Consider the following 109,725-nt stretch of genomic DNA (forward strand, 5'->3'; position numbering starts at 1 on the left):
TCAGCACCCAAACACCATCCTTGAGCAGCTCGTCACCCTTCTTGGCCACGTGTTTGAGCGCCGCCTTGGGGTTGTCACGGTCGATGGCGATCGGCCGCAGCATGGCCATCGCCCAGCCGAAGAACGGCACGTACAGCAGCTCACGCTTAAGCACCTGGCTCAGAGGCGAGAAGTACGCGGACAGGAAGAACGTTTCCCACGTGCTCTGGTGATTCGACAGAATCACGCAGGGCTGGTCCGGGACGTTTTCAGCGCCCTTGATCTCGAAACGGATGCCCAGGAATACCTTGGTCAGCCACAACGCACAGCGACACCAATAGACGTTGATAAAACGATAACGCGCCTTGAACGGCAGGAACGGCGCGATAAAAAAGCTCAGGGTGCACCACAGAAACGAACTGGTGCCCAGCAGCAGGTAAAAGAAGAAGGTTCTGATGGCCTGCAAAATCGACATGGCAGCATTTACCGTTGCGGGACATGGCCCGCCTGCTAAAAGCACACTCCCGAGCAATCCTTGTTCAGGAAGTCGAGGGCGGCTAGTTGTTAATAAGTTCTGCGGCAACCGCCGCCAGATCGTCAAAAATCAGAGTGCCTACCGGCAGGTTTTTCGCCTGGGTCTTTTCGCCTTTCCCGGTCTTAACCAAAACTGGCTGAGAGTCGACGGCTTTGGCCGCCTCCAGGTCACCGAGGCTGTCCCCGACGAACCATAGCCCAGCTAACGGCACCTTGTAATGTTCTGCAATGGTTTTCAACATGCCAGGCTTGGGTTTGCGGCACTCGCAGCCCTCATCCGGCCCGTGGGGGCAGTACACCACCAGCCCCACCTCACCGCCCTGCTCGGTCACTAACGCGCGCAAACGCGCGTGCATGGCGTCCAGGGTGGCGATGTCGTAATAACCGCGGGCGATGCCGGACTGGTTGGTGGCGATGGCCACCGTCCAGCCGGCTTTGCTCAACTGCGCGATGGCCTCGATCGAGCCGGGCAGTGGAATCCATTCCGCCACCGACTTGATGTAAGCGTCGGAGTCGTAATTGATCACTCCGTCCCGATCGAGAATCAGCAGTTTCAACATGGTCAGCCCAGTACAGAAATGTCAGCGATGTTGATGAACAAGCCGCGCAGGCGTGCCAGCATGGCGTAGCGGTTTTTCCGCACGCCAGCATCTTCGGCATTGATCATCACCGCTTCAAAGAACGCATCCACCGGCTCACGCAAGGTGGCCAGGCGCGCCAGTGCTTCGGCGTAATTGCGTTCGGCGAGCAGCGGCTTCACCGCGTTTTCCGCTTTGGCGATGGCCGAGTTCAGCGAGAACTCCTTGGCATCGGCAAACAGGCCAGGGTCGACTTCGGCATTGCCGAGGTTGTCGGCCTTGCTCAGCAGGTTCGACACACGCTTGTTCACGGCGGCCAGAGCCTCGGCTTCCGGCAGCTTGCGGAAGGCTTGTACGGCCTGTACGCGCTGATCGAAGTCCAACGCCGAGCCCGGTTGCAGGGCACGTACCGACAGGTAGACGGAAACGTCCACGCCTTCGTCTTCATAACGCGCACGCAGGCGGTCGAACACAAACTCCAGCACTTGCTCGGCCAACCCGGCTTGCTTGACCTTGGCGCCAAACTGGCCGACTGCAAACACCACGGCCTGGGTCAGGTCGAGGTCGAGCTTTTTGTCGATCAGGATACGCAGCACGCCCAGGGCCGCACGGCGCAGGGCATACGGGTCTTTGCTGCCGGTAGGCAACATGCCGATACCGAAGATACCGACGAGGGTGTCCAGCTTGTCAGCGATGGCCACGGCCGCACCGGTCAAGGTGCTTGGCAGCTCAGCGCCAGCGCCGCGCGGCATGTACTGCTCGTTCAGAGCCAGGGCCACATCGTCCGGCTCGCCGTCGTTGAGGGCGTAGTAGTAACCGGCAACGCCTTGCATCTCCGGGAACTCGCCGACCATTTCGGTGGCCAGGTCGCACTTGGACAGCAAGCCAGCGCGGGCTGCCCAGGCAGCGTCACCGCCAATGCGTGGGGCAATGTAGGCGGACAGCTTGGAAACGCGCACGGCCTTGTCGTAGACGCTGCCGAGTTTTTCCTGGAACACCACGTTTTGCAGGCGCAGGTTGAAGTCTTCGAGCTTCTGCTTCTTGTCTTGCTTGAAGAAGAACTCGGCGTCAGTCAGGCGCGGGCGCACGACTTTCTCGTTACCGGCGATGATCTGCTGCGGGTCTTTGCTTTCGATGTTGGCCACGGTGATAAAACGCGGCAGCAGCTTACCGTCCACATCCAGCAGGCAGAAATACTTCTGGTTGTCCTGCATGGTGGTGATCAGCGCTTCTTGCGGCACGTCGAGGAAACGCTCCTCGAACGAGCACACCAGCGGCACCGGCCATTCAACCAGCGCGGTCACTTCGTCGAGCAGGCTTGGCGGCACGATGGCGGTGCCTTCCTGCAGGCGGGCCAGCTCTTCGGTGCGCTTGCTGATCAGCTCGCGGCGCTCGTTGGCATCGGCCAGTACGTAAGCGGCACGCAGGTCGGCGGCGTAGTTGGCCGGCGAGGTGATGCGCACGGCTTCTGGATGGTGGAAGCGGTGACCACGGGAATCACGGCCAGCCTTCTGGGCGAGGATCGTGCAGTCGATGACTTGGTCACCGAGCAACATCACCAGCCACTGAGTTGGGCGCACGAACTCTTCCTTGCGAGCACCCCAGCGCATGCGCTTGGGGATAGGCAAGTCGTTCAGCGAGTCTTCAACGATGGTCGGCAACAGGCTTGCCGTTGGCTTGCCGGTGATGACCTGGCTGAAGCGCAGTTTCGGGCCGCTCTGGTCGATCTCGCTCAGCTCGACGCCGCACTTCTTGGCAAAACCAAGGGCGGCTTGAGTCGGATTGCCTTCAGCATCAAAAGCCGCCTGGCGCGGTGGGCCGTCGAGGTTGATGCTGCGGTCCGGTTGCTGGGTTTCCAGCGCGGTCAGCAACACCGCCAGGCGACGTGGCGCGGCGTAGACTTTTTTCGCGGCGAATTTCAGGCCAGCGCTGTGCAGGCCTTTTTCGATACCGGCCAGGAACGCATCGGCCAGGGTGTTCAGTGCCTTGGGTGGCAGCTCTTCGGTGCCCAGTTCAACCAGGAAATCTTGAGCACTCATTGTGCAGCCTCCAGCTTAGCCAACACTTCATCACGCAGGTCCGGGGTTGCCATCGGGAAGCCCAGCTTGGCGCGAGCCAGCAGGTAGGCTTGGGCGACGGAACGCGCCAGGGTGCGTACACGCAGGATGTATTGCTGGCGCGCGGTCACCGAGATGGCACGGCGGGCGTCCAGCAGGTTGAAGGTATGGGAAGCCTTCAACACCATTTCATAGCTCGGCAACGGCAGCGGCTGGTCGAGTTCGATCAGGCGCTTGGCTTCGCTTTCATAGAAGTCGAACAGTTCGAACAGCTTGTCGACGTTGGCGTGTTCGAAGTTGTAAGTGGATTGCTCCACTTCGTTCTGGTGGAACACGTCGCCGTAGGTGACTTTGCCGAACGGGCCGTCAGCCCACACCAGGTCGTAGACCGAATCCACGCCTTGCAGGTACATGGCCAGGCGCTCGAGACCGTAGGTGATCTCGCCGGTCACCGGGTAGCACTCGATGCCGCCGGCTTGCTGGAAGTACGTGAACTGCGTCACTTCCATGCCATTGAGCCAGACTTCCCAGCCCAGGCCCCAGGCGCCCAAAGTTGGCGATTCCCAGTTGTCTTCGACGAAACGGATGTCGTGCACCAGTGGGTCCAGGCCGACATGTTTCAGCGAGCCCAGGTACAGCTCCTGGAAGTTATCCGGGTTCGGCTTCAATACCACCTGGAACTGGTAGTAGTGCTGCAGACGGTTCGGGTTTTCGCCGTAGCGGCCGTCAGTCGGGCGACGACTGGGCTGCACATAAGCGGCGTTCCAGGTTTCCGGGCCGATGGCCCGCAGGAATGTAGCGGTGTGGAAAGTGCCGGCGCCTACTTCCATATCGTAGGGCTGAAGTACCACACAACCTTGCTCGGCCCAGTATTGCTGGAGGGCGAGGATCAAGTCTTGGAAGGTACGCACGGCTGGCGTAGGCTGGCTCACGAAATTCACCTGTTACTTGGGCTGCGATTTAAAGAGCGGGAGTATACCCGATTCGGCCCTGCCACCACTCCCTGGAGCCTTATGCCACGCTGCTTTTGGTGTTCTGAAGATCCGCTGTACATGGCTTATCACGATCAGGAGTGGGGAACGCCGCTGCGCGATGCGCAGGGTTTGTTCGAGTTGCTTTTGCTCGAAGGGTTCCAGGCGGGCCTGTCCTGGATCACCGTTTTACGCAAACGCGAGCATTATCGAAAGGTCTTGTTCGGCTTTGATGCGCAGCGTTTGGCCAGGCTGACCGATGCTGAAATCGAAGCACTGATGCTCGATCCAGGCATCGTGCGTAACCGCCTAAAGCTCAACGCCACCCGCCGCAACGCCGCCGCCTGGCTGGCGCTGGAAGATCCGGTGGGGTTGCTCTGGTCCTTTGTTGGCGGCGTGCCCAAGGTCAATCACTTTACCGATCGCAGCCAAGTCCCGGCGATTACCCCCGAGGCTGAAGCCATGAGTAAAGCGTTGAAAAAAGCCGGTTTCACCTTCGTCGGCCCGACCATCTGCTACGCGTTCATGCAGGCCTCGGGCATGGTCATGGACCACACTCAGGACTGCGACCGTTACGCGGACTTGGCCAACGCCGGTTAGAATGCCCGCTTTGCGCACCACACACGATCAGGAGTGACCTGTGGAAAAGTTTAAAGGCGCCTTGCTGGTAGGCGCTCTTCGGTTGTTTGCCCTGCTGCCCTGGCGCGCTGTCCAGGCCGTCGGCACGGCGATTGGCTGGATCATGTGGAAAACCCCCAACCGCTCCCGCGACACGGTGCGGATCAACCTCTCTAAATGCTTCCCGGACATGGACCCGGCCGCCCGCGAGCGTCTGGTGGGCCAAAGCCTGATGGACATCGGCAAGTCGCTGACCGAAAGCGCTTGCGCCTGGATCTGGCCGGCACAGCGTTCCATCGACCTGGTGCGCGAAGTCGAAGGCCTGGAAGTGCTGCATGAGGCATTGGCCTCAGGCAAAGGCGTGGTTGGCATCACCAGCCACCTGGGCAACTGGGAAGTGTTGAACCACTTCTATTGCAACCAGTGCAAACCGATCATTTTCTACCGCCCGCCCAAGCTCAAGGCGGTGGATGAGTTGCTGCAAAAACAGCGGGTGCAGTTGGGTAACCGCGTGGCGGCGTCCACCAAGGAAGGCATCCTCAGTGTGATCAAGGAAGTGCGCAAAGGTGGTCAGGTGGGTATTCCGGCTGACCCGGAGCCGGCGGAATCTGCGGGCATCTTCGTGCCGTTTTTCGCCACCCAGGCGCTGACCAGCAAGTTTGTGCCGAACATGCTCGCAGGCCACAAGGCTGTTGGCGTGTTCCTGCATGCCCTGAGGCTGCCGGACGGTTCGGGTTACAAAGTGATTCTGGAAGCAGCGCCGGAAGATATGTACAGCACCGACACGGCTACCTCCTGCGCGGCGATGAGCAAGGTGGTGGAGCGTTATGTCGGTGCCTACCCGAGCCAGTACATGTGGAGCATGAAGCGCTTCAAGAAACGCCCGCCGGGTGAAGAGAGCTGGTACTGACCACGTGATCGTTCCCACGCTCCGCGTGGGAACGCCGCCTGTGACGCTCCGCGTCACGGTTTTAAGGGCAGGCGCAGAGCGCCCAGGGCTGCATTCCCACGCAGAGCGTGGGAACGATCATAAACTCGGTTTTTCAGCCATACCGAGGTGATGCTATCGCAGGCAAGCCAGCTCCCACAGGGATCAATTCAGGCCAGGCGATCGAGTTTCTTCAGGAACACCGTCATCTCTTTTTCAGCCTGTTTGTCGCCATGTGCCAGGGCTGCTTCTATGCCCTTTTCCCACGCCAGCCGTGCTGCGGCACTATCACCCAAACCCTGCTGAGCCTTGCCCAACAGCTTCCACGCCGCCGAATACTTCGGGTCGAACTCGACGCATTTCTGCAAATGCTCGGCCGCCTTGGCGTTGTCCTTCAAGTCCAGATAACCCTTGCCCAAGCCAAAGCGCAGCAATGAATTATCCACACCCTTGGCGAGCATTTTTTCCAGGGATTCGAGCATGGCTGTGCGTCCTTTAGCTACATAGCGGTTTCGATATCGTCATCGCGAGCAAGCCCGCTCCCACACTTGGAACGCGATCACAGGTGGGAGCGGGCTTGCCCGCGATGGCGGCGGCAGGCTCACTCAAATTTTTAATCAGAAAAAACTCAGCCCCACGTGAAACAGCTTCTCCACATCGCGAATATGCTTTTTATCCACAAGGAACAGAATCACATGGTCACCCGTAGCGATCATCGTGTCGTCATGGGCGATGATCACCTCTTCGTCACGAATGATCGCGCCGATGGTGGTGCCCGGCGGCAGGCCGATATCGCGGATCGCCTTGCCGATCACTTTGCTCGACTTTGAATCACCATGGGCAATCGCCTCGATGGCTTCCGCCGCGCCCCGGCGCAGGGAGTGCACGCTGACGATATCGCCACGGCGCACGTGGGCCAGCAAGGTGCCGATGGTGGCCAACTGCGGGCTGATGGCGATGTCGATGTCGCCGCCCTGGATCAGGTCGACATAGGCCGGGTTGTTGATGATGGTCATCACCTTCTTCGCCCCCAGCCGCTTGGCCAGCAACGAGGACATGATGTTGGCCTCGTCGTCGTTGGTCAGGGCCAGGAAGATATCGGCGTCGGCGATGTTTTCTTCCATCAGCAGGTCACGGTCCGAGGCGCTGCCTTGCAGGACCACGGTGCTGTCGAGGGTGTCGGACAAATGCCGGCAGCGTGTCGGGTTCATCTCGATGATCTTGACCTGGTAGCGGCTCTCGATGGCCTCGGCCAAGCGCTCGCCGATCTGCCCGCCGCCGGCAATGACGATGCGTTTGTAGCTCTCATCGAGTCGACGCATTTCGCTCATCACTGCACGAATATTCGCTTTGGCAGCGATGAAAAACACTTCGTCGTCCGCTTCGATCACCGTATCGCCCTGGGGCAGGATCGGCCGGTCGCGACGGAAAATCGCCGCCACGCGGGTTTCCACATTCGGCATGTGTTCGCGCAGCTGACGCAGTTGCTGGCCCACCAGCGGACCGCCGTAATAAGCCTTTACCGCCACCAGTTGCGCCTTGCCTTCGGCAAAGTCGATAACCTGCAAGGCGCCGGGAATTTCGATCAGGCGCTTGATGTAATGGGTCACCACCTGTTCGGGGCTGATCAGCACGTCCACCGGAATCGCATCGTTGTCGAACAGACCGGCGCGGGTCAGGTAGGCGGCTTCGCGCACGCGGGCGATCTTGGTGGGCGTATGAAACAGGGTATGGGCGACTTGGCAGGCGACCATGTTGGTCTCGTCACTGTTGGTCACCGCCACCAGCATATCGGCATCGTCGGCACCGGCCTGGCGCAGCACCGTCGGGAATGACGCGCGGCCTTGCACGGTACGGATGTCCAGGCGGTCGCCCAGGTTGCGCAGGCGCTCGCTGTCGGTGTCGACCACGGTGATGTCGTTGGCTTCGCTGGCCAAATGTTCGGCCAGTGTGCCGCCGACCTGCCCTGCACCAAGGATGATGATTTTCATCCGGTCACTCCCTTAAACCCATTAGCCGCGCGCGGCAGCAATCTTGATCAGTTTGGCGTAATAGAAGCCATCGTGTCCGCCTTCCTGCGCGAGCAGTTGGCGGCCATGGGGCTGCTTGATACCGGCCGCCGTGGCGAGGTCCAGCTCCCGCGCGCCACTGGTACGGGCGAGGAAGGCTTGGATCACCTCGGTATTTTCTGTCGGCAGCGTGGAGCACGTGGCGTAGAGCAGGATGCCGCCGACTTCCAGCGTTGGCCACATTGCATCGAGCAGTTCGCCTTGCAGCACGGCCAGGGCGGCGATGTCGTCGGGTTGGCGGGTGAGCTTGATATCCGGGTGACGGCGGATCACGCCAGTGGCGGAACATGGCGCGTCGAGCAGGATGCGCTGGAACGGCTTGCCGTCCCACCACGTGGCGGTGTCGCGGCCGTCGGCGGCGATCAGCTCGGCGCTCAGGCCCAGGCGTGCAAGGTTTTCACGCACGCGCACAAGGCGCTTGGCTTCCAGGTCGACGGCGACTACACCGGCCAGGTCTTTTTCGACTTCCAGAATGTGACACGTCTTACCGCCCGGCGCGCAGCAGGCGTCCAGTACGCGTTGGCCTGGGGCCAGGTCGAGCAGGTCGGCGGCCAATTGTGCGGCTTCGTCCTGCACGCTGATCCAGCCTTCGGCAAAGCCCGGCAGGCTGCGCACGTCGGTGGCCGCTTCCAGCACGATGCCGTCGACGCTGTACACGCACGGCGCGGCGCTGATGCCGGCACCGGTGAGCAATTGCAGGTAGGCGTCACGGCTGTGGTGGCGACGGTTGACCCGCAAAATCATCGGCGGGTGCGCATTGTTGGCGGCGCAAATGGCTTCCCATTGCTCGGGCCAGAAGGCTTTCAGGGATTTTTGCAGCCAGCGCGGGTGCGCTGTGCGCACCACCGGGTCATGTTCCAGCTCGGCCAGCAGCGCTTCGCTTTCACGCTGGGCGCGACGCAGTACGGCATTGAGCAAGGCCTTGGCCCACGGCTTCTTCAGCTTGTCGGCGCAGCCGACGGTTTCACCGATGGCGGCGTGAGCCGGCACGCGGGTGTAGAGCAACTGATAAAGGCCCACCAGCAGCAGCGCCTCTACATCGGCGTCGGCGGCCTTGAACGGCTTTTGCAGCAGCTTGGCCGCCAGGGCCGACAAGCGCGGCTGCCAGCGGGCGGTGCCAAAGGCCAGGTCCTGGGTGAAACCGCGATCACGGTCTTCAACCTTGTCCATTTGTGTAGGCAACGAACTGTTCAGCGAAGCCTTGCCGTTGAGTACGGCAGCGAGCGCCTTGGCGGCGGCCAGACGCGGGTTCATTGAGCGACCGCCCCGAGAACCGTGCCCAAGGCAAATTTCTCACGACGGCTGTTGAACAAGTCGCTGAAATTAAGCGCCTTGCCGCCGGGCAATTGCAGGCGGGTCAGGCACAGCGCCTGTTCACCGCAGGCGACCAACAGGCCGTCCTTGCTGGCGCCGATGATTTCACCCGGAGCACCTTTGCCATCCACTAAGGTGGCGGCCAGCACTTTCAACGCTTCGCCATTGAGGGTGCTGTGGCAGATCGGCCACGGGTTGAAGGCACGCACCAGGCGTTCCAGCTCAACGGCCGGGAGGTTCCAGTCGATACGCGCTTCGTCTTTATTTAGTTTGTGTGCGTAGGTGGCGAGGCTGTCGTCCTGTACTTCGCCTTCCAGCGTGCCGGCCGCCAGGCCAGCGATGGCCTGGATCACGGCGGGCGGGCCAAGTTCGGCCAAGCGGTCGTGCAGGCTGCCGCCCGTGTCTTCAGCCGTGATTGGGGTGGCAACCTTGAGCAGCATCGGGCCGGTATCCAGACCCGCCTCCATGCGCATCACGGTCACACCGCTTTCAAGGTCACCGGCTTCGACGGCGCGCTGGATCGGCGCCGCACCGCGCCAACGCGGCAGCAACGAAGCGTGGCTGTTGATGCAGCCCAGGCGCGGGATATCCAGCACCGCTTGAGGCAGGATCAAACCGTAAGCCACTACCACCAGCAAGTCGGGCTTCAACGCCGCCAGTTCCGCCTGGGCATCGGCGTTGCGCAGGGTTGGCGGTTGCAGCACAGGGATGTTGTGTTCAAGCGCCAACTGCTTGACCGGGCTTGGCATCAGTTTTTGCCCGCGACCGGCCGGGCGATCCGGCTGGGTGTACACCGCCACGATGTCATAAGGGCTGGCAAGCAGCGCCTTGAGGTGTTCGGCAGCGAATTCGGGAGTGCCGGCAAAAACAATGCGCAGTGGCTCGGTCATGGGAGTTCTCGGTTAAAAACAGTCACAAAAGAAAAAGGCTTGCCGCAGCAAGCCTTTGGAAGAAGGGCATCAAGCTTGCTGGCGATGCTTTTTTTCCAGCTTCTTCTTGATCCGGTCGCGTTTAAGCGTGGACAGGTAATCAACAAACAGCTTGCCGTTGAGGTGGTCGCATTCATGCTGAATGCACACTGCCAGCAAGCCTTCGGCGATCAGTTCGTAGGGCTTGCCGTCACGGTCCAGGGCCTTGATCTTCACGCGCAGCGGGCGTTCGACGTTCTCGTAGAACTCCGGCACTGACAGGCAGCCTTCCTGGTATTCGCCCATCTCTTCGGTCAGCGGTTCGAACTCGGGGTTGATAAACACCCGCGGCTCGCTGCGATCTTCCGACAGGTCCATGACCACGACGCGCTGATGCACGTTGACCTGGGTCGCGGCGAGGCCGATGCCCGGGGCTTCATACATTGTTTCAAACATGTCATCGACCAACTGACGAACCTTGTCGTCCACTACGGCCACCGGTTTGGCGATCGTGCGCAGGCGCGAGTCGGGAAATTCGAGGATGTTCAAAATAGCCATAAGCGTAATTGCTGCACATGTGAGGTAGAGGCAAATCGGCGTTGGGATGGACCCAGACCGCCGGTGTGAAAGGTTCGAAAGCCGCTAAGGCTCTGGCATTTCACGCGAACGCACATAATAAAGGAGATTGACCCCATGAGGAAATCGCTACTCGTCTTGCTGTTGTGGGCGCCGCTCGCCATGGCCCTGGTTTCCCAGCCCGGCCCGCGCCTGGAACAGGCGACGCAACAGGCCATCCGCCACTTCTTGCTGCACAACCGCATTTTCGATACACCCCAGGACCTGGACAACGCCCCTTACATTGTTGCCGCCGACGCGGGGCGAGTCCTGGGCGCCAACGGTGAGCGCGTGCATGCCCGCGGTGACCTGGACCCGGCCCAGCCGGACTATGGGATCTTTCGTCGCGGCAAAACCTACACCGACCCGCAAACCCAGGAGCTGCTGGGCATCAATGCCGACGACATCGGCAGCGCACGCTTTGTATTGGCGGGCGACCTCAGCACCCTGGCCGTGCAAAGGGTGACCCAGGAAGTGCGCCCAGGCGACCGCTTGCTGCGTGCCGAACCGCCCGTCGAATGGGCTAACCGGGAGCCTGCGCCTTTCATCGAAGGGCACATTATCGATATTCCCAAGGGTGTCACCCAGATCGGCGTAATGGATGCCGTGACCTTGAACAAGGGCCGCCGTGACGGTCTGGCCGAAGGCCACCTGCTCACGGTGATCAAGGCCGGCGTGAGCGTACGCGACAGCCTCTCTGGCGCCCCGGCCCAACTCCCCGATGAAGATGCTGGCACGCTGCTGGTGTTTCGCACCTACGAAAAACTCAGTTATGGCCTGGTGCTCAGAGCCTCGCGTTCACTCGCGGTCATGGATCGATTCGAGACTGCCCGACAAACGCAATAAATAGCCTGCTAAATAAGTTACCAACAGAGTTATCCACAGCTTGTTCAGATCAAGGACGATCAAATGTATCCGACAAACAGCCCTGAAATTTCCCCTGCAGAACTGGAAGCCCGACTACGCTTGCACAGGCTGCCGGAACTGGGCCCCAAGCGTTTTCGCGTATTGATTGACGCATTTGGTTCTGCCTCCAAGGCCATCAGCGCCCCGGCGAGTGCCTGGCGTTCTCTCGGGTTGCCACCCATTAGCGCCGATGCCAGGCGCAGCCCTGAAATTCGAGATGGCGCCAGTGATGCGCTCGCATGGTTGGAGCGCCCGGCCCAGCATTTACTGATGTGGGACCAGCCTGAGTACCCTGCGTTACTGGCGCAGATCGACGATGCACCGCCGTTATTATTCGTTGCCGGCGAGCCAAACATTCTCGAAAAACCGCAGTTGGCCATGGTCGGCAGTCGCCGTGCATCACGCCCTGGGATGGACACTGCCGCCGCCTTTTCGCGCAGCCTGGCAAGTGCCGGTTTTGTCATCACCAGTGGCTTGGCCTTGGGCATCGACGGTGCTGCGCACCAAGCGGCATTAGATGTCGGGGGGCAGACAATCGGCGTGCTCGGCACCGGCCTCGAAAATTTTTATCCACAACGCCACCGCCAGCTCGCCGCCGCGATGATTGCCCAGGGCAGCGCGGTGGTTTCCGAGTTTCCGCTGGACGCCGCGCCCCAGGCCGCCAACTTTCCACGGCGCAACCGGATTATCAGCGGCCTGTCGCTGGGGGTGCTGGTGGTGGAAGCCAGCATGGCCAGTGGTTCGCTGATCACCGCCAAGCTTGCCGCCGAGCAAGGGCGTGAGGTGTATGCGATTCCGGGCTCCATTCATCATCCGGGCGCCAAGGGCTGCCATCAGTTGATTCGCGACGGTGCGACGCTGGTGGAGTCCATCGAGCACATCCTGGACGGCTTGCGCGGTTGGCAGGCGTTGTCCCGCCCGGCGCCGATGCCGGTCACCCATCCGCTGGTGGCGCTGCTGCACGCGGCGCCCCTCACCAGCGAGGCCTTGGCGATTGCCAGCGGGCGGCCGTTGTCCCACACACTGGCGGCGCTTACCGAGCTTGAGCTTGAGGGCCAGGTGATCTGCGAAAGCGGGCGCTGGCTTGCGCGCGGCCCGCTTATGTAATTAGTTTTTGCAAAGAACATCGGTAAACTGCCCACAGCTTTAGTCCGGAGAGTGAGCAATGGTCAACAGGTGGCGTGTGCTGGAAGCCGCACGAGAAATTCGCGCAGGCGCGGTGATTGCCTATCCGACCGAAGCGGTCTGGGGCCTGGGCTGCGACCCGTGGAATGAAGACGCGGTGGACCGGCTGCTGGCGATCAAGAATCGCTCGGTCGACAAGGGGCTGATCCTGGTGGCGGACAATATCCGTCAGTTCGATTTTCTGTTTGAAGACTTCCCGGACACCTGGATCGACCGCATGGCCAGCACCTGGCCGGGGCCGAATACCTGGCTGGTGCCGCATCAGGGCATGTTGCCGGAATGGGTGACCGGTGTGCATGACACCGTGGCGCTGCGGGTCAGCGATCATCCGTTGGTTAGGGATTTATGCGCGCAGGTGGGGCCGTTGATCTCTACCTCAGCCAACCCGCAAGGCCGCCCGGCGGCGCGTACGCGGATTCGTGTGGAGCAGTATTTCCGTGGCCAAGTGGATTTGGTGCTGGGTGGTGCCCTGGGTGGGCGCAAGAACCCGAGCCTGATTCGTGATTTGGCGACGGGTGAGGTAGTGCGGCCGTCTTGAGACCGAGGCGCGGCCATCGCGGGCAAGCCCGGCTCCCACAGGGGAATGCATTCCAAATGAGGGAGCGGGCTTGCCCGCGATGGGGCCCTTACAAACGCGGAAGATCTTAGAGACTTATGGCAGCAAAATGGTCGACCCGGTCGTCCTGCGCCCCGACAACTCCGTCTGCGCCTTCGCCGCATCCGCCAGCGCAAACCGCTGGTTGATATCAATACGCACCTTGCCGCTCTTGATCATCGAGAACAGATCATCGGCCATCGCCTGCAAGTCTTTCGGGTTGCTGGCGTAAGTCGCCAGTGTCGGCCGAGTGACATACAACGAGCCCTTCGCCGCCAGAATCCCCAGGTTCACGCCATCCACCGCGCCCGACGCATTGCCGAAACTCACCACTAAACCCCGTGGCGCCACGCTGTCCAGCGAGGTCAGCCAGGTATCTTTGCCAACGCCGTCGTACACCACCGGGACTTTTTTGCCGTCGGTCAATTCCAGCACGCGCTGTGCGACGTTTTCCTTGCTGTAGTCGATGGTTTCCCAGGCGCCGAGGGATTTGGCCAGTGCGGCTTTTTCCGGCGAACTCACGGTGCCGATCAGCTTCACGCCCAGCGCCTTGGCCCATTGGCAGGCCAGCGAACCCACGCCACCGGCAGCGGCGTGGAACAGAATGGTTTCGCCACCCTTCAACTCGTAGGTCTGACGCAGCAGGTACTGCACGGTCAGGCCCTTGAGCATCGCGCCAGCCGCCTGTTCGAAGCTGATAGCGTCGGGCAAGTGCACCAGGTTGGCGGCAGGCAACACATGCAGTTGGCTGTACGCACCCAGTGGGCCACTGCCGTAGGCCACGCGGTCACCGACCTTGAACTGCGTGACCTCGCTGCCAACCGCATCCACCACGCCAGCGCCTTCTGCGCCAAGGCCCGACGGCAAGGCTGGCGGCGCATACAGGCCGCTGCGGAAATAGGTGTCGATGAAGTTCAGGCCGATGGCCTCGTTCCGCACACGAACCTGCTGTGGCCCAGGTTCTGCCGGGGTGTAGTCCACATACTCAAGCACTTCGGGGCCACCATGGGCGCTGAACTGGATACGTTTGGCCATCTGCACTTCTCCTGAGGTCGAATCGCGTAGCCCCCTATCCCACTCCTAAGCTTGATCTTCGTCAACTGCGGCGCGGTCGGGTGCAGTGGTATCCTGTGCGCCCATTTGCCGCCGACGCCCAATGGCCTCGCGTAGCTTTGCCCGATTCAAGGTGATGCCATGACTACCCGCACCGAGGCTGTAAAGGCCTACCTGCTTGACCTGCAAGACCGCATTTGCAGCGCCCTGGAAACCTTCGAGACGGACACTCGCTTTATCGAAGACGCCTGGACCCGGCCTGCCGGCGGCGGCGGTCGCACCCGTGTGATCGAAAACGGTTCGGTGATCGAAAAAGGCGGCGTCAACTTTTCCCACGTCTTCGGCAGCGGCCTGCCACCGTCCGCCAGCGCGCATCGCCCGGAACTGGCTGGCCGTGGCTTTGAAGCCCTCGGCGTGTCGCTGGTGATCCATCCGCACAACCCGCATGTGCCGACGTCCCACGCCAACGTGCGCTTTTTCATCGCCGAAAAAGACGGCGAAGAGCCGGTGTGGTGGTTCGGTGGCGGCTTCGACCTCACGCCCTACTACGGCAATGAAGAAGACTGCATCCACTGGCATCGCGTGGCCGAGCAGGCCTGTGCGCCGTTTGGCGCGGATGTGTATTCGCGCTACAAGGCCTGGTGCGACACCTACTTCCATATCAAGCACCGCAACGAACCGCGCGGCATCGGCGGCCTGTTCTTCGATGACTTGAACGAGTGGGGCTTTGACACCTGCTTCGCCTTCATCCGTGCCATCGGCGATGCCTACATCGACGCCTACCTGCCGATCGTGCAGCGTCGCAAGGCCATGGCTTACACCGAGCAGCAGCGCCAATTCCAGGAATTCCGTCGTGGCCGCTACGTCGAATTCAACCTGGTCTACGACCGGGGCACCCTGTTCGGCCTGCAATCGGGCGGGCGCACCGAGTCGATCCTGATGTCGCTGCCGCCGCAAGTACGCTGGAGCTACGACTGGAAGGCCGAAGCCGACAGCGAAGAAGCGCGCCTCACTGATTACTACCTGCAAGACCGCGACTGGTTGGGCCTTGCTGCGCCCAAGGCGGCTGTCTGATGGACCGTTATGTGGTGTTCGGCAACCCCATTGGCCACAGCAAGTCGCCGTTGATTCACCGCATGTTCGCCGAGCAGACCGGTGAGCAACTGGACTACAGCACCCTGCTCGCGCCGCTGGAGGATTTCACCGGCTGTGCCCGTGAGTTCTTTGCACAAGGCCGTGGCGCCAACGTCACCGTGCCGTTCAAGGAAGACGCCTACCGCCTGGCCAACAGCTTGACCGAACGCGCCCAGCGCGCAGGCGCTGTGAACACCCTGAGCAAGCTCGCCGACGGCAGCTTGTTGGGCGACAACACCGACGGCGCCGGCCTGGTGCGCGACCTCACGGTGAATGCCGGGTTGAGCCTGCAAGGCAAGCGCATCCTGCTTCTGGGCGCCGGTGGCGCCGTACGCGGGGCGTTGGAGCCGTTACTGGCTGAGCAACCTGCGTCGCTGATCATCGCCAACCGCACCGTTGAAAAAGCCGAACTGCTTGCCGAGCTGTTCGACGATTTGGGGCCGGTGTCGGCCAGCGGTTTCGATTGGCTGCGTGAGCCGGTGGACGTGATCATCAATGCCACGTCTGCCAGCCTGTCAGGCGATGTACCGCCAATTGCGGGCAGCCTGATCGAACCGGGCAAGACCTTTTGCTACGACATGATGTATGCCAAGGAGCCGACCGCGTTCTGTCGCTGGGCTACCGAGCAAGGCGCGGCGGTGGCGATGGATGGTTTGGGCATGTTGGTGGAGCAGGCCGCAGAAGCCTTCTTCCTGTGGCGCGGCGTGCGCCCGCAGTCGGCGCCGGTGTTGGCTGAGTTGCGACGGCAGTTGGCTGCGGCATAAATCTGAATGTGAACACGGTCAAAATGTGGGAGCTGGCTTGCCTGCGATGGCGGTGGATCAGATACAGTTGGGCTGGCTGATCCACCGCTATCGCAGGCAAGCCAGCTCCCACAGTTTTCACCGCATTCAGTCTTCGAAATGGATGGGGCATTTATCGGCCCCTTCCAGCTTTTTCAGTTCCTCGACGACTTGCGGCCGCGCCCGGCGCAACGTCAGGCTACGCCCCATACCCGCCAACCGCCGCGCCTCCTGGTGCAGCATCTCCACCCCGGAATAGTCGATAAAGTTAATTTGCTGCGCCTCGATCACCACCCGCTCGCCCTGCAGGCTTTGCAGCCGCACTTGCAGGTAATGGCTGGCGCCGAAGAAGATCGAACCGCCTACCCGCAACACATCCTCATCACCGTCGCGCCATTGCTGAACCCGCGGCTGTGAGGTGCGTTTGAGGTAGAAAAACAACGATGCCAGCACGCCCGCGTAAATCGCCGTTTGCAGCTCCAGCAGCAAGGTCGCGACGCCGGTCAGGCTCATCACCACAAACTCGGCGCGGCTGACGCGGAACAGCGCGCGAATGCCACGATGATCCACCAGGCCCCAGCAAATCAGCAGGATGCTTGCGGCCATGCTCGGGATCGGGATGTGCGCGATCAAGGCCGCGCCAAATAACGCAAACAATGCCACCCAGAGCGCGGAAAACACGCCCGCCAACGGCGAGCAGGCGCCTGCTTCATAGCTGAGGCCGGAGCGGGTGAAGGAGCCGGCCGACAAGTACCCGGAGAAAAAGCCGCCGACGATATTGGATAGACCCTGCGCACGGACTTCCTGATTGGCGTCGAGCAATTGCTGTGAACGCGCCGACAACGAGCGCGCAATCGACAGGCTGGTGACCAGCCCAAGCATGCCCACCGCCACGGCGCTGGGCAGCAGGCGCAGAAGTATATCCAGGTCCATCGGCAGCGGGCTGAACGGTGGCAGTTTGCCGATAAACGAACTCACCCGCGCCACATGCCCGAACATCGCCGGCCAAAGCCACGCCACCAGGCTGCCCAGTGTCAGGGCAATCAACAGTGTTGGCCAACGCGGGACCAGGTATTTGAGCAGCGCGCCCACCAACAGGGTGCCCAGGCCCAGCGTCAGTGAGGCGTGGTCCCATTCACCGGCATGGTCCACCAGTGCCAGCAAGCTATTGATCGCCGTGGCCTGGCTGGGCAAATCCAGCCCCAGCAAGTTGGGCAATTGCCCCAAGGCAATCACCACGGCAGCGCCCAGAGTGAAACCCAGCACCACCGAATGCGAGACGAAATTCACCAGCGCGCCAAAGCGCAGCATGCCCAGCAGCCACTGGAACACACCGGCGAGGAATGTGAGCAACAGGATCAGCGTGATGTAGTCCTGCGAGCCAGGCACGGCCAGCGGACTGACGCTGGCGTACAGGACGATGGAAATCGCCGCCGTCGGGCCGCAGATCAGGTGCCAGGAGGAGCCCCACAGGCAGGCGATCAAGACGGGGATGATGGCGGCATACAGGCCGTATTCGGGTGGGAGCCCGGCGATCAGCGCGTAGGCAATGGACTGCGGCAAGGCGAGCACGGCGCCGCTGAGCCCGACAATCGCGTCCCGGCCGACGCTGGCGCGGGTTTGGCGCGGCAGCCAGGCAAGGAAGGGGAAGAGAGTGTGGCGGTTGGGCCGGGGCATCGCAGACTCGGTAGAAAGGTTTAGCTCAGAGTATCAGTACACCTAAGTCTCTGTGGGAGCAGGCAAGCCAGCTCCCACAGGGATGCGCGGCGGCCCTTAGAGTTTGGCTTTTACGGCAGACAGTGCGTCTTTACCGTCGAGGGTTTTTACGCCATCCAGCCATGTGTCCAGTACCGCCGGGTTGGCTTTGATCCACGCTTTTGCCGCGTCGGCATTGCTGACTTTATTGTTGGCCACCTCGGCCATGATGCTGTTCTCCATCTCCTGGGTAAAACTCAGGTTGGTCAGCAATTTTCCTACGTTCGGGCAGGCCTGGGCATAACCCTTGCGGGTCAAGGTATACACGCTGCCGGTGTCACCAAAATATTTCTCGCCGCCTTTGAGGTAATGCATTTTCAACTGCACGTTCATCGGGTGCGGCGTCCAGCCGAGGAAGGTCACGAACTTCTGCTTTTTCACCGCCCGCGACACTTCGGCCAGCATCGCCTGCTCGCTCGACTCGATCAGCTTCCACTGGCCCAGGTCGAAGTCATTCTTCTTGATGATCTCCTGCAGCGAGATGTTCGCCGGCGCGCCGGAGCCAATGCCGTAGATCTTCTTGTCGAACTTGTCGGCAAATTTGTTCAGGTCGGCAAAATCATGCACACCGGCGTCCCACACATAGTCCGGCACGGCGAGGGTGAATTCGGTGCCGTCGAGGTTTTTCGCCAGTTGCACCACATCGCCATTGGCCACGAACTTGTCGTAGAAACCCTGCTGCGCCGGCATCCAGTTGCCCAGGAACACATCCACCTGGCCATCCTTGAGCCCGCCAAACGTGATCGGCACCGCCAGGGTGTCGACCTTGGCCTTGTAGCCCATGCCGTTCAACAGGAAACCGGTGATGGCATTGGTGGCGGCGATATCGCTCCAGCCTGGATCGGCCATTTTTACCGTTTCGCAGCTAGCGTCTGCGTACACATTGGCGCTGCCCAGCACCAACATACTCAGTACCACGGTCAACTTTTGCATGGCCTTCCCTCTGTCTATTTATTGGTTTTGGCAGGGTTGTGGATAACGTGCCTTGCGCTCCAGGTCGTCGAGGTCGATATGGTTGCGCATGTATTGCTGACTGGCGTCCACCAGTGGCTGGTGATCCCAGCTCTTCAGCTTGCCTTGGGTCAGTGCCTCGAACACCAGGCGGCGACGGCGTTGGCTGGCGAGCACCTGCTGGTGGATCGCCGGGATGTCCCATTTGGCCCGCGCCTCATTCAAAAACGCCTCGAACAGTGGCCGGTGTTCCGGTGACTGGCTGAGGTCTTCCCGTTCATGCGGGTCGTTGTGTACATCGAACAGTAGACAAGGGTCGTCTTCGCTGTAGATGAATTTACAGGCGCCGCGCCGAATCATCATCAGTGGGCTGATGGTGCCTTCGGCCATGTATTCGCCAAACACTTCGTCGTGCCCGCCCTGCCCTTGCAGGTGCGGGACCAGCGAACGGCCGTCCAGCGCCAGGCGCGGGTCCAACTCGCCGCCGGCCAGTTCCACCAGGGTGGGCAGCAGGTCGGCGGTGGACACGGCGTTGCTCACGCGGCCCGCCGCAAACTGGCCTAGCGCACTCACCAGCAGCGGCACGCGGGCGGCCATTTCGAACCAGTGCATTTTGTACCAGAGGCCTCGCTCGCCGAGCATGTCGCCGTGGTCGCCGGAGAAGATGATGATCGTGTCGTCGGCCAGGCCGGTGTCTTCCAGGGTTTGCAGGAGCTTGCCGACATTGCTGTCGATATAGCTGCACGCGCCGAAATACGCGCGGCGCGCATCGCGGATCTTGTCCACAGGCAGCGGCTTGCCCCACAGGTCGTAAACCTTGAGCAGGCGCTGGGAATGCGGGTCGAGATCGCCTTGCGCGGGGGTTGCCGGCATTGGGATGTCGTTGTCGTCGTACAGGTCCCAGAACGGCTTGGGAATGGTGTACGGGTCGTGTGGGTGCGTCATCGACACGGTGAGGCAGAACGGCTGGTTGCCGTCTTCACGGATATGGTCAAACAGATACTGCTGGGCTTTGAACACCACCTCTTCGTCGAAATCCAGCTGATTGGTGCGCACGCACGGCCCTGCTTGCAGCACCGACGACATGTTGTGGTACCAGGTGGGACGCACGTCTGGTTCATCCCAGTTCACCGCCCAGCCATAGTCGGCCGGGTAGATGTCGCTGGTCAGGCGTTCTTCATAGCCGTGCAACTGATCTGGCCCGCAGAAATGCATCTTGCCCGACAGTGCCGTGCGGTAACCGAGGCGGCGCAGGTAGTGGGCATAAGTGGGTACATCGGCGGGGAAATCGGCGGCGTTGTCGTAGGCGCCAATCTTGCTCGGCAACTGGCCGCTGACCAGGGTGAAACGCGAAGGCGCGCACAGCGGGCTATTGCAGTAGGCGGCGTCAAACACCACGCCCTGTGCAGCCAGGCGGCTCAGGTTCGGCAACTTGATCGGGGAAGGTCCGTAGAACGGCAGCATCGGCGCGGCCATTTGATCGGCCATGATGAAAAGAATGTTCTTGCGCTTCATGATCTATCGGCATTCCATAGGCGGTGTTTATGCGAATGAGCATGCAGCCCATGGAAAATGGGGTAAAGCCCATGGAAAGCAATGTCTAGGATAAGCACAGCTTATGTATGAAGCCCTCGGTGATCTGTCCCTCGACCTGCTGCGTGCCTTTGAAGCCGCGGCGCGCCATCGCAGCTTTACCGCCGCCGCGATGGAGTTGGGCACTACGCAGCCGGCCATCAGCCAGCAGATCAAGCGCCTTGAAGAGCAACTGGCGATCCGCCTGTTCGATCGCATCTACCGAGGCATCGAACTGACGGATGCGGGCGCGCTGTTGTTTGAACAGGTGCAAGGCGGTTTGCAGGCCATCAACCAAGGCCTCAGCACGATCACCCAGCAGGACCAGCACGAAGTGCTGCAAGTGGCCACCGACTTCGCCTTCGCCGCCTACTGGCTGATGCCGCGCCTGCATCGCTTTCACCAGGCCAACCCGCAGGTGGATGTGAGCCTGGTGACCAGCGAACGCAACCACGCGACTTTGCGCAGCGATATCGACGTGGCGGTGTTGTTTGGCGATGGGCGTTTCAAGCAGGGCGAGAGCTTGTGGCTGTTCAACGAGGAAGTGTTTCCGGTGTGCAGCCCGCAGTGGCTCAAGGCTCAATCCACGCCACTGACGGTGCAAAATCTGCACGATTACCCGCTGCTGCACCTGCGCCAGGAAAACAACAGCCAGTGGTTCGACTGGAGCGGCGTGTTTCGTGAGTTAGGCATCACCACGGCGCCCACGCCTGGGCAATTGCGCTTCGACAATTACACCCTGCTGATCCAGGCGGCGATTGCCGGGCAGGGCGTGGCCATCGGTTGGCGGCACTTGGTGGATAACCTGCTGGAACAGAACTGGCTGTGCCGGCCGATCAATGACACGGTGATCTCGCGCTTCGGTTATTACGTGGTGCAGCCCCAGCGCAAACGCCGGGGGCAATTGGTCGAGCGCTTTGTCGATTGGCTGGTGGCCGAGCAAGCCAGCAGCGCGCAGTCGTTGACCGGGCTGGCCCTGCCGTCGATTGCGGTCTAGGATCGGCGCATATTGGATCCGGATTTCGCCATGCAACGTATCAAGGGCTACCACGCCCACATCTACTTTGACGCCAGCACCATCGACCAGGCGCGCAAGCTCTGCGAGGACGCAGCCACGCTGTTCCCGCTGAGCATGGGTCGTGTACACGAAAAGCCGGTCGGCCCCCACCCGGACTGGAGCTGCCAGCTGGCATTCGAGCCGGAATACATCGGCGTGGTGTTGCCCTGGCTGGCGCTGCATCGCGATGGGTTGGTGGTGTTCCTGCACCCGGATACCGGTGATGACCTGAAAGATCACACCGATTACGCGATCTGGATGGGCGCGATGCGTGAGCTGAACCTGTCTATTTTTTAACCAATGCTGCACCTGATCCCATCACCCTGAGCAAAGGCGATGGGATTTTTTATTATATTCTCCCAATATATGGGACTGTTATTTATATATTGAGATATTGCCAGTCGTAGGTTTATATTCGCCCATCAGCTTTTTCAGCACCCACTCATTTCAGGTGAAGCGATGCAGGCGCAATTGATCGCGCTCGACTGGGGGACCAGCTCCCTTCGTGCTTACAAACTCGGCCCGGCTGGCTGTGTGCTCGAACAGCGCGCGTTGGCGTTCGGCATCATGCACCTGCCCAGCGAACCCCGGGTCATTGCTGGCGTGCTGTGCAGTGACGGCTTTGAGTTGGCGTTCGATGCGGCCTGCGGCGACTGGCTCGACGCGCAGCCCGGCCTGCCGGTGATTGCCTGCGGCATGGTCGGCAGTGCCCAAGGCTGGAGCGAAGCGGCCTATCGCCAAACGCCCGTCGACGTCGCCAGCCTCGGCCAGGCCTTGCACCCTGTGCGCAGCCTGCGCGGGGTGCAGGTGCATATTGTGCCGGGTGTGATCGAGCGGGTCGGCTTGCCCAATGTGATGCGTGGCGAAGAAACTCAAGTGCTGGGTGTGCTGCAAGGCCTGGGCGCCGACGTGTTGATCGGCCTGCCGGGCAGCCATTCCAAATGGGTCGAGGTGGTTGAAGGCTGCATCACCCACTTCGACACGTTCATGACCGGCGAGCTGTTTGCGGTACTCAGTAAGCACAGCATTCTCGGGCGTACCCAGCAACAGTCCGAAAAATTCCAGGTCGCGGCGTTTGATCGTGGCGTCCACGTGGCGCTGTCAAACGACGGCCAGCGCGGCGTGCTGTCGACCTTGTTCAGCGCTCGTACCCTGGGGTTGACCGGCGAACTGGCGCCAGACGAGCAGCCCGATTATCTGTCCGGCCTGCTGATCGGCCACGAACTCGCCGGCTTGCCGCAGCAGGCCAACCACAAGCCTATCGTCCTGGTCGGCGCTGCCGACCTCTGCGCCCGCTACCAACGCGCCCTTGCCCTCTGCGGCTTCGCCCACGTCAGCCTCGCGCAGGAAGCCACCGCGCGCGGCCTGTGGCAGTTGGCCGTCGCTGCTGGGCTCACTCAACCTGTACAGGAGGCCTGACATGCTCAAGCAAGCACTCGCACACAACGGTTTGATCGCAATCTTGCGCGGCGTGCGCCCGGATGAAGCGCAGGCGGTCGGCCAGGTGCTCTATGAGGCCGGTTTTCGCGTGATCGAAGTGCCACTGAATTCGCCGGACCCTTACACCAGCATCCGCACCCTGCGCGACACCTTGCCCGCCGATTGCCTGATCGGCGCGGGCACCGTGTTGACCCCGGAACAGGTCGAGCAGGTCAAAGCCGCCGGCGGCCAAGTCATCGTCATGCCCCACAGCGATGCCAAGGTATTGCGTGCCGCCAAAGCGGCGGGGCTGTTCCTGTCGCCGGGTGTGGCGACGCCGACCGAGGCCTTCGCCGCGCTGGCCGAAGGCGCGGATGTTTTGAAGCTGTTCCCGGCCGAGCAAATGGGCCCGGCGGTGATCAAGGCGTGGCTGGCGGTATTGCCGACCGGCACCTTACTGCTGCCGGTGGGCGGCGTGACCCCAGGCAACATGCAGGTGTACTTCGACGCTGGCGCCAAGGGCTTTGGCCTGGGTTCCGGGTTGTTCAAACCGGGCATGTCGGTGGACCAAGTGGCGAGCAATGCCCAGGCCTATGTCGCGGCCTGGAACGCGCTTAACTGAACTCAAGGTTTGCGCCCCTGGCGCTGCATCGATAAGAGAGATAAGAAGATGAAAATCACCAAACTGACCACCTTTATCGTCCCGCCGCGCTGGTGCTTCCTCAAGGTCGAGACCGACCAGGGCGTGACCGGTTGGGGTGAGCCTGTGGTGGAGGGCCGCGCCCACACCGTGGCCGCCGCCGTTGAAGAACTTTCCGACTATTTGATCGGCAAAGACCCACGCAATATCGAAGATATCTGGACCGTGCTCTATCGCGGCGGCTTTTACCGTGGCGGCGCGGTGCACATGAGTGCCCTCGCCGGTATCGACCAGGCGCTGTGGGACATCAAGGGCAAGGCGCTCGGCGTGTCGGTCAGCGACCTGTTGGGTGGCCAGGTGCGTGACAAGATCCGCGTGTATTCCTGGATCGGCGGCGACCGCCCCGCCGACACCGCCCGTGCCGCCAAAGAGGCCGTGGCCCGTGGCTTCACCGCCGTGAAAATGAATGGCACCGAAGAATTGCAGTTCGTCGACAGCTTCGAGAAAGTCGACCTGGCATTGGCCAACGTTGCCGCCGTGCGCGATGCGGTCGGGCCTAATGTCGGCATCGGCGTCGACTTCCATGGCCGCGTGCACAAGCCCATGGCCAAGGTGCTGATGAAAGAGCTGGACCCGTACAAGCTGATGTTTATCGAAGAGCCGGTGCTCAGCGAAAACTACGAAGCGCTCAAAGAACTGGCGCCGTTGACCAGTACGCCGATTGCCCTGGGCGAGCGGCTGTTTTCCCGTTGGGACTTCAAGCGTGTGCTCAGCGAAGGTTATGTCGACATCATCCAACCGGACGCGTCCCACGCGGGCGGCATCACCGAAACCCGCAAGATCGCCAACATGGCCGAAGCCTACGACGTGGCCCTGGCCCTGCACTGCCCGCTGGGCCCGATTGCCCTGGCGGCGTGCCTGCAATTGGACGCGGTTTGCTACAACGCGTTTATTCAGGAGCAAAGCCTGGGTATTCACTACAACGAGAGCAATGACCTGCTCGATTACGTGCGCGATCCAGGCGTGTTCGACTATGACAAAGGCTTCGTGAAGATCCCCAACGGGCCGGGCCTGGGCATTGAGATCAACGAGGAATACGTGATCGAACGCGCCGCCATCGGCCACCGCTGGCGCAACCCGATCTGGCGGCATGCCGACGGCAGCTTTGCCGAGTGGTGATTGCTTACTGAAGGAACCGGATCAACTGTGGGAGCTGGCTTGCCTGCGATAGCGGTCCGCCTGTGCCAGATCAGTTAGCTGATGCACCGCCATCGCAGGCAAGCCAGCTCCCACATTGACCGCGCCCCGTCCTCAATAAACATAAGAAGAGGCAACCCCATGCACCCTGAATCCTTCACCGGGCAGGCTTCTCTCGTCACGCCTAGCAGAAAGCGTTTCTTCATCATGGTGCTGCTGTTTATCACCGTGGTGATCAACTACCTCGACCGCAGCAACCTGTCGATTGCCGCCCCGGCGCTCACCAGCGAACTGGGGATCGACCCGGTGCATGTCGGGCTGATCTTTTCGGCGTTCGGCTGGACCTACGCCGCCATGCAGATTCCCGGCGGCTGGCTGGTGGACCGTGTGCCGCCGCGCATTCTCTACACGGCTGCCCTGCTGTTGTGGTCTATCGCCACGGTAATGCTGGGGTTTGCGGCCAGCTTTATCGCGCTGTTCGTGCTGCGCATGGCCGTCGGCGCACTGGAAGCACCGGCCTATCCGATTAACAGCCGCGTGGTCACCACTTGGTTCCCCGAGCGCGAGCGTGCCACCGCGATTGGCGTTTACACCTCCGGGCAGTTTGTCGGGCTGGCGTTCCTGACGCCGGTACTGGCCTGGCTGCAACACTCATTCGGCTGGCACATGGTGTTTGTCGCCACCGGTGGCGTCGGCATCCTGTGGGCGTTGATCTGGTACGCGGTGTACCGCGAGCCGAAGGATTTCAAAGGCGCCAACGCGGCAGAAATCGAGCTGATCCGCGAGGGCGGCGGCCTGGTGGATATGCAGGCGAAAGCGGTCAAGGCGCCGTTCAGTTGGGTCGACCTCGGGATAGTGCTGAGCAAGCGCAAGCTGTGGGGCATCTACCTGGGGCAGTTCTGTCTGAACTCGACGCTGTGGTTTTTTCTGACGTGGTTCCCGACCTACCTGGTGAAATATCGCGGCATGGACTTCATCAAGTCCGGCCTGCTGGCCTCGCTGCCATTCCTCGCTGCGTTTATCGGCGTGCTGTGTTCTGGGGTTTTTTCTGATTGGCTGATTCGCCGGGGCACGTCGGTAGGTTTTGCGCGCAAGCTGCCGATCATTGGTGGGTTGCTGATTTCCACGGCGATCATCGGCGCCAACTATGTGGACTCGACGGCCTGGGTGATTGCGTTTCTGGCGCTGGCGTTCTTTGGCAATGGCCTGGCATCGATCACCTGGTCATTGGTGTCGACCCTGGCGCCGGCGCGGTTGTTGGGGCTGACGGGTGGGGTGTTTAACTTCATCGGTAACTTGTCGGCGATTACCACGCCGATAGTGATTGGCTTTCTGGCCAGTGGGGATTCGTTTGCACCAGCGATCACCTATATCGCGGTGCTGGCGTTGCTGGGGGCGCTTTCCTATGTGTTGCTGGTGGGCAAGGTCGAGCGCATCGAGCTGTAAATCCATTGTTTGAGTGGACCGAAACCCTGTGGCGAGCGGGCTTGTTGTGGCGAGCGGGCTTGCCCCGCGTTGGGCTGCGCAGCAGCCCCAATAAGGCCACTGCGTTTTTTCCTGATGAAACCGTGTTGTCTGGTTTTGGGGGCGCTTCGCACCCCAACGCGGGGCAAGCCCGCTCGCCACAACAGCTCGCCCGCCACAAAAGCTTTGCTGGGCTAGTAGAGGGCGCCATCCAGGATTTGATAGACGATGCTGGTGCCGATGGCGATCAACACGATATCGCCGCCGGACCGGCGCCATTCATACCCTGGGTATTGCGGCAGATGGGCCAAGGCGCGGTTGTCGAGGCGTTCGCCGTAGTAGTTGCGTGGCAGCGGTTGGCCCCGCACCAGGCGCACGCCAGGAGGTGGTGGTGCGCCACGGCGGAAGTCGTTGTGGTTGTCACGGATCACCTGGCGCACGGGGCCGAAGTCCTGTGGCGGGCCACGACGGTTATCCTGCGGGCCGCTATGGTCGTCGCCGCGTTGCTCGTACTGGCCTTGCGGGCCGCCACGGCCTGGGCCATCGCCGCGTTGGTCGGGCGGCGCGGCCTGCGCCAGGGCACTTGCGCCGAGCATCAACACGCCAAGACCTGCGATCAAGCGTTTAGGCATTTTCATGGGGGCTTTCCTCAGTACTGCACGAACAAAAAAGGGATTTCGAACGAGGCTCGAAATCCCTTGGTCTTGTCAGTTTAGGTACTGGATTGCCCGGATGATTCCTCTGTATCAGGAACTTTACCCATTGCTACACGCCGCTTACGTACGGGCGTTACGGACACCTTCCGACAGCGCCGCGCAGAGGCTCAATACGCCATCAATTGCTTGCTGATCATTTTTCGCATTGGCGATGTGATCGATCAGCGCCGAACCGACCACCACACCGTCTGCCAGACGGGCGATAGCGGCGGCTTGTTCCGGTGTGCGAATACCAAAGCCGATGCTGATCGGCAGGTCGGTATGCCGACGCAGGCGCGTTACCGCTTCCTCGACGTGTTCCAGGGTGGCGGCGCCGGCACCGGTCACACCGGCCACCGACACGTAATACACAAAGCCTGAGCTGCCGTTAAGCACGGTCGGCAGGCGCACGTCATCAGTGGTCGGCGTGGTCAGGCGGATAAAGTCGATGCCTGCCGCCTGGGCCGGGTCGCACAGCTCGCCGTTATGCTCGGGCGGCATGTCGACCACGATCAGGCCGTCGACACCGGCTTCTTTGGCGTCAGCGATAAACGTGGGCACGCCGTATTTGTGGATCGGGTTGAAGTAACCCATCAGCACCAGTGGCGTGTCCTGGTTGTCTTTGCGGAACTCGCGAACCATCTGCAGGGTTTTCAGCAGGTTCTGTTTGGCTTCCAACGCACGGATGTTGGCGAGTTGAATCGCCGGGCCGTCGGCCATCGGGTCGGTGAAGGGCATGCCCAGCTCGATCACGTCGGCACCGGCGGCGGGCAAGCCCTTGAGGATCGCCAGCGAGGTGTCATAACCCGGGTCGCCGGCGGTGACGAAAGTCACCAGGGCGGCGCGGTTTTGTTCTTTCAGTTGTGCAAAACGGGTTTGCAGGCGGCTCATCAGTGTTTCTCCTGCTTTGACTGCTCTTGTTGAGAGTGTTCCATATGGTGCATCACGGTCTGCATGTCTTTGTCGCCACGGCCGGACAGGTTGACCACCATCAGGTGATCTTTCGGCAAGGTCGGTGCGCGCTTGAACACTTCAGCCAGGGCATGGGCGCTTTCCAGTGCAGGAATAATCCCTTCCAGGCGGCAGCATTTGTGGAAGGCTTCGAGGGCTTCGTCGTCGGTCACCGAGGTGTACTGAACACGGCCGATATCATGCAACCAGGCGTGTTCAGGGCCGATACCTGGGTAGTCGAGGCCGGCGGAAATCGAGTGGGCGTCGATGATCTGGCCGTCGTCGTCCTGCAACAGGAAGGTGCGGTTGCCGTGCAGCACGCCCGGTACACCGCCGTTGAGGCTGGCGGCGTGCTTGCCGGTTTCGATGCCGTGGCCGGCGGCTTCAACGCCGATGATTTCGACGCTGGTGTCATCCAGGAACGGGTGGAACAGGCCCATGGCGTTGGAACCACCGCCGATGCATGCCACCAGGCTGTCCGGCAGGCGGCCTTCCTGGGCTTGCAGCTGGTCGCGGGTTTCCTTGCCGATCACGGCCTGGAAATCGCGCACCATCGCCGGGTACGGGTGGGGGCCGGCCACGGTGCCGATCAGGTAGAAAGTGCTGTCGACGTTGGTGACCCAGTCACGCAGGGCTTCGTTCATCGCGTCTTTAAGGGTGCCGGTGCCGGCGACCACCGGGATCACTTCTGCGCCCAGCAGCTTCATACGGAACACGTTGGCCTGCTGGCGCTCGATGTCGGTGGTGCCCATGTAGATCACGCAATCGAGGCCAAAGCGCGCCGCCACGGTGGCGGTGGCCACGCCGTGCATGCCGGCGCCGGTCTCGGCGATGATGCGTTTTTTGCCCATGCGCCGCGCCAGCAGGATCTGGCCGATGCAGTTGTTAATCTTGTGCGCGCCGGTGTGGTTGAGCTCTTCACGCTTGAGGTAGATCTTGGCGCCGCCACAGAACTCGGTCAGGCGCTCGGCGAAGTACAGCGGGCTTGGGCGCCCGACGTAGTCGCGTTGGAAGTAGGCCAATTCTTCGTTAAAGGCCGGATCGATCTTGGCCGCTTCGTATTCGCGGGCCAGGTCGAGGATCAACGGCATCAGGGTTTCAGCGACGTAGCGGCCGCCGAACGCGCCAAACAGGCCGTTGGCGTCGGGGCCGTTGCGAAGGTCGGTCTGGGACTGAGTCATGGGGCGCTCCAGGAAAGAAGGTGAGGAGAGGCAATGACGGCCACTCTACCCCTGACGCGCCAGGCTGAAAACCGATAAGATCGCCACAACCTGTCAGGAAAACTCACAGATGAGCCGAGACCTACCGCCCCTCAATGCCCTGCGTGCGTTTGAGGCCACCGCCCGCTTGAACAGCGTCAGTCAGGCAGCCGAGCAACTGCATGTGACCCATGGCGCGGTCAGCCGCCAGTTGAAGGTGTTGGAAGAGCACTTGGGTGTCAGCCTGTTCGCCAAAGACGGGCGCGGCCTTAAACTCACAGATGCAGGCGTTCGGCTCAGGGATGCCAGTGCCGAAGCGTTCGAGCGTTTAAGGGATGTTTGCGCCGAACTGACCCAGGCCAGCGCCGATGCGCCTTTTGTGCTCGGCTGCTCGGGCAGCTTGCTGGCGCGCTGGCTGATTCCGCGCCTGGGCCGCTTGAACGCAGACTTGCCCGACTTGCGTCTGCACCTGTCGGCGGGTGACGGCGACCTCGACCCACGGCGCCCCGGCCTGGATGCCCTGCTGGTTTTTGCTGAGCCGCCATGGCCAGCGGACATGCAGGTGTATGAGTTGGCCAGCGAGCGCATTGGCCCGGTAATGAGCCCGCGCTTCGCCGGTTACGAACGCCTGCGCCAGGCGCCGCCCCACGCCCTGTGCGGTGAAGCCTTGTTACACACCACCTCGCGCCCGCAGGCCTGGCCCATCTGGGCGCAGCAACATGACATCGAGCCCGGCGCGTTGAAGCACGGCCAGGGTTTTGAGCATTTGTATTATTTGCTGGAGGCGGCGGTGGCGGGTTTGGGTGTGGCAATTGCGCCCGAACCGCTGGTGGCAGAGGACCTGCGAGCGGGTCGCCTGGTGGCGCCGTGGGGTTTCAGTGAAACCCCGGCGCACCTGGCGTTGTGGCTACCCAAGCGCGCCGCAGACGGGCGCGCGGGTCAGTTGGCGCAGTGGCTCAAGGCTGAGCTGTTGCGCCAGCCAGTTTAGTCACCGCGTTTGCACAGCAGGTAAGCCGCCAACAGGCCCAGCGCGCCAACGGCGACGCCGGCGGTAGTCCATGGGTGCTCTTGTGCGTAGTCGCGGGTTGCCGCGCTGGTTTCGCGGATTTTGACTTTGCTTTCTTCGTAGGCATCGCTGATCAGGTGGCGGGAATGCTTGAGGGCATTCTCGGCATTGCTTTTCAGGGCCTTCAGCGTTTTGCGCGACTCATCGGATGCATCGTCCTTGAGGCTCTCAAGGGACTTGAGCAGGCTCGAAATCTCGGCTTCCATGCTTTCCAGCGACGCTTTGCGTAAAGAAGTGTTGGCCATGTGGAACTCTCCTGAAGTGATTGAGTGGCATGTGTAGATACCGACTCCACGGTTTTCAGAAAGTGCAGTAAATCTGAACTTTCGAGTGGGATTGGTCGCCAGAAGCAGTACGAAGATTCACTGCTACGCTCACTAGAGACCTCAGGAGAAACGTTATGTCTGATCATCACACCTACAAGAAAGTCGAACTGGTCGGCTCCTCGACCACCAGCATCGAAGACGCCATCAACAACGCCATCGCTGAAGCGCACAAGAGCATCAAGCACCTGGAGTGGTTCGAAGTGACCGAAACACGCGGCCATATCAAGGACGGCAAGGCCGCGCACTTCCAGGTCACGCTCAAGGTGGGATTCCGAATTGCCAGTAGTTGATCCCGTGAGTTGAACTTGCTGACTGGCCGATTGCCATAACCTGCGCTACAACCATTGGGTGCCGACGCCATAAGCGTCGGCACGCACTTTTCGATCAGCGCAAGGAAAGTAACGGATGAAGAAGTTCCTGTTAGCGGTAGGTTTGTTGAGCATTGCGGGCACTGCCCTGGCGGCGGGCAAGCCTTGTGAAGAGCTGAAAGGTGAGCTCGCGGCGAAGCTCGACGCTAAAGGTGTTCAGCATTATTCGCTGGATGTTGTCGACAAAGGCGCGGCGGCCGATGGCAAAGTGATTGGCAGCTGCGAAGGCGGCACCAAGGAAATCGTCTACAAGCGCGGTTAATCCCGTGCAGACATGAAACGACGCACTTGTGGCGAGGGAGCTTGCTCCCGCTGAGTGCGCAGCGCTCCCTTTCTTTTGGGGCCGCTACGCAGCCCAGCGGGAGCAAGCTCCCTAGCCACAGGTGCGTCTTTTTTTTCGCCTGCGGGTAATCAGCCCTTCATCACCTGCGCCAGCAGCTCGTAGGAATGAATCCGGTCGGCATGCTCATACAGGTCGCTGGTAAAGATCAGCTCATCGGCGCCGGTTTGCTCGATCAACACTTCCAACTTCGCACGGATCTTCGCTGGGCTACCGACCATGGCCAGGCCAAGGAAGCTGCCCACCGCGTCTTTTTCATGGGGCAGCCACAGGCCGTCCATGGTTTTAACCGGCGGGCGCTGCACCAGGCTTTGCCCGCGCATCAGCGCCAGAATACGTTGGTACACCGAAGTGGCCAGGTAGTCGGCCTGCTCGTCGGTGTCGGCGGCCACCAGGGGAATGCCGAGCATCACGTAGGGCTTGTCCAGCACGGCTGAAGGCTTGAAGTGATTGCGGTATACGCGAATCGCCTCGTGCATCAAACGGGGTGCGAAATGTGAGGCGAAGGCGTAGGGCAAGCCGCGCTCACCGGCCAATTGCGCGCTGAACAGGCTCGAACCAAGCAGCCAAACGGGCACGTTGGTGCCGGTACCGGGTACGGCGATGATCCGTTGGTCGGGCGTGCGTGGCCCAAGGAAAGCCATCAGTTCGGCCACATCTTCCGGAAACTCGTCAGCACTGCCGGAGCGTTCACGGCGCAGGGCGCGGGCGGTCATCTGGTCGGAACCAGGCGCGCGGCCCAGGCCCAGGTCGATGCGGCCGGGGTACAGGCTTTCCAGGGTGCCGAACTGTTCGGCAATCACCAACGGCGCGTGGTTGGGCAGCATCACGCCGCCGGAACCGACGCGAATCGTCGAGGTGCCACCGGCCAAATAACCCAGCAACACCGAAGTGGCCGAGCTGGCGATGCCGTCCATATTGTGGTGTTCAGCCACCCAGAAACGGTTGTAGCCGAACTTTTCCACGTGCTGGGCCAGGTCCAGCGAGTTGCGCAATGACTGCGCGATGCTGCCGTTGGCGCGCACGGGCACGAGGTCGAGGGTCGAGAACTTCACGTCGGACAGCGATTTCATAAGCCTGCTTCTCCATTAGGTGCGCAGGCTTATAGACGAACCAAAACCTGCCGCTTCATGTGCATGCTCTATGCAATGAGGGCATATACCCGAGATTCAATAGCAACTGCGAAATTTCCTACTAAATCGCTAGGTTTCTCCGACAAGATGAACTTTGCCGGGCCGTCTATCCTCAGAACCCTTACTGACGCAAAACCACCGTTCGAGGAGAGAGCTATGAGTATTGTTAAAAAAGCATCCGCGCATTGGGAAGGTGATCTGAAGACGGGCCTGGGTTCCATCTCCACGGAAACTGGCGTGCTGCGCGAAGCACCCTATGGCTTCAAGGCCCGTTTCGAAGGCGGCAAGGGCACCAACCCTGAAGAGTTGATCGGCGCGGCCCACGCTGGCTGTTTCTCCATGGCATTTTCCATGATTCTGGGCGATGCCGGCCTTAAGGCTGACAGCATCGACACTCAGGCTGAAGTGACCCTGGACCAGGTGGATGGCGGTTTTGCGATTACCGCCGTGCATTTGGTCTTGAAAGCCAAGATCCCCGGCGCAAGCCAGGCGCAGTTCGAGGAACTGAGCAAAAAGGCGAAGGAAGGCTGCCCAGTGTCGAAAGTGCTGAACGCAAAAATCAGCCTGGATGCCACGCTGGTCTAACTGACACAGCAAGATCCCCTGTGGGAGCGGGCTTGTGTGGAAGCCGGGCTTACCCGCGATAGGTTCACCTCGGTTATCCAGTTGTATCGAGGCGTTGCCATCGCAGGCAAGCCAGCTCCCACACAGGCCCGCTCCCATAGTTTGTTGTGCGTTAAATCAGAACTCGCGTTTAGATCGTTCCCCCGCTCCCGCGTGGGAATGCAGCCCGTGACGCTCTGCGTCACACCTGCGCAGAACTTGAATGCTGTGGGCGGGACGCGGAGCGTCCCAGGCGGCATTCCCACGCAGAGCGTGGGAACGATCTGATCCCCTGTGGGAGCGGGCTTGTGTGGGAGCCGGGCTTGCCCGCGATAGGTTCACCTCGGTTATCCAGCTGTATCGAGGCGTTGCCATCGCAGGCAAGCCAGCTCCCACAAAGGCCCGTTCCCATAGTTTGTTGTGCGTTAAATCAGAACTCGCGTTTCCAAAATGTGGTCGAATAGCCTAGGCGCACACCCGTGCGCAGTGCATTCAGGGAGCTTCACACATGAAACGTTTTGCCTTGGCGATCATTTGCGGTGTATTGGCCACTTCGGCCGTGGCCGCGCCAAAAGATTGTGAAGAGCTCAAGCAAGAGATCGAGGTAAAGATCCAGGCCAAGGCGATTCCGTCTTACACCCTGGAAATCATCACCGCCGAAGAAGCCAAGAATCATGACAGCGCCATGATCGTCGGCTCCTGCGAAAACGGCACCAAGCGGATCATCTATCAGAAGAATAGCGACTGATCAGATGCAATTAACGCTGCGCTCCTCCGCCAACAGCTGACGCGCCGCGTTGTACAGCCGGATGTTGGGCGTAAAGGCCAGCGAGCGCCCTTCCAGCACATAGCGTTGGCCTGCCTGGAAGTTGTCGTATTGCAGGGTCATGAAGCAGGTTCGGTCATGGGTCTGGTCCAGGCCGCCAAAGCCCGTCCCGGTGTTCACTTCGAAATCAAAGCGCACCATCAGCTCATGGTTGCCCGGTGGCACCTGGAAGAAACGCCCGTCGTTGAGGTTCTTGCCGTCCAGGCGCTGGGCCATCACCAGTTTGGCGCCGGGTGTCGGCGTGGCGAAATCGATCCAGGCCTGGTGCGGGTCGACCGGCGGGATTGGGGTCGAAGCGCAGGCGCTGAGAAACAAGGCGGTGACGGGGAGCAAGAGCTGGCGCATGGCGGGCACTCAACGGTGGGTAAGAATTCAACCTGGCAGCCTGTGGCAACAGACGCTGTATCAGTATAAACACGCCACGGCATGGAAAAATTCCGTGCAGGCAGGATAGTCTGGCGGGCCAATAACCCAGGAGCGGTCGGTGCATGGTCAGGCGTTTTCTTCCAGGGTTGATGGTGCTGCTGCTCAGCGGCTGTTCCAGCGTGAGTTATTACAGCCAGTTGGCCAGCGGCCAATGGCAGTTGCTGCGGGCTCGGGAGCCGGTTGCCGAGGTCATCGCCGACCCTGCTCGCCCACAGGCGTTGCGCGACCACCTGATGCAATCGCAGCAGGCCCGCACCTTTGCCAGTGAACACCTGCACCTGCCTGACAACCAGAGTTACCGCCTGTACGCCGACATTGGCCGGCCTTATGTGGTCTGGAATGTGTTCGCCACGCAGGAGTTTTCCCTGTCACCTGAAACCCACTGCTTCCCTATCGCTGGGTGCGTGGCCTATCGCGGCTATTACAGCCAGGGCGCAGCACGCGGCGAAGCGGCGCTATTGCAGCAACAAGGCATGGATGTGTCGATGGGCGGCGTCGAAGCCTATTCCACCCTGGGCTGGTTCAACGACCCGATCATGAGTTCGATGATGCATTGGGGGGATGAGCGCCTGGCCACGCTGATCTTCCACGAGCTGGCGCACCAACGCTTTTATGTGAAGGACGACACCGAGTTCAACGAGTCCTATGCCAACTTCGTCGAGCAGGAAGGCACCCGTCAATGGCGTGCGGCGCGGGGCTTGGCGCCGCTGAGCAATGCGGCGTTGCAGCAGCGCGACCAATTTATCCGGCTGGTGCTCGATACCCGCAAACGCCTGGAGGCGTTGTACGCACAGCCCTTGGCGGCGGATGTGATGCGCCAGGCCAAGGCGGCAGAGTTCGAGCGCCTGCGCAGTGAGTACCGGCACATGCGCGACAGCCAATGGGGCGGTGACAAGCGTTATGACGCGTGGATCAACCAGCCGATGAACAATGCGCGGTTATTGCCGTTCGGGCTGTATGACCAGTGGGTGCCGGCGTTTGCGGCGTTGTTTGCGCAGCAAGGCGGGGATTGGGTGAAGTTCTTTGCGGCGGTGGAGAAGCTGGGTGGGTTGCCGGTGGAGCAGCGTAAGGCGGCGTTGCGGCAGTTGGAAGGTGGTGGCCGGTAGGGCCTCATCGCAGGCAAGCCAGCTCCCACATTTGACTGCGTTCACAATTCAAACTGTGGGAGCTGGCTTGCCTGCGATAGCGGTCTCAGCCGCGCTGCAAAAACGCCTGATGCATCTGCTCCAGCGTCTCAAAATGCAAGGTCGGCGCCTCGGCATTCAGTTCTTCAAAACTGCCAAACCCATAACCCACCGCCGCCGAATCCAACCCATTGCTGCGCGCCCCGATCAAGTCATGCTTGCGATCACCAATCATCAGGGTAGTCGCCGGGTCCAAACCCTCTTCGTTCATCAGGTGCGCAATCAGCTCAACCTTGTTGGTGCGCGTGCCATCCAGTTCGCTGCCGTAGATCACTTTGAAGTGCTTGGCAAAATCAAAATGCCGGGCAATCTCACGGGCAAACACCCACGGTTTGGATGTGGCGACATACAGCTGGCGGCCCTGGCCGTTCAGCTCCTCAAGCAACGGCATCACGCCATCGAATACGCGGTTTTCATACAGGCCGGTGAGCTTGAAGCGTTCGCGATAAAAATTCACCGCTTCCCAGGCTTTGGCCTCATCGAAGTCATAGAACTGCATAAAGGCTTGCAGCAACGGCGGGCCGATAAAGTGTTCCAGCTTGGTCAGGTCCGGCTCGTCGATACCGAGCTGGCCGAGGGCGTACTGGATCGAGCGGGTGATGCCTTCACGCGGATCGGTCAGGGTGCCGTCCAGGTCGAACAGCACGGTTTGGTATTGCTGGGTCATTGATCGAATCCTTCAGCCAGGTGCAGGTCTTTGAGCTTCACGTAGTTCGCGGCGCTGTAGGTGAAGAAGGCACGCTCTTTGTCAGTCAGTGGGCGGATCTGTTTAACCGGGCTGCCCACGTACAAAAAACCACTCTCAAGTTTCTTGCCGGGCGGCACCAGGCTGCCGGCGCCGATGATCACATCGTCTTCGACCACCGCGCCGTCCATCACGATGCTGCCCATGCCGATCAGAATGCGATTGCCGACCGTGCAGCCGTGCAGCATGACTTTGTGGGCGATGGTCACATCATCGCCGATCAGCAGCGGGAAACCGTCCGGGTTGAACGGCCCGGCATGGGTGATATGCAGCACACAGCCGTCCTGCACACTGGTGCGCGCACCGATGCGGATGCGGTGCATGTCGCCGCGAATCACCGTCAATGGCCAAACCGAGCTGTCGGTGCCGATTTCGACATCGCCGATCACCACCGCCGAAATATCGACAAAAGTCCCGGCGCCCAGGGTTGGCGTGTGGTTCTGATAGGTGCGAAGGGTCACGATAGCCTCTCTCTTATAGGTTGATAGCTGCGGTGGGTGTTGATTGTAATTAAGATGGCCCCATCTTTGTCTTATCAGTTTCTTCAGCCAAGGTGCCCACCGTGAGCGCGAACAACCCACTTTTGCAGTCCTACGACCTGCCGCCGTTCTCGGCGATCCGTGCCGAGCACGTGCAGCCGGCCATTGAACAGATCCTCGCCGATAACCGCGTTGCCATCGAAGGCATCCTGCAAAGCCAGGGTAAAAACCCTACGTGGGCCGGTCTGGTTCTGGCCATGGACGAACTGAATGACCGCCTGGGCGCCGCCTGGAGCCCCGTCAGCCACCTCAACGCCGTGTGTAACAGCGCCGAACTGCGCGAAGCCTACGAGGCGTGCCTGCCGGCATTGAGCGCCTATTCCACCGAGATGGGCCAGAACCGCGAACTGTTCCAGGCCTTCGAAGCCCTGGCCAACAGCCCGGAAGCCGCCGGTTTCGATGTGGCGCAAAAAACCATTCTGGAACATTCACTGCGCGACTTCCGCCTGTCGGGTATCGATTTACCGCCAGAGCAGCAAAAACGTTACGCCGAAGTGCAGAGCAAACTGTCTGAGCTGGGCAGCAAGTTTTCGAACCAATTGCTGGACGCCACCCAGGCGTGGACCAAGCATGTCACCGACGAAGCCACCCTCGCCGGCCTGACCGACTCGGCCAAGGCGCAAATGGCCGCCGCCGCCCAGGCCAAAGGCCTCGATGGCTGGCTGATCACCCTCGAATTCCCAAGCTACTACGCGGTGATGACCTACGCCCAGGACCGCGCCCTGCGTGAAGAAGTCTATGCGGCCTACTGCACCCGTGCGTCAGACCAAGGCCCGAATGCCGGTAAGAACGATAATGGTCCGGTGATGGAGCAGATCCTCGACCTGCGTCAGGAACTGGCCAAACTGTTGGGCTACGCGTCGTTCTCCGAGCTGAGCCTGGCGACCAAAATGGCCGAGTCCAGCGACCAGGTGCTGAGCTTCCTGCGCGACTTGGCCAAGCGCAGCAAACCCTTTGCCGCCCAGGATCTGCAACAGCTCAAGGCGTACGCCGCCGAACAAGGTTGCGCCGACCTGCAAAGCTGGGACAGCGGTTTCTACGGCGAAAAACTCCGTGAGCAGCGTTACAGCGTGTCCCAGGAAGCCCTGCGCGCCTACTTCCCGATCGACAAAGTGCTGAGCGGCCTGTTCGCCATCGTGCAGCGCCTGTACGGCATCGAGATCGCCGAGCAAAAAGGCTTCGACACCTGGCACCCGGATGTTCGCCTGTTTGAAATCAAGGAAAACGGCCAGCACGTCGGCCGCTTCTTCTTCGACCTGTACGCCCGCGCCAACAAGCGTGGCGGTGCCTGGATGGACGGTGCGCGCGATCGCCGCCGTACTGTCGACGGTGTGCTGCAAAGCCCGGTGGCGAACCTGGTGTGCAACTTCACCCCGGCCGACAGCGGCAAGCCTGCCCTGCTGACCCACGATGAAGTGACCACGCTGTTCCACGAATTCGGCCACGGCCTGCACCACCTGCTGACCCGCGTTGAACACGCGGGCGTGTCCGGCATCAACGGCGTGGCCTGGGATGCGGTGGAATTGCCGAGCCAATTCATGGAGAACTGGTGCTGGGAGCCGGAAGGCCTGGCGCTGATCTCCGGCCACTATGAAAGCGGCGAGCCGCTGCCCCAGGACCTGCTGGAAAAAATGCTCGCGGCGAAGAACTTCCAGTCCGGCCTGATGATGGTGCGCCAGCTGGAATTCTCGCTGTTCGACTTCGAACTGCACGCCACCCACGGCGATGGCCGCACGGTAGCGCAGGTGCTTGACGGTGTGCGCGATGAGGTCTCGGTGATGCGTCCGCCTGCCTACAACCGCTTCCCCAACAGCTTTGCGCACATCTTCGCTGGCGGTTACGCGGCGGGTTACTACAGCTACAAGTGGGCCGAAGTGCTGTCTGCCGACGCCTTCTCCAAGTTTGAAGAAGACGGCGTGCTCAATGCCGAAACCGGTCGGGCATTCCGTGAGGCGATCCTGGCGCGCGGTGGTTCCCAGGCACCGATGGTGCTGTTCGTCGACTTCCGCGGACGTGCGCCGTCGATTGACGCACTCTTGCGCCACAGCGGCCTGAGTGAGGACGCAGCAGCATGAGTGATGGGCCTGTGGTGACCAAAAAGCAATTTATCGCCGGGGCGGTCTGCCCGGCGTGCGAAGAGTTGGACAAGTTGAAAATGTGGACCGAAGACGATGTGCCGCACCGCGAATGTGTGGCCTGCGGCTATTCGGACACGCTGAATGAACAAGGCAATTCGGTGCCCAAGGAATTGGGCACGCGGGTCAATACGTCGGCGTTGAAGGCGCCCGCGGACCCGAAGGTGCAGGCGGTGCAGTTTTTCCCTAATCCCAAGCTGAAAAAGGACTGATACCCGACGCCTGCTTCTGCTTGGGGCGGGCTTTTTGTGGGAGTCGGGCTTGCCCGCGATGCAGGCACCGTGGTGTGTCATTCGCACCGCGTTGAAGCTATCGCAGGCAAGCCAGCTCCCACAGCCAGCTCCCACAGAAAGGCGCGCTACAGTTGCCCTTTGGCCTTGTCTGTCGTGGTGATCCAGCTTTTTACCGAGCACAGTGCAAAGGCACTGGTGCTGCAGTCGCCATTGGCCAACGCGGTACGCAACTTGTCGATATCTGCCTTCATCATGTAGCGAACGCCGTCTTTAAAGCCGTTACTTGAACCAAAGCCGCCCAGCGTCATCTCGTTCAGCGCATCCTCTTTGCTCCAACCCTGAATCACCACCCGATACATCGCCGCCATCAGGCCAGTGCGATCGGAGCCGTGCTTGCAGTGCATCAGCACCGAGCCATGGGTTTCGGCTTCCTGGATGGCCCGGAGTGCCGCCAGCACGTCGGCATCGTCGACATGGTTGGTGCGATAGGTCAGCTGCACCTGTTTGATATCAGATGTCTTCAGCCAGGGCGCATCAGTTTCCGGCAGGAAGTTGATCACCGTGCCGATCTTCAGATTTTGCAGCACAGGCAGCGCAGTGCTGTCCGGCAATGCACTGCGATACAGCGTGGGCGTCATCTGGTGCAGGTTGAATTGGTCGCCCACAGGCTGTGCCCACTCAGGCGAGCGGATAGACGTAGCCTCGTCGGCCTGGGCCTGCAGTGTGGTGAACAGTGCCATGAACGCCAGGCCAAGGGCGGGCAACAATCGAATCGTGAACATGCGTGTTGAGACCGAATGGGATAGGGCTGATGGGTTACAGATTCGCCTGCGAGGGGTCAATGCCGTGTGAGGTGGCCGTCAAAGAATCGTGAATCCGCCCATCTGATCCGTTGTTTTTCGCGCTGAATCGATTTCTCTTAATGCTTAGGCTGCTATCATTTGTAACTATTGATTGCCAGTGTGTGCTATCTCTTTGGATCCAATGCCCTGGCAAACCATCACGCCGCTCCCAGAAGCGGTGGATAAACCCGTGACCACATGATGAGGTGCACCTATGTCTGATCAAGATCAGGACAACCCGCGGCGTGACTTTTTACGCAAATCCTTGACCTTGATCCCGGTGGTCACGGTTGCCAGCACTGGCCTTGGCGGCTCGATGTTGATGGCCACACCGGAGCCGGTGCAGGCCGCTCCCGCCAAAACGCCCGTCAGCGACAAAGCCTACGAGCCAAGCTACTTCACGGCTGAAGAGTGGGCGTTTATCAACGCCGCCGTCGCCCGCCTGATCCCAGCGGATGCCCAAGGCCCAGGCGCCCTGGAAGCCGGCGCGCCGGAATACATCGACCGCCAGATGAACACGCCGTATGCCGCTGGCGCGTTGTGGTTCATGCAAGGTCCGTTCAACGCCGATGCGGCGCCAGAGATGGGCTGGCAGAGCAAACTGGTGCCCAAAGACATCTATCGCCTGGGCATTGCCGCCACGGATGCGTGGTCGAAGGCGTTCAATGGTAAAGCTTTTGCTGCGCAAGACAGCGCTACCCAGGATGACATGCTGCGACGCATGGAGGCGGGCGGCAGTGAGATGACTGCCCATTTTGAGGCCGTACCGGCCAAGATGTTTTTCAACCTGTTGCTGCAAAACACCAAGGAAGGCTTCTTCTGCGACCCGATCCACGGTGGCAACAAAGGCATGGTCGGCTGGACCATGATCGGCTTCCCCGGCGCCCGCGCCGATTTCATGGACTGGGTTGAACGCAACGAGCAATACCCCTTCCCGGCTGTTTCCATTCGCGGCGAGAGGGCATAAACGTGGCGACCATCATGAAGAAAGTGGACGCGGTGATCGTGGGTTTCGGCTGGACCGGCGCGATCATGGCCAAGGAACTGACGGAAGCTGGCCTCAACGTGGTAGCGCTGGAGCGCGGCCCGATGCAGGACACCTACCCGGACGGCAACTATCCCCAGGTTATCGACGAACTGACCTACAGCGTGCGCAAAAAACTCTTTCAGGACATCTCCAAGGAGACGGTGACCATTCGTCATAGCGTGAATGATGTTGCCCTGCCCAACCGTCAGTTGGGTGCGTTCTTGCCGGGCAATGGCGTGGGTGGTGCGGGCCTGCACTGGTCGGGCGTGCATTTTCGCGTCGACCCTATCGAGTTGCGCATGCGCAGCCACTATGAAGAGCGCTACGGCAAGAACTTCATCCCCAAGGACATGACCATCCAGGACTTCGGCGTGAGCTATGAAGAGCTGGAGCCGTTTTTCGACTACGCCGAAAAAGTCTTCGGCACCTCCGGCCAAGCCTGGACCGTAAAAGGCCAGTTGGTGGGTGAAGGCCGTGGCGGCAACCCGTATGCGCCGGATCGCTCCAACCCGTTCCCGCTGGAATCGCAGAAAAACACCGTGTCTGCGCAGTTGTTTCAGAAAGCGGCTACCGACGTCGGCTACAAACCCTACAACCTGCCATCGGCCAATACGTCGGGGCCGTACACCAACCCCTACGGCGCGCAGATGGGGCCGTGCAACTTCTGCGGTTTCTGCAGTGGCTACGTGTGCTACATGTACTCCAAGGCCTCGCCGAACGTAAACATCCTGCCGGCGCTGCGTCAGGTGCCGAACTTTGAGCTGCGGGCCAATTCCCATGTGCTCAAGGTCAACCTCGACAGCACCAAGAGCAAGGCCACCGGCGTGACCTATATCGACGCCCAGGGCCGCGAGTGTGAGCAGCCGGCGGACCTGGTGATCATCGCCTCCTTCCAGTTCAACAACGTGCGCCTCATGTTGCTCTCGGGCATCGGCAAACCCTACGACCCGATTACCAATGAGGGCGTGGTGGGCCGCAACTTTGCCTACCAGAACATGGGCACCATCAAGGCCTTCTTCGACAAGGACACCCACACCAACAACTTCATCGGTGCGGGCGGCAATGGCGTGGCCATCGATGACTTCAACGCGGACAACTTCGACCACGGCCCGCACGGCTTTGTGGGCGGCTCGCCGATGTGGGTCAACCAGGCTGGCAGCCGGCCGATTGCCGGTACGTCCAACCCGCCGGGCACGCCGGCGTGGGGCAGCGCCTGGAAGCGTGCCACCGCCGACTACTACACCCACCAAGTGTCGATGGACTCCCATGGTGCGCATCAATCCTACCGGAGCAACTACCTGGATCTGGACCCGGTTTACCGCGACTCCTACGGCCTGCCGCTGCTGCGGATGACGTTCGACTGGCAGGAAAACGACATCAAGATGAACCGCTTCATGATGGAGAAAATGGGCAAGGTCGCCGCGGCGATGAACCCCAAGGCCATTGCTGTGCTGGGCAAAAAAGTCGGTGAGCAATTCAACACCGCGTCCTACCAGACCACCCACCTCAATGGCGGCGCGATCATGGGCACCGACCCGAAAACCAGTGCGTTGAACCGTTACCTGCAAAGCTGGGATGTACACAACGTGTTTGTTCCGGGCGCATCGGCTTTCCCACAAGGCTTGGGCTACAACCCTACCGGCCTGGTGGCAGCGCTGGCCTATTGGTCGGCGCGGGCGATCCGCGAGCAGTACCTGAAAAACCCCGGCCCACTGGTTCAGGCATAAGGAGCGATGACCATGAAAGCACTTGTTATCGCCAGTTTTGCCCTGTTCAGCAGCTGCTCGGTGAGCGCTGCCGAAACCGATTTGGTCAAGCAGGGCGAATACCTGGCCCGTGCCGGTGACTGCGTGGCCTGCCACACCGCGAAGGGTGGCAAACCCTTCGCCGGTGGGCTGCCGATGGAAACCCCGATCGGCGTGATCTATTCCACCAACATCACCCCGGACAAAACCGGCCTGGGCGACTACAGCTTCGAAGACTTCGACAAGGCCGTGCGCCATGGCGTCGCCAAGAACGGTAGTACGCTTTACCCGGCGATGCCGTATCCGTCCTACGCGCGTGTCAGCGACAGTGACATGCAGGCGTTGTATGCGTATTTCATGAAGGGCGTGGAGCCCGTCGCCCAGGAGAACAAGGACAGCGATATTCCCTGGCCCTTGAGCATGCGTTGGCCGTTGGCGGCGTGGCGCTGGATGTTCGCGCCGGCGGTCGAGGCGCATCAGGCGCAAGCCGCCACCGACCCGGTGGTCGCTCGCGGTGCCTATCTGGTTGAAGGCCTCGGCCACTGCGGCGCCTGCCATACACCGCGTGCCCTGACCATGCAGGAAAAAGCCCTCAGCGCTACAGACGGCAACGCCTTCCTGTCTGGCAGTGCGCCGCTGGAAGGCTGGGTCGCGAAAAGCCTGCGCGGCGACCACAAGGACGGCCTCGGCAGCTGGAGCGAAGAGCAACTGGTGCAGTTCCTCAAGACTGGCCGCAGTGACCGCAGCGCGGTGTTTGGTGGCATGAGTGACGTGGTCGTACACAGCATGCAGTACATGTCCCAGGACGACCTCACCGCGATTGCGCGATACCTCAAGAGCCTGCCGGCGGTGGACCCGAAGGACCAGCCGCATCAGTACGACAAGCAGGTGGCCGAGGCGCTGTGGAAAGGTGACGACAGCAAGCCGGGCGCGTCGGTGTATATCGACAACTGCGCGGCGTGCCACCGTACCGACGGCCATGGTTACACGCGGGTGTTCCCGGCGCTGGCGGGTAACCCTGTGTTGCAGACGGCGGACGCCACCTCGTTGATCAACATCGTGTTGAACGGCGGCACCTTGCCAGCCACCAACACGGCGCCGTCGACTTTCACCATGCCGGCGTTCGCGTGGCGCCTGTCGGACCAGGAAGTCGCGGATGTGGTCAGTTTCGTCCGTGGCAGCTGGGGCAATAAAGGCGCGCCAGTCAAAGCCAGTGACGTGGCAGATCTGCGCAAGAGCGATATGCGCACCACATCGGGTGACGATTTGGGGCAGGTAACGCAAAAGCACTGATCCTGCCCTGGCCGCCAAACGGCACTGGTCAGAAACCTCGCGCCTCGATACTGTATATAAAAACAGTATCGAGGCGTTTTCATGACTACTGCGCTGCCGCCCCGTGGCCGGGGCACGGCCACTAACCTACACAACCGCTTTGCGCCGACCGTCAGCGTGGCCGAAGACGACGGCTGGTTCCAGGAAGTGCCGCCGACCCAGGGCACCGAAGTGCGTATCGAAACGGCCAAGAGCATCATCACCCGCAACAACTCGCCGGATTTGCCGTTCGACCGCTCCATCAACCCCTATCGCGGTTGCGAGCATGGCTGCATCTACTGCTATGCGCGGCCCAGCCATGCCTATTGGGACATGTCGCCAGGGCTGGATTTCGAAACCAAACTGATTGCCAAGACCAACGCCGCCGACGTGCTGGAGCAACAGCTGTCGAAGCCAGGTTATGTGTGTGCGCCGATCAACCTGGGCTCCAATACCGACCCGTACCAGCCTATCGAACGCGACTACACAATCACCCGGCAAACCCTCGAAGTGCTGCTGCGCTATCGGCACCCGGTAACCATCATCACCAAGGGGTCGCTGATCTTGCGCGACCTCGACCTGCTCACCGAGTTGGCGCGTCAGCGGCTGGTGGCGGTAATGATCAGCCTCACCAGCCTGGACGACGAACTCAAGCGTATCCTGGAGCCGCGCACGGCGGCGCCCAAGGCGCGGTTACGGGCGATTCGGGTGATGCGCGAGGCGGGTATCCCGGTGGGCGTGCTGTGCTCGCCAATGATCCCGATGATCAACGACAGCGAGCTGGAAAGCCTGCTGACCGAAGCCCACGCTGCCGGTGCGCAGAGCGCCGCCTACATGATGTTGCGCTTGCCCTTGGAAGTGGCGCCACTGTTCGAGGAGTGGCTGGCGGCGCATTACCCGCAGCGCGCGGCCCATGTGATGAGCCTGGTGCGCCAGGTGCGCGGTGGTGAGGTGTACGACAGCCGCTTCGGTGTGCGCATGCGTGGCGAGGGGCCGTTTGCTGATTTGTTGGCGCAGCGTTTCAACAAAGCGATCAAGCGGCTGGGCCTGAATCGACGGGAAGGGTTTAATCTGGATTGCACGGCGTTTTGCCCGCCGGGCAGACAGATGGCATTGTTGTAAACTGAACAGAACGAAGGCGCCATTGCTGTGGAAATAGTCGCGTTTTGATATCACTGAAACCCTCGTTCTAGAGCGGTTCATTCAGTTTGAGTTAAGTTTCGCCGGTTACCTTGTTCAGCGAGTGACTGGTGAGTCGACGCCTTGGTTTGTTTAGTTTTTCAACTTTTCCGATAGCCAGACGTCGAACTGACCTGAACACTCCCCTGCATTAATAAAGAGGATGAATCATGAGTGACAAGGATAAACAGCCGTTGGCTGCGTCGGCTTCAGCCACTCAGGTGGCGGAGTCTGCCGATGCAGCGTTAAAGCACATCGTTGACGGCTTTTTGCATTTCCATCACGACGTCTTCCCGCAGCAGGAAGAACTCTTCAAGAAACTCGCCACGGCCCAGAGCCCACGGGCGATGTTTATTACGTGCGCCGATTCGCGCATCGTCCCCGAGCTGATCACCCAAAGTTCCCCCGGCGATTTGTTCGTGACGCGTAACGTCGGCAACGTGGTGCCGCCCTACGGCCAGATGAACGGCGGGGTTTCCACCGCCATCGAGTACGCGGTACTCGCCCTGGGCGTACAGCACATCATCGTGTGCGGGCACTCCGATTGCGGCGCCATGCGCGCGGTACTCAACCCCGACAGCCTGGAAAAGATGCCGACGGTACGGGCCTGGTTGCGTCACGCCGAAGTCGCCAAGTCCATGGTCGAAGACAATTGCGACTGCGCCAACGAAGGCGAGAGCATGAAGGTGCTGACCGAAGAAAACGTCATCGCCCAATTGCAGCATTTGCGTACCCACCCTTCCGTGGCTTCGCGCATGGCCAATGGTCATTTGTTTATCCATGGTTGGATCTACAACATCGAGACCAGCGAAATCCGCGCTTACGATGCGGACCAGGCGGCATTCAGACCGCTGAACGGTACCGAGCCGATTCCTTGCGCGACGCCTAGAGCGCGCTTCTAAAACACTTCCCTGCCGGGTCAAGCGGTGGCTGCCATGGACGCAGCCAGGCTTTACCGCGCCCGGCGAATCCCTCGGGAGAGCCATCATGCGTGCTGCTCAATTGAAAGCTGTATTGCCACGGGAGCTGCTGGCCTCGGTGGTTGTGTTTCTGGTCGCCCTGCCCTTGTGCATGGGCATCGCGATTGCGTCCGGCATGCCGCCGGCCAAGGGGCTGATCACCGGGATAATCGGTGGCCTGGTAGTGGGTTGGCTGGCGGGTTCGCCACTGCAGGTCAGTGGCCCGGCGGCGGGGCTGGCGGTGTTGGTGTTCGAGTTGGTGCGCCAGCACGGGATGATGATGCTCGGGCCGATTCTGTTGCTGGCGGGTTTCCTGCAACTGGTGGCCGGGCGTTTGCGCCTGGGCTGTTGGTTCCGGGTCACGGCGCCGGCGGTGGTGTACGGCATGTTGGCGGGTATCGGCGTATTGATTGTGCTGTCGCAGGTGCATGTGATGCTCGACGGCGCGCCTAAACCTTCGGGGTTGGATAACCTGGCGGGCTTCCCGGCGGCCATGACCGAAGCGATCCCGACGCTGGGCGGCGGTCTTGGTTGGCAGGCTGGTTTGCTGGGCCTGTCGACCATGCTGGTGATGTACTGCTGGGATAAATTCCGGCCGCAAACATTGCGCTTCGTACCGGGCGCGTTGTTGGGTGTGGGCCTGGCGACGGTGACAAGCCTGGTGCTGGCGTTGCAGGTCAAGCGCGTGGAGGTGCCGGAAAACCTCGCCGACGCCATCGACTGGCTGCGCCCCAGCGACCTGCTGAACCTGGCCGATCCGCAACTGCTGATCGCCGCCTTCGCCGTGGCGTTTATTGCCAGCGCCGAAACCCTGCTTTCTGCGGCAGCGGTCGATCGAATGCACAGCGGCCAGCGCTCCGATTTCGACAAGGAATTGTCAGCTCAAGGCGTGGGCAACATGCTCTGTGGTTTGGTTGGCGCCTTGCCGATGACCGGCGTGATCGTGCGCAGCTCGGCCAACGTGCAGGCTGGCGCTACCACGCGGCTGTCGGCGATGTTCCATGGTGTGTGGCTGCTGGGCTTTGTGTTGCTGCTGTCGAGTGTGCTGCAAAGTATTCCGGTGGCGAGTTTGGCGGGCGTGCTGGTGTACACCGGGATCAAGCTGGTGGACGTCAAAGCGTTTCGCGCGCTGGGCCGCTATGGGCGGATGCCGATGTTTACCTACGCCGCCACGGCACTCGCAATCATCTTCACCGACCTGTTGACTGGCGTGTTGGTGGGCTTCGGGCTCACGTTGCTGAAGCTCGCGTTTAAAGCTTCGCGATTGAAAGTCAGCCTGATCGATTTGCCCCAGGACGGTGAGATGGAGCTGCGATTGACCGGTGCCGCGACCTTCCTGAAAGTGCCTGCGCTGACTCAGGTGCTGTCGACGGTGCCTGCGGGGACCACCTTGCATGTGCCGCTGAGCAACCTGAGCTACATCGACCATTCGTGTCTGGAGCTGCTGGAGGAATGGGGCCGGGCCAATGCGGCCAAGGGCTCGACGCTGGTGATCGAGGCGCGGGGGTTGAAGCGCAGGCTCGAAGGCCGGGTGCGGACGACGGTGGGGATAGGTTCGGCGCCCGTCTGAACACCACAAAAATTGTGGGAGCCGGGCTTGCCCGGCTCCCACAGTGGTTCTATGTTCACTCGGAAAATCAGGCTGGCTGATCCAGCGATAACTCAACGCCCAGCTGCCGCGACAGGCACGGCCAGCGCTTCCACGCCGCTTCCGTTTGCGGGCTTTTCAGCTGTTCGCGATACGCCTCGACCGACTCCAGCGCAAAGCTCTCCTCGTTGAGCATTTCATCTACCGCCAAGTGCACGGCTTCATCCAACTGATTGGCAAATGTTTCACCAATCAGTTGATGGGCAATCAAGTTAGCCACAGTGGTATCCGCCGGAATCAATGGCTGGCCGAAATGCTTGATATACAGGTCGTTGACCTCTTCAACCAAGCGGTGAGCCAGGTAGGCCTCATCCAGCAAGCCGTCCAGGCCTTCATGGCCGGCCAGGATCGCAGGCGGCTGCAGGAAGAAATGCTCGGCGATTTTCAACACCGGTTTGATCTGGCTTTCGATACCGGCTTCGCGGGCCACATCGTTGGCGGCTTCGAGCAAGTCCGGAACCAGTTCGATGTAGGCGGTGACAAAGCGGGTCATGACAATGTTGCGATCACCGTCAGCCAGGGAGATGGCCGAATGCAGGTGCGGCAATTGTTTTTCCAGTTGCTGGGCAAGCTGGCCCGTAGTGGCTTCGTGTTGATGGGCACGGAAAATCTGCTCGCGCAATGCGGCGGTGTTCATGAAGGCTCCAGTGAAACAGGCGTAGGAAAAGGGAGAGGATAAGGTAGCTCGTTTATACGAGCGCCTAAGACGCATTTGTCATAATTATTTCATGGTTATGCGTGTGCGTTATATCGAAATGCCATCGTTCGTCGGATAAACGTTTGCGCGCCCGGTTTTATTGGGGCCGCCCGTCTGTTTTTGCTCATTTGCCCCTACACATTGCGGGGTCGCCCCGGCTGTCTATACTCGGATTTGTACGCAATTAGCTGATGACGCCCAACTGCATGACGCAGGCAAGGCTTGGCGGTTGTAAGCAGTATGGAAGCCGCTCCCTTCGCCGCAGGTGCAAACCGGCGGGATAACAAGAAACATAAAGGGGAACCCGCAATGACGCGACATCCACACGTTTGGATGGGCCTACTGTTGTGGTCAGTATTCGGCCAGGCGCACGCCGCCTGGACAACGAATATGGCGCCAGGGGCCACTGAAGTCAGTCACGCCGTGTTTGACCTGCACATGACCATTTTCTGGATCTGTGTGGTGATCGGCATCGTCGTGTTTGGCGCGATGTTCTGGTCGATGATCCTGCACCGCCGGTCTACGGGCCAGGTGGCGGCCAAGTTCCACGAGAGCACCACCGTGGAAATTCTCTGGACCGTAGTGCCCTTGCTGATCCTGGTGGCCATGGCCATTCCGGCGACCAAAACCCTGATCAATATCTACGACAGCAGTGAGTCGGATATCGATATCCAGGTCACCGGCTATCAGTGGAAGTGGCACTACAAATACCTGGGCCAGGACGTGGAGTTCTTCAGCAACCTGGCCACGCCCGCCGAGCAGATCCATAACCAGGCCACCAAGGGCGAGCACTACTTGCTCGAAGTCGACCAGCCGCTGGTGCTGCCGGTGGGCGCCAAGGTGCGCTTTCTGGTGACGGCCGCCGATGTGATCCACTCCTGGTGGGTGCCGGCCTTTGCGGTCAAGCGCGATGCGATCCCCGGCTTCGTCAACGAGGCCTGGACCCGGGTCGAGAAGCCCGGCATCTACCGTGGCCAGTGCGCCGAGCTGTGCGGTAAGGATCACGGCTTCATGCCGATTGTGGTCGAGGTCAAATCCAAGGCCGACTACGACACCTGGCTGGGCGAGCGCAAGGCAGAGGCCGCCAAGCTCAAGGAGCTGACGTCCAAAGAGTGGACGCTGGACGAGCTGGTGGCCCGTGGCGACAAGGTTTACCACACCACCTGCGTGGCCTGTCACCAGGCCGAAGGCCAGGGCTTGCCGCCGATGTTCCCGGCGCTCAAAGGCTCGCCAATTGCCACCGGCGCCAAAGAAGACCACCTGCACCGCGTGTACTTCGGCAAACCCGGCACCGCCATGGCGGCGTTCGGCAAACAGCTGTCGGAAGTCGATATCGCCGCCGTGGTCACCTACGAGCGCAACGCCTGGGGCAACAACAAAGGCGACATGGTCACGCCCAAAGACGTGCTGGCTCTGAAACAGGCGGAAAGCAAATGACGGCCTCAACTGCGTATGCCCTGAACCGCACAGCCCATTCCTTTGCAGGAGAACGGCCATGAGCACTGTGATCGACCATGGTCATGCCGACCATGCCCACGGCCCCGCCAAAGGCTTGATGCGCTGGGTGCTGACCACCAACCACAAAGACATCGGCACCATGTACCTGTGGTTCGCCTTCACCATGTTTCTGCTCGGCGGTTCGTTCGCCATGGTGATCCGCGCCGAGTTGTTCCAGCCAGGCCTGCAAATCGTGCAGCCGGCGTTCTTCAACCAGATGACCACCATGCACGGCCTGATCATGGTGTTTGGCGCGGTGATGCCGGCGTTTGTCGGCCTGGCCAACTGGATGATCCCGCTGATGATCGGCGCGCCGGACATGGCCTTGCCGCGCATGAACAACTTCAGTTTCTGGCTGCTGCCGGCAGCGTTCCTGCTGCTGGTCTCGACGCTGTTCACGCCGGGCGGCGGGCCGAATTTCGGCTGGACCTTCTACGCCCCACTCTCCACCACCTACGCGCCGGAAAGCGTGACGTTCTTCATCTTTGCCATTCACCTGATGGGCATCAGCTCGATCATGGGCGCGATCAACGTGGTCGCCACCATTCTCAACCTGCGCGCGCCTGGCATGACCTTGATGAAAATGCCGCTGTTCGTATGGACCTGGCTGATTACCGCCTTCCTGCTGATCGCGGTGATGCCGGTGCTGGCCGGTTGCGTGACCATGATGTTGATGGACATCCACTTCGGCACCAGCTTTTTCAGTGCGGCCGGTGGCGGTGACCCGGTGCTGTTCCAGCATGTGTTCTGGTTCTTCGGCCACCCCGAGGTGTACATCATGATCCTGCCGGCGTTTGGCGCCGTCAGCTCGATCATCCCGACCTTCTCGCGCAAGCCGCTGTTCGGCTACACCTCGATGGTCTACGCCACGGCGAGCATCGCGTTTCTGTCGTTTATCGTGTGGGCGCACCACATGTTCGTGGTGGGTATTCCGCTGGTGGGCGAGCTGTTCTTCATGTACGCCACGCTGCTGATCGCGGTGCCCACGGGCGTGAAGGTGTTCAACTGGGTGAGCACCATGTGGCAAGGCTCGCTGACTTTCGAGACACCGATGTTGTTTGCCGTGGCTTTTGTGATTCTGTTCACCATTGGCGGTTTCTCCGGGCTGATGCTGGCAATTGCCCCGGCGGACTTCCAGTACCACGACACCTACTTTGTGGTGGCGCACTTCCATTACGTATTGGTGCCCGGGGCGATCTTCGGCATCTTCGCCTCGGCCTACTACTGGCTGCCGAAATGGACCGGCCACATGTACGACGAAACCCTGGGCAAGCTGCACTTCTGGCTGTCCTTTGTGGGCATGAACATGGCGTTCTTCCCGATGCACTTTGTCGGCCTGGCGGGCATGCCGCGCCGGGTGCCGGACTACAACCTGCAGTTCGCCGACTTCAACATGGTCTCCTCGATTGGCGCGTTCATGTTTGGCGCCACGCAGATCTTCTTCCTGTTTATCGTGATCAAGTGCATCCGTGGCGGCCCGCCGGCGCCGGCCAAGCCGTGGGATGGCGCTGAAGGCCTGGAATGGAGCATCCCCTCGCCTGCGCCGTATCACACGTTTACGACGCCGCCGGAGGTCAAGTGAACGCCTTGATGCAGGTCGACTCGGTCTCCTGTGGGAGCTGGCTTGCCTGCGATAGCGGTGTGTCAGGCACAGAATGTATTGCCTGCCTGGGCCTCATCGCAGGCAAGCCAGCTCCCACAGAAAAACCAGAAGCGGGTGAGCGCCATGCTTGAATCCGTTCCCATCAAGCGCCTGGTCACCCGCCTGCTGATCCTGGTAGTGGCCATGTTCGCCTTCGGCTTCGCCCTGGTGCCGATCTACGACGTGATGTGCAAGGCATTCGGTATCAACGGCAAGACTGCCGGGCAGTACGAAGGCGAGCAGGTGGTGGACCCTACGCGCCAGGTGCGCGTGCAGTTCATGTCCACCAATGCCATCGACATGGTCTGGGAATTCCACTCCAAAGCCGATGAGGTCGTGGTCAACCCTGGCGCTGTCACCGAGATGCTGTTCGTGGCCTACAACCCCACAGATAAACCCATGACTGCCCAGGCCGTGCCGAGTATTTCCCCGGCCGAAGCGGCGATGTATTTCCACAAGACCGAGTGTTTTTGCTTCACCCAGCAAGTGCTGCAGCCAGGTCAGCGCATAGAAATGCCCGTGCGCTTTATCGTCGATCGCGCCATGCCCAAGGATGTGAAGCATTTGACCCTGGCATACACGCTGTTTGACATCACTGCGCGCCAACCGCCGGTGGCCGTCCATACCGGCGGCTAGCTACTGTTTGCCCCCTCAATCAGGAGAGCGAATACATGTCGTCTCATGATACGTACTACGTACCAGCGCAAAGCAAATGGCCAATAATTGCTACGTTTGGCATGTTGATCACGGTGTACGGTCTGGCCGTGTGGTTCAACGACCTCAAGGCGGCGCGCCCGGAATCCCACGGCCCGTGGATCTTTTTCGTCGGCGGGCTGTTGCTGGCCTACATGCTGTTCGGCTGGTTCGGCGCGGTGATCAAGGAAAGCCGCGCCGGTTTGTACAGCCCGCAGATGGACCGCTCGTTCCGCTGGGGCATGACCTGGTTCATCTTTTCCGAGGTGATGTTCTTTATCGCGTTCTTCGGCGCACTGTTTTACGTGCGGCATATGTCCGCGCCGTGGCTGGCGGGCGAAGGCTCCAAGGGCGTCGCGCATATGCTGTGGCCGAACTTCGAATTTGCCTGGCCGTTGCTCAACAACCCTGACCCGAAAATGTACCCGCCGCCCGAAGGCACCATCAGCCCGTGGGGCTTGCCGCTGGTGAATACGATCTTGCTGGTCAGCTCCAGCGTGACCATCACCATTGCCCACCACGCGTTGCGCAAGGGCCATCGCGGCGCGCTGAAAATCTGGCTGGCGCTCACGGTGCTGCTGGGTTGGGCTTTTTTGGGCTTTCAGGCCGAGGAGTACATGCACGCTTACAAAGAGCTGGGCCTGACCCTTGGCTCGGGCGTGTACGGCGCGACCTTCTTCATGCTCACCGGCTTTCACGGCGCCCACGTGACCATCGGCACCATCATTCTGTTCGTGATGCTGATGCGCATCCTCAAGGGGCACTTCAATGCCGAGCACCAGTTCGGTTTTGAGGCGGCCAGTTGGTATTGGCACTTTGTGGATGTGGTGTGGATCGGCCTGTTTTTCTTCGTTTATGTGCTGTGAGGCGTTTTACCACGGTGCATGAGAGACCAACTGGCCGCTGAAAAAGCCCCAGGCGATCAAGCCTACGGTGATCGCGGCCAGTACAACACGCACGGTCAAGGCAGTGACGAGGCGGTTGGAGTTGCCCTCGTCCTTGACCAGAAAGAACAAGCCACTGAACAGGCTCACGACAGTCGCGATCAGCATCAGGGCAATGGCTGCTTTGAGCATGGTCAGGTTCCATTCGGATGGGCGGGCAATGAAAAGGCGGGCAATGAAAACAAGTATAGCCAGCGCCATAAAAGACTTTCGCCCAGGGCTCGCTCCCACGCTGGTGGTGCTTGTGCTGCTGCCGCTGATGGTGGGCCTGGGGTTCTGGCAACTGGCTCGCGGGCATGAAAAACAGCTGTTGGTGGACAGCTATGCCGAACGGCGTGTGGCTGAGCCGGTCAGCAGTGTGCAGCTCGAGGGCATGGCTGACCCGGCCTTTCGCCGGGTGCGCCTGCGCGGCCAGTTCGATGCTGAGCACAGCGTGCTGCTCGACAACCGCATGCGCGACGGCAAGGCCGGTGTTGAACTCTTGCAGCCCTTTCACGACCAGGCCAGCGGCGAATGGCTGCTACTCAATCGCGGCTGGCTGCCGTGGCCGGACCGGCGCACGCCGCCCGTGTTCACCACGCCTGAACAACCTCTGAATCTGGATGCCTGGGTGTACATCGCGCCCGGCGAAACCTTCCAACTGCACGCCGACCCCGCCACCACGCAATGGCCGCGCTTGCTGACTGCGTTGCATCCCGCCGCGCTCTGGGCGGAGTTGGGCCGCAGCGGTTTCGCCTATGAGCTACGCGCCGAACCTGGCCCCGGCACCTACGACACGACCTGGCCGGTGGTCGCCATGGGCCCGGAAAAACACTTGGGCTACGCCGTGCAGTGGTTCGCCATGGCACTGGCGTTGCTGGCGCTTTACCTCTACCTCGGATGGCATAACAAAAAGGAGAAACCCCATGGGAGCGGCCATGAATCCACCCAGCACGTCTGAGGCGCCCGACCGGCGCAAAGGCCGCTGGCAGCTTATTTTGATCCTGATGATGGTGATCGGCCCGATGGCGCTGGCCACCTTTATGTACAAGTTGCAGTTCTGGGTGCCCGACAGCCGCAGTTACCACGGCGAGATGATCGGCAACGGCCAGACCCGCGCCGACATTGGCGTGCAGGCCGACGAAGACCGTTGGCAACTGTTGGTCACTGCGCCCACCGCGTGTGCTGCCGAGTGCCAGCAACTGGTGTACCTGGCGCGCCAGCTGCAAATCAGCCTGGGCCGCGATGCCTCCCGCGCCAGCCATGCCCTGGCCAGCGCGCAGCCGGTGAGCACGGATTACGACGCCAAGCTCAAGGCCGAATACCCACAACTGCAGCGCTACCCGCTGGACCTGACCACCTTCAGTAAAAACGCGGCTGCGCCGGGTGAGGCGCAACTGTGGATCGTCGACCCGCACGGCAACCTGGTGCTGCGCTACGACGCCAAGGTCAAGGGCAAGGACCTGCTCAACGACCTGCGCTTGCTGCTGAAACTGTCGAACATCGGATAAGGGCATCGTCATGGCCAAACCTGGATTTCGCCTCGCGTTGTTTGCCACCTTGCTGGCGCTGCTGGTCGTGCTGCTCGGCGCCTACACGCGCCTGACCCACGCTGGCCTCGGCTGCCCGGACTGGCCGGGCTGCTACGGGTTTATCAGCGTGCCGCAAAGCGAAGCCCAGCTGGCGCATGCCGAGCTGCATTTTCCCGATACGCCGGTAGAAGCCGACAAGGGCTGGGCCGAGATGACCCATCGCTACTTCGCCGGCACCTTGGGCTTGCTGATCGTGCTGCTGGCGGCGCGCTCGTGGAGCCACCGGCGTGATCCGGGGCAGCCAGTGAAACTGCCGCTGTTTGTGTTGGCGGTGTTGTTTGCCCAGGCGGCGTTCGGTATGTGGACGGTGACGCTGAAGTTGTGGCCGCAAGTGGTCACGGGGCATTTGCTTGGCGGCTTTGCAACCTTGAGCCTGCTGTTTCTGCTCACCTTGCGACTGTCCGGCGTGTTGCCCGCTTTGATCGTGCCCAAGCGCCTGCAATATTGGGCCACGGCGGGCCTGGTGCTGGTGATCGGGCAGATCGCGCTGGGCGGTTGGGTCAGTTCAAACTACGCGGCGGTGGCCTGTGTCGACCTGCCGACGTGTCATGGCGAGTGGTGGCCGGCGGCGGACTTTGCCAACGGGTTTCACCTCACCCAGCATATCGGCCCCAATTACCTCGGCGGCCAGCTCGACAGTGAGGCGCGCACGGCCATCCACCTGACCCATCGCATCGGCGCGGTGCTGGTGACGCTGGTGCTGCTGGGGCTGGCCTGGCAATTGCGCGCCGTGGGCATGACGCGGCTGTCGGGCCTGCTGCTGATCGCCCTCGCGGCGCAAATCTGCCTGGGCGTGAGCAATGTGGCGTTCGGCTTGCCGCTGCCGGTGGCGGTCGGGCACAACGCCGGTGGGGCGGGGTTATTGCTGACGCTGGTGCTGGTCAACTACCACGCCCGTACCAGCCTGGTCCGGGTGCGCAATCAGTTGCCGTTTGGCTGGCGTTTTATCCCGCGCAAACACGTATCGGGCCTCATCACCCTTAAAGGAGAGATGCCATGGCGACCTTGATCGGCGCGCGTCACGATCGGGCGATCTGGCGGGATTACCTGGAGCTGACCAAGCCGAAAGTGGTGGTGCTGATGCTCATCACCTCCTTGGTGGGCATGTTCCTCGCGACCCGCGCCGGGGTGCCGTGGACGGTGCTGGTGTTCGGCAATTTGGGCATTGCCCTGTGCGCCGGAGGTGCGGCGGCGGTCAACCATGTGGTGGATCGGCGCATCGATGCGGTGATGGCGCGCACGCATAAACGGCCGTTGGCAGAAGGGCGCGTGTCGCCCGTGGCGGCATTGGCGTTTGCATTGTTTCTGGCTGTTGCAGGTTTGGCCTTGTTGCTGGCGTTCACCAACCCTTTGGCGGCCTGGCTCACGTTGGCCTCATTGCTGGGTTACGCGGTGATCTACACCGGTTTTCTCAAGCGTGCCACGCCACAAAATATCGTGATCGGCGGCCTGGCCGGTGCGGCGCCGCCGCTGCTCGGCTGGGTCGCGGTTACCGGGCATGTCAGCGCCGAGCCGCTGCTGCTGGTGCTGATCATCTTCGCCTGGACCCCGCCGCACTTCTGGGCCCTGGCCATTCACCGCAAAGAGGAATACGCCAAGGCCGATATCCCGATGCTGCCGGTCACCCACGGCGAGCACTACACCAAGGTGCATATCCTGCTCTACACCTTCGCCCTGCTGGCGGTGAGCTTCATGCCCTATGTGATCCATATGAGCGGCCTGCTGTACCTGGCGTGTGCGCTGGTATTGGGCGGGCGCTTTCTGCAATGGGCCTGGGTGCTGTACCGTGGCAGCAAGCCGCACGCGGCGATCAACACGTTCAAGTACTCTATCTGGTACTTGCTGCTGCTGTTTATCGCGCTGCTCGTCGACCACTACCTATTGTTGAACCTATGACTCGAACTCAAAAAACCGTCTTCATCCTGGTGGCCATCGTCGCGTTGATCATGGGCCTGACCGTTAACAAAGTGCTCAGCGGCAAAGGCCAGGGCGACCCTACCGCGCTGATCGACGCCGGCATTATCCTGCTGCCGCAAAGCCGCCAGCTGCCGCCGGTGACCATGACCAATCAGGACGGCCAGCCGGTGGTGGTCAACGAGCTGAAAGGCAAATGGAGCCTGCTGTTCTTCGGTTACACCTTCTGCCCCGACATCTGCCCGACCACCCTCGCGCAACTGCGCCAGATCAAGAGCGAGCTGCCTAAAGATGCGGTGGATAAGTTGCAGGTGATCCTGGTCAGCGTTGACCCGAACCGCGACACGCCGACCCAGCTCAAGCAGTACCTGGGCTACTTCGACCCGCAATTCGAAGGCCTGACCGGCGCGAATGTAGCGGATGTGCAGAAGGTCTCGAATGCGGTGAGCATTCCGTTTATTCCGGCCGATACCAGCAAACCCAACTACACCGTGGACCACAGCGGCAACCTGGCGCTGATCGGCCCGGACGGCACGCAGCGTGGGTTTATTCGTGCGCCGTTGAATAATCAAAAGCTGGTGGCGCAGTTGCCGGGTTTGCTACAGCGCAAGTAGGCCAATCACCAAGCTAACCAACAACACAAATAACCTGTGGGAGCTGGCTTGCCTGCGATAGCGGTGGGCCTGCTTGCATCTCAGTTGCTGACCCACCGCCATCGCAGGCAAGCCAGCTCCCACAGTGGTTTTGTGCAAGGTTTGAACAGGGTGTCGTCGGAGATTTCCCACGTGTTGTCGCGCTGTGCGTGAACTTGTTGGACGGTCTTGGGGTGGCTAGTCTTTGGCCTGTCGCTGCAAATTCAGTGACAGGGCGTAGGAACCCTTTTATGTACCCTTGGCGTCATAGCGCCACCGTCTGATTGCGGCGTTTTTTTTGTGCCCGTACTATCAGTCGCGGCGGCTATGCGCGGGCACGTTTCGACGTGGCTGAGATCCCTGGGTACTCGGTTCCTACCCCGCGTATGGCTGCCACCCATGCCCGTAGGAAGGCTGTTGGCAGCTCCTGTTCATACCCGGAGTTGTCCCAATGCAATCACTTACCCCTGATCCACAGATCACACCCAAAGTCTTCACCCGCCACCATCACCAGCTGCACGCTGTGTTGATAGACAACCAGCCATGGTTCAGCGCCTGCGACATCGGCCACCTGATGGGCCTGCACCTGAACCCTGCGTTACTGCGCAAGCTCGATCCCGACCAACAACTCACCCTGCCGCTGATCACTCATGGCCACTGTGCGCCGACGTTGATGGTCAGTGAGTCTGGCGTTTATGCGCTGCTTATCTACCACTACTACCCGGAGAATCGGTGCCTGCGCCAATGGTTGACCCATGAGGTGGTGCCAGCCCTGCGCTGACAGCAAAAACCACACAAAGCTGGTGGCAGAGTTGCCGGTTTTGCTCCAGCGCAAATGATCGTTCCCACGCTCTGCGTGGGAATGCCTCCTGTGACGCTCTGCGTCGCGGCCTCAGAAGCGGGACGCAGAGCGTCCCGGGCTGCATTCCCACGCGGAGCGTGGGAACGATCACTACACAAAACAAATGTGGGAGCTGGCTTGCCTGCGATAGCGGCAGGCCAGTCAACATCTTCGGTGACTGACACTCTGCTATCGCGGGCAAGCCAGCTCCCACATTAGGTTTACGGTGTAGCTCTGGATCAGAACGCCGGCAGAATCGCGCCTTTGTACTTCTCAAGAATGAACGCTTTCACTTCTGGCGTGTGCAGGGCTGCAACCAGCTTCTTCACCGCGTCCGAATCCTTGTTGTCGTCGCGGGTCACCAGGATGTTCACGTAAGGCGAGTCATTGCCTTCGATCACCAGCGCATCCTTGGATGGATCCAGCTTGGCTTCCAGGGCGTAGTTGGTGTTGATCAGCGCCAGGTCGACCTGGGTCAGCACGCGCGGTAGGGTGGCGGCTTCCAGTTCGCGGAATTTCAGGTTTTTTGGGTTGCCGCTGATGTCCTTGATGGTCGACAGGATGTTGGTCGGGTCCTTCAGGGTTATCAGGTTGTGCTTGGCCAGCAGCAACAGGGCGCGACCGCCGTTGGTGGCGTCGTTCGGGATCACGACGTTGGCGCCGCTTGGCAGGTCTTCCAGCTTTTTGTACTTGCTGGAGTAGGCGCCCAGTGGCTCCAGGTGTACCGCGGCAACGCTTACCAGGTGAGTGCCCTTGGTTTTGTTGAACTCATCCAGGTACGGCTGGTGCTGGAAGAAGTTGGCGTCCAGGCGTTTTTCAGCCACCTGTACGTTCGGCTGCACGTAGTCGGTGAAGACTTTGACCTGCAAATTAACGCCTTCTTTGGCGAGTGCAGGCTTCACGAATTCGAGGATTTCCGCGTGGGGCACCGGCGATGCAGCGACTGTAATAGTCTCGGCAGCATGGGCAGAAAACGCGGCAACGGCGGCGAAAGCAACCAGTAGTTTTTTCATCCAACAAGCTCCTTGTTCGGGCATGTGCCGGCGGGGGCCGGCAATGGCCGTTATTTTCGAGAGTAGTGTGTCACCAGCTTATCGCCGATGGTTTGCAGAATCTGTACCAGCACAATCAACATCACCACGGTGACGACCATCACGTCGTCCTGGAAACGTTGGTAACCATAGCGGATCGCCAGGTCGCCCAGCCCGCCAGCACCCACGACGCCTGCCATGGCGGTGTAACCCACCAGAGCAATAGCGGTGACGGTGATGGCCGCAATGATGCCGGGTTTAGCCTCTGGCAGCAGTGCCTTGGTGATGATCTGCCGAGTGGTGGCGCCCATGGCTTGAGTCGCCTCGATGATGCCGCGATCCACCTCGCGCAATGCGGTTTCCACCAGGCGCGCGAAGAACGTCGAAGCGCCCACCACCAAAGGTGGAATCGCGCCGGCCACACCGAGCGAAGTGCCGGTGATAAAGATCGTCGTAGGGATCATCACAATCAGCAGAATGATAAACGGCAGAGAGCGTATGGCGTTGACGATAAATGCCAGCACGCCATAGGTGGCTTTCTGCTCGAGCAACTGACGTGGGCTGAACAGAAACAGCAGAACGCCCAGCGGCAAGCCAACCAGTACGGTGAACACCAGCGAGGTGCTGAGCATCAGCATGGTGTCGCCGGTGGCAACCCAGATGTCGGCCCAGTCAACTTTGTCGAAGTAATGCAGTAACACGTCCATTAACGCAGGACCTCCATATGCACATCGGCTGCGGTAAAGCGGGCGAAGGCCGCTTCCATGTCACCGCCGGTGATGGCCAGGGTCAGTTGCCCGTAGGGGGTATCTTTGATGTGGTCGATGCGACCGGCAAGGATGCTGTAGTCCACTCCCGTTTCGCGGGCGACGGTCCCCAGCAATGGCGCGTAGGTCGCTTCGCCCTGGAACGTCAGGCGCACGATGCGGCCCGGTACATGGGCAAACACATCACGCTGCTCGCCTTCATCGACTTGCTCGGCTTCTTGCACAAAGCGCTTGGTGGTCGGGTGCTTGGGGTGCAGGAACACCTCGGCCACCGAGCCTTGCTCGACGATCACGCCGGCGTCCATCACGGCGACCTGGTCGCACACGCGGCGGATCACGTCCATTTCATGGGTGATCAGCACGATGGTCAGCTTCAACTCGCGGTTGATCTCGGCCAACAATTTGAGCACCGAGGCGGTGGTCTGCGGGTCGAGGGCGCTGGTGGCTTCGTCGCACAGCAGAATTTTTGGCTTGGTCGCCAGGGCGCGGGCGATGCCGACGCGCTGCTTCTGGCCGCCGGACAACTGCGCCGGGTACTTCTTGGCATGGTCCGACAGGCCCACGCGGGCGAGCAGTTCAGCCACGCGCAGGTCGATGTCTTTACGCGACAACTCGCCGGCCAGGGTCAGTGGCAGCGCCACGTTGTCGGCAACGGTCTTGGACGCCAGCAGGTTGAAGTGCTGGAAGATCATCCCGACTTGCTGGCGAAAACGGCGCAGGCCGTTGGCGTCCAGGGCGGTGACTTCCTCACCGTCGACGTTGATCTGACCGCCGCTGGGTTGTTCCAGGCGATTGATCAGGCGCAGCAGGGTACTTTTGCCCGCACCGGAGTGGCCAATCAGGCCGAACACCTGGCCGTTTTCGACGCGCAGGCTGGTGGGGTGCAGGGCGGGGATTTCCTTACCGGCGACGCGGTAGGTTTTATGGACGTTATGAAACTCGATCACGTAGCGAACCTTGTGGGGCGCATTGAAAAGGGATCAGCGGTTAGCCGGGCGCGCATTTTAGCCTGTCCGTATAGCGTTTCTTAGCATTTATTTCGCATTCAACCAGCGATTTGGCAATAACGCGATCAAAGGTCATAAAAAAGGAACGGCCCAAAACCCCATCAGTCACTACTTAAGCAACTCAATTTCCCAGGTGCCGTGCCTGGGGGTTTGCTCAAACGAGCCGGGGACCGCTCTGGCCACTTTGAATAAGGAGTTTTGACTGATGAGTACCAAGAAGCCAGCCACCCCGCCTAAGAGTGAGCTTGCGGGCACCGATACCCTGGACCGTGGCAACACCAACGCCAAGCTGCAGGCCCTGGAAGAGTTTCGCTCCGATGCGACCGGCCAGGCGCTGCGCACCAACCAAGGCGTAAAGATTTCCGATAACCAGAACACCCTCAAAGTCGGCGCCCGTGGCCCCTCGCTGCTGGAAGACTTCATCATGCGTGAAAAAATCACGCACTTTGACCATGAGCGTATCCCGGAGCGCATCGTGCATGCCCGTGGCACTGGCGCCCATGGTTATTTCCAGACCTATAAGAACCATTCTGCGCTGAGCAAGGCCGGGTTCCTGCGTAACCCGGAGCATAAAACCCCGGTGTTCGTGCGCTTCTCCACCGTGCAAGGCCCGCGTGGTTCGGGCGATACCGTGCGTGACGTACGCGGCTTTGCCGTGAAGTTCTTCACCGACGAAGGCAACTTCGACCTGGTGGGCAACAACATGCCGATCTTCTTCATCCAGGATGCGATCAAGTTTCCGGACTTTGTGCATGCGGTAAAACCTGAGCCCCATAACGAAATTCCTACCGGTGGCTCGGCCCACGACACGTTCTGGGATTTCGTCTCGCTGCAGCCGGAATCGGCGCATATGGTGCTGTGGGCCATGTCTGACCGTGCCATTCCAAAAAGCCTGCGTTCCATGCAGGGTTTTGGTATTCACACCTTCCGGTTGATCAATACCGAAGGCAAGTCCAGCTTTGTGAAATTCCATTGGCACCCGAAAGTCGGCACCTGCTCGCTGGTGTGGGACGAAGCGCAAAAGCTTGCCGGTAAAGACACCGACCACCACCGTCGCGACCTGTGGGAAGCGATCGAGGGCGGCGACTACCCTGAGTGGGAGTTGGGCGTGCAAATCGTTGCCGAAGAGGACGAACACAAGTTCGACTTCGACCTGCTTGACCCGACCAAGATCATTCCCGAAGAGCTGGTGCCGATAACGCCGCTGGGCAAAATGGTGCTTAACCGCAACCCGGACAACTTCTTTGCCGAGGTCGAGCAGGTCGCCTTTTGCCCAGGCCATATCGTGCCGGGTATCGACTTCACCAACGACCCGCTGCTGCAAGGCCGTCTGTTTTCCTACACCGATACGCAGATCAGCCGACTCGGTGGCCCGAATTTTCATGAGCTGCCGATTAACCGGCCGGTCACGCCTTTCCATAACGGCCAGCGTGATGCCCAGCACCGCACCGTGATCGATAAGGGCCGTGCGTCCTACGAGCCGAACTCGATTGATGGCGGTTGGCCCAAAGAAACGCCAGCGGCGGCTCAGGATGGCGGGTTCGAGACTTATTACGAGCGCGTTGACGCCAACAAGGTACGTGAGCGCAGTGAGTCGTTTGGTGACCACTTCTCGCAAGCCACGCTGTTTTTCCACAGCATGAGCCACCACGAGAAAGAGCACATCATCGCGGCCTACAGCTTCGAGTTGGGCAAGGTGGAGCGTGAGTTTATCCGCGCGCGTCAGGTCAACGAGATTCTGGCCAATATCGACCTGGAGTTGGCCAAGCGCGTTGCGCAGAACCTCGGCCTGCCGGCGCCGACCAAAGGCACGGTACCGCCGCGCAAGACGTCGCTGAAAGAGTCGCCGGCGTTGAGCCAGGTGAACCTGCTGTCGGGCGACATCAAAACACGCAAAGTCGCAATTCTTGCGGCTAACGGTGTGGATGGCGCAGCGATTGCGGCGTTGAAGAAAGCGCTGGCCGCCGAAGGTGCGCATGCCAAGGTGCTGGGGCCGACGTCGGCACCGGTGAAGACTGCGGATGGCAAGAGCCTGCCGGTGGATGCGTCGATGGAAGGCATGCCGTCGGTTGCGTTTGATGCGGTGTTCGTACCGGGCGGTAAAGAGTCGATCAAGGCCTTGAGTGGCGACGGCGTGGCGTTGCACTTCCTGTTGGAGGCGTACAAGCATCTGAAGGCGATTGCGCTTGCCAGTGATGCCAAGCCGTTGCTGGAGCAGCTTAAGCTGGAGGCGGATGCGGGGTTGATCGTGGGAGCGGATGCCAAGGCGTTCAAGGCGTTCTTTGCGGCGATTGCGCAGCATCGGGTGTGGGCGCGGGAGCCTAAGGCCAAGGCGATTCCGGCTTAAGCTTTTGGGTGTTTGTTAGACCGCTATCGCAGGCAAGCCAGCTCCCACATTTGACTGTATTCACAGTTCAAAAGGTGGGAGCTGGCTTGCCTGCGATGGCTTTACTCGGTTTTGCGCGGAATCAACACAACCTGCGCCGGGATGTGTTTCACAATCTGCCGGTGAATCTTCAGGTCATACGCCGAATCAATGCGTTTCACCCGTTTGGTCAGCAGTGTGGCCAGCCATGGGTAATCCTGGGTGCGCGGCGCCTGAATGGTCACATCGCACTGGTAATTCACCACATCGGTGGCGATCGCATCCAACTGATGGCGAAGTTCTTCAATATCGGTGAGGTTCAACGCAACCGTGGTGCTTTGAGCCGCCGGGTCGATGACCTTGGCGGGTGGCTTGGCCTCGGCAGCTTTCAAGGCGGCTTCGGCTTTATCCAGCTCGGCTTTGCGGGCGTGGCTGATGGCGCTGTTGACGCCGCCAGTAAGCGCCGGAGCCTTGGGCATCAAGGCGCGTGCGCGGCTTAACGCCGTAGCGGCGGCATTTACATCACCTTTTTGCAATACGACCTGGCTGCGTTGCAAGTAGGCTTCGGCCAATTGGCGCTGGTAGGTTTCCAGGGCTGGGTCGTTGGGCGACTGGGCCTGTAATGCGGCCAGCTCGTCTTCGGCGGTGGCCAGTTCACTGCTGGCCAGGTTTTGCTCCAGCTGCGCGATGGCCGCAGCACGCGGGTCCTGCGCCTCGGGGGCGGCAGGCGGTGTGCTTTGGCAGGCGCCCAGCAGCAGGGAAAATGCGGCAAGGAGCAGATAACGGGAGTTGAACGGCTTCATTCCTGCGACTCTCTATTTGCGCAAAAAGCGAGCAAGTCTACACCCCTCGACGGGGCAGGACAAAACTCAGCAGAAACAGGGCGGCGGCCGTGACCACAATCGACGGCCCGGCCGGCGTGTCCTTGAACCAGGACAGCGCCAGGCCCCCGCACACGGCGAGCATGCCCAGCAGGCTGGCGCCGATCGCCATCTGCTCCGGTGAGCGGGCATGGCGCTGGGCGGCGGCTGCGGGAATGATCAGCAGCGACGTGATCAACAATACGCCGACAATCTTCATTGCGACAGCAATCACCACGGCGATCAACAGCATCAGGGTCATGCGCAGCGCCGGTACGGGCAAACCTTCGACGGTGGCCAGCTCTTCGTGCACGGTAATTGCCAGCAACGGGCGCCACAAGGCCACCAGCAGCACCAGCACAGCGGCGCTGCCGCCGAGGATCCAGGCAAGGTCAGTGGGGCTGATCGCCAGCAAATCGCCGAACAGGTAGGCCATCAGGTCGATGCGTACTTCATGCATGAAGCTCAGCACCACCAGGCCCAGCGACAGCGTGCTTGGCGCCAGAATGCCCAGCAGCGTGTCCGAGGCCAGCGGCTGGCGCTGTTGCAGGGTTACCAGCAGCACCGCCAGTAATAGGCAGCCCACAGTGACGGCGATGGTCGGGCTCACATCCAGCAGAAAGCCCATGGCCACGCCCAGCAGCGCGGCATGCGACAACGTGTCGCCAAAGTAGGCCATGCGCCGCCAGACCACGAACGAGCCCAATGGGCCCGCCACCAGTGCCAAAGCCAAGCCTGCCAGCAGGGCGTAGAGCAGAAAATCAGCCATGCTTGCAGCTATCTCCATGAACGTGGGGTTGAGGCGTAGCGGGATCGTCGACCACAGCGCCATGCAAATCATGGGCGTGATCGTGATGGTGGTGATAGATCGCCAGGCTCTGCGCGTTTTTGCCGAACAGCTCGACGAATGCCGGGTCGCCGCTCACCTGTTCCGGGTGGCCGGAGCAGCATACGTGGCGGTTGAGGCACACCACTTGATCCGTGGTGCTCATCACCAGGTGCAAGTCGTGGGAGACCATCAGCACGCCGCAGCCATGGCGGTCACGCAGGCGGGTGATCAGGCTGTACAGCTCGGCCTGGCCGGCAACATCCACGCCTTGCACGGGTTCATCAAGTACCAGCAGCTCGGGTTCGCGCAACAAGGCGCGCGCCAGCAGTACGCGTTGCATCTCGCCGCCGGAGATGCTCTGCACCGGGCTGTCGATAACCTGTTCGGCACCGACTTCCTTAAGCGCCGCTTGTGCGCGTGCGCGGTCGACGCCAGGCACCAGACGCAGGAAGCGCAGTACCGACAGCGGCAGCGTTGGATCGACGTGTAATTTTTGCGGCATGTAACCGACGCGCAGCTTGGGCTTGCGCCACACGCTGCCGCTGTCGGGCTTGAGCAGGCCAAGCACGGCGCGCACCAGCGTGGTCTTGCCGGCGCCATTGGGGCCGATCAGCGTCACGATCTGCCCCGGCTCCACGCTCAACGCGATGTTATCCAGTACGTTTTGCCCGGCGAACGTGACCCCAACCTGCTCCAGGCGGATTAACGCGTTGCTCATCAAGCCCCCTGGCAACCGGAGCAGAGCCCGACCACTTCGACCGTTTGCCCTTCGACCTTGAAGCCCACGTCGGCGGAGCTTTTGATGATGGCGTCGCTGATGCTTTTTTGTTCAAGCTCGATGGCGGCGTGGCATTCGCGGCAGATCAGGAATTGGCCCTGGTGCGCGTGTTCCGGGTGGCTGCAGCCGACAAAGGCGTTGAGCGATGCGATGCGATGCACCAGGCCGTTTTCCAGCAGGAAGTCCAGCGCGCGGTACACCGTCGGCGGCGCGGCGCGGCGGCCGTCCTGCTCGCTGAGCACGCCAAGAATGTCGTAGGCGCCCAGGGGCTTGTGACTTTGCCACACCAGCTCCAGCACCCGACGACGCAGGGCGGTCAGGCGCAAGCCTTTCTGTGCGCACAGGGTATCGGCCTCCGACAGCGCGGTGTGCACGCAGTGAGAGTGGTCGTGGGGACGGCTGGCAAGCGGTGTTTTAGGCATGAGCGGCGACAGACATTTGATAGAGACGTTATTATGTTACCTGTTCCTACGCCATTGAGTGGTCATCGTGTCCCGACTTTTTCCCGTTTTTGTCGTATTTGTCACCAGTTTGTTCATCACCGGGGCCGCTCAGGCTGAGGTCAAGGTGCTGACCAGCATCAAACCGTTGCAGTTGATCGCCGCCGCTGTGCAGGACGGCGTGGCGATTCCAGAGGTGCTGTTGCCGCCTGGCGCATCGCCGCATAACTATGCCTTGCGCCCATCCGACGTACGGCGCGTGCAGTCGGTAGACCTGCTGTATTGGATCGGCCCGGACATGGAGAGCTTCCTGCCACGCGTGCTCAAGGGGCGTAGCCTGCCGACTGTGGCCGTTCAGGACTTGCCTGGGATGAAGTTGCGTCGGTTCGCCGAAGATAGCCACTCGCATGCCGATGATGCCGACGAACACGACCACGATCACCGCCCTGGCAGCCTGGATGCTCACTTGTGGTTATCGACGGTCAATGCCCGCGTGATCGCTGCGCGCATGGCGTCTGACCTCAGCACTGCCGACCCGGCCAACGCTGCGCGTTATCAGAGCAATGTGAAGGCGTTCGATGAGCGTCTGGATGCTTTGGATGCACGCTTGAAGGCGCGCCTGTCCACCGTCGGCGACAAGCCGTACTTCGTGTTCCACGAGGCATTTGATTACTTCGAAGACGCTTACGGGCTCAAGCACACGGGCGTGTTCAGCGTGGCCGCCGAAGTGCAGCCGGGCGCTCAGCATGTTGCCGCGATGCGTACGCGTTTGCAGGAAGTGGGTAAGACGTGCGTGTTCAGCGAGCCGCCGTTGCGTCCGCGTTTGGCCGAGACTTTGGTGGCGGGCTTGCCGGTGAAGTTGGCAGAGCTGGATGCGTTGGGTGGCTATACCCCGGCGACGGCGCAGGGTTATGAGCAGGTACTGGAAAAGCTGGGGAATGACTTGGCCGGGTGCCTGGAGTCACTCTAACCGCAAATACATAACCCATGTGGGAGCGGGCTTGCTCGCGAATGCGGTGGATCAGTAATAGATGTATTTACTGACACTGCGCATTCGCGAGCAAGCCCGCTCCCACATTTTAAAGTGCGAACGGCAGGTGGACGGTAACCTGCTGGCGCTGCGCCAGCCGATGCTCGAACTCCGCCGGGTCATGGATCAACACATCCTGCCCGGCAAACGATTCCGCGGCGATCAGGCGTGACAGCCAGAAACGCACGCACGCAACGCGCAGCAGGGTCGGCCACAGCTCGGCCTCCTTGGCGGTAAACGGCCGCAGCCCCGCGTAGGCGCCCAGCAACGCGCGGGCGCGTTGCCCATCAATCACGCCATCGGCGTCGGAGCACCAGTCATTCAAGGCGATTGCCACGTCGTACAGCATCGGGCCTGAGCAGGCGTTGTAGAAGTCGATCAAACCGGTGAGGTGCGTGCCTTCGAACATCGCGTTGTCGCGGAACAGGTCGGCGTGTACGTTGGCGCGCGGCAGGGCGAGGATGTCGGCCTTGTGGGCTTCGATTTCGCTCAAGGACGCTTGCAGCAGACGCTGCTGGGCTTCGTTCAGGTGTGAAATAAGCTGCGCGCCTTCAGTGAGCATCCACTCCAGGCCGCGATCGGTCTTGCGCTCCAGCACTTTGTCGCCTTGCGTCGCCAGGTGCAGGTGGCCGAGCAGGTCGCCGACCTGGGCGCAATGCTGCGCGTTGGCGTCCTTTATGTGCTTGCCGGCCAGGCGCGGCTGCAACAGCGCCGGTTTGCCTTTGAGTTCGCGAAGCGCCATGCCATCGGTGGTACGCAGTGCGTAAGGCACCGGCAGGTCGGCGTCGTGGAGCACGTCTAGCAGTTCGATGAAGAACGGCATTTCCGCCACTGGGCCGCGCTCAACCAGAGTCAGGACGAATTCGCCCTGTTCCAGGCTGATGAAAAAGTTGGTGTTTTCGCTACCGGCGGCAATCCCCTGGAAATCAAGCAGGCGGCCGAGCCCGTAAGGGGCGAGAAAGGTTTCCAGCTCGGGCCGAGCCAGGGGGGTGAACACAGACATGTTTAAGCTGCCAGTACGGGCGCCGCAGTGCGCGGCGCCAATTTAAGTTAAGAAATCATTTCCATTCGAAGATCTTCCATGACGGGATCAGCATATCCGGCTGGTCAGAGCGGATGAAGTTCGCATCGGTTCCGTCCGCGCGCACCAGGAAATACGGTGGAAAGCCTTTTTGCGTCACCTTAATTGCGTACAGGAAGCCATTCTGGCGGTATTCCTGAATGGTCTTGTCGCCTTCCGTGCGAATGGTAACTTCCGGGTCGCCCGACGGCGCAGTATCCGCCGCCATGGCCACTATCGGGGTGAGTGCAATCAAGCCGGTCAACAACAGGCGATTTACTGTACGCATGATAACCTTGTCCCTTTGTCGTCATTGGTCCGGCTATTCTAGCGCCTGACCCGCCGAAAAGGTTGATCCTGCTCATGAGCCAAGCCCCCCTCGTCCTGGTGGACGGTTCTTCTTATCTGTACCGCGCCTTCCACGCGCTGCCACCGCTGACCACCTCCAAAGGCCTGCCGACCGGTGCGGTCAAGGGCGTGTTGAACATGCTCAAAAGCCTGCGCAAGCAGTACCCAAACAGCCCGTTCGCGGTGGTGTTCGACGCCAAGGGTGGGACCTTTCGCGATGAGATGTACGCCGAATACAAGGCTAACCGCCCCAGCATGCCCGATGACATGCGCCTGCAAATCGAGCCACTGCACCAGAGTGTGATCGCCCTGGGCTTCCCGTTGCTGTGCGTTGAAGGCGTCGAAGCCGATGATGTGATCGGCACCCTGGCCCGCAGCAGCGCGGCGGCTGACCGCCCGGTAGTGATTTCTACCGGCGACAAGGACATGGCGCAGCTGGTGGACGGGCACATTACCTTGGTCAACACCATGACCGGTAGCTCGATGGACATCGAGGGCGTGAAGGAGAAATTCGGTGTCGCTCCGGAGCAGATCATCGATTATCTGGCGCTGATGGGCGATTCGTCCGACAACATCCCAGGCGTGCCGGGGATTGGTCCGAAGACGGCTTCCGGCTTGCTGGTGGGTGTGAATGGCGGCATCAAAGAGCTGTATGAGCAGTTGGATATCGTGCCAACCTTGCCGATCCGCGGGGCCAAGACCCTGCCGGCCAAGTTGGAAGAGCATAAGGAGATGGCATTCCTGTCCTATCAACTGGCGACGATCAAGGTCGACGTGCCGCTGGATGTGGGCCTGGATGATTTGCACCTGATCGAACCGGACCGCGAAAAGCTGCTGGAGCTGTACACGCTGCTGGAGTTCAAGAGCTGGTTTGATGAAATTCAGCGCGATGCCAAGCGCGTTGAGCTCAAGGCTGCCCCTGTTGTTGAGGAGGCCATCGAAGTGGTGGCACCCGCAGAAGCGTCTTACACCACCATCCTCGACCAGGCGACATTCGACGCCTGGCTGAAAAAACTCAACGCGGCAAAATTGTTCGCGTTCGACACCGAAACCACCGGGATCGATGCGCAACAGGCGCAATTGGTCGGGGTTTCCTTTGCCGTGCAGCCCCATGAAGCAGCTTACATCCCGCTGACCCATTCCTACATCGGCGCGCCGCAGCAACTGGACCGTGACACGGTACTGCTGGCCTTGAAGCCATTGCTGGAGGACGCGACCAAGCTCAAGGTCGGCCAGCACGCCAAGTTTGATATGAACATCCTGGCCAACTGTGCCATCGGCGGCGACCAGGCCAACGGTATTACCGTGCGCGGCATCGCTTTCGACACCATGCTCGAATCCTATGTGCTGAACTCCACCGCGACCCGGCACGACATGGACAGCCTGGCCAAGAAGTACCTGGACTACGACACTGTCAGCTTCCAGGACATCGCCGGCAAGGGCGCCAAGCAGCTGACGTTCGACCAGATCCCGCTTGAGCAAGCCGGCCCTTATGCGGCCGAAGATGCCGACGTGACGCTGCGCCTGCACCAGGCTTTGCATGCGCAGCTTGAAGCCATTCCAAGCCTTGCCAGTGTGCTGACGGACATTGAAATACCCTTGGTGCCGGTGCTGGCGCGTATCGAGCGTCAAGGCGCACTGGTGGATAAGGCGCTGCTGGGCATCCAGAGTATCGAGCTGGGCAACAAGATGGTTGAGCTGGAGCGCCAGGCGTTTGAGATCGCCGGTGAAGAGTTCAACCTGGGCTCGCCCAAGCAACTCGGGGCGATTCTTTACGAGAAGCTCGGTTTGCCGGTATTGAAAAAGACCGGCAAAGGCCAGGCGTCCACGGCTGAAGAAGTATTGGCCAAGCTGGCCGAAGATGACTTCCTGTTGCCCAAGGTACTGATGCAGTACCGCAGCATGAGCAAGCTCAAAAGCACCTACACCGACCGCCTGCCGGAGCAGATCAACCCGCGTACCGGGCGTATTCACACGTCTTATCATCAGGCGGTGGCGGCGACCGGGCGTTTGTCGTCCAGTGATCCGAACCTGCAGAACATCCCGGTGCGCACCGCCGAAGGGCGGCGCATTCGCCAGGCGTTTGTCGCGCCTAAAGGCTACAAGTTGCTGGCGGCGGACTATTCGCAGATCGAACTGCGGATCATGGCGCATTTGTCCAAGGACGAGGGGCTGATGAATGCCTTCCGTAATGACCTGGACGTGCACACCGCCACCGCCGCCGAAGTGTTCAAGGTTGAGCTGACAGAGGTCACGTCCAACCAGCGCCGCAGTGCCAAGGCGATCAACTTTGGCCTGATCTACGGCATGGGCGCGCAGAAGCTCGGCAAGGACATTGGCGTGGATACCAAGACCGCCAAGGCCTACATTGATGTGTACTTTGCACGCTACCCAGGCGTGCGTGAATACATGGAGCGCACCCGCGCCCAGGCGGCCGACCAGGGTTATGTCGAAACCTTCTTTGGGCGTCGGCTGTATCTGCCGGACATCAACTCCAACAAGCCTCAGGAGCGCGCGGCCGCAGAACGCACAGCGATTAACGCGCCGATGCAGGGTACGGCGGCGGACATTATCAAGAAAGCCATGGTGCTGGTGGACAACTGGCTGACCGAGTCGGGCCTGGATGCCAAAGTGATCCTGCAGGTGCACGATGAATTGGTGCTTGAGGTGCGTGAGGATCTGGTGGCGCAAGTCAGCGAGAAGATCCGCGAGCATATGAGCGCGGCGGCCAAGCTTGACGTGCCTTTGGTGGTAGACGTGGGCGTGGGCGATAACTGGGACGAAGCACACTGACAGCGCGGCTCTGCCATTGCCGAGGGTGATGGCAGAGCGCTTTAGATCAAAAGGCGTCGCAGGTTATTTCCAATAGTTTTTTTGACCTGCCGGAACTTAACCCGTGAACTGCTACTCAGAGTTACTGAATGGGTGGTGAAGCCCTTCAATGCTCCTATGTTGTGTTAAGTGTTGGCAGATATCTGGACCCCGCCCTAGCGGTCCGGAACTTGGACCCCGAACTTCCCCTCCCCATACGAAGTCCGGGGTTTTTTTTGCCTGCGCAAAAGTTATTCGGCGATTTCCGCGCCCTTGTCTGCTAATTCCATCCAGCCGGCCAGCACGGTGTAAGCGTCTTCCAGGCCCATGCGCTTGGGCGCCGAGAACAACTGGATGGTGATCGCGTCGCCCCAACCTTTACGGATTTCGGACTGCACTTTGAGCAAGGTGTTCTTGGCTGCGCCGTAGGTCAGCTTGTCGGCCTTGGTCAGCAGGATATGCATCGGCATGCCGCTGGCGACGGCCCAATCGAGCATCAGCAGGTCGAAATCGGTCATTGGATGACGGATGTCCATCATCAGAATCAAGCCCTTCAAACTCTCGCGGCCACCCAGGTAAGCCTCAAGGTGACGCTGCCAGTGCAGCTTCAACGGGATGGGTACTTTTGCATAACCGTAGCCCGGCAGGTCGACCAGACGCCGATCATCGTCTAGCTTGAAGAAATTGAGCAGCTGCGTGCGGCCCGGGGTTTTCGAGGTGCGCGCCAGGCTGGCGTGGGTCAGGGTGTTCAGCGCGCTGGACTTACCGGCGTTGGAACGGCCGGCAAAGGCGACTTCAAAGCCCTCGTCATCGGGGCATTGGTCCACTTTGGCGGCGCTGAGCATGAACGTGGACTGTTGGCACAGGCCGAGGATGGGATTCTTGAGTTGCATGAGATTTCCGATGTGGGCGGTGCCGAGAAAGGGTGCGGCAAGCGGTGTCGTTTCCGTTTCAGTAGCGCCAGTATATAATGCCGCAGATTTTGTGTGTGCTTTGTCCCAGCGAAGGATGAAGTTCACGGGAGCGAAAGACCTTCATTGCGCATTAGAACGCAAAACGCTCTCAAACCCTGAAAAGGTCGATGTATGACCCGATGGTTATGCGCTTTTGGTGTCCTGATCGCGCTTTTAGGCGCTCAGGCTACACAGGATCCAGAGGCGCTGTACAACCGAGTTTGCATGGCTACGCTGATGCAACACGTGACTCAGGGTTTCAAGGCAATGCCGCCGCGTGGTTTGTGCATGGACTGCAGTACTGAGGATTACCAGGCCATCAACGCGTTGATGGTGAGTAAACCCGGTAGATAACTCTTAAACCCTTAGCCGTAGTTGGATTAGCTGATGAACAAACTGATCGTGAGTCTGCTGTTGACCTTGGGCATCACTGGCGCTGCCGTCGCTGCAGAGGGCCCCCTTAAAGGTGATGCCACTGCCGGTCAAGCGAAAGCCGCCGTATGTGGTGCTTGCCATGGACCGGATGGCAACAGCCCGGCGCCGAACTTCCCCAAACTGGCAGGCCAGGGTGAGCGTTACCTGACCAAGCAGATGCACGACATCAAGGACGGCAAGCGCACGGTGCTGGAAATGACCGGCTTGCTGACTAATCTCAGCGATCAGGACCTGGCGGACATCGCGGCGTATTTTGCCAGCCAGAAAGGCAGTGTGGGAGCTGCTGATCCGAAGCTCGTTGATAAAGGCCAGGCGTTGTTTCAAGGCGGCAAACTCGCTGAAGACCAACCTATCGGTGGCATGCCTGCCTGTAAGGCTTGTCACATCGCAGGTGGCAGTGGGCTGGCCGAGGCGGGTTTTCCCCACCTGAGTGGTCAGCACGCCCAATACACAGCCAAGCAGTTGAAGGACTTCCGCGAGAAGGTTCGCTCCATCGATGGCGATGCCAGCAACAAAATGATGACTGACATTGCGGCGAAACTTTCGGATAAAGATATCGAAGCGCTGTCCAGCTATATTCAGGGCCTGCACTGATTGGACCTGCGACGTTAACGCTCGATTAATCCATCGATGCAAGCATAAAAAGGGTGGCTTAGGCCGCCCTTTTTTGTGGCCGGTGCCGTTACACTAACGAACTCATGCCCGCGTAGACCTGTCACAACTAAAGGTCGCGTGAGGCGACTTTATTTGTCCAGGAGTAAAGCATGCGTAATCTGATCCTCAGCGCCGCTCTCGTCACTGTCAGCCTTTTCGGCATGACCGCGCAAGCTGCCGACGTGCCGCTTGAAGCCGGTAAAACCTACGTTGAATTGGCCAACCCGGTTCCGGTCTCGGAGCCAGGCAAGATCGAAGTGGTGGAGCTGTTCTGGTATGGCTGCCCGCATTGCTACGCCTTTGAGCCGACTATCAATCCTTGGGCCGAAAAACTTCCGTCCGACGTTAACTTCCGACGCATCCCGGCCATGTTCGGCGGCCCATGGGATGCCCACGGCCAACTGTTCCTGACCCTGGAAGCCATGGGTGTCGAGCACAAGGTTCACAACGCTGTATTTAATGCGATTCAAAAAGAAGGCAAGCGCCTGACCAAGCCTGACGAAATGGCTGACTTTGTTGCCACCCAAGGCGTCGACAAGGACAAGTTCCTGGCCACCTTCAACTCCTTCGCTATCCAGGGCCAAATCAAACAGGCCAAGGAACTCGCCCAGAAGTACGGCGTACAAGGCGTACCGACCATGATCGTCAACGGCAAATACCGTTTCGACCTGGGCACTACCGGTGGTCCTGAGCAAACCCTCAATGTTGCCGACCAACTGATCGCTAAAGAGCGCGCAGCCAAGTAAGGGGGCCATCATGCGCGGCTGGGGTACTGAACGTAGCGTTGGCCTGCATGAACCGCGGGTCAACGAACACCACCTGGAGTCCACGGGCTTGCCGGCAGACAGTCGTCTGCGGCTGCTCAGCTTCAATATTCAGGTGGGCAACAGTACCGAGAAGTATCGGCACTACCTCACCCGTGGCTGGCAGCATCTGCTGCCGCACAAAGGGCGTACCGGTAATCTGCAGAAAATCGGCGACCTGCTCAACGACTTCGATCTGGTCGCCTTGCAGGAAGCCGACGGCGGCAGCATGCGCTCCGGTTATGTCAATCAGGTGGAGCATCTCGCCCATCTCGGTGCTTTCCCTTATTGGTATCAGCAACTCAACCGCAACCTCGGGCGCCTGGCACAGCACAGCAATGGCGTGCTCAGCCGCTTGAAGCCGACAGCCATCGAAGATCACCCGTTGCCCGGCCCAAAAGGGCGCGGCGCGATTCTTGTGCGTTTCGGCGAAGGCCCGGAAGCCTTGGTGGTGGTGATGATGCACCTGGCGCTTGGAGCGCGTACACGCAACCTCCAGTTGGCCTACGTGCGTGATCTGATCGGCAACTACAAACACCAGGTGCTGATGGGTGACATGAACACCCATGCCACCGACCTGTTGCAGAATTCCCCGTTGCGCGACCTCGGGTTACTGGCGCCGCAAGTCGAAGCCACGTTTCCCAGCTGGCGCCCGCAACGCTGTCTCGACCATATCCTGCTCAGCCCCAGCCTTACACTGGAAAGTGTGCAGGTGCTGGCGCAGCCCATTTCCGATCACCTGCCCGTCGCGGTAGAGATTCGTCTGCCGGGTTCGCTCACGGCTGATGCATTACCCGCGTTGAGCCCAGGCCCTCGCGGACCCCTTGCATGAGCGACGACGCCCAGCGCTGGAAAGAGAAATACCTTAAAAGCGTTGAGCAGCAAGATAAGCTCGAACGCCGCTGGGCTGCCCGCCTCGACCTGTTGCGCCGAGGCCTGGTGCGCAGCACGCTGGCGGCGGAAGGCACCGACCGTGCGGTTGATCAATGCATGAAAGAAATGCGCGATGTGGTGCGTACCGACGACATGGACGCTGCCCTCGCCGCCTTGCTGCCACGCCTGGAAAAAGCCGTGCTCGACTCGGAGCAGCGCCGCGAAACCCGGGTCGACCAGATCAGCACTGCGCTGACTGCCTTGGTTGCGCAGTTGCAGAAACTGCCTCTGCCGCGTGAAGTCGCCCGCCCGCTGAAAACCTTCGCCAAACAGCTTGATGGCCGAGTCGGCCAGGCGCGTGAGATCCCGCTGCTGCTCAGCGAATTGAGCAGCCTGCAAGGGCAGGCGCTAAATAACCTGGAGCCTGAAGGCGAAGCTGCGCGCCCTGGACCTGGCCTGCTGCAACGCCTGTTTGGTGCAAAGGATGTGTCGAATGAGGCGCCGCTGGTTGAATCTGCCCCGCTCTATGCACCGCAACCGCCGGCGTCGAAACCTGCTGCTGCCAAAGCCGCGCCCGAGCCACTGGAGCCCGTGCAATCCGAAGAGCTGACCCAAGCCTTGCGCGCTTTTGCGCCATTGCCGGTAACGCCGGCCGCCGCGCAGCCTGAACCCGCTGAGCCGGTCAAAGTGGCTGAAGTCGCCCGCGAAGCCTTTGCCTTTGAGGCACCGGCGCCGGAGCAAGCCCCCGTCGGGCCTGACGAAGTCTCTGAGCCAGAGATGCCCGAGCCAGCACTAGAGGAAGCCGCGCCCGAAAGCGCCCTTGCTGCATTTATCGAAGAGCCGCAGGTTGAGGTCGACACGCCAGATCAAACGCTCATCGGCAGCCTGTCGCTTCCGCCCGTGCTGGAACCCTGCGAGCCCGATCCCGATGCGCTGCAACCGGACGGCACCTACGCCCTGCCCGACTCCCCCGAGCCGTCCTACAGCTCGGTCGCCAAGCATATCGAAGACACCTTGCTTGGCTTGCTGGAGGATCTGTCCTTACCCGAGCGCCACCGGCCCCAGGCCGAAGCCATGCGCGAGCGCTTGGCCCACGGCTTGAACTGGTACGAATTGCTGCCGATCCTCGATGACCTGGCGGTGCTGATGCTGGCGATTACCGACAGTGGCCAGCATGAGTTCGAGGCCTACCTCAAGCAGCTTAATGAACGCCTCGAAGCCTTCCAGGGCCATCTGCAGGTGGCCAGTGAGGGGCACGCCGACAGCCGCTCGGCCGCACGGGAGCTGGATACGCAGATCCGTGAACAGGTCGACGGCCTGCAAAGCAGCGTGCAGGAAGCTGCTGACCTGGACAGCCTCAAGCATGTGCTGGAAAGCCACCTTGAAGGCTTGCTCGGCACCATGGACGAACACCGGCAGCAGCGTGACCAGCGCGAGCAGGAAGTCGCGGCGCGGCTCAAAAGCCTGGCCGGGCGGGTGGCGAACATGGAGCAGGAAGCCCAAGGTTATCGCGAGCATTTGGAAGTGCAGCGCCAGAAGGCCTTGATCGACCCGCTCACCGGCCTGCCCAACCGTGCGGCCTGGAGCGAGCGCCTGGATCATGAAGTGAATAGCTGGCATCAGCGCGGCAACAGCCTGTCACTGGCCATGCTCGACCTGGACCACTTTAAGCGCATCAACGATGGCTACGGCCACTTGGCCGGCGACAAGGTGCTGAAGATCATCGCCAATGTGTTGCGCAAGCGCCTGCGCTCCGGCGATTTTATCGCGCGATTTGGGGGTGAAGAGTTTGTATTGTTGATGCCTGACTCAGGTTTGGCAGATGCTTTGGACGTGGGTGAGGTGCTGCGTTCGGCCATCGAGGCATGCCCGTTCCACTTCAAAGGCGAGCCGGTGACCATCACGGTGTCCATGGGCGTGGCGCAGTTCCTGCCGGGAGAACGCAGTGACCTGGCGCTAAAGCGTGCCGATGAGGCGTTGTATCGGGCCAAGGCCGCTGGACGCAACCGGGTGCAGGCGGCGTAAAAGATGTTCCATTTTGTGATTTGACCGTCGAGCCCCGAACCATCCGTTACACTGTTGCATTATCGTCTTCTGCGTACTGTCTTCCGCCATGAAATCCTTTTGCATTGCCTTTGTGCTTCTTTTGCTCGCCGGCTGCGCCAGCGGCCCGCGGCTGAACACCAGCCACCCTTCTTTGAACCACGACAACCGCGTGCAGTTCGTCATTGTCCATTACACCTCCGCCAGCCTTGAACGCTCCCTGGCGCTGCTCACGCACGGCCAGGTCAGCAGCCATTACCTCATTGGCGATGATGCTTCAGGCACCATCTACAAGCTGGTAGACGAGAGCCAGCGCGCCTGGCACGCCGGTGAAAGCGAATGGGCGGGCCGCACCTGGCTCAACTCCAGCTCCATTGGTATCGAGATCGTGAACCCAGGTTATACAGACGCGCCGACCGGCCGCCTGTGGTACCCGTACTCCGAGGCCCAGGTGCAGTCGTTGGTGGTGTTGCTCAAGGACATCAGCAAGCGCAACGGCATCGACCCCAAAAACATTATCGGCCATAGCGACATTGCGCCATTGCGCAAGCTCGACCCAGGCCCGTTGTTTCCGTGGAAGCGCCTGGCGGCTGAAGGTTTGGGCGTGTGGCCGGATGCACAGGCGGTGGCTCGATTCCAGCAACAGTATGCCGTTAGCCTGCCGAGTATTACGTGGTTCCAGGAAGAACTGGCGCGCCTGGGCTACCAGACGCCGCAGACGGGTGAACTGGATGTGGCCACGCGACATGTGATCGCGGCGTTCCAGATGCACTTCCGGCCATCACGGTTCGACGGCACGCCGGATGCGGAAAGTGCAGCTATCCTGAGCGCATTGAACCGCCGCTAAAGGTGTAACCCCATTCAAATGTGGGAGCGGGCTTACCCGCGATGACGGAGTGTCAGTCAACAAAGTTTTGGCTGAGCCACCGCAATCGCGGGCAAGCCCGCTCCCACATTTTTTTGTATCCAGGCTACAACGGCAGTGCCATATAGAACTGCGTACCCTGCCCCGGCCGCGAATACACGCCCATGCGACCGCCGTGCAACTGTACGATCTCCTTGCACAACGCCAGCCCCAGGCCAGCGCCGCCTTTCTTGCGGCCTACTTGTACGAAAGGTTCAAAGATGCGCCCCTGTTGGCCATAGGCAATACCCTCGCCGTTATCTTCAACGCTGATAATCACCCGTTCGCCGTGGCGGCGTGCCTGCAAGCGAATCTGGCCACCATTGGCCGTATGTCGCAAAGCATTGCCTAGAAGGTTATCGAGTACACGCTCGAGTTGAACCTGGTCGGCGTACAGCCTGGGCAATTCCGATTGAGCTTCCACCAGCAGTTCGATGTGTTGTGCGTTCGCGGGCTCCGTGAACCGGGCTCGTGCGTGCTCGAGCAAATCAGTGACATCGCATGGCCCGAGCGTGAGTTTTTGCAGGCCGTTCTGGTAGCGCGAGAAGTTGAGCAGGTCGTTGATCAACTGCATCAGGCGCTGCATTTCTTCATTGACCGTATCCAGCAGGTCGGCCTCACGGGACTCGGCGGGAAACTTCGCCCGTTCGCGAAACAGCCCGAAGGCCATGTGCATGCCCGTCACCGGCGTGCGTAATTCGTGGGAGGCGCGCAATACGAACTCGCTGCGCACACGTTCGAACGCGCGTTGTTCGGTGACGTCATGCAGCACCATCACCGCACCTAGAATATGCCCTTGGGTATGGCTGACCGGCGTCAGGCTGTAGGTCAGCAGGCGCAGTTCGCCTTCGACTTCCACTTCCAGATCGTCCGGCGCGCGCTCCAGGTTGCCGCCGCGCAGCACCAGTTGCAGCTGCTCATCCATTTCAGGGCGACCCAAGGCTTCACCCAAGCCTTGGCCGAGGCGCTCTTCGTCCCAGCCCAACTGGCGCTGTGCCACGGGGTTAAGGTGTTCCAGACGGCCTTGGCGGTCAATCATCAGCAAGCCGTCGTCGATGCTGTCGAGCACTGCTTGCAGGCGTTGCTGGCCGGCCAGCAATTCATCGATATTGGTCGCCTGATGCTGACGCAGTGCTTCGGCCATGATGCCGAAACGACGGGTCAGCTGATTCATTTCTGCCGCCGATGAGATCGGCAGCGTCACTTCGAAATCGCCTTGCCCGATCTTGTCGGCGGCCTTGGCCAAGGCTTCAATTGGCCCACCAAAGCGCCGTGCGATGCCATGGGCGGTGACGAAGCCGATGATCAACACCGCCAGGCCGACCAGCCCCAGCAAGCCGGCGATTAACAAGGCGCGATTGCGCGACTTGTGCTCGCTGTCGTTGATATTTTCCAGGGCGCCTTTGTGTTCAGCGATCAGTCCGTTACGCAGTGCATTGAAGGTTTCGGTGAGTTTTTCGTTTTTATTGTTGGCCAGTGAGCTTTGCTGAGCTTCGTCAAACGCCTTGAGGAAATTCAGGTAGTCGATGCGTGCCTGGCTGAAACCACTGGTTCTGCCGTCCTGCTGCTCATGGGCGATGCCCTGGTCCAGCAGGGCAAAATAGTTCTGCTTGGACGTCTGCAGGGCAGCGGGGTCGGGCTGCTCCTCCAGCATCAGGATCAACTGGTCGCCCAAGGTCTGGCGCAGCTTGAGGCCCAGGTCCAGGGTGATAAAGTTGCTGCGGATCAGCGACTCCTGGCTCTTGGCCATTTGCATGACGCTGACCAGTCCCAGGACCAGTCCCAACAGGGCGACGGTTATCAGCGCTGAGATACTCAGAAACAACCGAGTGCGCAGTTTCATCGCAAGCTTCATAAGGTGCAGCTCACAGGTTGTACTGTTTACGTTTGCGGTACAGGGTCGACGCGTCGATGCCCAGCGTGCGGGCCGCTTGATCCAAGGTGTCGCTGGTAGCGAGAACGGCGCCGATATGGGCTTTCTCCAGTTCGTCCAGGCTCAGTGCTGCGCCAATACGCGGGGCATTGTTGGTCGGCTGTTCGGCCATCCCGAGGTGGCTGATTTCAACCTTTTCCTGCGGGCAAATGATGCTGGCCCGCTCCACCACGTTACGCAGTTCGCGGATATTGCCCGGCCAGCGGTAGTTAAGCAGCGCTTCACGGGCGGCATCGCTGAAACCGCGTGCAGGTCGGGCATACTCCTTGACGAAGCGCGCCAGGAAACGGTCGGCCAGAGTCAGGATGTCTTCACTGCGCTCGCGCAGGGGCGGCAGGTGCAGGGTGATGACGTTGAGGCGGTAGAGCAAGTCTTCCCGGAAACGGCCGTCGCGCACCATGTCTTCCAGGTTCAGGTTGGTGGCCGCGAGGATGCGCACATCAGCACGTCGAGTGACCGGGTCGCCTACGCGCTCATATTCCTTGTCTTGAATGAATCGCAGCAGTTTTGGCTGCAACGTCAGGGGAAAGTCGCCGATCTCGTCGAGAAACAGCGTGCCGCCGTCGGCTTGGTTAACGCGGCCCAGCGTGCTCTCACTGGCGCCGGTAAACGCGCCACGGCTATGGCCGAACAACTCGCTTTCCATTAGCTCGGCTGTCAGTGACGGACAGTTAATGGTCACGCAGGATTTTTTCGAGCGTTTGCTCCACCCGTGAATGGCCCGGGCCAGCTCGCCTTTACCGGTGCCGGACTCACCGAGGATCAAAATATTGGCATCGGTGCCAGCCACCTGACGCGCAGTTTCCAGTACCACCATCATCGCCGGGCTGTGGGAATCGAGGCCGTCCTTGGGTTGGCGCACTGCGCCTTCCAGTGCTTCCAGGCGTGCGGAGAGCTGGCGCACTTCCAACTGCTTGGCGGTGGCCAGGCGCAGTTGATCGGGGCTGCACGGCTTGACCAGGTAGTCGGCGGCGCCGGCCTGGATCGCGTCAACGGCGGTGTCTACAGCCGAATGCGCGGTCACAATCACCACGCGCATCCATGGCGCCTGGATGCGCATCTGGGCCAACACATCCAGGCCATTGTCTTCACCCAGGCGCAGGTCCAGGAAGCACAGGTCGAATACCTGACGCTGCATCAAGGCATCGGCTTGGGCGGCGCTGTTGGCAGTGGCTACGCTGTAGCCTTCATCTTCCAGGCAGTAACGGAAGGTGCGGAGGATCGCGGATTCGTCATCCACTAAAAGAATGCGGCCTTGAAGTTCCTTGGCTGATTCCATCTGTCCCGCGCTCCTTAACTATAAATGATGGTGTTTAGTCCCGGATTAATCGGGCAAGTTGCATGGTTTATTCTGATTCATAAAAGGCATCTTCGCGCAGGTATCTTCACGTTCCCCTACAAAGGCGCCGATTGATGGCGTTTTCTTGCCTTCTTGCCAATTCGGCAACGCCCGCGGTTGTTTCGATCCATTGACCCGACCACTGACCATCGTGCATTTCGCACGGCCTGCAAAGGGGCATCGTGCAGGATGCTGTTCGCTACTGTATTGGTGTATCTATAACTAATTGATTTTATTGAGTTTTATTTTGTAAAAAAACTGGCATGCACTCTGCAATAGCTCTCCCAACGAATAATCAAAATGCGGGAGAAATGCAGCATGACTCGCCAAAGCCTCAGCCAACTACGTGTATCGCCACTGCGCTTGCAGCAAGGTCTGTTCGCCAGCCTGGCTTTGATGGTCACGTTGATTGCCGGCCAGCAGATGCAGCATTGGCAGCAAAGTCAGCAGCAAACCGCGCAATTCGAACGTCCGTCGATGACCCAAACCCATTTCCGTTCCGTTGGCAGCGCCAGCGCTACTACTGAAGTAACCGCCCCGCAATTGAGAGTGGCAGGCCAGGATTCAACCCTGGGTGAATTGCCAACCCAAGAGCGCTGGGTGTTCTAAGCAAGAAAAGGTCGCTTGTGTTGAGCGGCTGCACGGCACTACCGCTGTTACCCCTATAAAAGCTTAAGGAGAATCACCATGTTGAGTTGGGCAATCACATTTCTGATCATCGCCATTGTGGCTGCAGTCCTGGGCTTCGGTGGTATCGCGGGCACCGCCACGGGTATCGCAAAAATTCTGTTTGTGGTCTTCCTGGTGATGTTCATCGCTTCGTTCTTCTTTGGTCGTCGCGGCCGAGGCTGAATATGACCATTTTGTCCTTTAAAGCCATGGCTGCCGCCCTGCTCTTGGGCGGCAGCGGGCTGGTGATGGCCGCCAATGACGGCCAATCCCGAGCCAACGAATTGCTTAGTGCGGATAAGCAGTACCGCGAAACCTGGCAAAGCGTGGTGAAGAAAGAACAGCGCTTGCCGGAATGGGTGATGAACCTGTCCGGTACGGCCGAGCAAATGAATGCCGTTGAAGAAGATGGCGACAAGTATTTGGTGGGGCCGCTCTGTGAGACTGCAGATACGTGCCTGAACAAGCGCCTGATCGTTGCCTTTAGCCTCGACAAGGAAGATGCCTACGCCATGTTGGTGGAAGTCCCGGCCGGTTTGCCGGCAGACAAATCCCCGACACGGCACGCCGATTACCGTTTTATCGGTAAGCCGAACGAAGGCATGCAAAAGCTGCTGATGGAGCAGCTTAAGAAAGATCCGAATTGGTACTAGGTTCCGTCTGATGCGTCTGTCGTCTGCGGAGCCGGCGTCCATAGAAAGAAGCCCCTCGCTTCTTTCTGTCTGCATAGCCCGCCAAGGGTGATGCATGACCAGGGGGCCGGGTTGCTCTGATCAATCGAGATCGGCGTGACCTACGGGTACAGGGAGTGCCTGCGCAAGGGCCGGGTCAGGTGAAAAGCTGCGACGCAAGTTCACAAGCCCTCACGCTTGCTGAACTTGCGACGGGCTTGTCACTATCATGCTCCGCTTCTTATACGGCTCATAGCCGACAATTTCTCTTTTGCGCGCGCCTAACCATTACTTGGTGTTTCGTGGCGACCATCTATCGAGAAAATTTTGGCTGCGCCATAGGACATTTCTGGCGCCAGGTCAGTGAATTCCCAGGCATTTTCGCCAACCTGTATAAGTCGTCCAACATCTCTGAGCGAGCCGGTATTGGCCGGTTAACGGCATATTCACGGGCTTTAATGGCGGATTTGAACTGACCGTTCGGACAGCTAATTTCAAAAAAAGTCATGCCGATTCGGCATAGGGTAGGCGTTTACGGCATTAGACGTCGAACCCTTGCATGGGAATAGTTGCGCCTTTTTTCGCCTGCCAGTAAGCCATTTCGGCCATGCTGCGGTGACCTTCCATGGAGGCAAATGCGCACACTTTTTCGCTTCCGAGCGTTGCGAGTGGCGCATTTGCCTTAAGTCCACTTGAAGTAAGGGTAATGACATGAAGAAGGCAAAGCTAAGCCTCGCCTGGCAGATCCTCATCGGTTTGGTACTGGGGATCGCAATCGGTGCAGTGCTCAACCATTTCAGTGCTGAAAAAGCCTGGTGGATCAGCAATGTGTTGCAGCCAGCGGGCGATATCTTTATCCGCCTGATCAAGATGATCGTGATCCCGATTGTGATTTCCTCGCTGATTGTTGGCATCGCCGGCGTAGGGGATGCGAAGAAGCTGGGGCGGATCGGCGTCAAAACCATTCTTTACTTCGAAGTGGTCACCACCATCGCCATTGTGGTCGGCCTGTTGCTTGCCAACCTGTTCCACCCGGGCGCCGGCATCGACATGAGTACCCTGGGTACCGTCGACATTTCCAAATACACCGCCACCGCCGCCGAAGTGCAGCATGAGCATGCGTTCATCGAAACCATCCTCAACCTGATCCCATCGAATATTTTCGCTGCCGTTGCCCGTGGTGACATGCTGCCGATCATCTTCTTCTCGGTGCTGTTCGGCCTGGGCTTGTCGAGCCTCAAGCCTGAGCTGCGCGAACCGCTGGTGACCATGTTCCAGGGCGTGTCCGAGAGCATGTTCAAAGTGACCCACATGATCATGAAGTACGCCCCAATCGGTGTATTTGCCTTGATCGCGGTAACCGTCGCCAACTTCGGTTTCGCCTCCTTGCTGCCGCTGGCCAAGCTGGTGATCCTGGTTTACGTCGCCATCCTGTTCTTCGCCTTTGCGGTACTGGGCCTGATCGCCCGCCTGTTCGGCTTCTCGATTCTCAAGCTGATGCGCATCTTCAAGGATGAGTTGGTACTGGCCTACTCCACCGCCAGCTCCGAAACCGTGTTGCCGCGTGTGATCGAGAAGATGGAAGCCTACGGTGCGCCGAAGGCCATCTGCAGCTTCGTAGTGCCAACTGGCTACTCGTTCAACCTTGACGGTTCGACCCTGTACCAGAGTATCGCGGCCATCTTTATCGCCCAGCTGTATGGCATCGACCTGTCGATCGGCCAGCAACTGATGCTGGTGCTGACCCTGATGGTCACCTCCAAAGGTATCGCCGGCGTGCCGGGTGTGTCCTTCGTGGTGCTGCTGGCTACCCTGGGCAGCGTGGGCATTCCGCTGGAAGGCCTGGCCTTCATCGCCGGCGTCGACCGAGTGATGGACATGGCGCGTACCGCACTTAATGTGATCGGCAACGCCCTGGCTGTTCTGGTCATCTCCCGTTGGGAAGGCATGTACGACGATGCCAAGGGCGAGCGCTACTGGAACTCGCTGCCGCACTGGCGCAGCAAAGAAGCCGCACCGACCGCACAAGCTACCCGCGGCTGATCGCACCGCTGCTTTGAAACAAACCCCGGAAAATTCCGGGGTTTGTCGTTTCTGCCAGCCCCGCTATCATTCGCCCCATCTTTCGGGGGATTCAACTGATGCTCAATGGCCTGTGGCTTGGCTTCTTTGTCGTGGCAATGGTGTCAGCACTGGCGCAATGGCTGGTTGGCGGTAATGCCGGGATTTTTGCGGCGATGGTCGAAAGCATTTTCGCCATGGCCAAACTGTCGGTGGACGTGATGGTGCTGCTGTTCGGCACCCTGACCTTATGGCTGGGCTTTTTGCGCATCGCCGAAAAAGCGGGCATCGTCGATTGGCTGGCCAAGGCGCTCGGCCCGCTGTTTCGCCGTTTGATGCCGGAAGTGCCCGCTGGCCACCCGGCCATCGGCTTGATCACCCTCAACTTCGCCGCCAATGGCCTGGGCCTGGACAACGCCGCCACACCGATTGGCCTGAAAGCCATGAAGGCGTTGCAGGAACTCAACCCCATCCCCAACACCGCGAGCAACGCGCAGATTCTGTTCCTGGTGCTTAACGCGTCCTCGCTGACGCTGTTGCCGGTGACGATCTTCATGTACCGCGCCCAGCAAGGCGCCGCCGACCCGACGCTGGTGTTCCTGCCGATCCTGCTGGCCACCAGCGCCTCAACGCTGGTGGGCCTGTTGTCGGTGGCTGTCATGCAGCGCCTGCGCTTGTGGGACCCGGTGGTGCTGGCGTATCTGATTCCCGGCGCGCTGATGCTGGGCGGCTTTATGGCGTTGCTGGCGACACTGTCCGCCACGGCGCTGGCGGGCCTGTCGTCGATCCTCGGCAACCTGACGCTGTTTGGCTTGATCATGCTGTTTCTGGTGATCGGTGCGTTGCGCAAGGTGAAGGTGTATGAGGCATTTGTCGAAGGTGCCAAAGAGGGCTTCGATGTTGCCAAGAACCTGCTGCCGTATCTGGTGGCGATGCTTTGTGCAGTGGGCGTATTGCGCGCCTCCGGGGCGTTGGACTTTGGCCTGGAGGGGATTCGCCATGTGGTGGCCTGGACGGGCATGGACACGCGCTTTGTCGATGCATTGCCGACGGCGATGGTCAAGCCGTTCTCCGGCAGCGCAGCGCGGGCGCTGTTGATCGAGACCATGCAGGCCAAGGGCGTGGACAGCTTCCCGGCGTTGGTCGCGGCGACGATTCAGGGCAGTACCGAGACCACCTTTTATGTGTTGGCGGTGTACTTTGGTTCGGTGGGCATCCAGCGCGCGCGGCATGCGGTTGGATGTGCGTTGCTGGCGGAGTTTGCCGGCGTGGTGGCGGCAATTTCGGTGTGCTACTGGTTTTTTGGTTAAGGCTTAGATCGCTATCGCAGGCAAGCCAGCTCCCACATTTTGATTTGTGAACACCGTCAAATGTGGGAGCTGGCTTGCCTGCGAAGAGGCACTCAGCGTTTCGCAGCAGCATTGCCCTGCTGCACCACCCAATCCACCACCTGCTTATTCAACTGATCCCCCGCCTGCCCAAACGCCGCCACTACCGCGGGCACTTTTGTATCGCCGACCGGCTGCTTCACCTCAAACCGCCGACTGGCAATAATCCGCTGATCACTGCCACGCACCAGACGCGCATCCAGGCGGATCACCACCTCCACCGCACTGCCATGGTACTCACTCTGAAACGCCTGCAACTGCCCGCCCAGCTCGTAATCGGCCTGCAGGTTGGTCTCGTCGGTACTCAGCAGCGTCACCCGCCCATCGCGCTGGAAACCGTCCATAAACCGATTTCGCAGCAACACCGGCGTCGGGTCGCTCCAGCGTGAGTTCGCGTAGCTGCTGATCAGGTCGCCGTTTGGCACTACGGCGATGCGCGGGCTGTCGAGAAACTCGCTGCTCTGCGGCTTGGACACCCGCAGCGACCAGCTCACCGGCGCGCCTTGGGTGCTGGTTGGCGCCGACGCCAGGCGGTAAACGTCAGACGGATCCGGCTTGGGCAGGATCGAGCAGGCGCTGATCAGCACCAAGGCCAGCGGGGCGATTATTTGGTAAGCACGCTTCATGGCGTGAACTCCTTGTTCTTGTCGCTGCCCAGCAGGTAACCGCTGGGGTTGGCTTCGAGGCGGCGGGAGATGGCGCGCAGCGAACCGAGGGTTTCGCGCAGTTCGCGCACGGCCGGTGCCAGTTCGTTGAGGCCCTGCATGCCGCTGTTCACCGAGTCTTTGTTGTTGGTCAGCAAGGTGTTGATGGTCGTGGTGCTTTGTTCCAGCGACTTCATGGCCTGCTCGGCACTGCCGAAGGCTTGCTTGCCTTGGTCATTGAGCAAGCCGTTGGCATTGCGCATCAACGTGGTGGTTTGCTCCAGCGCGGCGCTCGCCTGCTTGCTCACCTGCATCAACTGTTGCATCACCACCTTGATATCACCGCGTTGGTCGGCAATGGCGCCGGTGGTTTGTTGCAGGTTATCCAGGGTGTTGCTCAGGCGCTCGACGTTCTCCCGCGAGAACATGTGGTTGGCGTTGTGCAGCAGCAGGTTGATGCTGGTCATCAGGTCGTTGCTGTTATTGAGCAGGCGCGCAATGGGGGACGGCGAGGCGATGATTTCCGGCAGGTTGCCGTCCTTGCCCTTGAGCTCCGGGCTTTGCGGCGTACCACCGCTGAGCTGGATGATCGAGGTGCCGGTGATGCCGGTCAGTGCCAGCTTGGCCTGGGTGTCTTCCTTGATCGGTGTCTGCCCGGCCAGGCGGATGCGCGCCAGTACCCGGCGCGGGTCTTTCGGGTCCAGGCGCAGGCTGGTGACATCGCCCACCTTGATCCCGCTGTATTGCACCGAACTGCCCTGGGACAGGCCGCTGACCGCCTCGTTGAACACCACCTCGTAGTCCTGGAAGGCGCTATCGACGCTGGACTTGGCCAGCCACAGGCCGAACAGCATGGCGCCGACCACCACGATCACGCTGAACAGACCGATCATCACATGATGGGCTCGGGTTTCCATGTCATACCTCGTTAAGCGATTGAGCGGCATCCAATGCCGCGCGGCCACGGGGGCCGTGGAAATATTCGTGAATCCAGGCGTCGTCCGTTTCCGAGACGACATCGATGGCATCGGCCACCAGCACTTTCTTCTGCGCCAGCACCGCCACACGGTCGGTGATGGTGTAGAGCGTGTCGAGGTCGTGGGTGACCAGGAACACGCTCAAGCCCAGCGCATCGCGCAGGGTGAGGATCAGTTGGTCGAATTGCGCCGCGCCAATCGGGTCGAGGCCGGCGGTGGGTTCGTCCAGGAACAGAATGTCCGGGTCCAGGGCCAGGGCGCGTGCCAGGGCCGCGCGCTTGATCATGCCGCCGGACAGTGACGCCGGGTATTTATCCGCCGCCGACAAAGGCAGCCCCGCCAGGGCTAGCTTGACTGCCGCCAAGTGTTCGGCGTCGCGACGGCTGAGGCCGGCGTGTTCGATCAACGGCAGGGCGACGTTTTCGGTGACCGTCAGCGAGGAAAACAGCGCACCCTTCTGGAACAGCACGCCAAAGCGCCGTTCCACCAGCGAGCGTTCATGTTCCGACAAATTGGGCAGGTTCTTGCCGAATACCCGCACCTCACCTTCGCTGGGCCGCCGCAGGCCGACGATGCTGCGAAGCAGTACCGACTTGCCGCTGCCGGAGCCGCCGACCACCGCGAGGATCTCGCCTTTGTACAAATCCAGATCGAGGTTCTCGTGCACGCTCTGGCTGCCAAAGCGATTGCACAGACCGCGCACTTCGATCACCGCCTCAGTGGGCGCACGGTGTAGACGACTCACCAGCCCATCTCCATAAAGAACATCGCGGCGACTGCATCCAGCACAATCACCACGAAAATAGACTGCACCACGCTGGAGGTGGTGTGCGCGCCGACCGATTCGGCGCTGCCGCTGACCTTGAAGCCTTCGAGGCAGCCAATCGCCGCGATCAGGAAGGCGAAAATCGGCGCTTTCACCATCCCCACCAAAAAGTGCTGCACGCCAATGTCCGATTGCAGCAGCGAGAGAAACATCGCCGGTGAAATATCCAGGGCGACGGCACACACCACGCCGCCGCCGACAATCCCCGAGAGCATCGCCAAAAATGTCAGCATCGGCAGCGACACCAGCAGCGCCATTACCCGTGGCAGCACCAACAGTTCCATCGGGTCCAGGCCCAGGGTGCGGATCGCGTCGATTTCTTCGTTAGCCTTCATCGAGCCGATTTGCGCGGTAAAGGCGCTGGCCGTTCGGCCTGCGATCAGGATGGCGGTAAGCAATACGCCGAATTCTCGCAGGAAAGAAAACGCCACCAGGTCCACGGTAAAAATCGTCGCACCGAAGCTTTTGAGCACGGTGGCGCCGAGGAACGCCACCACGGCGCCCACCAGAAAGGTCAGCAACGCGACGATGGGCGCAGCGTCGAGGCCGGTTTGTTCGATATGCGCAACCATCGGTGTGATGCGCCAGCGCTTGGGGCGCAAAACGCCACGGGCGAAGGTTTCGAGGATCAGGCCGATAAAGCCCAGCAGTTTCATGCCGTCCTGCCATACCGTGTCGACAGCTCGACCGATACGCGCCAGCACTTGGATACCGGCGGCTTCTTCCGGCTCTTTGTCGGGTACGCAGAAATCGTTCAGGGAGCGGTAGACGGTTTTGAGCAGTGCCCGGTCGGCGGTAGACAAGCTGCAATCGGTCTGCTCGGCGGAATGCTCGATGCGCTCCGGGCCCAGCAACTCGACCAGCAGCGAGGCACCCGCGGTATCCAGGGCGCCGAGGCCATTGAGGTCGATGCGTGCACCGGCGTCGTATTGGCCGTCGAGCTTGTCGCTCAGCTTTTTAAGATTGGCGTAGTGGGCAAGCGTCCAGTCCCCCGTAATCCTGAGCAACGGGGGAACGCTGGAGGTGTCGAGGTGGGCTGCGCCGGCCGTGGTACGAGTGGTCATAAGCTCCGAGCTTGTTTGGCTATCCACAATTGCTACGTAATAGCACGATACGGCCTACTTTGGGTTGTCCGTTTGTGCTGGGTCAGTGACTTTAAAACGCAGCACGCCGATGACTTGCCCATCCTCCGTCAACACCTGCACCTGCCAGCGCCCGACCGCGTCGGCCGGGAAATTCTGCTTGTGGGTCCAGGCGCGATAGCCTTCCTTGCGTCCGCCATGGATATCCAGGGCGATGCGGTCGACCTCTTGGCCGTTGAATTTCCACACATGGTAAATCCGCTCATCCAGCCCGCGTGGCGCGTTGATCGCGGTGTAAGCGTACAGCCCGCCGCTGCGCAGTTGCGCGGCGGTGACTTCCTTGAGGTCATCGCCCGGTGTGCGGTCTTGCAACTGGGTGCTGATCGCCACTTCGGTCATCCACAATGTGGCCGGCGGCACCCAACTGCGCAGGAACCAACCGGCGCAGCCGATGGCGGCCGTCACCCCGAGCAGCATCGCCCAGCCTTTGACGCTGCGCAGCGGCAGGCTCGCGGCCAGGCTCGGGATCGACAGCGCCATGGCCACGCCGAGCGCCAATTTGTAACTCTCGGCGGTAGTCAGGTGCATGATGATGGGCAGTGCGGTGAGCAGTGCCGCGAACAAGGTCAGGGTGTGCAGCGCCAGGAACAGCGAGCGCTTGGGTGCCAGCCACTTGTAGTACAGCGGGTCGGTGATCGACACCAGCGCCGCCGCGCCGAGCAGGCCGGTGAATACGGATTGGCCGCTGTTCCAGGCGGTGGTGACGAAAAAGAACGGCAATACGAAGAACAGGCTTTCCTGGTGGATCATCTGGGTCGCGTAGCGCAGCAGCGGCTCGGGGATTTCGCGCTTGAAGACTTTGGCGAACAGCTGGGTAAAGCTGTTTTCCAGCATCAGCCACAGCCAGCTCACCAGCATGATCACCGCGATCCAGCTGGCCATGCCCTGCTGGCGGTCCACCAGGATGAAGCTGCACACACCGGATATGAAACCGCCGAGTGCGATCACCCCTGGATAGCGCTTGATCAGTTCGATAATGCGCTGGATAAGGGGCGGTAGATTTGGCATTGGCGATTCACAATTGGTGTAGGAAAAATCCCAGACAGAATAACGTCTTAGCCCTGTGTTCGGTGCCTCATTACGTGATCCGTTTGCGATAAAGGCGCACGCCGATCAACACACTGGCGATCAGCACGAGTACACCGGCACCGATCCAGCTCAGGGCGTCATAGCTCAGCAAGGGTTTTTCGATGCGCCAGTAGCCCTTCTGGTTAAACACCTCGCGCATGGCCTGGTTGGTTTGCGCCAGGTTGACGGCCTTGATGCGCTTGGCCGGGTCGCTGATATGGCCATCGGCATAGTCGCCGGCAGCGCTCCAGTAATAGTCGGCTAGCGCGCTGTTACCCTGCACCGCCCAGGCTTGGCGCGCGATGGCAGCTTGCTGCAGGCGGGCGAATACCGCTGGGTCGAGGCCGTCCTTGAGCAGTTGTGCCGTGAGGTTCTGCAACACCTGTTCAGCCTCAGGGAGTTTGTCGCGCTCAAGGTCGGCATTCAGGCTGAGGAAGCCGACGCCGCCGAGCACTTCGCGCTCACTCCATGGGCCGTAGGACAAACCGTGCTTGAGGCGCAGCTGACGGTACAGCGCCCAGTCGAGGTAGTCCTTGAGCAAATCGTAGGTTTCATCGTGTTGGTCGTCCAAAACCGGTTCGGGGAACAGCCAGTGCAGTTTGGCGCTGTCACCAACCCAGCCGTGGATAAGGTCGCGATGGCTGGCGGCGGTGTGCTGGATTTCCGGCAGCGGCCGGTGCTCGGTGGGTTCGACCGGATCAAGTTGACCGTAAGTGCGCTCCAGGTACGCCGGAAGCAGTTTGTCGAGGTCGCCGACGATAATCAGGGTCATGTTGTTGGGCGCGTACCAATGTGTGCGCAGGGTTTGCAATTGATCACGGGTCAGTTGGCTGACTTCGGCACGTTCGGCGCATTTGAGCCCCAGTTCGACGGCCAATTGGTTGCTGGCGGTGTGACCCAGGTCCTGGCGGTCGAGCAAGCGTTGCAGGTGCGAGTAATGGCCGCCGTCTTCGCGCTCGACCACTTTTTTGGCGGCATTGATGTTCGCGTCGGTCAGTTCGGTGCGGGTGAGGATCGCCAGTAACAGGTCCAGCACCTTGCGCTGGTTTTGCGCGGGTGCCTCGATCACAAAGGTGGTATCGGCATTGCTGGTGTAGGCGTTCCATTCGCCGCCGAGGGCTTGCATGCGGTCCTCAAGGTCGCCTTCACCACCGCCGTCGATGCCGCTGAACAGCAAGTGTTCGAGCAGGTGCGGCAGTTCTTTTTCGTCGCAGGGAAAGTCATCCAGGCCTACGCCGACCACCAGGCGGATCGCCACGTGCCCACGCTCGGTGCCTGGCTTGAGCAGCAATTGCAGGCCGTTGGGCAAGCTGTAGCCTTCGACTTGCAGGCGGTCGAAGGCAAAGGTGTGTGCCGAGCCCATGAGCAGGCAGGCAAGTAACAGGCGACGCATAACAAGCTTCCTGGCGGGTGAGGTCCATTGTTAACTGACTTCACGGGCCATCGTACGTTCAGGGCGAATGAGTGATGTCGGCAATATCTTCGGCAGAGAGTGCGCCGGTGTCTGAGGTTTCCAACACTACATAAGCACTGCTGCAAAACAACGAGTTCAGGCGTTTCATGTCGGCAATCAGCTCCAGGTGCAGGGAACTGGTCTCCATGCTCTGTACGATTTTACGCTGCAGACGGCTGACGTGGGCGTGGGCCAGGCGGCGCTCCTGGGCGCGGAAACGGCGCTTTTCACGCAGCAGTTGGCGGGCGCTTTCGGGGTCGGCGCTGAGAAACACCGACAGGCCCAAGCGCAGGTTGGCAATCAACTGGCTGTGCAGGCCGGTGAGTTCTTCCAGGCCGACTTCGGAGAACTGTCGGCGCTGTGAGGTTTTCTGCTGCTGGACTTTGCGCAGCATACGTTCGATCAGGTCGCCGGCCAGCTTGAGGTTGATCGACAGCTCGATGATCTCGGCCCAGCGGCGGCTGTCCTGTTCACTGAGGTCTTCGCGGGGCATTTGCGCCAGGTAAAGCTTGATCGCGCTGTAGAGGGCCTCGACGTCATCGCTGAGGCTGCGCATTTCCTGGGTAATGGCGGTTTGCTTGCCACGCAGTACTTCGAGCATGGCGGTGAGCATGTTGTCGATCAGGTCGCCCAGGCGCAGGGTCTCGCGGGCGGCGTTGGCCAGTGCCAGGCTTGGGGTGGCGAGCGAGGCCAGGTCCAGGTGACGTGGCCTGGCTTTGCCGTTGGTCTCCTGTTGTTCCGGCAGCAACCAGGCGCACAGGCGCGCCATTGGCCCGATGGTGGGCAGCAGGATCAGGCAGCGCGTGGTGTTGTAGAGCACATGGAAGGTGATGACCATGCCTTGGGCGCTGTAGTCCAAACCATCCATCCAGCGTACGAGCGGGTCGAGCACCGGAATAATCAGCAACAGGCCGATCAGTTTGTACAACAAGCTGCCCAGTGCGACCTGGCGGCCGGCAGCGTTCTGCATGTTGGTGCTGAGGAAGGCCAGCACACCACTGCCGATGTTGGCGCCGATCACCAGGCCGATGGCCACGTGCAAGCCGATCACACCGGCACCGGCGAGGGTGGCGGTCAGCAGCACGGCGGCCAGGCTGGAGTAGGAAATCATCGCAAACAGGGCGCCGACCAGGGCATCCAGCAAAATGTCGCCGGTCAGCGAGGCGAAGATGACTTTGACGCCTTGGGCATGGGTAATTGGCCCGGCGGCTTCGACGATCAGTTGCAGGGCCAGAATGATCAGGCCCAGGCCGATACCGACGCGGCCCATCTGCCCCGCCCGCGTCTGTTTACGCGAGAGGAAGAAAATCACCCCAAGAAAAATCAGCAGTGGCGACAGCCAGGACAGGTCGAAAGTCAGTACCCGCGCCATCAACGCCGTGCCGACGTCGGCACCGAGCATGGTCGCCAGCGCCGGCATAAGGCCCATCAAGCCCTGGCCGACAAACGACGTCACCAGCATCGCCGTGGCGTTGCTGCTCTGCACCATGGCCGTCACCAGGATACCGGCGATAAACGCCAGCCAGCGCTTGGACATGTTCTGCCCGATGACTTGGCGCAAGTTGGAACCGTAGACCCGCAAGATGCCGGTACGGACGATGTGCGTGCCCCAGATAAGCAGGGTCACGGCGGAAAGCAGATTGAGCAAGGTCAGCATGCTCGGCCCCCCGTGTGGGTGTGCTCCAGAAAGAGCAAATGAGAATTGCCGCGTGCCGTTCTACGTCTTGTACTTAAGCTGTAGTTGGCGAATGGGCTCTGCGCCAGCATCGCATAGCTAAAGTGGGGATTGAAACAAAACTGTCATGAAGATCGTTCCCACGCTCTGCGTGGGAATGCATCCCGTGACGCTCTGCGTCGCTTTGAGGGCGGACGCGGAGCGTCCTGAGGCGGCATTCCCACGCGGAGCGTGGGAACGATCAACAACGATCAACAGCAGCGGGTCAGGTTTATTGACCCGGAATGTCCTTGCGCAGTTTCACAGGATCCTGCTGTTTCTTCTTTTTCGCGATAGCGGTACGCATCTTGATGTTTACCGCTTCTACTGCCAGCGAGAACGCCATGGCGAAGTAGACGTAGCCTTTTGGCACATGCACGTCGAAGGATTCGGCAATCAGCACCGTACCCACCACCAGCAGGAACGACAGCGCCAGCATCTTCAGCGACGGGTGCTTGTCGATGAATTCGCTGATGGTGCCCGCAGCCAGCATCATCACCAGTACGGCTACCACGATCGCAGCGACCATGACCGGCACATGGGAAACCATGCCGACCGCAGTGATCACCGAGTCCAGGGAGAACACGATGTCGATGATCGCGATCTGGATGATGGTGTAGATGAACTTGCCACCCTTGCCGCCCGGCTCGTCGTGGGTTTCGTCTTCACCTTCGAGGGCGTGGTACATCTCTTGGGAGCTTTTCCACAGCAGGAACAGGCCACCGAAGAACAGGATCAGGTCGCGACCGGAGATGCCCTGGCCGAAGACCACGAACAGGTCGGCGGTGAGTTGCATGACCCAGGTGATCGACAGCAGCAACAGGATTCGCGTGACCATGGCCAGGGCCAGGCCGAAGATCCGGGTGCGCGCCTGCATATGCTTGGGCATGCGGCTGACCAGGATCGAAATCATGATGATGTTATCGATGCCCAGGACGATCTCGAGGGCCGTCAGGGTGAAGAAGGCAATCCAGATTTCCGGATTGGTCAGCCATTCCATGTGTATTCCTTTGAGCAAATGTGAAACCGCGCAAGCTGCAGCGCCGCGCGGTCAGGTCGTTACGATTATAGAGTGCTGAACAGCGGAAAAATCCCCATCAGCAAAGCGGCGAACATTATGCACAGGCACACCAGCACTGCCCACTTGAGGGTAAAGCGTTGGTGATCGCCAAATTCGATCCCGGCCAGGGCCACCAGCAGGTAAGTCGATGGTACCAGCGGGCTAAGCAAATGTACGGGTTGGCCAACGATGGACGCACGGGCCATTTCCACGGCGGTGATACCGTAATGGCTGGCCGCTTCGGCGAGTACTGGCAGTACGCCGTAGTAGAACGCGTCGTTGGACATGAAGAACGTAAACGGCATGCTTACCAGCGCGGTGATCACTGCGAGGTACGGGCCCAGCGCTTCCGGGATAACCGCCAGCAAGCTCTTGGACATGGCATCAACCATGCCGGTACCGGACAGAATGCCGGTGAAGATGCCCGCGGCGAAGATGAGCCCGACGACTGCCAGCACGCTGCCGGCGTGGGCGGCGACGCGGTCTTTCTGCTGTTGCAGGCACGGGTAGTTGACGATCATCGCGATACTGAACGCCACCATGAACAGCACTGGCAGCGGCAACAGGCCGGCAATCAGGGTGCACATCAGTGCGAAGGTCAGTGCGCCGTTGAACCAGATCAGCTTGGGGCGACGGGCGTCAGGGAATTGCGACACGCTGATCTCGCTGTGATCGATCTCGTCGCCCTGCAGGTGCAGTTCACCCAGGCGGGCACGTTCGCGTTTGCCGTACATATAGGCAATCACCAGGATCGCCACGACGCCGACAGCCATGGCCGGGATCATCGGTACGAAGATGTCCGACGGGTCTACATGCAAAGCACTCGCGGCGCGGGCAGTCGGGCCGCCCCACGGCGTCATGTTCATCACGCCGCCGGCGAGGATGATCAGGCCGGCCATGATCCGCGGGCTCATGCCGATGCGCTGGTACAGCGGCAGCATGGCGGCCACGCAGATCATGTAAGTGGTGGCGCCGTCACCGTCCAGGGACACCACCAGGGCCAGTACGGCGGTGCCGACCGAGACTTTCAGCGGGTCGCCCTTGACCATCTTGAGGATCTTGCGCACGGCCGGGTCGAACAGGCCGGAGTCGATCATCAGGGCAAAGTAGAGAATGGCGAACATCAGCATTACGCCGGTCGGCGCAAGCTTGGTGATGCCCGCAAGCATCATCGGGCCGATCTCGGGGGCAAAACCACCAAACAGGGCGAACAGGATTGGCACAATGATCAAGGCAATCAGCGCGGACAGGCGCTTGGTCATGATCAGGTACATGAACGTGATGACCATGGCGAAGCCAAGGAAAGTCAGCATAGGAATACTCCGGGCGTAGCGCGGCTAGGGAATGGCGAACCGGGTTGGGGTCAGCGCAGTACGAAAGGCACGTAGCGTACGAGTGGAGTTGGAGCGAACAGGCGGGTAGTAGCGGACATCAGGAATCACCATTGTTGTTGTTTACAGCCGGTCTGTTGCCGGCAGTGGGGGCGATCCTAGACGGGGAAGCTTTCAGCCAGCTTTCGCTGTGTAAGTCAGATGATGGAAGGTTTGTAGGAGTTTTCTTTAAGGTGACTCAGGGCAGCTCCAAACCGCCTGAGGCTTTGTGCAAGGCGCGCAGGTGCTCGCCCATCTGCTTGAGGTTGGCTTCGCAGGCGGCAATCTCGTCGGCGCGTGAAGGGTCCAGCAGCGCCCTCACCTCTTTATCCAGATCGCCGGTCAACGATTGCAGTTGCTTCTGGCGCTCGGCGCTTTCCGATTCCAGGCGTTTGGCTTCCGAAGGTTGCGGCAGGCCGTAGCCGCCGCTGTCGAGCAATTCCGCCGGGCGGCTTAGAAAACCGCTGTTGGCGAGGATCTGTTGCAGTGTGTTGTTGGCTTTTTCCATGCCGCCGTTTTTCAGCTCACGGGCATTGAGGTAGCGCTGCTTGACTTCGTCCTGGGCCAGCATCAGTTGTTTGCGATAGCTGGCTTGTTCCAGCAGCAGCAGCGCGGCGCTGGTGCGCAGGTCGGCCTGGATGAACCACTGGCGGCGTTCTGCGGCACTGAGGGCGAGCCAGTCTTCGACTTGGGTCTGCTTGATCGGCAGGTGTTTGCGCAGCACGTCGAACATCGCCTGGTAGCGCTCGCGGAACGAGTCGAAGTGATAACCCAGGCGCAAGGCTTCGCGTTTGTCGTCTAGCACACTGGTATCAGCCAGGCCGCGGGCACTGAGCACCTCGAGCAAGCCGTTGGGGGTGATGTTGTCCAGGCCGGTCAGTTGCGGGTTGGCGCTGCCGCTGCGTAGCAGCTTGAGGCTCTCCACCGCGCAGTTGTTGGAGATAAAAAAGTAATTGCCGTCGTAGCTCCAGTGCATCTCGGCGGCATGTTCGACGGTGTCGTTGATCTCTTGGCGGGTGAGCTTGAGCGGCACCGAGGCCAGGCCGCGCAGTTCAGTCTTGGTGTATTCGTCGATCACCTGGGCCAACGGCAGCACAAACAGCCGTGACGGGTACTTGCCCACCAGCCCATCCCAGCTCGAGAGCTGTACGTCACCGACGAAAGCGCGGTAAGACAACACCAAGTGCTGGTCCAGGTCCAATCGGCAATCCGGACCACGCGGGCGGCCGGGTGCGCAGATCACCAGGCGCAACATGCTGTGGCCCCAGCGGCTCACCAGATTTTGGTTGGCCTCGGCCAGCAAGTAGTCGATTTCATACACGCGCTCCGGGTCGATCTGGCCCAACGGCGTTTTGGCGAAGTCGTTACCGGCGTTCAGGAACGCGTAGGTCTTGGCGCAGGTGTCTTGTTCGGGCGGTGCCCAGCCGAAGTGTTCCTTGTAATAGCGAAACAGCGCGGGGCGACGGCAGGCATAGCTCGGGTCAAGTAGGAAATACTCCATATTGACCGCCACGAACTCCAGCGGGCTGGTGGTTTCGTAGATATCGGGGCTGCGGGCGACCTGGTGGTTGTGTTGCTCGCGCTCGCCGCGACGGCCCACGTATTGGGGCCAGCCGGCAATGTCCAGCAGGCGCGGGTCGTCACTCAGGGTGAAACGACGGTCGTTCTGGCCACGGCATTGATCGGGCAGGCCGATCAGGCCGGTGATGTTGTTCTGGCGGCTACAGCGTTGGATCAGGCGGCGCTCGTCTGTGGACCACAAGCGCGCACGGTCATAGATGTGGGTCAGCTCATGCAGCACGGTGGCGAGCATTTCGCGGCGCACAGTGCCATGGGGGCGATTGGTTTTCTGGGTGGCGGCGCTGCCGTCGGTGAGGCTGGCGAGCAGGTTGCTGTTGAGGTCCAGTTCGGACACCAGAGAAGCCTGGCCATAGGCGTTTTCAGGCATTTTGTCGGTCCAGCCGACATCAATACGCCGGTCCAACTGCTCGATAAAGCGCGGCGGCAGAGCGCGCATCGCTTCGTCGAGCAACGCCTGGCTGGCCTGCTGTTCGGCCGGGCTCAAGCCATCGGTCTTGAGCCGCAGTTGCAGGCTGGCCTGGGCTGCGCCTGCACAGAGCAGCACAGTCCCGGCCAGTAGCCAGGCGAACAGGCGCCTCACAGAGCGAGGATAGCTTCGGCGAGGGTCTGGTCACTGGCGTCGCGGGCTTCCGGTACGCGGGTGCGCAGGGTATCGAAGGCTGCTTCCAATTGTGCGCCGCGGATTTCGCCGTTGGAGGCGACGAAGCTGGCAGCGTCATCGTGGGCTTCGCGCACGATTTTGGAGTCGCGGATGGAAGTGGTGGTGTCCGAAGTGAAATCAATGGTGCGCGCCGAGGCACGCACGATGATGTTACTGGTGGCTTTCAGGGTTTGCGCGTGGGCGACATCGGCCAACAACAGCAGGCCCAGAGCGGCGGCGATCAGCGGGCTACGCATGGAATGACTCCGAAATACAAAGATAGAAATATACGATGATTATTGGACGAGAATTGCCTGCGCCAGTTCAAGGTCGCTGACATGAAGTTTTGGCTGGGTTCGGCGCAGATACTCCAGCGCAGATTCCAGACGAGCTCCCCGCCATTGGCCGTCAGTGGCGATAAAAGCGGCAGCGTCATCCTGGGCGGCCAGTATCAATTTTCTGTCAAAGGGCGCTGACGTCACCTTGCTGGTGGCGTAGGCACTGATGACGGTGCTCTGGGTGGACACATCAAAGGCCGAAGCCAAGGGTGGCCAGCAGGCGGAAAACAACACGGGAACAATCAACAGGCGGTATGAAAAAGCCATGGGACTCGACAACTGAAAGCGAGCGCCAAGGCTAGCGCAACGCCCGGGCGAGAGCCAGTGCTGACACATTTGGTAGCGGCTGGCGCGCCCTGGCGTTTACCGGATCATCAGATGGCCAGAATCGCCTGGGCCAGTTGTGCGTCGGTCGCTGTGTTCAGTTGTGGGGCTTGTTGGCGGATCTGGGCCAGGGCGCTTTCCAGTTTCACACCACGAATGGCGCCTTCGCTGGCAACAAAGCTGGCAGCGTCGTCACGGGCGGCTTGCACGACTTTGTTGTCACGCAGGGACGACGTGGCATCGGAGCTGGCATCGGAAGTGGCTTTGAGGGCGCCGACGATCGAGTCGGTGGTCACGATAAGGCTGCTCGCGTTGGCGTTGGCGGCCAGGGCCAACAGGGTGGCAGCACTCAGCAGGCGAAGACGGGACATGGAAAAACTCCTGTAGAAGATCAAATAAAGCGGCGCGATGCGGCCACTGTGAAACGGACATTGTTGCGGATTAAGCATCAGACGTCCGTTCTACAAGGTTCGCCACGTAATAACGGGATCTTAAGCTGCCGCTTATCCGTTCGGAAAGCCTCTATCTGCCTAGTCACGCCAGAAAGGTTTGGACAGCTCGGCAGTACGGTCGCCCTGGCTGATGCCGGCGTCGGCTAATTCACGTGGGTCAAGTTGTGCAAGTTGGCGGCGTTCATGGGCCTGCCGCGCCCATCTGCCCAGGGCGCAAGCCATTCGAATGATCAACTGTTTGTAACGCGAGGTCTGTGTGTTCATGACGACGGCCTTCCATGAGGTCTTGGAACACCATCTTGGGCGGCCAGCTTTTACCAATACAGATACACCAAAGTTAAATTGTACCGTCTAATTGTTATGTTATTTAAACTGTACTGGTCCTTATCTATGGGGTCTGTTTTAGCCGTGTAAAGTTTGAAACCCGGAAACAACAAAGCCCGCCTCCGGTTTCCCGGGGCGGGCTTTGTTTTGTTAAATCAGGGTGCTGGCGGTGGACCCGGCGGGTCAGGGCCAGCGGGCGCCAATTAGCGCCAGAACGGCTTGCTCAGCTCTTCGTAGCGTTGAGCTTCGCTGATACCGGCGTCAGCCAGCAGACGCGAATCCAGACGAGCCAGTTGGTGGCGGCTGGAGATGCGGCGCTGCCACAACATCAGGTTGGCGAGAACGCGCAAAGGCATAGAAGCCTGGGTGTTTACAGCTTTTTCTTCGAAGAACAGATCGGAACTGAGTGTACGTTCCATGATGACATCCTTCCGCTTGTGGCGGGATTAGGTAGTGGTTTAACTGATGCCAATGATCCTCCTCCGGCGCAAGACTCTCTAGATACAGTTCACCTGTATTGTGAGGGGCCAGTTAACTGTTTATAGCGGCTGTACTGTACAGAAATGAGGCAACTGTACCTGTCTGCACTTTATCGGTGCGAAATTGGCATTTGCGGTGGGGTTCGTAGGAGAATTCAGTAGGAAATGACCGGTACAGCAGTACAGTTTTTTCAAAATTTACGGCTGTGGTCACCGAGCTGAACAAACTGTGTTTGCATCAGCTCGGATCTGTATCAATCAAGCCTTGAGCATATGCCCGGTTTCTTCCAGATTGATGTGCCAACTCAGTGCTTCGCGCAGGATGTGCGGAGTATGCCCACCGATCGCGCAGGCAGCGTTGAAGTAGCTGTTCAGCGCATCGCGGTAAGCCGGGTGCACGCAATTGTCGATGATCACCCGTGCGCGCTCGCGTGGCGCCAGGCCACGCAGGTCAGCGAGGCCAACCTCGGTCACCAGTATGTCCACGTCATGCTCGGTATGGTCCACATGGCTGACCATCGGCACCACGCTGGAAATCGCGCCGCCCTTGGCAATCGACTTGGTGACGAAAATCGCCAGGTGCGCGTTACGCGCGAAGTCTCCGGAGCCGCCAATCCCATTCATCATCCGCGTGCCGCAGACGTGGGTGGAGTTGACGTTGCCGTAGATGTCGAACTCAAGCGCAGTGTTGATACCGATAATGCCCAGGCGCCGAACCACTTCAGGGTGGTTGGAGATTTCCTGAGGGCGCAGTACCAGCTTGTCCTTGTAGTGTTCCAGGTTGCCGAACACGTCAGCGTTGCGTCGCTCCGACAAGGTGATCGAGCTGCCCGAAGCAAAGCTCAGCTTGCCCGCGTCGATCAGGTCGAAGGTCGAGTCCTGCAACACTTCCGAATACATGGTCAGGTCTTCGAATGGCGATTCGATCAGGCCGCACATCACCGCGTTGGCGATGTTGCCGATCCCGGCCTGCAGCGGGCCGAGCTTGTTGGTCATGCGCCCGGCGTCGACTTCCTGCTTGAGGAAGTTGATCAGATGGTTAGCGATGCCTTGGGTGTCGGCGTCCGGTGGTGTCACGGTTGAGGCGGAGTCGGCCTGATTGGTGATCACGATGGCGACGATTTTTTCCGGCGGGATCGGAATCGCGGTACTGCCGATGCGGTCGTCGACCTTGACCAGTGGGATTGGCGTGCGCGTCGGCCGGTAGGTCGGGATATAGATGTCGTGCAGCCCTTCCAGGTTCGGGTTGTGCGCCAGGTTGATCTCGACAATCACTTGTTTGGCGAAAATCGCAAAGCTGGCCGAGTTGCCCACGGAGGTGGTGGGCACGATGTGTCCTTGTTCGGTGATCGCGACGGCTTCGATCACGGCGATGTCCGGCAACTTGAGCTGGTTGTTGCGCAGTTGCTCGACGGTTTCCGACAGGTGCTGGTCGATAAACATCACTTGGCCTGCGTTGATCGCCTTGCGCAGTGTGCTGTCGACTTGAAACGGCATGCGGCGCGACAAAACGCCGGCCTCGGTCAGTTGCTTGTCCAAGTCATTGCCCAGGCTGGCACCGGTCATCAGGGTGATTTTCAGCGGCGAAGTCTTGGCGCGTTCGGCCAGGGCGTGGGGGACGGCCTTGGCTTCACCGGCACGGGTGAAGCCGCTCATGCCGACGGTCATGCCGTCCTCGATCAGTGCGGCGGCATCTGCCGCGCTCATGACCTTGTTCAACAACGAAGGCAAGCGGATACGATCACGGTACATGAATTGTTATCTCAGGCTACGGAAGCAAGGTGGGCAGTGTAGTGATTTCAAACAAATTCGGCCCGCTACCATGGTCGAATGCCAGGCAGCGATTTAGAGCCTTTGGTCGGGTTTCACGTGAGTACAAAGCGGAACGCCGAGCATTCCCGGATGCATTCCCACGCAGAGCTTGGGAACAATAAAAAAACCCCAGCCTACTGGAGGCCAGGGTTTCGTGTATTGCGCTGGCGCAGTGTTATTCGACGGCTTTGACCATATCTTCGATGACTTTCTTGGCATCACCGAAGACCATCATGGTCTTGTCCAGGTAGAACAGCTCGTTATCCAGACCGGCGTAGCCGCTGGCCATCGAGCGCTTGTTGACGATGATGGTCTTGGCCTTGAATGCCTCAAGGATCGGCATACCGGCAATCGGTGAGTTAGGGTCGTTCTTGGCGGCCGGGTTGACCACGTCGTTGGCGCCCAACACCAGCACCACGTCGGCCTGGCCGAACTCGGAGTTGATGTCTTCCATCTCGAACACTTGGTCGTAAGGCACTTCCGCCTCGGCCAGCAGCACGTTCATGTGCCCAGGCATACGGCCCGCTACCGGGTGGATCGCGTACTTCACGGTCACGCCACGGTGTGTCAGCTTTTCGGTCAGCTCTTTAAGGGCGTGTTGCGCCCGAGCGACTGCCAGGCCGTAGCCGGGAACGATGATCACGGTGTCGGCGTTGGTCAGCAGGAACGTGGCGTCGTCCGCCGAACCGGATTTCACCGGACGCGCTTCTTTGGAGCCTGCCGCTGCGCCGGCATCTGCTGTGTTGCCGAAGCCACCGAGCAGCACATTAAAGAAGGAGCGGTTCATTGCCTTGCACATGATGTACGACAGAATCGCGCCGCTGGAGCCCACCAGGGAGCCGGCGATGATCAGCATCGAGTTGTTCAGCGAGAAGCCGATGCCCGCCGCTGCCCAACCGGAGTAGCTGTTGAGCATCGAGACAACCACCGGCATGTCGGCGCCGCCGATCGGGATGATGATCAGCACGCCCAGCACGAAAGCCAGGGCCAGCATCAACGCGAACGCAGTGAGGTTGCCGGTGAACATGAACGCCAGGCCCAGGCCCAGGGTTGCCAGGCCGAGCACCAGGTTCAGTTTGTGCTGGCCACCGAACTGTACCGGTGCGCCCTGGAACAGGCGGAACTTGTACTTGCCCGAGAGTTTGCCGAATGCGATCACCGAACCGGAGAAGGTAATTGCACCAATGGCTGCGCCGAGGAACAGTTCCAGGCGGTTGCCCGCAGGAATCGAGTCGCCCAGGTGTTTGACGATGCCCAAGGATTGCGGCTCGACCACGGCGGCAATCGCGATGAATACCGCCGCCAGGCCGATCATGCTGTGCATGAAGGCAACCAGCTCTGGCATCTTGGTCATTTCTACGCGCTTGGCCATGATCGAACCGGCGGTGCCGCCGATCAGCAGGCCGACGATCACGTAACCGATACCGGCTGTTGCAAGCTCAGCGCCGAGCTTGTAGATGAGGCCCACAGTCGTCAGCACCGCCAGCGCCATGCCGAGCATGCCGAACAGGTTGCCGCGTCGCGATGTGGTTGGGTGCGACAGGCCTTTGAGGGCCTGGATAAAGCAGATCGACGCGATCAAGTAGAGCGTCGTAACCAAATTCATGCTCATTACTTTGGCGCCTCTTCTTTTGCTTTCGGGGCTTTCTTCTTGAACATCTCCAGCATCCTGCGCGTGACCAGGAACCCGCCGAATACGTTAACCGCCGCCAAGGCCACGGCCAGGGTGCCCATGGTTTTACCCAGTGGTGTCACGGTGAGGGCTGCGGCGAGCATGGCGCCGACGATTACGATCGCAGAGATCGCGTTGGTCACCGCCATCAGTGGTGTGTGCAGCGCGGGTGTGACGTTCCAAACCACGTGGTAACCGACATAAATCGCCAGCACAAAGATGATCAGGTTGTAGATACCGGGGGAGATAAGCTCTTCCATCGTCTGAATCCCTGCTTAGGCGTTTTTGCGGATGACTTGGCCGTCGCGGCACATCAGGCACGCGGCGACGATGTCGTCTTCGAGGTTGATTTCAAACTGCCCTTCCTTGGTGAAGACCAGCTTCAGGAAGTCCAGCAGGTTGCGCGCATATAAAGCAGAAGCATCGGCGGCGACGGCACCGGCCAGGTTGGTCGGGCCGCAAATGGTCACGCCGTTTTCCACCACGACTTGGTCGGCGACGGTCAGTGGGCAGTTGCCACCCTGGGCGGCGGCGAGGTCGATGACCACCGAACCCGGCTTCATTTGTGCGACGGTTTCGGCACTGAGCAAGGTCGGGGCTTTGCGGCCCGGGATCAGCGCAGTAGTGATGACGATGTCCGCTTGTTTGGCGCGTTCATGCACGGCCAGGGCCTGGCGCTGCATCCAGCTCGATGGCATCGGGCGCGCGTAACCGCCGACACCGACCGCGCATTCACGCTCCTCATCGGTTTCGTAGGGCACGTCGACGAACTTGGCGCCGAGGGACTCGATCTGCTCTTTTACGGCAGGGCGCACGTCAGACGCTTCGATCACGGCACCCAGGCGTTTCGCTGTAGCGATGGCTTGCAGGCCTGCGACACCCGCGCCGAGGATCAGCACGCGCGCGGCTTTGACGGTGCCGGCGGCAGTCATCAGCATCGGCATGAAGCGTGGGTAGTGATGGGCTGCCAGCAATACGGCTTTATAGCCGGCAATGTTGGCCTGTGACGACAGCACGTCGAGGCTTTGGGCTCGCGAGGTACGTGGCGCAGCTTCGAGCGCGAAGGCGGTAATGCCTCGCTCTGCCAGCTTGGCGATGGTTTCGTTGCTGAACGGGTTGAGCATGCCCACCAACACGGTGCCGCTTTTGATCAGCGTCAGTTCGCTGTCGCTGGGGGCAACCACCTTGAGAATCAGCTCGGCGCCAAACGCGTCGCTGGCGCTGCCAATGGTTGCGCCTGCCGTTTCATAGGCACTGTCGACGATGCTGGCGGTAATGCCTGCGCCGCTTTGTACAGTGACCTTATGGCCCTGGCCGATCAGCTTCTTGATGGTTTCCGGGGTGGCAGCCACCCGCGTTTCACCGGTCTGGGTTTCGAGAGGAACACCAATGTGCACGTCAAATCTCCTGCATGATCTTTTTGCTTTTGATCTTTTTGTAAAAAGGCCAGTGCACCGTGAGGGGCGCAGCTGGGGCGGCCGATCAGCACGATCCCGCTGAAATGACAGCGGGGCGCGGCATTTTGCAGGCGAACTTTACGGCCTTCAAGGGATTATGACGGGTGACGAAAAATTAACTACAAGTCACCCTGTGACTGATTGTCGCAACATGGCAAAATAACCTCTTTAAATACAGGTGTTTAAAGGGTTTTAGAGGGTTGTAGACGGTTTTCCTATCTTTGCCGTGAATGGTCGGGCATTGGCAGCTGATAGTCGCTACAAGCCTTGTCAGTCATGGCGTTAAGCTCATTTTTACGCTGAGAGGTACAGTCTTCCAAAACACGACATATAGTTACATCTGTAGGCGCTTAATTTACTTGACTACAAGGTCAATAAAATAACCTTACCCTTTAAATGCTGGGGTTATAGCGCTGTGACTGGTCGATCAGCCAATCTCTAAACGCGTGCAGCGACGCAGATTCGACTTTTCTTTCGGGAATCATCAGGTAGTAAGCCTTTGTGCTGCTCAGCGCTTCGAGGCTTGCGATCACCAGATGCTTCTCCTCCAGCTCGCGCTGGATGAGGAAAGGCGGAATCAGCGCGATCCCCATGTCATGCATGGCTGCCTGCGACAACATCGAGAATAGCTCGTAACGCGGGCCTGTCATGTCGCGAGGTATGTTCAGTTGTTGCGCGCTGAACCACTGGCGCCAGGCATATGGCCGAGTGGTTTGTTGCAGCAGTGGCAGTTGGGCGATCTCTTCCGGGCTGAAGTGGGCACGGCTGCCCAGTAAGCGCGGACTGCACACGGGAACGGGGTTTTCGCCCATCAGTCGGTGGGATTCGGTGCCCGACCAATCGGCATCGCCAAAGTAGATGGCGGCGTCGAACTCGGTGTCGGCAAACAAAAAAGGGCGCGTGCGGTTGGTGAGGTTGACCGTGACTTCCGGGTGTTGGTGCTGGAAGTCCTTAAGCCGTGGGATCAGCCATTGGGTGCCGAACGTTGGCACCACTGCCAGCTCGATGACATTCGCACCTTGCTGCCCCATGACCGACAAGGTATCGCGTTCTACGGCGTCCAGTTGCATGGCAATGCGACGGCTATACGACAGCCCCGCTTCCGTCAGCTTGACGCCCCGCCGTGAGCGTCGAAATAGCTCGACACTCAAAAACTCCTCCAGACTGGCGATCTGTCGACAGATGGCGCCTTGAGTGAGTGAAAGCTCGTGCGCCGCCTTGGTAAAGCTCTCGTGGCGGGCCGCTGCTTCAAAGCTGACCAGGGCGGTGGTGCTGGGAATTTTTCTGCGCATGTACGTTGTACTCACTCATAAAGCGCATTTGTGCGCTTCTAGCTCATTACGAAGTGAGAAATTAGCACAACCCTATGCATAAACCTCGTTTGCCCTCTGCGGTGGCTCGGCCTAGGCTGCATCCACGACTTCTGTTTTCTTCCCCGAGGACTTATTCATGGCTGGCAAGGCAAGCTTCAACTGGATCGATCCGCTGTTGCTGGATCAACAGCTCACCGAAGAAGAGCGCATGGTGCGCGACAGTGCTGAGCAATTCGCCCAGGACAAGCTGGCGCCGCGTGTGCTCGAAGCCTTTCGCCATGAAAAGACCGACCCTGCGATTTTTCGCGAGATGGGTGAAACCGGCCTGCTGGGCGCGATGATCCCTGAGCAGTACGGCGGCAGTGGCCTGAACTACGTGAGCTACGGGCTGATTGCCCGTGAGGTGGAGCGTGTCGACTCCGGTTATCGCTCAATGATGAGTGTGCAGTCGTCATTGGTGATGGTGCCGATCAACGAATTTGGCACCGAGGCGCAAAAGCAGAAGTACCTGCCAAAGCTGGCATCGGGCGAGTGGATCGGCTGTTTCGGCCTGACCGAGCCTAACCACGGTTCTGACCCGGGTGCGATGATTACCCGTGCACGTAAGGTCGATGGCGGCTACAGCCTGACCGGCGCCAAGATGTGGATCACCAACAGCCCGATCGCCGATGTGTTTGTGGTGTGGGGTAAGGACGATGCGGGTGATATCCGTGGTTTTGTCTTGGAGAAGGGGTGGAAGGGGCTGAGCGCTCCGGCGATTCACGGCAAGGTCGGCCTGCGGGCTTCGATTACCGGTGAGATCGTCATGGATAACGTGTTTGTACCCGAGGAGAACATCTTCCCGGATGTGCGCGGCCTGAAGGGGCCTTTCACTTGTCTTAACTCGGCACGCTATGGCATTTCCTGGGGGGCGCTGGGGGCTGCCGAGTTTTGCTGGCATACCGCTCGTCAGTACACCCTGGACCGTCAGCAGTTTGGGCGGCCCTTGGCGGCTACCCAACTGATCCAGAAGAAGCTGGCAGATATGCAGACCGAAATCACCCTGGCCTTGCAAGGCTGCCTGCGTTTGGGGCGCATGAAGGATGAAGGGACGGCGGCGGTTGAGATCACGTCGATCATGAAGCGCAACTCGTGTGGCAAGTCCCTGGATATCGCGCGCATGGCGCGGGACATGTTGGGCGGCAACGGTATTTCGGATGAGTTCGGGGTGGCGCGTCACCTGGTCAACCTGGAGGTGGTCAATACCTATGAGGGCACCCATGACGTGCACGCCTTGATTCTTGGGCGCGCGCAGACCGGTCTTCAAGCGTTCTATTAATAGGAGAACGGCATGGGGGCGCTTTCACATCTGCGGGTATTGGATTTGTCACGAGTGCTGGCCGGCCCGTGGTCCGGGCAGATCCTTGCAGACCTTGGGGCCGAGGTGATCAAGGTTGAGCGGCCGGGCAGTGGCGATGATACGCGGGCATGGGGGCCGCCCTTCCTTAAAGACGCCTATGGCGAGAACACCAGTGAGGCGGCGTATTACCTGTCGGCCAACCGTAACAAGGAGTCGGTGACCATCGACTTCACGCGCCCGGAGGGGCAGAAGTTGGTGCGCGACCTGGCGGCCAAGTCCGATATCCTGATCGAGAACTTCAAGGTGGGTGGTCTGGCGGCGTATGGGCTGGACTATGAATCGCTCAAGGAAATCAATCCAGAGTTGATCTATTGCTCGATCACAGGCTTCGGCCAGACGGGGCCTTATGCGACGCGTGCAGGCTACGACTTTATGATCCAGGGGCTGGGTGGGCTTATGAGCCTGACCGGTCGGCCCGAGGGTGATGAGGGAGCTGGGCCGGTAAAGGTGGGCGTGGCGTTGACGGATATCCTGACGGGGCTGTACTCGACCGTGGCGATCCTGGCGGCGCTGGCTCATCGGGATCATGACGGCGGTGGGCAGCATATCGACATGGCGTTGCTGGATGTGCAGGTGGCGTGCCTGGCCAATCAGGCGATGAATTACCTGACGACGGGTATCGCGCCCAAGCGCCTGGGCAATGCTCACCCCAATATTGTGCCTTACCAGGACTTTCCCACGGCTGATGGCGACTTCATTCTGACGGTGGGTAATGACGGACAGTTTCGCAAGTTTGCTGAGGTGGCCGGGCAGCCGCAGTGGGCGGATGATCCGCGCTTCGCGACTAACAAGGTGCGGGTGGCTAACCGTGCGGAGCTGATTCCGCTGATTCGCCAGGCCACAGTGTTCAAGACGACGGCTGAGTGGGTGTCGCAGTTGGAGCAAGTAGGCGTGCCGTGTGGGCCGATCAATGATCTGGCGCAGGTGTTTGCCGACCCGCAGGTCAAGGCGCGTGGGTTGGCGATGGCGTTGCCGCATGCATTGGCGGGGATGGTGCCTCAGGTCGCCAGTCCGATGCGGTTGTCCAAGACACCGGTGGAATATCGTAATGCGCCTCCTCTATTGGGCGAGCATACGGTGCAGGTGCTGCAGGGGGTGTTGGGTCTGGATTCGGCGAATGTGGCTGCGCTGAAGGCTGCGGGCGTTATCTGAAGCTGCTCTTCTATATAAGTAGTTTGATCAAAGAGCGTTGGTCTGGTTGTTTTTTGATCAATTCTGACTTATTGATAGAGGCGCTAAATTAAGTGTTGACGGCAGATTCTAGAAGTCTATAATTCGCCCCACTTCCGGCGCAGTCGAAACGGAAAACTCCTTGGTAAACAACGAGTTACGAAGTTTTCGGCAGCAAGTTGCTTCAGTTCATCGAAGCCAAAAGGAAGTTGAAAAAGAGGTGTTGACAGCAGCGTGTAACGCTGTAGAATTCGCCTCCCGCTAAC

108 protein-coding genes and 1 pseudogene (1 of these 109 running past the window's edge) are annotated in these 109,725 nt (G+C 60.3%); 53 read left to right on the forward strand and 56 right to left on the reverse strand.

Annotated features, from left to right (window positions below; all coding sequences use genetic code 11):
* From HBO41_RS23340 to glyQ, 4 genes are all read right to left on the reverse strand, one after another.
* Nucleotides 1-454 carry the 5' portion of a 1-acyl-sn-glycerol-3-phosphate acyltransferase gene (locus HBO41_RS23340; RefSeq protein WP_017135137.1) on the reverse strand. 317 nt of this gene lie to the left of the window's left edge, so 454 of the gene's 771 nt are visible here — the first part of the coding sequence; the start codon lies at nt 452-454; the stop codon falls past the left edge of the window.
* An 82-nt stretch (nt 455-536) separates the two neighbouring features.
* Nucleotides 537-1,073, reverse strand: coding sequence for a D-glycero-beta-D-manno-heptose 1,7-bisphosphate 7-phosphatase (gene gmhB, locus HBO41_RS23345; protein ID WP_169987925.1), 537 nt, complete (start codon nt 1,071-1,073; stop codon nt 537-539).
* Between the two features lie 2 nt (nt 1,074-1,075).
* Nucleotides 1,076-3,130 carry a glycine--tRNA ligase subunit beta gene (gene glyS / locus HBO41_RS23350; protein WP_169987927.1) on the reverse strand — a complete coding sequence of 685 codons (2,055 nt, stop codon included), beginning with the start codon at nt 3,128-3,130 and terminating at the stop codon, nt 1,076-1,078.
* Nucleotides 3,127-4,080 carry a glycine--tRNA ligase subunit alpha gene (gene glyQ / locus HBO41_RS23355; protein WP_003187265.1) on the reverse strand — a complete coding sequence of 318 codons (954 nt, stop codon included), beginning with the start codon at nt 4,078-4,080 and terminating at the stop codon, nt 3,127-3,129. Before glyQ ends, glyS begins: the two co-directional genes overlap by 4 nt.
* Nucleotides 4,081-4,161: 81 nt before the next feature.
* Between glyQ and HBO41_RS23360 the strand changes: the two genes are divergently transcribed.
* Nucleotides 4,162-4,719: a DNA-3-methyladenine glycosylase I gene (locus HBO41_RS23360; RefSeq protein ID WP_017135140.1), complete on the forward strand. Its 558-nt coding sequence runs from the start codon at nt 4,162-4,164 to the stop codon at nt 4,717-4,719.
* A gap of 40 nt (nt 4,720-4,759) precedes the next feature.
* The gene (locus HBO41_RS23365) at nt 4,760-5,647 is read left to right on the forward strand and encodes a lysophospholipid acyltransferase (RefSeq protein WP_169987929.1); all 888 of its coding nucleotides are present in this window, start codon (nt 4,760-4,762) and stop codon (nt 5,645-5,647) included.
* Nucleotides 5,648-5,835: 188 nt separating this feature from the next.
* Here HBO41_RS23365 and HBO41_RS23370 read toward each other — a convergent pair whose 3' ends face one another.
* From HBO41_RS23370 to def, 5 genes are all read right to left on the reverse strand, one after another.
* Complete coding sequence (locus HBO41_RS23370) at nt 5,836-6,147, reverse strand: hypothetical protein (RefSeq protein WP_017135142.1); 312 nt, start codon at nt 6,145-6,147, stop codon at nt 5,836-5,838.
* A 135-nt stretch (nt 6,148-6,282) separates the two neighbouring features.
* Nucleotides 6,283-7,656, reverse strand: coding sequence for a Trk system potassium transporter TrkA (trkA, locus tag HBO41_RS23375; RefSeq protein ID WP_017135143.1), 1,374 nt, complete (start codon nt 7,654-7,656; stop codon nt 6,283-6,285).
* Nucleotides 7,657-7,677: 21 nt separating this feature from the next.
* Nucleotides 7,678-8,988 (reverse strand): 16S rRNA (cytosine(967)-C(5))-methyltransferase RsmB, encoded by a 1,311-nt coding sequence (gene rsmB / locus HBO41_RS23380; RefSeq protein ID WP_169987931.1) that lies wholly within the window; start codon nt 8,986-8,988, stop codon nt 7,678-7,680.
* Nucleotides 8,985-9,938, reverse strand: a complete 954-nt coding sequence (fmt, locus tag HBO41_RS23385; protein ID WP_017135145.1) for a methionyl-tRNA formyltransferase — start codon at nt 9,936-9,938, stop codon at nt 8,985-8,987. The genes rsmB and fmt overlap by 4 nt, the downstream gene beginning before the upstream one ends.
* A 69-nt stretch (nt 9,939-10,007) precedes the next feature.
* Nucleotides 10,008-10,514: a peptide deformylase gene (gene def / locus HBO41_RS23390; RefSeq protein WP_017135146.1), complete on the reverse strand. Its 507-nt coding sequence runs from the start codon at nt 10,512-10,514 to the stop codon at nt 10,008-10,010.
* A gap of 135 nt (nt 10,515-10,649) precedes the next feature.
* Between def and HBO41_RS23395 the strand changes: the two genes are divergently transcribed.
* The 3 genes from HBO41_RS23395 to HBO41_RS23405 all read left to right on the forward strand — a co-directional run bounded on the left by HBO41_RS23395 (nt 10,650) and on the right by HBO41_RS23405 (nt 13,200).
* Nucleotides 10,650-11,417, forward strand: a complete 768-nt coding sequence (locus tag HBO41_RS23395) for a peptidoglycan-binding protein (protein ID WP_138448948.1) — start codon at nt 10,650-10,652, stop codon at nt 11,415-11,417.
* 63 nt (nt 11,418-11,480) lie between these two features.
* Nucleotides 11,481-12,584 (forward strand): DNA-processing protein DprA, encoded by a 1,104-nt coding sequence (gene dprA / locus HBO41_RS23400; protein WP_169987933.1) that lies wholly within the window; start codon nt 11,481-11,483, stop codon nt 12,582-12,584.
* Nucleotides 12,585-12,642: 58 nt separating this feature from the next.
* Nucleotides 12,643-13,200: an L-threonylcarbamoyladenylate synthase gene (locus HBO41_RS23405; protein ID WP_017135149.1), complete on the forward strand. Its 558-nt coding sequence runs from the start codon at nt 12,643-12,645 to the stop codon at nt 13,198-13,200.
* Between the two features lie 114 nt (nt 13,201-13,314).
* Here the strand turns inward: HBO41_RS23405 and HBO41_RS23410 are convergent, their stop codons facing one another.
* The gene (locus tag HBO41_RS23410; RefSeq protein WP_017135150.1) at nt 13,315-14,292 is read right to left on the reverse strand and encodes an NADPH:quinone reductase; all 978 of its coding nucleotides are present in this window, start codon (nt 14,290-14,292) and stop codon (nt 13,315-13,317) included.
* 159 nt (nt 14,293-14,451) lie between these two features.
* On the opposite strand from HBO41_RS23410, the gene hemF reads away from it, so the two are divergent.
* Together hemF and aroE are read left to right on the forward strand one after the other, a co-directional pair.
* Nucleotides 14,452-15,384: an oxygen-dependent coproporphyrinogen oxidase gene (gene hemF / locus HBO41_RS23415; protein WP_017135151.1), complete on the forward strand. Its 933-nt coding sequence runs from the start codon at nt 14,452-14,454 to the stop codon at nt 15,382-15,384.
* Entirely contained in the window at nt 15,384-16,208 is an 825-nt protein-coding gene (gene aroE / locus HBO41_RS23420; protein WP_169987935.1) for a shikimate dehydrogenase, read from the forward strand. Before hemF ends, aroE begins: the two co-directional genes overlap by 1 nt.
* Before the next feature lie 126 nt (nt 16,209-16,334).
* Here aroE and HBO41_RS23425 read toward each other — a convergent pair whose 3' ends face one another.
* The 3 genes from HBO41_RS23425 to betC form a co-directional block, all read right to left on the reverse strand.
* Nucleotides 16,335-17,903: a SulP family inorganic anion transporter gene (locus HBO41_RS23425; protein ID WP_169987937.1), complete on the reverse strand. Its 1,569-nt coding sequence runs from the start codon at nt 17,901-17,903 to the stop codon at nt 16,335-16,337.
* A gap of 96 nt (nt 17,904-17,999) precedes the next feature.
* On the reverse strand, nt 18,000-18,914 hold the full coding sequence (gene choX / locus HBO41_RS23430) for a choline ABC transporter substrate-binding protein (RefSeq protein ID WP_017137933.1): 915 nt from the start codon (nt 18,912-18,914) through the stop codon (nt 18,000-18,002).
* An 18-nt stretch (nt 18,915-18,932) separates the two neighbouring features.
* Nucleotides 18,933-20,447 (reverse strand): choline-sulfatase, encoded by a 1,515-nt coding sequence (betC, locus tag HBO41_RS23435; RefSeq protein ID WP_169987939.1) that lies wholly within the window; start codon nt 20,445-20,447, stop codon nt 18,933-18,935.
* A gap of 103 nt (nt 20,448-20,550) precedes the next feature.
* Between betC and HBO41_RS23440 the strand changes: the two genes are divergently transcribed.
* The 6 genes from HBO41_RS23440 to HBO41_RS23465 all read left to right on the forward strand — a co-directional run bounded on the left by HBO41_RS23440 (nt 20,551) and on the right by HBO41_RS23465 (nt 26,263).
* Complete coding sequence (locus HBO41_RS23440) at nt 20,551-21,501, forward strand: choline sulfate utilization transcriptional regulator (protein WP_017137931.1); 951 nt, start codon at nt 20,551-20,553, stop codon at nt 21,499-21,501.
* Between the two features lie 30 nt (nt 21,502-21,531).
* The gene (locus HBO41_RS23445; RefSeq protein ID WP_099550184.1) at nt 21,532-21,858 is read left to right on the forward strand and encodes a DOPA 4,5-dioxygenase family protein; all 327 of its coding nucleotides are present in this window, start codon (nt 21,532-21,534) and stop codon (nt 21,856-21,858) included.
* A 162-nt stretch (nt 21,859-22,020) separates the two neighbouring features.
* On the forward strand, nt 22,021-22,980 hold the full coding sequence (locus HBO41_RS23450; RefSeq protein WP_017137929.1) for a 2-dehydro-3-deoxygalactonokinase: 960 nt from the start codon (nt 22,021-22,023) through the stop codon (nt 22,978-22,980).
* Nucleotide 22,981: 1 nt separating this feature from the next.
* Nucleotides 22,982-23,602, forward strand: coding sequence for a 2-dehydro-3-deoxy-6-phosphogalactonate aldolase (locus HBO41_RS23455; RefSeq protein ID WP_017137928.1), 621 nt, complete (start codon nt 22,982-22,984; stop codon nt 23,600-23,602).
* 48 nt (nt 23,603-23,650) lie between these two features.
* Nucleotides 23,651-24,799 (forward strand): galactonate dehydratase, encoded by a 1,149-nt coding sequence (dgoD, locus tag HBO41_RS23460; RefSeq protein ID WP_017137927.1) that lies wholly within the window; start codon nt 23,651-23,653, stop codon nt 24,797-24,799.
* Between the two features lie 159 nt (nt 24,800-24,958).
* On the forward strand, nt 24,959-26,263 hold the full coding sequence (locus tag HBO41_RS23465; protein WP_169987941.1) for an MFS transporter: 1,305 nt from the start codon (nt 24,959-24,961) through the stop codon (nt 26,261-26,263).
* Nucleotides 26,264-26,475: 212 nt separating this feature from the next.
* Here the strand turns inward: HBO41_RS23465 and HBO41_RS23470 are convergent, their stop codons facing one another.
* From HBO41_RS23470 to trpB, 3 genes are all read right to left on the reverse strand, one after another.
* The gene (locus HBO41_RS23470) at nt 26,476-26,919 is read right to left on the reverse strand and encodes an anti-virulence regulator CigR family protein (protein ID WP_169987943.1); all 444 of its coding nucleotides are present in this window, start codon (nt 26,917-26,919) and stop codon (nt 26,476-26,478) included.
* 138 nt (nt 26,920-27,057) lie between these two features.
* Entirely contained in the window at nt 27,058-27,867 is an 810-nt protein-coding gene (gene trpA, locus HBO41_RS23475; protein WP_017137924.1) for a tryptophan synthase subunit alpha, read from the reverse strand.
* Entirely contained in the window at nt 27,867-29,108 is a 1,242-nt protein-coding gene (gene trpB, locus HBO41_RS23480) for a tryptophan synthase subunit beta (RefSeq protein ID WP_058420548.1), read from the reverse strand. Before trpB ends, trpA begins: the two co-directional genes overlap by 1 nt.
* Nucleotides 29,109-29,217: 109 nt before the next feature.
* Between trpB and HBO41_RS23485 the strand changes: the two genes are divergently transcribed.
* Nucleotides 29,218-30,114 (forward strand): LysR family transcriptional regulator, encoded by an 897-nt coding sequence (locus HBO41_RS23485; RefSeq protein WP_099550179.1) that lies wholly within the window; start codon nt 29,218-29,220, stop codon nt 30,112-30,114.
* Here HBO41_RS23485 and HBO41_RS23490 read toward each other — a convergent pair.
* Entirely contained in the window at nt 30,111-30,437 is a 327-nt protein-coding gene (locus HBO41_RS23490; RefSeq protein WP_003187304.1) for a YqjD family protein, read from the reverse strand. The two genes, HBO41_RS23485 and HBO41_RS23490, sit on opposite strands and share 4 nt — an antisense overlap.
* Nucleotides 30,438-30,592: 155 nt before the next feature.
* On the opposite strand from HBO41_RS23490, the gene HBO41_RS23495 reads away from it, so the two are divergent.
* Both HBO41_RS23495 and HBO41_RS23500 read left to right on the forward strand, forming a co-directional pair.
* Complete coding sequence (locus tag HBO41_RS23495) at nt 30,593-30,808, forward strand: dodecin (RefSeq protein WP_016969657.1); 216 nt, start codon at nt 30,593-30,595, stop codon at nt 30,806-30,808.
* Between the two features lie 115 nt (nt 30,809-30,923).
* The gene (locus HBO41_RS23500) at nt 30,924-31,148 is read left to right on the forward strand and encodes a DUF1161 domain-containing protein (protein WP_017137921.1); all 225 of its coding nucleotides are present in this window, start codon (nt 30,924-30,926) and stop codon (nt 31,146-31,148) included.
* Between the two features lie 149 nt (nt 31,149-31,297).
* On the opposite strand, the gene HBO41_RS23505 is transcribed toward HBO41_RS23500, so the two are convergent.
* Nucleotides 31,298-32,299 (reverse strand): LLM class flavin-dependent oxidoreductase, encoded by a 1,002-nt coding sequence (locus tag HBO41_RS23505; protein WP_099550178.1) that lies wholly within the window; start codon nt 32,297-32,299, stop codon nt 31,298-31,300.
* Between the two features lie 216 nt (nt 32,300-32,515).
* On the opposite strand from HBO41_RS23505, the gene HBO41_RS23510 reads away from it, so the two are divergent.
* Together HBO41_RS23510 and HBO41_RS23515 are read left to right on the forward strand one after the other, a co-directional pair.
* Entirely contained in the window at nt 32,516-32,944 is a 429-nt protein-coding gene (locus HBO41_RS23510) for an OsmC family protein (RefSeq protein ID WP_017137919.1), read from the forward strand.
* 526 nt (nt 32,945-33,470) lie between these two features.
* The gene (locus tag HBO41_RS23515) at nt 33,471-33,710 is read left to right on the forward strand and encodes a DUF1161 domain-containing protein (protein WP_017137918.1); all 240 of its coding nucleotides are present in this window, start codon (nt 33,471-33,473) and stop codon (nt 33,708-33,710) included.
* Here HBO41_RS23515 and HBO41_RS23520 read toward each other — a convergent pair whose 3' ends face one another.
* Entirely contained in the window at nt 33,711-34,133 is a 423-nt protein-coding gene (locus tag HBO41_RS23520; RefSeq protein ID WP_169987944.1) for a hypothetical protein, read from the reverse strand.
* A gap of 143 nt (nt 34,134-34,276) precedes the next feature.
* On the opposite strand from HBO41_RS23520, the gene HBO41_RS23525 reads away from it, so the two are divergent.
* The gene (locus HBO41_RS23525) at nt 34,277-35,320 is read left to right on the forward strand and encodes an aminopeptidase (RefSeq protein WP_169987946.1); all 1,044 of its coding nucleotides are present in this window, start codon (nt 34,277-34,279) and stop codon (nt 35,318-35,320) included.
* A gap of 85 nt (nt 35,321-35,405) precedes the next feature.
* Here HBO41_RS23525 and HBO41_RS23530 read toward each other — a convergent pair whose 3' ends face one another.
* Both HBO41_RS23530 and HBO41_RS23535 read right to left on the reverse strand, forming a co-directional pair.
* Nucleotides 35,406-36,065 carry an HAD family hydrolase gene (locus HBO41_RS23530; RefSeq protein WP_169987948.1) on the reverse strand — a complete coding sequence of 220 codons (660 nt, stop codon included), beginning with the start codon at nt 36,063-36,065 and terminating at the stop codon, nt 35,406-35,408.
* Nucleotides 36,062-36,604 carry a gamma carbonic anhydrase family protein gene (locus HBO41_RS23535; RefSeq protein WP_017137914.1) on the reverse strand — a complete coding sequence of 181 codons (543 nt, stop codon included), beginning with the start codon at nt 36,602-36,604 and terminating at the stop codon, nt 36,062-36,064. The genes HBO41_RS23530 and HBO41_RS23535 overlap by 4 nt, the downstream gene beginning before the upstream one ends.
* Nucleotides 36,605-36,705: 101 nt before the next feature.
* Here HBO41_RS23535 and prlC point away from each other — a divergent pair, with 101 nt between their 5' ends.
* Together prlC and HBO41_RS23545 are read left to right on the forward strand one after the other, a co-directional pair.
* Nucleotides 36,706-38,757, forward strand: coding sequence for an oligopeptidase A (gene prlC, locus HBO41_RS23540; protein ID WP_169987950.1), 2,052 nt, complete (start codon nt 36,706-36,708; stop codon nt 38,755-38,757).
* Complete coding sequence (locus HBO41_RS23545) at nt 38,754-39,029, forward strand: YheV family putative zinc ribbon protein (protein WP_017137912.1); 276 nt, start codon at nt 38,754-38,756, stop codon at nt 39,027-39,029. Before prlC ends, HBO41_RS23545 begins: the two co-directional genes overlap by 4 nt.
* 146 nt (nt 39,030-39,175) lie before the next feature.
* Here the strand turns inward: HBO41_RS23545 and HBO41_RS23550 are convergent, their stop codons facing one another.
* Nucleotides 39,176-39,832 carry a dual specificity protein phosphatase family protein gene (locus tag HBO41_RS23550; protein WP_169987952.1) on the reverse strand — a complete coding sequence of 219 codons (657 nt, stop codon included), beginning with the start codon at nt 39,830-39,832 and terminating at the stop codon, nt 39,176-39,178.
* Between the two features lie 274 nt (nt 39,833-40,106).
* Here HBO41_RS23550 and HBO41_RS23555 point away from each other — a divergent pair, with 274 nt between their 5' ends.
* The 6 genes from HBO41_RS23555 to HBO41_RS23580 all read left to right on the forward strand — a co-directional run bounded on the left by HBO41_RS23555 (nt 40,107) and on the right by HBO41_RS23580 (nt 47,683).
* The gene (locus HBO41_RS23555; RefSeq protein ID WP_169987954.1) at nt 40,107-40,859 is read left to right on the forward strand and encodes a gluconate 2-dehydrogenase subunit 3 family protein; all 753 of its coding nucleotides are present in this window, start codon (nt 40,107-40,109) and stop codon (nt 40,857-40,859) included.
* Between the two features lie 2 nt (nt 40,860-40,861).
* Nucleotides 40,862-42,646, forward strand: coding sequence for a GMC family oxidoreductase (locus HBO41_RS23560; RefSeq protein ID WP_017137909.1), 1,785 nt, complete (start codon nt 40,862-40,864; stop codon nt 42,644-42,646).
* Between the two features lie 12 nt (nt 42,647-42,658).
* A complete protein-coding gene (locus HBO41_RS23565; protein WP_169987956.1) occupies nt 42,659-43,957 on the forward strand; it encodes a cytochrome c in 1,299 nt (432 codons plus the stop codon).
* Between the two features lie 81 nt (nt 43,958-44,038).
* Nucleotides 44,039-45,097, forward strand: a complete 1,059-nt coding sequence (locus tag HBO41_RS23570; protein WP_099550169.1) for a PA0069 family radical SAM protein — start codon at nt 44,039-44,041, stop codon at nt 45,095-45,097.
* A 227-nt stretch (nt 45,098-45,324) separates the two neighbouring features.
* The gene (locus HBO41_RS23575; protein WP_017137905.1) at nt 45,325-46,056 is read left to right on the forward strand and encodes a carbonic anhydrase; all 732 of its coding nucleotides are present in this window, start codon (nt 45,325-45,327) and stop codon (nt 46,054-46,056) included.
* 85 nt (nt 46,057-46,141) lie between these two features.
* Nucleotides 46,142-47,683 carry a SulP family inorganic anion transporter gene (locus tag HBO41_RS23580; RefSeq protein WP_169987958.1) on the forward strand — a complete coding sequence of 514 codons (1,542 nt, stop codon included), beginning with the start codon at nt 46,142-46,144 and terminating at the stop codon, nt 47,681-47,683.
* A 67-nt stretch (nt 47,684-47,750) separates the two neighbouring features.
* Here HBO41_RS23580 and HBO41_RS23585 read toward each other — a convergent pair whose 3' ends face one another.
* Nucleotides 47,751-48,398: a hypothetical protein gene (locus HBO41_RS23585; RefSeq protein ID WP_017137903.1), complete on the reverse strand. Its 648-nt coding sequence runs from the start codon at nt 48,396-48,398 to the stop codon at nt 47,751-47,753.
* Nucleotides 48,399-48,767: 369 nt separating this feature from the next.
* Here HBO41_RS23585 and coxB point away from each other — a divergent pair, with 369 nt between their 5' ends.
* From coxB to HBO41_RS23605, 4 genes are all read left to right on the forward strand, one after another.
* Complete coding sequence (gene coxB, locus HBO41_RS23590) at nt 48,768-49,895, forward strand: cytochrome c oxidase subunit II (protein WP_017137902.1); 1,128 nt, start codon at nt 48,768-48,770, stop codon at nt 49,893-49,895.
* A 58-nt stretch (nt 49,896-49,953) separates the two neighbouring features.
* Complete coding sequence (ctaD, locus tag HBO41_RS23595) at nt 49,954-51,537, forward strand: cytochrome c oxidase subunit I (protein WP_017137901.1); 1,584 nt, start codon at nt 49,954-49,956, stop codon at nt 51,535-51,537.
* Between the two features lie 144 nt (nt 51,538-51,681).
* Nucleotides 51,682-52,233 (forward strand): cytochrome c oxidase assembly protein, encoded by a 552-nt coding sequence (locus HBO41_RS23600; protein WP_026013768.1) that lies wholly within the window; start codon nt 51,682-51,684, stop codon nt 52,231-52,233.
* Nucleotides 52,234-52,268: 35 nt separating this feature from the next.
* Nucleotides 52,269-53,156 carry a cytochrome c oxidase subunit 3 gene (locus HBO41_RS23605; RefSeq protein ID WP_017137899.1) on the forward strand — a complete coding sequence of 296 codons (888 nt, stop codon included), beginning with the start codon at nt 52,269-52,271 and terminating at the stop codon, nt 53,154-53,156.
* Between the two features lie 6 nt (nt 53,157-53,162).
* On the opposite strand, the gene HBO41_RS23610 is transcribed toward HBO41_RS23605, so the two are convergent.
* Complete coding sequence (locus tag HBO41_RS23610; RefSeq protein ID WP_016969525.1) at nt 53,163-53,366, reverse strand: twin transmembrane helix small protein; 204 nt, start codon at nt 53,364-53,366, stop codon at nt 53,163-53,165.
* A 43-nt stretch (nt 53,367-53,409) separates the two neighbouring features.
* On the opposite strand from HBO41_RS23610, the gene HBO41_RS23615 reads away from it, so the two are divergent.
* The 6 genes and pseudogenes from HBO41_RS23615 to HBO41_RS23640 form a co-directional block, all read left to right on the forward strand.
* Complete coding sequence (locus tag HBO41_RS23615; RefSeq protein ID WP_017137897.1) at nt 53,410-54,174, forward strand: SURF1 family protein; 765 nt, start codon at nt 53,410-53,412, stop codon at nt 54,172-54,174.
* Nucleotides 54,140-54,724 carry a hypothetical protein gene (locus tag HBO41_RS23620; RefSeq protein WP_017137896.1) on the forward strand — a complete coding sequence of 195 codons (585 nt, stop codon included), beginning with the start codon at nt 54,140-54,142 and terminating at the stop codon, nt 54,722-54,724. Before HBO41_RS23615 ends, HBO41_RS23620 begins: the two co-directional genes overlap by 35 nt.
* Before the next feature lie 10 nt (nt 54,725-54,734).
* Complete coding sequence (locus tag HBO41_RS23625; protein WP_169987960.1) at nt 54,735-55,814, forward strand: heme A synthase; 1,080 nt, start codon at nt 54,735-54,737, stop codon at nt 55,812-55,814.
* Nucleotides 55,802-56,701, forward strand: coding sequence for a heme o synthase (cyoE, locus tag HBO41_RS23630; RefSeq protein WP_017137894.1), 900 nt, complete (start codon nt 55,802-55,804; stop codon nt 56,699-56,701). Before HBO41_RS23625 ends, cyoE begins: the two co-directional genes overlap by 13 nt.
* Nucleotides 56,698-57,333 (forward strand): SCO family protein, encoded by a 636-nt coding sequence (locus tag HBO41_RS23635; protein WP_169987962.1) that lies wholly within the window; start codon nt 56,698-56,700, stop codon nt 57,331-57,333. Before cyoE ends, HBO41_RS23635 begins: the two co-directional genes overlap by 4 nt.
* A gap of 469 nt (nt 57,334-57,802) precedes the next feature.
* A pseudogene (locus HBO41_RS23640) lies at nt 57,803-58,129 on the forward strand (Bro-N domain-containing protein); the annotation flags it as partial.
* A 302-nt stretch (nt 58,130-58,431) separates the two neighbouring features.
* Here the strand turns inward: HBO41_RS23640 and HBO41_RS23645 are convergent.
* From HBO41_RS23645 to HBO41_RS23655, 3 genes are read right to left on the reverse strand one after another with little or no spacing between them, the layout of a single operon-like run.
* Nucleotides 58,432-59,205 (reverse strand): MetQ/NlpA family ABC transporter substrate-binding protein, encoded by a 774-nt coding sequence (locus HBO41_RS23645; RefSeq protein WP_169987966.1) that lies wholly within the window; start codon nt 59,203-59,205, stop codon nt 58,432-58,434.
* Nucleotides 59,206-59,255: 50 nt separating this feature from the next.
* The gene (locus HBO41_RS23650) at nt 59,256-59,930 is read right to left on the reverse strand and encodes a methionine ABC transporter permease (RefSeq protein WP_017139104.1); all 675 of its coding nucleotides are present in this window, start codon (nt 59,928-59,930) and stop codon (nt 59,256-59,258) included.
* A complete protein-coding gene (locus HBO41_RS23655; protein WP_017139103.1) occupies nt 59,930-60,937 on the reverse strand; it encodes a methionine ABC transporter ATP-binding protein in 1,008 nt (335 codons plus the stop codon). The genes HBO41_RS23650 and HBO41_RS23655 overlap by 1 nt, the downstream gene beginning before the upstream one ends.
* A 265-nt stretch (nt 60,938-61,202) precedes the next feature.
* Here HBO41_RS23655 and katE point away from each other — a divergent pair, with 265 nt between their 5' ends.
* Entirely contained in the window at nt 61,203-63,344 is a 2,142-nt protein-coding gene (gene katE / locus HBO41_RS23660; protein ID WP_017139102.1) for a catalase HPII, read from the forward strand.
* A 101-nt stretch (nt 63,345-63,445) separates the two neighbouring features.
* Here the strand turns inward: katE and HBO41_RS23665 are convergent, their stop codons facing one another.
* The 4 genes from HBO41_RS23665 to HBO41_RS23680 are packed head-to-tail and all read right to left on the reverse strand — an operon-like array spanning nt 63,446 to nt 66,251.
* Complete coding sequence (locus HBO41_RS23665; protein ID WP_169987968.1) at nt 63,446-64,165, reverse strand: PA5502 family lipoprotein; 720 nt, start codon at nt 64,163-64,165, stop codon at nt 63,446-63,448.
* 37 nt (nt 64,166-64,202) lie between these two features.
* Complete coding sequence (gene znuB, locus HBO41_RS23670; protein ID WP_017139100.1) at nt 64,203-64,991, reverse strand: zinc ABC transporter permease subunit ZnuB; 789 nt, start codon at nt 64,989-64,991, stop codon at nt 64,203-64,205.
* Nucleotides 64,984-65,769, reverse strand: a complete 786-nt coding sequence (gene znuC, locus HBO41_RS23675) for a zinc ABC transporter ATP-binding protein ZnuC (protein WP_017139099.1) — start codon at nt 65,767-65,769, stop codon at nt 64,984-64,986. The genes znuB and znuC overlap by 8 nt, the downstream gene beginning before the upstream one ends.
* Nucleotides 65,769-66,251: a Fur family transcriptional regulator gene (locus tag HBO41_RS23680; protein ID WP_017139098.1), complete on the reverse strand. Its 483-nt coding sequence runs from the start codon at nt 66,249-66,251 to the stop codon at nt 65,769-65,771. The genes znuC and HBO41_RS23680 overlap by 1 nt, the downstream gene beginning before the upstream one ends.
* Before the next feature lie 58 nt (nt 66,252-66,309).
* Between HBO41_RS23680 and HBO41_RS23685 the strand changes: the two genes are divergently transcribed.
* A complete protein-coding gene (locus HBO41_RS23685; RefSeq protein WP_017139097.1) occupies nt 66,310-67,239 on the forward strand; it encodes a metal ABC transporter solute-binding protein, Zn/Mn family in 930 nt (309 codons plus the stop codon).
* 109 nt (nt 67,240-67,348) lie between these two features.
* Here HBO41_RS23685 and HBO41_RS23690 read toward each other — a convergent pair whose 3' ends face one another.
* Together HBO41_RS23690 and HBO41_RS23695 are read right to left on the reverse strand one after the other, a co-directional pair.
* Complete coding sequence (locus HBO41_RS23690; protein ID WP_017139094.1) at nt 67,349-68,302, reverse strand: homoserine kinase; 954 nt, start codon at nt 68,300-68,302, stop codon at nt 67,349-67,351.
* Between the two features lie 55 nt (nt 68,303-68,357).
* Nucleotides 68,358-68,648, reverse strand: coding sequence for a DUF2782 domain-containing protein (locus tag HBO41_RS23695; RefSeq protein ID WP_017139093.1), 291 nt, complete (start codon nt 68,646-68,648; stop codon nt 68,358-68,360).
* A gap of 74 nt (nt 68,649-68,722) precedes the next feature.
* On the opposite strand from HBO41_RS23695, the gene polA reads away from it, so the two are divergent.
* Nucleotides 68,723-71,500 (forward strand): DNA polymerase I, encoded by a 2,778-nt coding sequence (polA, locus tag HBO41_RS23700; RefSeq protein ID WP_099550161.1) that lies wholly within the window; start codon nt 68,723-68,725, stop codon nt 71,498-71,500.
* A gap of 269 nt (nt 71,501-71,769) precedes the next feature.
* On the opposite strand, the gene yihA is transcribed toward polA, so the two are convergent.
* Nucleotides 71,770-72,411 (reverse strand): ribosome biogenesis GTP-binding protein YihA/YsxC, encoded by a 642-nt coding sequence (gene yihA, locus HBO41_RS23705; protein ID WP_042943980.1) that lies wholly within the window; start codon nt 72,409-72,411, stop codon nt 71,770-71,772.
* Between the two features lie 192 nt (nt 72,412-72,603).
* Here yihA and HBO41_RS29580 point away from each other — a divergent pair, with 192 nt between their 5' ends.
* The 6 genes from HBO41_RS29580 to HBO41_RS23730 all read left to right on the forward strand — a co-directional run bounded on the left by HBO41_RS29580 (nt 72,604) and on the right by HBO41_RS23730 (nt 78,126).
* Nucleotides 72,604-72,825 (forward strand): cytochrome, encoded by a 222-nt coding sequence (locus HBO41_RS29580; protein ID WP_017139090.1) that lies wholly within the window; start codon nt 72,604-72,606, stop codon nt 72,823-72,825.
* 33 nt (nt 72,826-72,858) lie between these two features.
* Nucleotides 72,859-73,500, forward strand: a complete 642-nt coding sequence (locus tag HBO41_RS23710; protein WP_017139089.1) for a cytochrome c — start codon at nt 72,859-72,861, stop codon at nt 73,498-73,500.
* A gap of 170 nt (nt 73,501-73,670) precedes the next feature.
* The gene (gene dsbA, locus HBO41_RS23715) at nt 73,671-74,306 is read left to right on the forward strand and encodes a thiol:disulfide interchange protein DsbA (RefSeq protein ID WP_017139088.1); all 636 of its coding nucleotides are present in this window, start codon (nt 73,671-73,673) and stop codon (nt 74,304-74,306) included.
* Between the two features lie 7 nt (nt 74,307-74,313).
* Complete coding sequence (locus HBO41_RS23720) at nt 74,314-75,195, forward strand: endonuclease/exonuclease/phosphatase family protein (protein WP_370589433.1); 882 nt, start codon at nt 74,314-74,316, stop codon at nt 75,193-75,195.
* Nucleotides 75,192-77,261, forward strand: coding sequence for a diguanylate cyclase (locus HBO41_RS23725; protein WP_169987970.1), 2,070 nt, complete (start codon nt 75,192-75,194; stop codon nt 77,259-77,261). The genes HBO41_RS23720 and HBO41_RS23725 overlap by 4 nt, the downstream gene beginning before the upstream one ends.
* Before the next feature lie 88 nt (nt 77,262-77,349).
* Entirely contained in the window at nt 77,350-78,126 is a 777-nt protein-coding gene (locus tag HBO41_RS23730; protein WP_017139085.1) for an N-acetylmuramoyl-L-alanine amidase, read from the forward strand.
* Nucleotides 78,127-78,250: 124 nt separating this feature from the next.
* Here HBO41_RS23730 and HBO41_RS23735 read toward each other — a convergent pair whose 3' ends face one another.
* Nucleotides 78,251-80,038, reverse strand: a complete 1,788-nt coding sequence (locus tag HBO41_RS23735) for an ATP-binding protein (protein WP_017139084.1) — start codon at nt 80,036-80,038, stop codon at nt 78,251-78,253.
* A gap of 10 nt (nt 80,039-80,048) precedes the next feature.
* A complete protein-coding gene (gene algB / locus HBO41_RS23740; RefSeq protein ID WP_017139083.1) occupies nt 80,049-81,395 on the reverse strand; it encodes a sigma-54-dependent response regulator transcription factor AlgB in 1,347 nt (448 codons plus the stop codon).
* 378 nt (nt 81,396-81,773) lie between these two features.
* Between algB and HBO41_RS23745 the strand changes: the two genes are divergently transcribed.
* The 5 genes from HBO41_RS23745 to HBO41_RS23765 all read left to right on the forward strand — a co-directional run bounded on the left by HBO41_RS23745 (nt 81,774) and on the right by HBO41_RS23765 (nt 86,166).
* A complete protein-coding gene (locus tag HBO41_RS23745) occupies nt 81,774-82,064 on the forward strand; it encodes a hypothetical protein (RefSeq protein ID WP_017139082.1) in 291 nt (96 codons plus the stop codon).
* Between the two features lie 78 nt (nt 82,065-82,142).
* On the forward strand, nt 82,143-82,307 hold the full coding sequence (locus tag HBO41_RS23750; RefSeq protein ID WP_003170804.1) for a DUF1328 domain-containing protein: 165 nt from the start codon (nt 82,143-82,145) through the stop codon (nt 82,305-82,307).
* A gap of 2 nt (nt 82,308-82,309) precedes the next feature.
* Nucleotides 82,310-82,777: an inhibitor of vertebrate lysozyme family protein gene (locus tag HBO41_RS23755; RefSeq protein WP_169987972.1), complete on the forward strand. Its 468-nt coding sequence runs from the start codon at nt 82,310-82,312 to the stop codon at nt 82,775-82,777.
* Between the two features lie 729 nt (nt 82,778-83,506).
* Complete coding sequence (gltP, locus tag HBO41_RS23760) at nt 83,507-84,838, forward strand: glutamate/aspartate:proton symporter GltP (RefSeq protein ID WP_017139080.1); 1,332 nt, start codon at nt 83,507-83,509, stop codon at nt 84,836-84,838.
* A 98-nt stretch (nt 84,839-84,936) separates the two neighbouring features.
* Nucleotides 84,937-86,166, forward strand: a complete 1,230-nt coding sequence (locus HBO41_RS23765; protein ID WP_017139079.1) for a nucleoside recognition domain-containing protein — start codon at nt 84,937-84,939, stop codon at nt 86,164-86,166.
* A 92-nt stretch (nt 86,167-86,258) separates the two neighbouring features.
* Here HBO41_RS23765 and HBO41_RS23770 read toward each other — a convergent pair whose 3' ends face one another.
* From HBO41_RS23770 to HBO41_RS23865, 20 genes are all read right to left on the reverse strand, one after another.
* Nucleotides 86,259-86,870 carry an ABC-type transport auxiliary lipoprotein family protein gene (locus HBO41_RS23770; protein ID WP_099550158.1) on the reverse strand — a complete coding sequence of 204 codons (612 nt, stop codon included), beginning with the start codon at nt 86,868-86,870 and terminating at the stop codon, nt 86,259-86,261.
* On the reverse strand, nt 86,867-87,805 hold the full coding sequence (locus HBO41_RS23775; protein ID WP_056861024.1) for an MlaD family protein: 939 nt from the start codon (nt 87,803-87,805) through the stop codon (nt 86,867-86,869). The genes HBO41_RS23770 and HBO41_RS23775 overlap by 4 nt, the downstream gene beginning before the upstream one ends.
* A gap of 1 nt (nt 87,806) precedes the next feature.
* Nucleotides 87,807-88,610: an ABC transporter ATP-binding protein gene (locus HBO41_RS23780; RefSeq protein WP_017139076.1), complete on the reverse strand. Its 804-nt coding sequence runs from the start codon at nt 88,608-88,610 to the stop codon at nt 87,807-87,809.
* Nucleotides 88,607-89,755 carry an ABC transporter permease gene (locus tag HBO41_RS23785; RefSeq protein WP_017139075.1) on the reverse strand — a complete coding sequence of 383 codons (1,149 nt, stop codon included), beginning with the start codon at nt 89,753-89,755 and terminating at the stop codon, nt 88,607-88,609. The genes HBO41_RS23780 and HBO41_RS23785 overlap by 4 nt, the downstream gene beginning before the upstream one ends.
* Before the next feature lie 54 nt (nt 89,756-89,809).
* A complete protein-coding gene (locus HBO41_RS23790) occupies nt 89,810-90,841 on the reverse strand; it encodes a DUF5924 family protein (RefSeq protein WP_017139074.1) in 1,032 nt (343 codons plus the stop codon).
* A gap of 70 nt (nt 90,842-90,911) precedes the next feature.
* On the reverse strand, nt 90,912-92,294 hold the full coding sequence (locus HBO41_RS23795) for a pitrilysin family protein (RefSeq protein ID WP_169987974.1): 1,383 nt from the start codon (nt 92,292-92,294) through the stop codon (nt 90,912-90,914).
* A gap of 58 nt (nt 92,295-92,352) precedes the next feature.
* The gene (locus tag HBO41_RS23800; protein WP_017139072.1) at nt 92,353-94,011 is read right to left on the reverse strand and encodes a Na/Pi cotransporter family protein; all 1,659 of its coding nucleotides are present in this window, start codon (nt 94,009-94,011) and stop codon (nt 92,353-92,355) included.
* Between the two features lie 289 nt (nt 94,012-94,300).
* The gene (locus HBO41_RS23805; RefSeq protein WP_017139071.1) at nt 94,301-95,068 is read right to left on the reverse strand and encodes a TerC family protein; all 768 of its coding nucleotides are present in this window, start codon (nt 95,066-95,068) and stop codon (nt 94,301-94,303) included.
* A 65-nt stretch (nt 95,069-95,133) separates the two neighbouring features.
* Nucleotides 95,134-96,441: a CitMHS family transporter gene (locus tag HBO41_RS23810; RefSeq protein WP_017139070.1), complete on the reverse strand. Its 1,308-nt coding sequence runs from the start codon at nt 96,439-96,441 to the stop codon at nt 95,134-95,136.
* A gap of 256 nt (nt 96,442-96,697) precedes the next feature.
* The gene (locus tag HBO41_RS23815; protein WP_017139069.1) at nt 96,698-98,659 is read right to left on the reverse strand and encodes a DUF4105 domain-containing protein; all 1,962 of its coding nucleotides are present in this window, start codon (nt 98,657-98,659) and stop codon (nt 96,698-96,700) included.
* Complete coding sequence (locus HBO41_RS23820; protein ID WP_060756468.1) at nt 98,656-98,976, reverse strand: DUF2388 domain-containing protein; 321 nt, start codon at nt 98,974-98,976, stop codon at nt 98,656-98,658. The genes HBO41_RS23815 and HBO41_RS23820 overlap by 4 nt, the downstream gene beginning before the upstream one ends.
* A gap of 39 nt (nt 98,977-99,015) precedes the next feature.
* A complete protein-coding gene (locus HBO41_RS23825) occupies nt 99,016-99,324 on the reverse strand; it encodes a DUF2388 domain-containing protein (protein ID WP_017139067.1) in 309 nt (102 codons plus the stop codon).
* Nucleotides 99,325-99,431: 107 nt separating this feature from the next.
* Nucleotides 99,432-99,752, reverse strand: coding sequence for a DUF2388 domain-containing protein (locus HBO41_RS23830; protein ID WP_017139066.1), 321 nt, complete (start codon nt 99,750-99,752; stop codon nt 99,432-99,434).
* A 159-nt stretch (nt 99,753-99,911) separates the two neighbouring features.
* Nucleotides 99,912-100,097, reverse strand: a complete 186-nt coding sequence (locus HBO41_RS23835) for a DUF1127 domain-containing protein (protein WP_017139065.1) — start codon at nt 100,095-100,097, stop codon at nt 99,912-99,914.
* A gap of 263 nt (nt 100,098-100,360) precedes the next feature.
* A complete protein-coding gene (locus HBO41_RS23840; protein WP_048721398.1) occupies nt 100,361-100,576 on the reverse strand; it encodes a DUF1127 domain-containing protein in 216 nt (71 codons plus the stop codon).
* A gap of 318 nt (nt 100,577-100,894) precedes the next feature.
* The gene (locus HBO41_RS23845; RefSeq protein WP_017139063.1) at nt 100,895-102,388 is read right to left on the reverse strand and encodes an acetyl-CoA hydrolase/transferase family protein; all 1,494 of its coding nucleotides are present in this window, start codon (nt 102,386-102,388) and stop codon (nt 100,895-100,897) included.
* Between the two features lie 235 nt (nt 102,389-102,623).
* Nucleotides 102,624-104,060 carry an NAD(P)(+) transhydrogenase (Re/Si-specific) subunit beta gene (locus tag HBO41_RS23850; protein ID WP_017139062.1) on the reverse strand — a complete coding sequence of 479 codons (1,437 nt, stop codon included), beginning with the start codon at nt 104,058-104,060 and terminating at the stop codon, nt 102,624-102,626.
* A complete protein-coding gene (locus tag HBO41_RS23855; protein WP_003220416.1) occupies nt 104,060-104,380 on the reverse strand; it encodes an NAD(P) transhydrogenase subunit alpha in 321 nt (106 codons plus the stop codon). Before HBO41_RS23855 ends, HBO41_RS23850 begins: the two co-directional genes overlap by 1 nt.
* 15 nt (nt 104,381-104,395) lie before the next feature.
* A complete protein-coding gene (locus tag HBO41_RS23860; RefSeq protein WP_099550154.1) occupies nt 104,396-105,517 on the reverse strand; it encodes a Re/Si-specific NAD(P)(+) transhydrogenase subunit alpha in 1,122 nt (373 codons plus the stop codon).
* 452 nt (nt 105,518-105,969) lie between these two features.
* Entirely contained in the window at nt 105,970-106,869 is a 900-nt protein-coding gene (locus tag HBO41_RS23865) for a LysR family transcriptional regulator (RefSeq protein WP_169987976.1), read from the reverse strand.
* A gap of 157 nt (nt 106,870-107,026) precedes the next feature.
* Here HBO41_RS23865 and HBO41_RS23870 point away from each other — a divergent pair, with 157 nt between their 5' ends.
* Together HBO41_RS23870 and HBO41_RS23875 are read left to right on the forward strand one after the other, a co-directional pair.
* Nucleotides 107,027-108,208 (forward strand): acyl-CoA dehydrogenase, encoded by a 1,182-nt coding sequence (locus HBO41_RS23870; protein ID WP_003187423.1) that lies wholly within the window; start codon nt 107,027-107,029, stop codon nt 108,206-108,208.
* A 12-nt stretch (nt 108,209-108,220) separates the two neighbouring features.
* On the forward strand, nt 108,221-109,441 hold the full coding sequence (locus HBO41_RS23875; protein ID WP_099550152.1) for a CaiB/BaiF CoA-transferase family protein: 1,221 nt from the start codon (nt 108,221-108,223) through the stop codon (nt 109,439-109,441).
* The last annotated feature ends 284 nt before the right edge of the window (nt 109,442-109,725 follow it).

The organism is Pseudomonas sp. WS 5146 (assembly GCF_012985495.1).
GTDB classification, from domain to species: Bacteria; Pseudomonadota; Gammaproteobacteria; order Pseudomonadales; family Pseudomonadaceae; genus Aquipseudomonas; species Aquipseudomonas edaphica.

Excerpts from the sequence above, each read along its gene's own strand:
- HBO41_RS23870 (WP_003187423.1), top strand. The coding sequence starts at position 107,027 with ATGGCTGGCAAGGCAAGCTTCAACTGGATCGATCCGCTGTTGCTGGAT.
- HBO41_RS23520 (WP_169987944.1), bottom strand. The coding sequence starts at position 34,133 with ATGCGCCAGCTCTTGCTCCCCGTCACCGCCTTGTTTCTCAGCGCCTGC.
- HBO41_RS23510 (WP_017137919.1), top strand. The coding sequence starts at position 32,516 with ATGAGTATTGTTAAAAAAGCATCCGCGCATTGGGAAGGTGATCTGAAG.
- HBO41_RS23730 (WP_017139085.1), top strand. The coding sequence starts at position 77,350 with ATGAAATCCTTTTGCATTGCCTTTGTGCTTCTTTTGCTCGCCGGCTGC.
- HBO41_RS23750 (WP_003170804.1), top strand. The coding sequence starts at position 82,143 with ATGTTGAGTTGGGCAATCACATTTCTGATCATCGCCATTGTGGCTGCA.
- HBO41_RS23725 (WP_169987970.1), top strand. The coding sequence starts at position 75,192 with ATGAGCGACGACGCCCAGCGCTGGAAAGAGAAATACCTTAAAAGCGTT.
- HBO41_RS23490 (WP_003187304.1), bottom strand. The coding sequence starts at position 30,437 with ATGGCCAACACTTCTTTACGCAAAGCGTCGCTGGAAAGCATGGAAGCC.
- znuC (WP_017139099.1), bottom strand. The coding sequence starts at position 65,769 with ATGAGCAACGCGTTAATCCGCCTGGAGCAGGTTGGGGTCACGTTCGCC.
- HBO41_RS23370 (WP_017135142.1), bottom strand. The coding sequence starts at position 6,147 with ATGCTCGAATCCCTGGAAAAAATGCTCGCCAAGGGTGTGGATAATTCA.
- HBO41_RS23810 (WP_017139070.1), bottom strand. The coding sequence starts at position 96,441 with ATGCTGACTTTCCTTGGCTTCGCCATGGTCATCACGTTCATGTACCTG.
- HBO41_RS23445 (WP_099550184.1), top strand. The coding sequence starts at position 21,532 with ATGCAACGTATCAAGGGCTACCACGCCCACATCTACTTTGACGCCAGC.
- gmhB (WP_169987925.1), bottom strand. The coding sequence starts at position 1,073 with ATGTTGAAACTGCTGATTCTCGATCGGGACGGAGTGATCAATTACGAC.
- polA (WP_099550161.1), top strand. The coding sequence starts at position 68,723 with ATGAGCCAAGCCCCCCTCGTCCTGGTGGACGGTTCTTCTTATCTGTAC.
- HBO41_RS23450 (WP_017137929.1), top strand. The coding sequence starts at position 22,021 with ATGCAGGCGCAATTGATCGCGCTCGACTGGGGGACCAGCTCCCTTCGT.
- HBO41_RS23455 (WP_017137928.1), top strand. The coding sequence starts at position 22,982 with ATGCTCAAGCAAGCACTCGCACACAACGGTTTGATCGCAATCTTGCGC.
- betC (WP_169987939.1), bottom strand. The coding sequence starts at position 20,447 with ATGAAGCGCAAGAACATTCTTTTCATCATGGCCGATCAAATGGCCGCG.
- hemF (WP_017135151.1), top strand. The coding sequence starts at position 14,452 with ATGACTACCCGCACCGAGGCTGTAAAGGCCTACCTGCTTGACCTGCAA.
- HBO41_RS23620 (WP_017137896.1), top strand. The coding sequence starts at position 54,140 with ATGGGAGCGGCCATGAATCCACCCAGCACGTCTGAGGCGCCCGACCGG.
- HBO41_RS23830 (WP_017139066.1), bottom strand. The coding sequence starts at position 99,752 with ATGTCCCGTCTTCGCCTGCTGAGTGCTGCCACCCTGTTGGCCCTGGCC.
- coxB (WP_017137902.1), top strand. The coding sequence starts at position 48,768 with ATGACGCGACATCCACACGTTTGGATGGGCCTACTGTTGTGGTCAGTA.
- HBO41_RS23585 (WP_017137903.1), bottom strand. The coding sequence starts at position 48,398 with ATGAACACCGCCGCATTGCGCGAGCAGATTTTCCGTGCCCATCAACAC.
- HBO41_RS23545 (WP_017137912.1), top strand. The coding sequence starts at position 38,754 with ATGAGTGATGGGCCTGTGGTGACCAAAAAGCAATTTATCGCCGGGGCG.
- HBO41_RS23615 (WP_017137897.1), top strand. The coding sequence starts at position 53,410 with ATGAAAACAAGTATAGCCAGCGCCATAAAAGACTTTCGCCCAGGGCTC.
- HBO41_RS23605 (WP_017137899.1), top strand. The coding sequence starts at position 52,269 with ATGTCGTCTCATGATACGTACTACGTACCAGCGCAAAGCAAATGGCCA.
- HBO41_RS23465 (WP_169987941.1), top strand. The coding sequence starts at position 24,959 with ATGCACCCTGAATCCTTCACCGGGCAGGCTTCTCTCGTCACGCCTAGC.
- HBO41_RS23625 (WP_169987960.1), top strand. The coding sequence starts at position 54,735 with ATGGCCAAACCTGGATTTCGCCTCGCGTTGTTTGCCACCTTGCTGGCG.
- choX (WP_017137933.1), bottom strand. The coding sequence starts at position 18,914 with ATGCAAAAGTTGACCGTGGTACTGAGTATGTTGGTGCTGGGCAGCGCC.
- HBO41_RS23470 (WP_169987943.1), bottom strand. The coding sequence starts at position 26,919 with ATGAAAATGCCTAAACGCTTGATCGCAGGTCTTGGCGTGTTGATGCTC.
- katE (WP_017139102.1), top strand. The coding sequence starts at position 61,203 with ATGAGTACCAAGAAGCCAGCCACCCCGCCTAAGAGTGAGCTTGCGGGC.
- HBO41_RS23650 (WP_017139104.1), bottom strand. The coding sequence starts at position 59,930 with ATGGACGTGTTACTGCATTACTTCGACAAAGTTGACTGGGCCGACATC.
- yihA (WP_042943980.1), bottom strand. The coding sequence starts at position 72,411 with ATGCAACTCAAGAATCCCATCCTCGGCCTGTGCCAACAGTCCACGTTC.
- HBO41_RS23405 (WP_017135149.1), top strand. The coding sequence starts at position 12,643 with ATGGTCAACAGGTGGCGTGTGCTGGAAGCCGCACGAGAAATTCGCGCA.
- HBO41_RS23440 (WP_017137931.1), top strand. The coding sequence starts at position 20,551 with ATGTATGAAGCCCTCGGTGATCTGTCCCTCGACCTGCTGCGTGCCTTT.
- HBO41_RS23395 (WP_138448948.1), top strand. The coding sequence starts at position 10,650 with ATGAGGAAATCGCTACTCGTCTTGCTGTTGTGGGCGCCGCTCGCCATG.
- ctaD (WP_017137901.1), top strand. The coding sequence starts at position 49,954 with ATGAGCACTGTGATCGACCATGGTCATGCCGACCATGCCCACGGCCCC.
- HBO41_RS23770 (WP_099550158.1), bottom strand. The coding sequence starts at position 86,870 with ATGAAGCGTGCTTACCAAATAATCGCCCCGCTGGCCTTGGTGCTGATC.
- HBO41_RS23505 (WP_099550178.1), bottom strand. The coding sequence starts at position 32,299 with ATGAAATCGCTGTCCGACGTGAAGTTCTCGACCCTCGACCTCGTGCCC.
- HBO41_RS23680 (WP_017139098.1), bottom strand. The coding sequence starts at position 66,251 with ATGCCTAAAACACCGCTTGCCAGCCGTCCCCACGACCACTCTCACTGC.
- HBO41_RS23820 (WP_060756468.1), bottom strand. The coding sequence starts at position 98,976 with ATGCGTAGCCCGCTGATCGCCGCCGCTCTGGGCCTGCTGTTGTTGGCC.
- trkA (WP_017135143.1), bottom strand. The coding sequence starts at position 7,656 with ATGAAAATCATCATCCTTGGTGCAGGGCAGGTCGGCGGCACACTGGCC.
- HBO41_RS23555 (WP_169987954.1), top strand. The coding sequence starts at position 40,107 with ATGTCTGATCAAGATCAGGACAACCCGCGGCGTGACTTTTTACGCAAA.
- HBO41_RS23840 (WP_048721398.1), bottom strand. The coding sequence starts at position 100,576 with ATGGAACGTACACTCAGTTCCGATCTGTTCTTCGAAGAAAAAGCTGTA.
- HBO41_RS23580 (WP_169987958.1), top strand. The coding sequence starts at position 46,142 with ATGCGTGCTGCTCAATTGAAAGCTGTATTGCCACGGGAGCTGCTGGCC.
- HBO41_RS23645 (WP_169987966.1), bottom strand. The coding sequence starts at position 59,205 with ATGAAAAAACTACTGGTTGCTTTCGCCGCCGTTGCCGCGTTTTCTGCC.
- HBO41_RS23790 (WP_017139074.1), bottom strand. The coding sequence starts at position 90,841 with ATGCCAAATCTACCGCCCCTTATCCAGCGCATTATCGAACTGATCAAG.
- aroE (WP_169987935.1), top strand. The coding sequence starts at position 15,384 with ATGGACCGTTATGTGGTGTTCGGCAACCCCATTGGCCACAGCAAGTCG.
- HBO41_RS23485 (WP_099550179.1), top strand. The coding sequence starts at position 29,218 with ATGAGCCGAGACCTACCGCCCCTCAATGCCCTGCGTGCGTTTGAGGCC.
- HBO41_RS23775 (WP_056861024.1), bottom strand. The coding sequence starts at position 87,805 with ATGGAAACCCGAGCCCATCATGTGATGATCGGTCTGTTCAGCGTGATC.
- HBO41_RS23785 (WP_017139075.1), bottom strand. The coding sequence starts at position 89,755 with ATGACCACTCGTACCACGGCCGGCGCAGCCCACCTCGACACCTCCAGC.
- HBO41_RS23735 (WP_017139084.1), bottom strand. The coding sequence starts at position 80,038 with ATGAAGCTTGCGATGAAACTGCGCACTCGGTTGTTTCTGAGTATCTCA.
- HBO41_RS23425 (WP_169987937.1), bottom strand. The coding sequence starts at position 17,903 with ATGCCCCGGCCCAACCGCCACACTCTCTTCCCCTTCCTTGCCTGGCTG.
- HBO41_RS23795 (WP_169987974.1), bottom strand. The coding sequence starts at position 92,294 with ATGCGTCGCCTGTTACTTGCCTGCCTGCTCATGGGCTCGGCACACACC.
- HBO41_RS23850 (WP_017139062.1), bottom strand. The coding sequence starts at position 104,060 with ATGAGCATGAATTTGGTTACGACGCTCTACTTGATCGCGTCGATCTGC.
- HBO41_RS23575 (WP_017137905.1), top strand. The coding sequence starts at position 45,325 with ATGAGTGACAAGGATAAACAGCCGTTGGCTGCGTCGGCTTCAGCCACT.
- trpB (WP_058420548.1), bottom strand. The coding sequence starts at position 29,108 with ATGACTCAGTCCCAGACCGACCTTCGCAACGGCCCCGACGCCAACGGC.
- dprA (WP_169987933.1), top strand. The coding sequence starts at position 11,481 with ATGTATCCGACAAACAGCCCTGAAATTTCCCCTGCAGAACTGGAAGCC.
- HBO41_RS23610 (WP_016969525.1), bottom strand. The coding sequence starts at position 53,366 with ATGCTCAAAGCAGCCATTGCCCTGATGCTGATCGCGACTGTCGTGAGC.
- cyoE (WP_017137894.1), top strand. The coding sequence starts at position 55,802 with ATGGCGACCTTGATCGGCGCGCGTCACGATCGGGCGATCTGGCGGGAT.
- HBO41_RS23765 (WP_017139079.1), top strand. The coding sequence starts at position 84,937 with ATGCTCAATGGCCTGTGGCTTGGCTTCTTTGTCGTGGCAATGGTGTCA.
- HBO41_RS23500 (WP_017137921.1), top strand. The coding sequence starts at position 30,924 with ATGAAGAAGTTCCTGTTAGCGGTAGGTTTGTTGAGCATTGCGGGCACT.
- HBO41_RS23845 (WP_017139063.1), bottom strand. The coding sequence starts at position 102,388 with ATGTACCGTGATCGTATCCGCTTGCCTTCGTTGTTGAACAAGGTCATG.
- HBO41_RS23865 (WP_169987976.1), bottom strand. The coding sequence starts at position 106,869 with ATGCGCAGAAAAATTCCCAGCACCACCGCCCTGGTCAGCTTTGAAGCA.
- HBO41_RS23570 (WP_099550169.1), top strand. The coding sequence starts at position 44,039 with ATGACTACTGCGCTGCCGCCCCGTGGCCGGGGCACGGCCACTAACCTA.
- dsbA (WP_017139088.1), top strand. The coding sequence starts at position 73,671 with ATGCGTAATCTGATCCTCAGCGCCGCTCTCGTCACTGTCAGCCTTTTC.
- HBO41_RS23710 (WP_017139089.1), top strand. The coding sequence starts at position 72,859 with ATGAACAAACTGATCGTGAGTCTGCTGTTGACCTTGGGCATCACTGGC.
- HBO41_RS23550 (WP_169987952.1), bottom strand. The coding sequence starts at position 39,832 with ATGTTCACGATTCGATTGTTGCCCGCCCTTGGCCTGGCGTTCATGGCA.
- HBO41_RS23855 (WP_003220416.1), bottom strand. The coding sequence starts at position 104,380 with ATGGAAGAGCTTATCTCCCCCGGTATCTACAACCTGATCATCTTTGTG.
- HBO41_RS23745 (WP_017139082.1), top strand. The coding sequence starts at position 81,774 with ATGACTCGCCAAAGCCTCAGCCAACTACGTGTATCGCCACTGCGCTTG.
- algB (WP_017139083.1), bottom strand. The coding sequence starts at position 81,395 with ATGGAATCAGCCAAGGAACTTCAAGGCCGCATTCTTTTAGTGGATGAC.
- HBO41_RS23495 (WP_016969657.1), top strand. The coding sequence starts at position 30,593 with ATGTCTGATCATCACACCTACAAGAAAGTCGAACTGGTCGGCTCCTCG.
- HBO41_RS23525 (WP_169987946.1), top strand. The coding sequence starts at position 34,277 with ATGGTCAGGCGTTTTCTTCCAGGGTTGATGGTGCTGCTGCTCAGCGGC.
- rsmB (WP_169987931.1), bottom strand. The coding sequence starts at position 8,988 with ATGAACCCGCGTCTGGCCGCCGCCAAGGCGCTCGCTGCCGTACTCAAC.
- gltP (WP_017139080.1), top strand. The coding sequence starts at position 83,507 with ATGAAGAAGGCAAAGCTAAGCCTCGCCTGGCAGATCCTCATCGGTTTG.
- znuB (WP_017139100.1), bottom strand. The coding sequence starts at position 64,991 with ATGGCTGATTTTCTGCTCTACGCCCTGCTGGCAGGCTTGGCTTTGGCA.
- HBO41_RS23755 (WP_169987972.1), top strand. The coding sequence starts at position 82,310 with ATGACCATTTTGTCCTTTAAAGCCATGGCTGCCGCCCTGCTCTTGGGC.
- def (WP_017135146.1), bottom strand. The coding sequence starts at position 10,514 with ATGGCTATTTTGAACATCCTCGAATTTCCCGACTCGCGCCTGCGCACG.
- HBO41_RS23875 (WP_099550152.1), top strand. The coding sequence starts at position 108,221 with ATGGGGGCGCTTTCACATCTGCGGGTATTGGATTTGTCACGAGTGCTG.
- HBO41_RS23515 (WP_017137918.1), top strand. The coding sequence starts at position 33,471 with ATGAAACGTTTTGCCTTGGCGATCATTTGCGGTGTATTGGCCACTTCG.
- HBO41_RS23360 (WP_017135140.1), top strand. The coding sequence starts at position 4,162 with ATGCCACGCTGCTTTTGGTGTTCTGAAGATCCGCTGTACATGGCTTAT.
- fmt (WP_017135145.1), bottom strand. The coding sequence starts at position 9,938 with ATGACCGAGCCACTGCGCATTGTTTTTGCCGGCACTCCCGAATTCGCT.
- HBO41_RS23410 (WP_017135150.1), bottom strand. The coding sequence starts at position 14,292 with ATGGCCAAACGTATCCAGTTCAGCGCCCATGGTGGCCCCGAAGTGCTT.
- trpA (WP_017137924.1), bottom strand. The coding sequence starts at position 27,867 with ATGAGCCGCCTGCAAACCCGTTTTGCACAACTGAAAGAACAAAACCGC.
- dgoD (WP_017137927.1), top strand. The coding sequence starts at position 23,651 with ATGAAAATCACCAAACTGACCACCTTTATCGTCCCGCCGCGCTGGTGC.
- HBO41_RS23665 (WP_169987968.1), bottom strand. The coding sequence starts at position 64,165 with ATGAAGCCGTTCAACTCCCGTTATCTGCTCCTTGCCGCATTTTCCCTG.
- glyS (WP_169987927.1), bottom strand. The coding sequence starts at position 3,130 with ATGAGTGCTCAAGATTTCCTGGTTGAACTGGGCACCGAAGAGCTGCCA.
- HBO41_RS23800 (WP_017139072.1), bottom strand. The coding sequence starts at position 94,011 with ATGCTGACCTTGCTCAATCTGCTTTCCGCCGTGACCCTGCTTATCTGG.
- HBO41_RS23600 (WP_026013768.1), top strand. The coding sequence starts at position 51,682 with ATGCTTGAATCCGTTCCCATCAAGCGCCTGGTCACCCGCCTGCTGATC.
- HBO41_RS23635 (WP_169987962.1), top strand. The coding sequence starts at position 56,698 with ATGACTCGAACTCAAAAAACCGTCTTCATCCTGGTGGCCATCGTCGCG.
- HBO41_RS23565 (WP_169987956.1), top strand. The coding sequence starts at position 42,659 with ATGAAAGCACTTGTTATCGCCAGTTTTGCCCTGTTCAGCAGCTGCTCG.
- HBO41_RS23835 (WP_017139065.1), bottom strand. The coding sequence starts at position 100,097 with ATGAACACACAGACCTCGCGTTACAAACAGTTGATCATTCGAATGGCT.
- HBO41_RS23695 (WP_017139093.1), bottom strand. The coding sequence starts at position 68,648 with ATGCGTACAGTAAATCGCCTGTTGTTGACCGGCTTGATTGCACTCACC.
- HBO41_RS23805 (WP_017139071.1), bottom strand. The coding sequence starts at position 95,068 with ATGGAATGGCTGACCAATCCGGAAATCTGGATTGCCTTCTTCACCCTG.
- HBO41_RS23690 (WP_017139094.1), bottom strand. The coding sequence starts at position 68,302 with ATGTCTGTGTTCACCCCCCTGGCTCGGCCCGAGCTGGAAACCTTTCTC.
- HBO41_RS29580 (WP_017139090.1), top strand. The coding sequence starts at position 72,604 with ATGACCCGATGGTTATGCGCTTTTGGTGTCCTGATCGCGCTTTTAGGC.
- HBO41_RS23825 (WP_017139067.1), bottom strand. The coding sequence starts at position 99,324 with ATGGCTTTTTCATACCGCCTGTTGATTGTTCCCGTGTTGTTTTCCGCC.
- HBO41_RS23530 (WP_169987948.1), bottom strand. The coding sequence starts at position 36,065 with ATGACCCAGCAATACCAAACCGTGCTGTTCGACCTGGACGGCACCCTG.